Raw genomic sequence first — 115,343 nt, 5'->3', positions numbered from 1 at the left:
CGTGCGGCAACGGTTACTCTCGTGCAGATGCTCGATCGCGGCCCAGGCGATCGAGAGGCCGTCGAAGGTCGCAGTGCCGCGGCCGATTTCATCAAGGATCACGAGCGCGCGCTCGCCGGCCTGGTTCAGGATCGCGGCGGTCTCGACCATCTCGACCATGAAGGTGGAACGGCCGCGGGCGAGATCGTCGGCGGCGCCGACACGTGAGAACAGGCGGTCGATGATGCCGATCCGCGCGCGTGTCGCCGGCACGAAGCTGCCGATCTGGGCGAGCAACGCAATCAGCGCGTTCTGGCGCAGGAAGGTCGATTTACCGGCCATGTTCGGACCAGTCAGCAACCAGAGCTGGCCGGACTTTTGCGCAGGGCCCGGCGAGAGATCGCAGGCATTGGCGATGAACGGCTCGCCATTGCGCTTCAAGGCCTGCTCGACCACCGGATGGCGACCCGCCTCGATGGCAAAGCCGAGAGACGCGTCCACCTCGGGCCGCACATAGTTCTCGTCGATCGCCAGCTTGGCCAGCGACGTCGCGACGTCGAGCAGCGCAAAGGCGTGAGCGGCGGCGCGCAGCTCCTCGCTGATTGCCAGAGCCTTGGCGCAGAGCCGCTCGAAAATTTCGAGCTCGAGTCCGAGTGCGCGGTCGCCGGCATTGGCGATCTTGGCTTCGATCTCTCCCAGTTCCGAGGTGGTAAAGCGGACCTGGCCGGCCAGCGTCTGGCGGTGGATGAAGGTTGCGTTCAGCGGCGCCGACATCAGCTTGTCGCCGTGCTGCGCGGTGACCTCGACGAAATAGCCGAGCACGTTGTTGTGCCGGATTTTGAGACCCTTCACACCCGTGTTGTCGGCGTAGCGCGCCTGCATCGAGGCCACCACCAGGCGTGAGGCGTCGCGGAGGTTTCGCGTTTCGTCCAGCGCAGGCTCATAGCCTTGGCGAACGAACCCGCCGTCGCGCTTGATCAGCGGCAGTTGATCGTCGAGCGCCCTGGCGAATTCCGCCGCGAGCTCGCGCGATGGCCTTTGCAGCGCCGCCATCACCACGGCGATCTCCTGCGGCGGCTGGTCGAGTTCGTCAAGCCGCGTCAGCACCTGGTCGGCGGCGATGATGCCGTCGCGCAGGCCGGCGAGGTCGCGCGGCCCGCCGCGGCCGACGGATATACGGGCCAGCGCTCGCGACATGTCGGGGGCGCCGCGCAGGATGCTGCGAATGTCCTCGCGCGCGGCCGAGTCGGCAACGAAGCTGCCGACGGCATCGAGCCGCCGCGCAATCGCCGCCGCATCGGTCAGCGGCGCGGCAAGCCGCTGCGCCAGCAGGCGCGAGCCGGCCGAGGTCACCGTGCAGTCGATCGCATCGAGCAGCGAGCCGCGGCGTTCTCCGGCCAAGGTCCGCGTCAGTTCGAGATTGGCACGGGTGGCGGGATCGATCGCCATGGTCGCGCCCGAGGCTTCGCGCGCGGGCGGTGACAGCGGCGGATGTTTGCCGACCTGGGTGCGGTCGACATAGGTGACGGCGGCGGCGGCGGCAGTGGCTTCCAGCCGCGTCAGCTGGGACAGTCCGTCCATGGTCGCGACGGCAAAATAGTCGCATAGCCGCTTCTCGGCGGTGGCGCCGTCGAAGACGTCGCGGGTCAGCGGCGTCACCGCCGGCAGCTCGCGCAGAGTCTGTCCAAGCTCGCTGTCGTTATAGAGCGCGTCGGTGACGATCACCTCGTTCGGATTGATGCGCGCCAGAGTGGCGGCGAGTTCGCCGCCCGAACATTCCGTCACCGTGAATTCGGCGGTCGAGATGTCGATCCAGGCGAGGCCAAAGCGGTCACCGCCCGCAGACGAGCGCGCGCGCGCGAGCGCCAGCAGGTAATTGTTGGCGCGCGCGTCGAGCAGCGTGTCCTCGGTCAGCGTGCCCGGCGTGACCAGGCGCACCACGCCGCGGCGCACGACGCTCTTGTTGCCGCGCGCCTTGGCGGCGGCGGGATCCTCGGTCTGCTCGCACACCGCGACCCGGTGCCCGGCGACGATCAGCCGGTGCAGATAATCCTCGGAGCGCTCGACTGGCACGCCGCACATCGGGATATCGGCGCCTTGATGCTTGCCGCGCTTGGTCAGGACGATGCCGAGTGTCCTGGAGGCGATCTCTGCGTCCTCGAAGAACAGCTCGTAAAAGTCGCCCATCCGGTAGAACAGCAAGAGGCCCTGATGCGCGGCCTTGATTTCAAGGTACTGTTCCATCATCGGCGTCACGCGCGCGGCAGCTTCCGCCTGCGGCGCGGGCGTATCGTCGGGGGGCGGTACAGGGATCGGTTGTTGCATTGTCATGGGCGGCGCAACCTACAAAATTTCGCCCCGCGCTCCTATCGCTTTGGCCGGGAAGGGGAGGTTTTCCACGTTGTCCGCACCGCGGCATGCGCAACTCGCGTGCGCACCCCCAGGAACACGCGCGTATCGGTCAATTGACCTCCCGCGGGCACCCTCCTAAAACTCCGCCGACATTCAAGAATTTAGGCCGGATCGCGGCATTCAGGGAGAACAACGATGCGTGACGTCTTTATCTGCGATGCCGTGCGGACCCCGATCGGCCGTTTTGGCGGCTCGCTCGCCAAGGTGCGTGCCGACGACCTTGCGGCGGCCCCGATCAAGGCTCTGATGGCCAAGCACCCCAATCTCGATTGGGCACAGGTTGACGAGGTCTTCTTCGGCTGTGCCAACCAGGCCGGCGAGGACAACCGCAACGTTGCACGCATGGCGCTCCTGCTTGCGGGCCTGCCGGATTCGGTTCCAGGCCAGACCCTGAACCGGCTCTGTGCCTCCGGTCTCGATGCGGTCGGTGCCGCCGGCCGCGCCATCCGCTCCGGCGAGATCGAGCTTGCGATTGCCGGCGGCGTCGAATCCATGACGCGCGCGCCCTTCGTGATGGGCAAGGCGCAGGAAGCGTTCTCGCGCTCGGCTGAGATCTTCGACACCACGATCGGCTGGCGCTTCATCAATCCGCTGCTGAAGGCGCAGTATGGCGTCGACGCGATGCCCGAGACCGGCGAGAACGTCGCCGAGGAATTCCAGGTCTCGCGCGCCGATCAGGACGCCTTCGCGATCCGCTCGCAGCAGCGCGCGGGCGCCGCGATCGCGGCCGGCTATTTCGCCGAGGAGATCATCCCGATCACCATTCCCGGCGGCAAGGCCGGCCCTGTTACAGTCGACAAGGACGAGCATCCGCGTCCCGAGACCACGCTGGAAGCCCTGACCAAGCTCAGGCCGATCGTGCGCAATCCCGGCACGGTGACCGCCGGCAACGCCTCCGGCGTCAATGACGGCGCCGCCGCGATGATCCTGGCGTCCGAGGCTGCCGTGAAGAAGCACGGCCTGACACCCCGCGCGCGCATCCTCGGCCTCGCCTCGGCCGGCGTGCCGCCGCGCATCATGGGCATCGGCCCGGTGCCGGCCACCCGCAAGCTGATGGAGCGTCTCGGCAAGAAGATCAGCGATTTCGACCTGATCGAGCTCAACGAAGCGTTCGCCTCGCAGGGCATCGCCTGCATGCGCCAGCTCGGCGTTGCCGACGATGCCGATTTCGTCAATCCGCATGGCGGCGCGATCGCACTCGGTCATCCCCTCGGCATGAGCGGCGCGCGCCTCGCGCTCACCGCCGTGCACGGCATGGAGAAGCGCGGCGGCAAGCTGGCGCTCGCCACCATGTGCGTCGGCGTCGGCCAGGGCGTGGCTGTCGCGATCGAGAAGCTGAATTGACGAGACGCGCAGCGTGCCGTCATCCCGGGGCGGGGCATTTGCACCGAACCCGGGATCTCGATATTCCGGGTTCAGCCCTCGGGCTGCCCCGGAACGACAGGGAGAAAACCGTGCCATGATCATCGCGAGCGAGCAGGACGTCACGGCCGCGGCATTGGCGGTGATGGAGCGGACGTCAGATCCGCGGCTGCGCCAGATGATGGTCTCTCTGGTCAAGCACCTGCATGCCTTCGTCCGCGACGTTCGCCTGACGGAGAAAGAGTTTCGCGACGCCACGGCTGTCATCGCCGAGCTCGGCAAGCTCTCGACCGACACGCATAACGAGGTCGTGCTGATGGCAGGCTCGCTCGGCGTCTCGCCGCTGGTGTGCCTGCTGAACAACGGCGACCAGGGCAACACGGAAACCGACCAGTCGCTGCTCGGACCGTTCTGGCGATTGAACTCGCCGCGGGTGGAAAATGGGGGATCGATCGTCCGCTCCGAGACGCCGGGCGCGCCGCTGTTCGTCAACGGCCGCGTCGTGGACAAGGACGGCCGTCCCGTCGCCGGCGCCGAGGTCGATGTCTGGCACGCATCGCCCGTGGGTCTCTATGAAAACCAGGACCCCGAGCAGGCCGACATGAACCTGCGCGGCAAGTTTACGACCGACCACGACGGAGCCTTCTCTTTCCGCTCCGTGATGATGGTCGGCTATCCCATTCCGACCGACGGCGTGGTCGGCCGCCTTCTGGAGGCGCAAGGCCGGCATCCCTATCGTCCCGCGCACCTGCATGCGTTGATCTTCAAGCCCGGATTCAAGGTGCTGATCTCGCAGGTCTACGACCCCGCCGATCCGCATATCGACAGCGACGTGCAGTTCGGCGTGACCAAGGCGCTGATCGGCAAGTTCCTGCGCCATGACACGCCACATCCGAGCGAGCGCGACGTCGCGACGCCATGGTATTCGCTCGACCATGTCTACCGGCTCGAAGCCGGCGAGGCCGTCCTGCCGCGTCCGCCGATCAAATAGGGCTCAAAGCCGCTTCCCCCAATTAGTTATATCCTATAATGATTGGCGGAAGCGTTGACCGGTCGGAAAAAGGCCGGGGAGGAGTTCGCCAATGACATTGATCTATCCCGTCGACAGCAACACGGCGCATCCGCTGCCGCTGTCGCCCGAGTACAAGAGCTCGATCAAGCGCGCGCCGAACAAGCCCTTGATCCCGATGCGCCATACGCTGTCGGAGCTGACCGGCCCGGTCTACGGCCATGAGACCGTGCGCGAGGGCGACAGCGACCTCACCACCCAACACACCGGCGAGCCGCTCGGCGAACGCATCATCGTGCACGGCCATGTGCGCGACGAGGACGGCCGCGGCGTGCCGAACTCGCTGGTCGAGATCTGGCAGGCCAATTCCTGCGGCCGTTACGTTCACGTCCGCGACCAGCATCCGGCGCCGCTCGATCCGAACTTTACGGGCGCGGGCCGCACTGTCAGCGATGCTGCGGGCTATTACCGCTTCGTCACCATCAAGCCCGGCGCCTATCCGTGGGGCAACCATCATAACGCCTGGCGTCCCGCACACATCCATCTCTCGGTGTTCGGCCATTCCTTTGTCACGCGCCTCGTGACGCAGATGTACTTCCCGGCCGATCCGCTATTCCCGTTCGATCCGATCTTCAATTCGGTGCCGGACGAGAAGGCGCGGGCGCGGATGGTGTCGTCGTTCGATCTCGAGAACACCCAGCCCGAATGGGCGCTGTGCTACCGCTTTGACGTCGTGCTGCGCGGCAAGAACGCCACCCCTATGGAGAACCATTAAGTGCAGGACAATGGGATTACGCCGTCGCAGACCGTCGGCCCGTTCTTCAAATACGGCCTGACGCCGACCGGCGAGTACGCCTGGAACGACGCGTTTACCAACTCGACGCTAACGCCCGACGTCACCGGCGAGCGTGTCCGGATCGAGGGCCGCGTGTTCGACGGCGATGGGGTCGCCGTGCCCGATGCCATGCTGGAGATCTGGCAGGCCGATGCGCAGGGGCGCTTCGCCGATCCGCAGGACAAACGCGCCCTGCCGAATGCGAGCTTCCGTGGCTTTGCCCGCTGCGGCACCGACAAGGACGGCAATTATTCCTTTGAAACTATCAAGCCGGGCGCGGTGCCCGATCCCGACGGCAAGCCGCAGGCACCGCATATCCTGCTTGCAGTGTTCGGCCGCGGCATGCTGCGGCATCTCTATACCCGCATCTATTTCAGCGACGAGGCCGGCAATGCCGCCGATCCCGTGCTGGCGGTGGTGCCGGCCGACCGCCGCGCTACGCTGACGGCCGTACGCGAGGCCGGCAAGCCGGTGTACCGGCTCGACCTGCGGCTTCAGGGCGACAACGAAACGGTGTTTTTCGACGTGTGACCCCAGCGTCGTCCCGGTCAGGCGGAGCGCCGATCCGGGACGACAGCGGAGGACGGGCCTGATTTCGCTGCCCGAAACCGTTCACCTGACGCCGTTTCCCGTATTTTTTCGGAGCTCGCGCGATGCAATTTCTGCGCGAAGCAATCCCGTGTTTACCGTAATCCTCTAGGGTCCGTGGGATTCGGCGCGGCCCCATTGGATTATTCCATGAAAATTCGCCTTTCGCTTTCTTCCGCAATCATTGCTTTCGGCGTCGTTCTGGCGATCGGTTTCACCGCCGTGGTCTCCACCAGCCTTTACGCCTTGAAAGAGCTAAAGGTCGGCGGTCCGCTCTATTCCGACATCAAGCTGGGCAATGACCTCATCGCCGACATTCTGCCGCCGCCGGAATATGTGATCGAGGCCTATCTCGAGGCCACGCTCGCCATGCGCGAGCCCGACCAGCTCGCGGCCCATGGCGAACGCCTGGTCCAGCTCCGCAAGGACTACGACGAGCGCAAGGCATTCTGGGTCACCTCCAGCCTCTCGGCCGACCTGAAGACGGCCCTGGTGTCGAAATCCGACGCCGAGGTGCAGAAGTTCTGGAAGCTGTTGTCCGACCAGCTCCTCCCCGCCCTCAAGTCCAGGGACACGGCCGGCTCCGAGCGCGCCTACGCGCAGCTCAAGGATGCCTACACCGCGCACCGCGCCGTCATCGACAGCATCGTCGAGAGCGCCAACAAGCAGAATGCCGACATGGAGAAGCTGGCCGCGGACCGCGACAGCTCCATGCTTTATATCCTCCTCGGCGTCTCCGCCGCCGTCCTCGCCTTCATTGCGGTGGGCCTGCTCGGCGTCGCCCTCGGCGTGGTGCGCCCGATCGTGCGCATGACCAGCGCGATGCAAAAGCTCGCGACCGGCGATCTCGCCGCTGACATTCCTTTCGCGCACCGGCAGGACGAGGTCGGCTCGATGGCGGGCGCGCTCCTGGTGTTCAAGCAGTCCGCGGTCGAGAATTCCCGCCTGCGCGAGGAGCAGTTGCAGAAGGAGCATGAGGCGGCGCTCGCCAAGCGCGGGGCCCTGCACCAGATGGCCGAAACCGTCGAGCGCGAGACCGGCCGCTCGGTCGACACCGCGAGCGCGGCGACGCAAGGCGTGGAGCGTGCCGCCTCCAGTCTATCCGAGATCGCAAGGTCGCTCTCGACACGGTCGCAGGCGGTCGCAGCCGCCTCCACCCAGGCCCTCGGCAGCTCGCAGACCGTCTCGGCCGCAGCGGAAGAACTCAGTGCTTCGATCCGCGAGATCGCAACCCAGGTCGCGCGGACCAGCACGGTTACAAAATCGGCGGTCGCCGGTCGGGAACAGGCGCGCTCGACCATCCAGACGCTGGCCGGATCGGTGAAGAAGATCGCCGAGGTCTCCGACCTCATCGGCGGCATCGCCGGCCAGACCAATCTGCTGGCACTCAACGCCACGATCGAGGCGGCGCGCGCCGGCGAGGCCGGCCGTGGCTTCGCGGTGGTCGCCGCCGAAGTGAAATCCCTCTCCGACCAGACCGCCAAATCCACCGAGGAGATCGCGCGGCTGATTGCCGAGATCCAGGCCTCGACGCAGGCTGCGGTCGACGCCGTCGAAACCATGGGAGGCCACATCGTCGAGATCGACGGCGTCGCCACCTCGGTTGCCGCCGCGATGGAAGAGCAGGACGCGGCGACGCGAGAGATCACGCGGTCGATCTCCGAATCGGCGTCCGCGGCCAAGGAGGTCTCGGCCAAGATCGGTGATGTCAGCCGCGACGCCGCCTCCGTGAACGAGCGCGCCGCGGAGGTCAGGCAGGCGATCGCCGGCATGGCGGCCAATCTCGAACAGCTCCGTTCGGTTGTCGTCAGGACCGTGCGCGACTCGACAGCGGCGGCCTGAGCCGGGCGCGCGACGTCGTTCGCTGGCGCCTGCGGTCGTGATCGTGCAGTATGACGCGGGACAGGGGCATCGTGGTTCATGACACCTCCACAATTGCCGGCGGTCGTTGAGCCCGCCCAACTGACAGCTGCGCTGCGTAGGAGTGGCGTACTGGACGCCGGCGCAGTGCGCGAAGTGAAGGTGCTGCATCAGCACCCGGCCATGGTGTCACAGGTCATCCGCCTTGGGCTGCGTTATGTCGGGGAATCCGCCGGGGCACCGCCCTCCGTGATCCTCAAGATGCCGCATCCGACCTACGCCAAGACGTTGGCCAATTCCGGTCGGCAGGAAGTGGCCTTCTACACTCATCTTGCGCCGAATATGCCGTCGCAGATCGTACCGCGCTGCTACGATGGCCATTTCGACGAGGAGAGCCAGGACTGGCATCTGCTGCTCGAAGATCTCACCGGCAGCCATGAGATCGCGGCGGCTTGGCCGCTGCCGCCTTCGCGCGATCGGGCAACGGCGATCGTCACCGCACTCGCGCGCTGGCACGCTGCGTGGTGGGATCATGCCAGCCTTGGTGAGGCTGTCGGCTCCTGGTCAAGCGTCGACGAAAGCGTGAGGCAGATGGAGACCTTCGCCGGCCATTACGACCGCTTTGCCGATCTGCTCGGCGACCGCCTCAGCGAAGAGCGCCGAATCCTCTATCGGCGCTTCATCGACCAGTCGGGCCACCTGCTCCACCGCTACCATTCACACCGCAACGTGACCGTCGTCCACGGTGACGCGCATTGCTGGAATTTCCTGGTGCCGCGCGCCGGCGTCGCCGATAGCGTACGCATTTTTGATTTCGACCGGTGGCGCATCGGCGTGCCTACGAGCGATCTCGCCTACATGATGGCGACCCAATGGTATCCGGAACGCCGGCAGGCACTCGAACGGGCGCTGCTCAACCGCTACTATGAGACGCTGATCGCGTACGGTGTCGCCGGCTACACACGCGGCGCGCTGGACCAAGACTATCGCTGGTCGGTGATCTGGCACATCACGAAGCCGGTTTGGCAATGGAGCGTCAACACCCCAGAGGTCGTCTGGTGGAATAATCTGGAGCGCGTGATGATGGCGGTCGAGGATTTGGGTTGCGAGGAATTGTTGTAACTGCTCACGCGATAAACCGGTGTCGTCCTGGCGAAAGCCAGGACCCATTACCCCAGGGAAAGGTTGTGGCGCGAGGCTGGTAACCACGAGTTACCACCAAACTCCTCCCTGGGGTAATGGGTCCTGGATCTGCGCTGCGCTTGTCCAGGACGACGGCGGAAGTTGTGACCCACGTTACTCCATCACCGCGTGTTCCGGCCCGGCCGCCTGCTTGCGCAGGGTAGCCTTGGTCGAGCCGATCAGCAGGGCGAGCGGAATGGTGCAGAGGATGAAGAACATCACCAGCTGGTAGTCGTGCGCAAAGGCGATGATCTGCGCCTGCACGCTGACCATGCGATCGGCCATGGCGCGGCCGGCGTCGGTGGAGAGATTGATCATGCCGCTGACGCTGGGCATCTGGAGCGCGTGGTTGAATGGATTGATATGCTCGGACAGGATCGCGTAGGTCCGCCGCGTGCCCTGCGTCAGCTGGGCGATGACGACGGAAATGCCCACCGAGCTCGCGACGTTGCGCATCAGGGTCAGCATCGCGGTGCCGTCGGTGCGTAGCTCATTCGACAAGGTCAGGAACGCCACCGTCGATAACGGCACGAAGACAAGGCCGAAGCCGAAGCCCTGGATGACGCTGACGGTCACGATCTCCGGCACCTGGGTCAAATCGGTCCAGCCGGTCATCTGGAACAGCGAGCCGGCGGTCAGCGTCAGGCCCGTGATGATCAGCGTACGGGCCTCGACATAACGCATCATGCGGCCGACCAGCATCATGGCGAAGAAGGTGCCGAAACCGCGGCTCGCCAGCAGCAGGCCCGCGGTGATGATGGGATAGCCGATCACGTTCTGCATGTAGGGCGAGGCCAGCGCCATGGTCGAGAACAGCACGAGGCCCATCACGACCATGAACATGCAGCCGGTGACGAAGTTGCGATCCTTGAACAGCGCGAAGCGGATGAACGGCGTCGAGGTCGTGAAGGAGTGCGCGATGAAGAAGTAGAAGGCGACGGCCGAGACGATGAACTCCGCAAGGATCTCACCCGATTCGAGCCAGCCCAATTGCTCGCCGCGGTCGAGCGCGAGCTGAAGCGAGCCGATCGCGACCGCCAGCGCCGCGAAGCCGAACCAGTCGAACTTGAGACTGAGATCCTTCCGGGTCTCGTCCATGAAGATGATGAGCCCGATCACGGTGATGGCGCCGAACGGCAAATTGACGAAGAACACCCAGTGCCACGAATAAGTCTCGGTCAGCCAGGCGCCGAGCGAGGGACCCATGATCGGCCCCATCATCACGCCCATGCCCCAGATCGACATCGCCTTGGCGCGTTCTTGCAGCGTGTAATAGTCGAGCATCACCGATTGTGACAACGGCACCAGGGCCGCGCCGAACACGCCCTGCAGCAGGCGGAACAGCACCATCTGGTTGATGTCCTGCGCAAGCCCGCACAGTACCGATGCCATGGTGAAGCCGGCCGAGCAGATGATGAAGATGCGCTTGCGGCCGAAGCGGTTGGCGATCCAGCCCACCGGTGCCGTCATGATCGCGGCGGCGACGATGTAGGAGGTCAGCACCCAGTTGATCTGGTCCTGCGAAGCCGACAGCGTACCCTGCATATAGGGCAGGGCGACGTTGGCGATGGTGGTGTCCAGCGCCTGCATGATGGTTGCCGTCATGGCGCAGATCGTCACCATGTTCCGGCGCAGGCCGGGAACCATCAAATGGGCATTGGGGCCGGACATCGGATCAGTCCTTGTCTCAGTCTTTGTCCGAATCTTTGTCTTGGCTCGCGGTCGCCGACAGGCCGAGCAGGCCGGCGAGCGAGCGCCGGTGGCCGGTGTCGATGGTGGCGTAGACGCTCATGCCGGCCTTCAGCTTGCGCACGTATTTGTCGCTCTCATCGAAATAGATGCGGATCGGCACGCGCTGCACCACCTTGACGAAATTGCCGCTGGCGTTCTGCGGCGGCAGGATCGCGAATTGCGCGCCGGTGCCGGGCGAGAGCGAGCCGATCTTGCCCTTGAAGAGATGGTTCGGGAACGCGTCGACCTCGAGCGTGACCGGCTGTCCTTCCGTGACGTAGGTGAGGTCGCTCTCCTTCGGATTGGCGTCGACCCAGGGATGGGCGACGTCGATGATGGAGAACACCGGCGTGCCGGCGGCGACGTAGCGGCCGAGCTGGATCTGTTCGACCTGGGTTGCCACGCCATCCATCGGCGCGCGCAGCACGGTGTGGTCGAGGTTGCGTTGGGCATCGTCCAGCTTGGCTTTGGCTTGCGCGTAGGCCGGGAATTGCTCCAGCGGCAACTCGGGATTGCCGAGCAATTGGGTCCTGGCGTTGGAGAGTTGCTGCTTGATGTATTGCGCCTGCGCGCCGGCGGTCACCAGTGCGTTCGACGCGTTGTCGAGATCGAGCTGCGAGCCGTAATTGTTCTTCACCAGCGCCTGCTTGCGCTCGACGTCGCGCTGCTTCAGGTCGACGCCCTGCTGGGCGAGATTGAGCATGTCGCCGTAGATCTTGATGTTGGCAACGAGATTGTCATAGGTGATGCGGGCCTGGGCGAGTTGCGCCTTGGCTTCTTCCAACGCGTGACGGAACGGGGCGGGGTCGATCTCGAACAGCTCGTCGCCGTGCTTGACGATCTGGCCCTCCTTGACGACGATCTTCTGGATTTTGCCGGAGATGTCGGGCGTTACCAGCACCTTCTGCGCGCCGACATAGGCATCGTCGGTGCCGACATAGCGGCCGCCATTGAGATAGAAAGTGAAGCCGGCAACTGCGACGACGACTGGCAGCACGACCAGAAGCAGCACGCGGCGATAGCGGCGCAGGCCCGCCACCAGGCGGCGGCGCGGATTGGTGCCGGCTTTCTTGGTGGGCTTGCCGCCGTCGATTTTCTGCTCGGGCTGGAATTTGAGAACCTGATCAGCCATAGCGCTGCTCCTTACGCGCTTGTTCCGCTCCGCTGGTCTGGATCGCGGACCGCACGTTTTCCTTGATTGTTTCGAGTTGGGTGAGGAGGCGGTGGGCGTCCGCCGGAGTGATGCCGTCGAGCGCGCTGGCCGTGAGCTCGGATTTCAGCCCGCTCATCCGCCCGAGCAATTGCCGCCCGGCCTTCTTCAGGTACAGCCGCTTGACGCGGCGGTCCGAAGGATCGTTGCGTCGCTCGATCCAGTCGCTGTCACAGAGCTTGTCGATCAGGCGTGTCAGCGTGATCGGCTGCACCTCGAGAAGCTCGGCGAGTTCCGACTGCTTCATGCCTTCGCTACGCTCGACCTTGGCCAGCACCGCCCATTGCGCGCGGGTGATGCCGAAGCGCGAAGCTTCCTTGTCGGCATAGACCCGGAGCAGGCGATAGAGCTCGGCGAGCGTAAACAGGAAGTTCTGGTCCACGGGCCCTGGGCTCATGAGCTTGGTCTCCAATAAGCTTGGAATATAATAAGCAAGCTTATGATTATTTCATGGCGGGTTTGCGGGACACTGTCCCGCAGGGCGAGCATGGCTGATGGCCGCATCGCCGGTCCTGCTTTGGGTTCCCCTTTCGAAATGCTAGAACGCCGGTCGCATGACCCTCGCAAAACCGGCATTTCCCGCGCCCGACCACGATCACGGCCGCTGCACCGCGGATGCGCTGGCGCATGCCGAGGCCGTCTGCGGGGAGCGCGCGCAGAAATTCACGCCGATACGCCGCCATGTGTTGGGAGCGCTGCTCTCGAGCCACCGGCCACTCGGCGCCTATGAGGTGATCGACGAGCTGGCGAAGTCGATGCCGCGGCCGGCGCCGATCACGGTGTATCGTGCTCTCGATTTCCTGATGGCCAACGGGCTCGTGCACCGCATCGAAAGTCGCAACGCCTATCTCGCCTGCGCCGCTCACGACCACGACGCGACCTCGGCGGTGACGTTCCTGATCTGCGAGCGCTGTGGCCTGGTCGGTGAGATTCCGTCGGCTTCCTTCGCCAAGGATCTCAACGCCGCCGCGCGCAGCTCAGGCTTCGCTCCCAAATTGTCCGTGGTGGAAATCACGGGTGTCTGCGCGCATTGTCAGAAAGCTGCTTAGAGCAACAACGGCGCAAAGCCGGTTTTTCAGGAAGAAATGTCCTCACCTCAAGCCATACCGTCCGCCGGTCGTCCCCTCAGTGCCGGCGCCATCGCCCTGATGCTCATGCTGTGCCTGACCTGGGGATTCAACCAGATCGCGGTGAAACTGGTGCTGCCGGACATCCCGCCGATGCTTCAGGCCACGTTCCGTTCGATGGGCGCGCTGCCGGTGCTGTTCATCATCGGCAGCTTGCGCGGCGTTAAATTCTTCGAACGCGACGGCACCTGGAAGCCCGGCGTGATCGCGGGACTGATGTTCGGCATCGAGTTCGTGCTGATCTTCCAGGGCCTGCGCTTCACACCGGCATCGCGGGCAGTCGTGTTCCTCTACACCGCGCCGTTCTTCGTCGCGCTCGGCTCCTACCAGGTGCTCGGCGAGCGGCTTGGGGGGACGCAATGGCTGGGGCTCGCCATCAGCTTTGCCGGTGTCGCACTCGCGATCGGCGTGCCGCAGCCCAACGTCGATTCGCATGTCCTGCTCGGCGACCTCATGATCGTCGGCGGCGCCGCGCTGTGGGCGGCGACGACGCTGGTTGCCAAGGGCACCCGGCTGCGCTTCGCGGCGCCCGAGAAGGCGCTGGGCTACCAGGTCGCGACGTCGATCCCGATCCTGGGGCTGGCCGCCTGGCTGTTCGGGGAGACCATCCCGCACACCCCGTCGCCGCTGTCGCTGGGCCTGATGGCCTTCCAGGCGATCTGGGTCGTGGGAACCACGTTCACGCTTTGGTTCGCGCTGGTGAAGACCTATTCGGCCAGCAAATTGTCGGCTTTTACCTTCATCACCCCTTTGTTTGGCGTGGTGGGTAGTTATTTCATCATGCACGACACGCTGAACCTGACATTCGGGGCTGCCGCCGTCCTTGTCATTGCTGGGCTTTTTCTGGTTAACCGTCCCAGTCAATCCGCTGCGGCGCCGCGCGATGCATTGCTGAACGTCACCAAAACCTGATATTTGGACGCCATGAACAAGCTCGAAAACACCATCGATTCCGACGTTGCGGGCCCTGCGCCCCGGCATAAGACCACCCAGGTCAAGGTCGGCGACGTCGCCGTCGGCGGCGGTGCGCCGATCGTCGTGCAGTCGATGACCAACACCGACACCGCCGATATCGACGGCACCATTGCCCAGGTGGCAGCGCTCGCCCGCGCCGGTTCCGAAATGGTCCGCATCACCGTGGACCGCGAGGAGGCCGCCGCCGCCGTCCCGCACATCCGCGACGGCCTGCTCAAGCGCGGCATCACCACGCCGCTGATCGGCGACTTCCACTATATCGGCCACAAGCTGCTCGCGGCCTATCCGGCCTGCGCCGAGGCGCTCGCCAAATATCGCATCAATCCCGGCAATGTCGGCTTCAAGGACAAGCGCGACACCCAGTTCGCCGACATCATCGAGATCGCCAACAAGAACAACAAGCCGGTACGCATCGGCGCCAATTGGGGCTCGCTCGACCAGGAGCTGCTGACCAAGCTGATGGACGAGAACGCCGCGTCCGCCGATCCGCGCGATGTGCGCGCGGTGACGCGCGAAGCCATGGTGCAGTCCGCGCTGCTCTCGGCCGCGCGCGCCGAAGAGCTCGGCATGCCGAAGAATCGCATCATCCTCTCGGCCAAAGTCTCGGCCGTGCAGGATCTGATCGCGGTCTACCAGGATCTCGCCAGCCGTTCCGACTACGCGATCCACCTCGGCCTGACCGAGGCCGGCATGGGCACCAAGGGCATCGTGGCGTCCTCGGCCGCGCTCGGCATCCTGTTGCAGCAGGGCATCGGCGACACCATCCGTATCTCGCTGACGCCGGAGCCCGGCGGCGACCGCACCCGTGAGGTGCAGGTCGGTCAGGAGCTCTTGCAGACCATGGGCTTCCGCACCTTCGTGCCGCTGGTTGCGGCATGCCCCGGCTGCGGCCGCACCACTTCAACTACGTTCCAGGAACTGGCCAGCTCGATCCAGGGTTTCATCCGCGACGAGATGCCGACCTGGAAGACGAAATATCCCGGCGTGGAAGAGCTCAACGTCGCGGTGATGGGCTGCATCGTCAACGGCCCTGGCGAATCCAAGCACGCCAATATCGGCATCTCGCTGCCGGGCACGGGCGAGGCGCCGGCTGCCCCGGTGTTCGTCGACGGCAAGAAATTCCGCACCCTGCGCGGCCCGACCATCTCCGCCGACTTCAAGGCGCTCGTGATCGACTATATCGAGCAGCGCTACGGCCAGGGCGCCAAGGTGCCGGTGACCGCGGCGGAGTAGTATTGCTCCAGATCAGGAATCGTAGGGCGGGTTAGCGAAAGCGTAACCCGCCTTATTTTTGCGGGCGCGAAGTGGCGGGTTACGCTTCGCTAACCCGCCCTACATTGCTACGATGCTCCCAAGCAAGAATGCATCGGGAGACACGCCATGAGCTCACTCGCCGGCAAGCAGGGCCCGCGCTATCGCCACGCTACGGACGACGGCGCGCCTTACGAGACGCTTCGGGTCGAAAAGCTCACGCCCATCATCGGCGCGGAAATCTCCGGCGTCGACATCGGCAAGCTCGTTTCCGACGATGCGCGCTCCAACCGGCAGATCGACGAGGTCCATCGCGCGCTCGCTGAAAAACCTCGTGATCTTCTTCCGCGACCAGCACATCACGCCGCAACAGCATCTCGCCTTCGGCCGCAAGTTCGGCGAGCTGCATTTCCATCCCGCCGCGCCGCACGAAGATGAAGACCCCGCGCTGATGAAGATCTATGCGGATGCGAACTCGCCGCGTGCCAACGGCGAGGGCTGGCATTCCGACGTGTCCTGCGATCTCGAGCCGCCGATGGGCTCGATCCTCTACATCAAGCAGTGCCCGCCGCGCGGCGGCGACACGCTGTTCGCCAACATGTACGCCGCCTACGAGGCGCTGTCGGATCGCATGAAGGCCTATCTCGACGGGCTGACCGCGCTGCACGACGGCGAGCCGATCTATCGCGGGCTCTACGCCAATTACGGCGTCGCCGACCGACCGTCCTATCCGAGTGCCGAGCATCCCGTGGTGCGCACGCATCCGGTCACGGGCAAGAAGGCGCTCTACGTCAACCGCGGCTTCACCCGGCACATCAACGGCATCCCGCGCGACGAGAGCGACGCGATGCTGGCCTATCTCTATCAACACGCCGAGAACCCGCTGTTTCAGTGCCGTTTCCGCTGGACCGAGAACGCGATCGCGTTCTGGGACAACCGCTGCACCCAGCACCGCGCGATGTGGGATTACTGGCCGCATACGCGCTCCGGCACGCGCGTGACGGTGAAGGGGGAGCGGCCGGTTTAACCCGCCTGCGCATCGCGTTCCGCGTTGACGTCTTCCCGCGTCCGCGCCAATCTTGCCGAAAACAAAGACCGTCGGGAGGATTTTCCATGCTCCGCGCCGAGGACAACAAATTCCTGACCGAGTCGGGCCCCGGAACCGGCATGGGCGAATTGTTGCGCCGGTTCTGGATTCCTGTCCTGCTGTCCGAAGAACTCCCCGAACCCGACGGCGAGCCGAAGAAGATCATCGTTCTCGGCGAGGAGCTGCTCGCCTTCCGCGACTCGCGCGGCGTCGTCGGATTAATCGATCAGTACTGCCCGCATCGCGGCGCCAATCTCTGGCTCGGGCGCAACGAGGAATGCGGCATCCGCTGCGTCTATCACGGCTGGAAGTTCGACACCGACGGGAGGTGCGTCGACATGCCGACCTCCTATCCCGATCTCAACGCCAAGGATCTCATCCGCATCAAATCCTATCCGGCGCGCGAATGGGGCGAGATGATCTGGGCCTATATGGGTCCCGCGGATGCGATGCCCGAGCTGCCCGATCTCGAAATGGCGCTGCTGCCGGCCTCGCACCGCTACGTCAGCAAGAAATGGCAGGACTGCAACTGGGTGCAGGCGCTGGAAGGCTCGATCGACACCGCACATTTCACCTTCGCCCATCTCTCCTTCGACAAGGAGGAGAACGAGATTCTGGATATCAAGAAGCATTTCGTGAATCCGATCGCGCGGATGTCGAGCGATCACATGCGCTGGATCGCGGAGGATCCGCGCCCTGTGATCAAGATCGCTCCGCACGCGGCGGGCCTCACCATCGCCGGCGGGCGGCTCACGGGCCGCGATGACATCTACTGGCGCATCGCGCAGTTCCTGATGCCGTTCCACGCCTATGCCCCGAGCGCGATGCCCGGCGAGAACATCTTTGGCCAGACCTTCGTGCCCGTTACCGACACCAATTGCTGGATCTACACCTATGCCTGGAATCCGGAGCGGCCGCTGACGCAAGCCGAGCGCGACGCCTTCGACCGCGGCAACGGCGTGATCGCGGAGGTTGGCGACAACTACGTGCCGCTGCGCCACAAGGGCAACGACTATCTGATCGATCGCAAGCTCCAGAAGACCAGGAGCTACACCGGCATCAAGGGCGTCTCCGAACAGGATGCGGCCGTGCAGGACAGCCAGCGCCCGATCGCCGACCGCACCCGCGAGCATCTCGGTCCGACCGATCTCGGTATCATGCATTTCCGGAAAGTCGTGATGGAGCTGGCGCGGGCGCTTCAGCAGGGCGAGCCGCCGCCGCAGGCCGCGCATCAGGATCGTTACGCTGTGCGCTCGGGCGCCTGCGTCACCAGCAAGACCAAGGACCTTTCCGCGGTGATGCTGGAGCGTTTCGGCGACGTCACAGGCTTTGTCGGCCGGCCGCGAACAGCAGCAGCGGAGTAGCGCTTGGGGCAGCCGCGCATCCTTGCAAGTCTCGTCTCGACGCTCGTCGCGTCGATCTTGCTATGGTCGCTGGCGCCTGCAGACACCGGTCATGCTGCTATCGCGCGGACAATCGCGAAACCCAAGCCGCCGCACGCGCCGGTCAAGTGTGAGATGTCGAAATTCCGGATCGTCGTGGATGTCGGGCACACCCCGGACTCCTACGGCGCGTTGAGCGCACGCAACGACACCGAGTTCGGCTTCAACTTCCGGCTTGCAAGTCTGATCACGGCGAAGCTCAAGGCCGAAGGCTTTGCCGCGACCCGGCTGCTCGTCACGGACGGCAAGGCCCGGCCGAGCCTGCTCAAACGCGTCAGCACCGCGAATGGTGCCCGGGCCGATCTCTTCCTGTCGATCCATCACGATTCGGTGCCGGACAAGCTGATCGAGACCTGGGAGTTCGACGGCGCGAACAGCTATTTCAGTGACCGCTTTTCGGGCCACTCTCTGTTTGTGTCGGAGCGGAATCCGCACTTCGCCGCAAGCTTGATGCTGGCCCGGATGATCGGCAGGCAGTTGAAAGAGCAGGACCTGCATTATGCCAGCCAATACAGCCTGCCGGTGATGGGCCGCTACCGGCGCCAATTGCTCGACAAGGATGTCGGCGTCTACCGCTATGACGGGCTCGTCGTGCTCTCGCAAACCCGTAGCGCCGCAGTGCTGCTCGAAGCGGGCTCCATCATCAACCGCGACGAGGAAATGGCGATGAACTCGCCGGAGCGTCAGGAGATCATTGCGGGCGCCGTGGCGGTGGCGATGAGGGAATTTTGCGAGAGGCGGTAGTTTGCGCCGCCAGCAATGACGGGAATCTATAGCGGCCCTCCCCGGTATTCCCGGTTCGCCAAACTCGCCTCCTCCAGATCCAGATCGCGCTCGATCCGCCGGCGCGTCTCGTCGGTGATCTGGCCGTCGCGCAGCAGGTTGTGGATGAATTTGCGCTCGGCGGCGATCAGATCGCGAGTCAAGGCGGTGCCGGCGGCGGAGACGTCGTGGCGGGTGGGATCGAGCGAATCGGGAAGCTGGTTGACCCGGATCTCGTGGCGGGCGCGCAGGAGCCGCATCACCTCGTCCGAGACGTCCTTCTCCTCGGTTAGCGCATCGAGCGACGTCAGGGCGGCATCGAGGGCCTGGCGCCGTGCCGCGATCTCGGACTCGTGCTCGGCGGCATGCTCGCTGCGGCCGGCGTCCGCGACACCGAGCCAACGCACCACCGGGGGCAGTGTGAGGCCGACGCCGATCAGCGTGATGAAGATGACACCGAAGGCAACGAACAGGATCAGGTCGCGAAACGGAAAGGCCTCGCCGCCCGGCAGCGTGAACGGCAGCGCCAGTGCCGCCGCCAGCGACACCGCGCCGCGCACGCCGGTGAACGCAAGCACGAACGGCCATTGCCATGGCGGTGACGGATCGCGCGCACGCAGCGACTTGCTGAGCATTCGTGGCAGATAGGTCGCGGGATAGAGCCAGGCGAAGCGTGCGATCACGACGACCGCCAGCACCACGGCGGTCGCAATCATGATGTCGTCGAGCGGGAACGCTTTCGACTTCTCGTAGAGCGCGCGCATCTGGAATCCGGTGAGCAGGAACAGCAAGCCCTCAATCAGATAGATCACGAGGTCCCAGAAGAAGATTCCTTGCAGGCGCGTCGATGCCGAGATCAGCAGCGGGCCGTTCCAGCTCACATAGAGGCCACAGGCAACGGTGGCGATCACGCCGGAGCCTCCGAGATGTTCGGGCAGCCAATAGGACACGTAGGGCGTGATCAGCGACAGCGTCAGCTCGACCTGCGGATCCCCCGACCATTTGCGGAAACGCAGGGAGAGCCAGCCGACACCGATGCCGAAGGCGATCTCCCCGGCGACGATGAGCAGGAACTCGCCGCCTGCCAGAGGCAGCGAGAAATGCCCGACCATGATTGCGGCGAGCGCGAACCGATAGAGGATCAGCGCGGTGGCGTCATTCGCGAGCCCTTCGCCTTCGAGGATGACCGTGAGCCTGCGCGGCAAATGCAACCGGCGCGCGATCGCGAGCGGCGCCACCACGTCGGGCGGCGCGACGATGGCGCCGAGCAGGAAGCCGATCGTCCAGGGCAGGCCGATCAAATAGTGGGTGGCGGTTGCGACCAGTGCTGTGGTGAAGATCACCGCGCCGACCGCGAGCATCACAATGGGGCGAAGATTCTTTTTGAACTCGCGCCAGCTCATCGCGACGCTCGCCGAGTAGATCAGCGGCGGCAGCACCATCAGCAGCACCAGTTCCGGCGGCAGTTCGACCGGTGGCATGCCCGGCACGAAGGCGAGGCCGACGCCGGAGAGCATCAGCAGAATGGCAGGCGCGATGTTGAAGCGGCGGGCGACAAGCGCGGTGCCCGCCAGCACGGCGAGCAGGATGAGAAAGGTCTGAAATTTCGCTTCCATGATGATCTGTCTTCACCCGGAAGCGGTCGCAACGTCAATGCGTGCGGCTTACGCCAGCCGCTCGGCCACCATGCGGCCGATGCGTGCGAACACGGTTTCGATCTGCGCCGCACTCGGCATACCGCCCTGGGTGTAGGCCGCGATCAGGATCGGGGCATCGGGTTTCGTATCGGGCTTGGGCCAGGCCACCGCGATATCGCCGGAGGCGTCCTTGCCGTTGTTGCCTGTCTTGTCGCCGATCTTCCAGCTTGCGGGGAGCCCGCCACGCAGCCGGTTCGCGCCGGTCTTGCAACCCACCAGCCAGTCCGTGAGCTGCGCACGCGAGGTCGCCGACAGCGCCTCGCCCGTCACAAGCCGGCGCAGATTGCCTGCCATCGCCGCCGGCGTCGTGGTGTCGCGGGGATCGCCGGGCGGTGAGCGGTTGAGCTCGGGCTCGTTGTGGTCGAGCCGTGAGGTGGTGTCGCCGAGCGACCGCCAGAACGCGGTGAGTGCGGCGGGACCGCCGATCCGCGCCAGCAGCAAATTGGCGCAGGTGTTGTCGCTGAGCTCGACGATCGCCTTGCACATCTCGGTGACCGACATTGCGCCGGCGGCAATGTTTTGCTTGGCGACCGGTGCGTACTCCAGCAGGTCGGCCTTGCCGTACGGGATCATGGCCGCAAGCTGATCCTCGCCACGATCGACCCGCGCCAGTACGCAGGCCGCGAGCGAAGCCTTGAATGTCGAGCACATGACGAACCGTTCGTCGGCGCGCCATGCGAGCTTCGCGCCGGTCGCGAGGTTCTCGGCATAGACCCCGATCCGGCCGCCGCTCTCGCGCTCATAGGCTTCGAGTTCAGGTAGCGCGTCCGCGGCGAGCGCGGGAGAGGCGGCAATCCAGCACAGCGAGGCAAGCAGCGAACGGCGGTCGAGAAGCATGGGGAACCTTTTGAGCGAGGCGGGCGGGGTGGAGATGCGGCATGCACTCCATCCGCATCATCATTGCGAGCGCAGCGAAGCAATCCAGTCTGCCTCCGCGGAAAGACTCTGGATTGCTTCGCTGCGCTCGCAACGACGGAGGATGTGGGACGAGTGCGCCCGATTTCGGGCAGCGGAAGATTAGGCCCCCCTCACTCCCGCAGATCATACCGATAAGACTTCGATACGATCTGCCAGCCGTCGGCGAGCTTCATCGCCACCAGATAGTCCGTGAAAAAACGCGGCGGCAGTTGGCATCGGACCTTGATGAAGGCGGTCTTGTCGTCGGAACGGTCGATCGTGACGATGAAATCCTCGCGCGGCTTGCCTTCGGCCTTGCCGGAGGGACGCTTGCGCACGCGGTCGAGCCAGTCCGGCACGGTCAGCACCTGCAGCTCACCCTTCTCGACCCAGCGCAAATCGGCGGAGGGATGGAAGATGGCGCCGAGCTTTTCGGCATCGCCCTCGTAAAGTCCGTCGAAATAGGATTGCACGACGGCTTCGACACTCGAACGGTTCTGGCTCATGGGTCATCCCTTTGAATGATGGCTCGGGGCGAACTTAGTCGTACACGTCAAAATGCGCTATGGGAGTGCGTACCATTTGCGCGAGGACACTGTGATGACCGGATCAGAGAATTCGAACGCTCGTATCCTGGTCGGTGAATGCTATTGCCGCGCCGTGCGCTACGAGGTGGCGGACGCGTTCTCTTATGCGATGAACTGCCACTGCTCGGATTGCCGCCGCACCACCGGCGCCGCCTTCAAGCCGTTCGCCGGTATCGAGCAGGGCAAGCTCCGCATCGTCAGCGGCGAGAACCAGCGCACCATCTACGGCGACGACACCACCCATGACGCCCACTGCGCCCGCTGCGGCTCGCTGCTTTATTCCCGGGTGCGCGAGGGAAAATGGGTCCATGTCGCCATGGGAACCCTGGTCGATGCCCCCTCGATCCGACCGAGCGCCCACATTTTCGTGGGCTCGAAGGCGCCTTGGCACGAGATTACGGATAATCTGCCGCAATATCGGGGCCACGTGGGAGATGCCTGAGGGAACCTGCTGTGCACTCGTGTCTCGGCGAACCGCGGCCGGACTGGCGCGACAAACAAAAGCGGCCTTTCGGCCTGCCGCTGGCATCACCTTCGTGACCTCCGTCACAAGCGTCCGCGACGGACCCTGCTAAAGCCGTCCCAAAGGGGCTCGAACGGCCCTGAACTCGGAAGTCGTGTCATGCGCAAATTGCTCAGACTTTGCCCCCTTCTCCTCGCCGTCGCGCTGCTATTCGGCACCGGGCCCGCTTTCGCCGGAAAGCGCGTCGCGCTGGTGATCGCCAACTCCGCCTACCAGCATGCGCCGTCGCTGACGAACCCCGTCAATGACGGTTCGGTGATGGCCCGGACGCTGAAGGAGGCCGGGTTCGACATCGTCGATTCCCGGCACGACCTGACGGCGCAGGAAACCCGACGCGTGCTGCGCGAATTTGCCGACGGGACCCGCGATGCCGATATCGCCGTGGTCTATTATGCCGGCCACGGCATCGAGGTTGAAGGCTCGAACTATCTGATCCCTGTCGACGCCAAGCTGGAGCGTGACACCGACGTCTTTGACGAGGCGCTCTCCCTCGACCGCGTCCTGGTTGCGGTCGAACCGGCCAAGCAGCTTCGCCTGGTGATCCTGGATGCCTGCCGTGACAATCCGTTCGGCAAGACCATGAAGCGCACGGTCGCGTCGCGCGGCATCGGCCGCGGCCTCGCCCAGGTCGAGCCGACCAGCCCCAACACGCTGATCGCCTATTCGGCCAAGGCCGGCTTCACGGCGCAGGATGGCGACGGTGCGAACAGCCCCTTCACCGTGGCGCTGTCCAAGCATCTGACGACGCCGGGCCTCGACGTCCGCCGCGCCTTCGGCTTCGTGCGCGACGACGTGCTCAAGTCGACAGGTAACAAGCAGGAGCCGTTCGTCTATGGCTCGCTCGGCGGCGAGGACGTGCCGCTGGTGCCGGTCAAGGTGACGGCTGCGGCTCCCGCCGCGCCCGCGCCGAACCCGCAAGCCGACATCCGCCGCGATTACGAACTCGCGCTCCAGGTCGGCAACAGGCCGGCATGGGAGGCGTTCCTCGCCCAGCATTCCGACGGCTTCTATGCGAGCCTTGCCAAGCTTCAGCTCGAAAAAATCGGCGCCGAGCAGGCTCATGCGGCGGCCACCGAGAAGGCGAAGCAGGCCGAGGCCGAGCGCGATCGTCTTGCCGCACTTGGCGCGCAGAAGGATACGCAGGCCAAGGCAGTCGCCGATGCGAAGGCCGCCGAGCAGGTACAGCTTGCGGCGCAAAAGGCCAAGGAGCAGGCGCAGCAGCAGGCGGCCGCCGCCGAGCAGCAGCGCGTCAATCTCGCCGCCGCGGCGCCGAGTGCGGCGCCAGCCACCACGGCGAGCCCCACCGGCACAAACGTCGCGTCGCTGACGCCGCCCTCCGCGCCGGCCGATCTCAGCCGCTCGGTGCAGACCGAGCTCGGCCGGGTCGGTTGCTTCTCCGGCGCCGCCGACGGCAACTGGACGACGTCCGCGCAGCGCTCGTTGTCGCAGTTCAACCGTTATGCCGGCACCAAGCTCGACGTGAAGGTGGCGAGCACCGACGCGCTCGACACGCTCAAGTCGAAACAGTCGCGCGTCTGTCCGCTGGTTTGCGAGCACGGCTTCAAGGCCGACGGCGACAAGTGCACCAAGATCGTCTGCCGTGATGGCTATGCGCTCAACGACGACAACGAGTGCGAGAAGCAGCGTGCCGCCAAGCCTGCGACCGCCAAGCCTGCGACCGCAAAGCGTGACGATGGCGACGAGCGTCCCGCGCGGCAGCGTCGTCAAGCCGGCGGTGAGGCTGCCGGAGCGGCCGGCGGCTTTGGTGGCGCTGCGGGCATCGCTGCTGCCGCTGGCGCCAGCCGCCGCTCGAGCGGCGGACAGCTATTCTGCAATAGCGCCGGCTGCCGTCCGGTCAACCGCGGCTGCCATCTCGAATATCGCGGCGGCGGCGGCCCCGGCAACGATGCCAATGCCGAGGTGTGTAATTAACTCCCAATGTCGTCCTGGCGAAAGCCAGGACCCATTACCCCAGGGAGAAGTTGCGGCGCCGAGGAGCCAACCACCAGTCTTCGCAAAACCACGGCCGGTGGCAATGGGTCCTGGCTTTCGCCAGGACGACGACTACGTCGAGATCGCGCTCGCCGCGATGTTGACCGTCAGCGCCAGCAAGGCCGTATTGTAGATGAATGAGACGATGCCGTGCGCGGTCGCGGTGCGGCGGATGGTCTTGTCGGAGATGCCGACGTCGGAGACCTGCGCGGTCATGCCGATCACGAACGAGAAATAGACGAAGTCCCAATAATCCGCGTGGTCTTCCTTGTCGCCGCTGGGAAACTGAAGGCCGCCCGGCGTGGCGTGCCGGTAATAATCATGCGCGTAATGCAGGGCGAAGATCGTGTGCACGGCGGCCCACGACAACACGATGGTGGTGATTGCGATGCTCAGCTCCAGGACGCCGCGATGCGGCGTTCCAAGCTCGGAGACGATCGCGGCGATGCTGGCGAAGGCGCCGATCGCCGTCACCAGCAGGATCACGAAGCGGCCATCGTCCTGCATCGCTGCGGCGCGGCGGATGTGCTGGTGGTCGTTGCATAGCATCATCGCGTAGACCAGCACCAGATAAACGGCGATCAACGCATCCCAGCCGAACAGAAGCCGCGTGACCAGCCGGTGCGAACCCGGGATGAGCAGGCAGACGAGAATACCAACGGCAAGCGACATGAACGTCCGCGGACGCGCATAAATCAGCCGCATCGGCCGCGACATCTTGCGAAAGCGGGCGAGGGCGGGGTCTTCCTTGCTGCCGCCCGCCATCGCGCTATCAGCTCTTCCGTTCGGCCACGAACCGCGCAGCCGCTTGCAGCACGGCGGCCCGTTCGCCGAAGATCGACACGGCGCTGTCGGCGCGCGCGAGCAGGTCGCGCACGCGCTGCTTGGCGCCTTCGATGCCGAGCTGGGTGACGAAGGTGGTCTTGCCGAGCGCTGCATCGGCGCCGGCAGGCTTGCCGAGCGCGGCGGCATCGCCTTCGACGTCGAGCAGGTCGTCGGCGATCTGGAAGGCTTCGCCGAGCGCGCGGCCGTAATCGTCGAGCGCCTGATATTCCTTTTGTGAGGCCTGGCCGAGGATCGCGCCGGCGATGCAGCCGTAGCGCAGCAGCGCGCCGGTCTTCATCTGCTGAATGCGGGCGACGTCGATCGGCTCGTTGCCGCCAAAGCGGCCTTCGCCGGCGAGGTCGAGAATCTGGCCGCCGACCATGCCGCCGATGCCGGCGCAGCGCGCCAGTGCGCGCGTCAGCAGGAGCCGCACATTGGCGTCGCGATGGATCTCGTCGCGGGTGATGATGTCGAAGGCGAGCGTCAACAGGCCGTCGCCCGCGAGGATCGCGGTCGCGTCGTCGGTCTTCTTGTGCAGGGTCGGGCGGCCGCGGCGCAGGTCCGAATTGTCCATCGCCGGCAGATCGTCGTGGATCAGCGAATAGCAGTGGATGCATTCGAGCGCCGCACCGGCGAGCAGTGCGGCTTCGCGCGACACGCCGAACACGGCCGCGCTTTCGACCACCAGGAACGGCCGCAAGCGCTTGCCGCCATTGAGGCTCGAATAGCGCATTGCGTCCATCAGTCGCTTGGGACGGGCGATCTCATCGTGCAGGATGTCGTCCGACAGCAGGCGCCCGAGCAGGGCCTCGGTGTCATCAGCGGTCTTGTCCAGACGTTTGGCGAAATCGGACGGGGACGTGCCGGTCATCAAGAAGGGCTCCAGAACTAAAATTCGGCGGGACAATCCTTTATGCGCCCGCCTCAGTCAATCGTTTGGAAGGCCTAAAAAGTGCTGGAAAAGGCCCGAATTATCACAGACTTAATGCCGGGCCCGTGGCCGCGTTTCGTTCTGCGCCGGAAAGGTTGATTTGCGCGTCGTCAAAACCCTTCTCCTGGTGCTCGCGGTCGCGGCTCTCGCGCCCTATGTCATCGCGCCGTTCTACCGTGCCGGCCATCCCGTTTCGGCGCTGATGGTCTGGCGCTCGCTTCGGGGTGCGCCGATGCAGCGGGAATGGATCGATCTGGCGGCGATGTCGCCCTCGCTGCCACGCTCGGTGGTGGCAGCCGAAGACGCCCATTTCTGCAAGCATCACGGCATCGACTGGGGTGCGCTGCGTGAGGCGATCGACGATGCGAAGGAGGACGGCACCCCGTTCCGGGGCGCTTCCACCATCACCCAGCAGGTGGCGAAAAACTTGTTCCTCTGGCAGGGGCGGGACTTCGTCCGCAAGGCGCTGGAATTCCCGTTGGCGCTGTGGATCGATCTCGTCCTGCCGAAGGCACGTATCCTGGAGATTTACCTCAACATCGCCGAACTGGGACCACAGGGCCAGTTTGGGGCCGAGGCGGCCAGCGCCTATGCTTTCGGCAAGTCGGCGGCGAACCTCTCCCCCCGGGATGCGGCGCTTCTGGCCTCGATCCTGCCGAATCCGGTCAAACGCAGCGCCAGGACGCCGGGACCGGGTGTCCGGCGGCTGGCCGGGACCTATGTGGCGAGGGCGCAGGCCAGCTCGCTTTCGACCTGCTGGCGGGAGAATCGCTGATTTCGGGTCCTTTTCGGGCGCATTTTCCGGCCCCAGAGCCCTAGATTTAAGGCAGGCCTTCCTCTATAAGCCCGGCCTTGACCGGCATTCAGCTCGCCTCGGTTTGCGGGTGCTGAGCCGTCCCTCCGCGGACGATGCCCTGATGACACCAATCCCTAGAGGATACTGAAATGGCCGTTCCGAGAAGAAAAACCTCGCCGTCGCGCCGTGGCATGCGCCGCTCGGCTGACGCCATCAAGAAGCCGACCTATGTGGAAGACAAGGATTCCGGCGAGCTCCGTCGTCCGCACCATCTCGACCTCAAGACCGGCATGTACAAGGGCCGTCAGGTCCTGAAGAAGAAAGAGTCCTGAGTTCGGGACCTTTCTTTGGGCAGGACGATCGGGCCTGCCTGATTTCGGCCAACCCATGAGATATGACAGTGACGGCGGCGGAGCTAATGCTTCGCCGCCGCATTGTCCTGTCTGGATATCTTGATCGAGAAGGCATTTCGCCGATGGTCGGTTTCCCGCTGCTCCTGATCCCGCTCGCGGTCTACAACATCATCGCTTTCCTGATGCCGAGCGTGTCCTTTACGGACGTGCTGTTCAAGGTGCCGATGATCACGGGCGAGGCCTGGCCGGTCACGCTCGCCGACGTGATGCTCGCGCTAGGTGTCGTGCTGCTGCTGCTCGAAGTGGTCAAGGGCGCGCGGCCCGGTTCGAAATTCCTGATGGATCATTTGCTGTCACTGATCGTGTTCGGCGCGGCTGCGGCCGAATTCGTGATGTGGCCGAAATTCGGCAACTCCACCTATTTCCTTCTGGTGCTGCTCGCGATGGCCGATTTCCTCGGCGGCATCGCCCAGCGTACCCGCCGCCGCGTGGCTTATGTCGCCGAGACCGCACCAGCGCCGCGCAAGGCCAGGCGCCAGGCCGAGACGCCGGCAGATGAAGGGACGTTCGAGCCCAAGTTCGAGCCAGTGCCCGCTCCGCAACCAGCTCCGGCGGAGCCGCCCGCGCCTACGGCACAATCGGTCGCCGAATCCGTGCTGATGGATCACCCGGCGCCGAAGCCTGTGAGTACGCCTTCGCCGGAAATTCCCTCGCCGCATTTGCAGCCGGGCAACGGCACCCAGCCGTCTCCCGACGCGCCGCGCTGATTCAAGCCACCTGCCGCGTGCGCGCGGTGACGCTCGGAAGCGGGCGCTTGCTGCCATAGGCGACCTGCGCATCCCCGGAAGACGCGCGGCGGAGCCGGGTCGCCTGGGGTAGGTGCTCGGCATTGGCGATGAGCTGGGTGACGAAGCTGGGATCGGGGCGCGGCAGCGGTGCCTTGTGGACCCACTGCAGAATCGGCATCAGCGGCACCAGAGCCGAGCCCGTGCTGTTGTCCGAGGCGTTCGATCGATCGGTACTCAACATCGCAATCACCGTTGACCCGGCGAAGATCGTCTCGTTTCGAGACGCTGGCGCCGGTGCGTGTCATGTACTCGCAAGGCCTATGCCGGGCGGGCCGGTTTGGTTCCTGCGCGTGAGGAAACGTGGTTTCCAAATTGTTTATCAACTTTGCCTAGGGTCAATGGCGAATCTGGCTTTATCCTGTGCCGACCTCAGGACTCCCCGCTGTCCCGAAACGAGGCGATTTTGACCCCCGCATTGCCGCAAGCCTCCGACATCCTGGCCGCCCTCGGCCAGGCCGTGTTCGCCTGGGACATCGCTAGCGATGCCATCGTTTGGGGTGAGCAGGTCGGCGCCATCTTTCCTGGCATTCCCCCTGAACGGCTGGCCACCGGCGCCGAATTCGCCAAGCTGATCGAGCCCGCGCAATCGCTGCGGACCGCCGCGCTGGCGCAGACCTCGGCCGTGCACGGCGCCGACGGCACCCCCTACCGGATCGAGTACGGCGTGCGCATGAGCGCCGCCGATCCCGTGGTCTGGATCGAGGAGACCGGCCGCTGGTTCGCCGGCCCCGACGGCCGCCCGGTGCGTGCGATCGGCTCCGTCCGCATCAACAATGAACGCCACGCCCGCGACGAGGAACTGACGAAGCTGGCCCGGCTCGATCCGCTGACCGGCGAGCTCAATCGCTCGCATCTGATCGCCGCGCTGGCCGAGGCCATCGAGGAGACGACCCGTTTCCGCTCGACCGCGGCCTTCATGCTGGTCGGCATCGATCATCTCGCGCGTGTCAACGAGGCCTTCGGCTTCGACGTTGCCGACGCCGTGATTCTCGACGTCGCCACGCGCATTCGCACGCGCTTGCGCGGCGGCGACGTGCTCGGCCGCTTCTCCGGCAACAAGTTCGGCCTGATCCTGAAGAATTGCACCGTCGACGACATGAACATCGCCGCCGAGCGCTTCCTCGCCGGCATCCGCGACGAGGTGGTGCCGACCAAATCGGGGCCGGTGTCGGTCACCGCCTCGATCGGTGCGGTCAGCGTGCCGCGCTATGCCCGCAACACCGATGAAGCCGTCAATCGCGCCCACGAGACCCTGGACACGGCGAAACAACGCCGCGTTGGCTCGTTCGCCGTCTGGCGCCCCGATGCCGCGCGCGACGCCCAGCGCCGCGTCAACATCCGCGTCACCGACGAGATTGTCACCGCACTGAATGAGCGCCGCATCAAGCTCGCTTATGAGCCGGTGGTCGCTGCCCTCTCGCGCGAGTGCGCCTTTCACGAATGCCTGGTGCGAATGGACCAGGGCGACGGCCAGGTGCTGCTTGCGCCCGACATCGTGCCGGTCGCGGAACGGCTCGGCCTGATCCGCTTGGTCGATCACCGCGTGCTCGAGCTGGTGGTCGCCGAGCTCGCCGCCGCGCCCGACATCTGCCTCAGCCTCAACATCTCCCCGGACACCACCATGGACCCGGATTGGTGGGCCGGAATCGAATCGCTCATGCGTGCCCATCCCGGCGTCGCCGAGCGGCTGATCGTCGAGATCACCGAAACCGTCGCGATCCAGGACATCGACGACGTGCGCGGCTTCGTCACCCGGCTGAAGAATTTCGGCAGTCGCATCGCCATCGATGATTTCGGCGCCGGCTACACCTCGTTCCGCAATCTGCGCAAGCTCGGCGTCGACATCGTGAAGATCGACGGCGCGTTCGTGCAGAACATCACTCGTTCGGCCGACGACCGCGCCTTCGTGCAGACCCTGATCGACCTCGCCCGCCGCCTCGACATCAAGACGGTGGCCGAATGGGTGCAGGACGAAGAAGCTGCGAACATGCTGCGCGACTGGGGCTGCGACTACATCCAGGGCCGCCTGATCGGGCTCGCCTCAGCCGACCGCCCCTGGGGCGCGCCGCCGGACAGCGTGCTGCCCGCGGCAGGATAGGAGTCTGAGCCGGATCCCTACGCCACGCGCCGAACGGTGTTCAGGCGCTCGATGACTCGCACGACCTCCGCGGCCGGTGAGGGCTTGCCGAAATAATATCCCTGAACGGCGGTGCAGCCGCATTCGCGGACGAAGTCGAGTTGCTCAATCGTCTCGACACCCTCCGCCGTGGTCTCGACGCCGAGCACCGAGCCGAGGCTGGCGATGGTGCGGACGATCGCCATACTCTCAGGGCTTTCACTGAGCGTGCCGACGAAGGAGCGGTCGATCTTGATGCGATCGAACGGAAACTTGCGCAAATAGCTCAGCGAAGAATAGCCGATGCCGAAATCGTCCAGGCTGACGCGCACGCCCAACGCGCGCAGCTGGTGCAGGATCTCGATCGTCGCCTCGCTGTCGTCGAGCAGCGCCGTCTCGGTGACCTCGAGCTCGAGCCGATGCGGCGGCAGGCCGGCCTCCGCAAGCGCGCTCGTGACCATTGCCACCAGCCCGCGCGAGCGGAACTGAACCGGCGACAAATTCACCGCGACGGTGAGATCGGGCCAGGTCGCTGCGGTCGCGCAGGCCGTGCGCAGCACCCATTCGCCGATCGGAACGATCAGCCCGTTCTCTTCCGCGATCGGAATGAATTCGGCCGGCGAGACGAGGCCGCGCGAGGGATGTTTCCAGCGCAGCAGCGCCTCGAAGCCGGTAAGTTCGGTGGTCTCGAGCCGCACCTGCGGCTGGAATGCGAGGTGGAATTCACGGGCCTCCAGCGCGCCGCGCAGATCGTGCTCGAGCGCGTGCCGGCTGCGAGCCTCTTTCTCCATTTCGGGCTCGAACAGCTGATAGGCGCCGCGCCCCTTGGCCTTGGCCTGGTACAGCGCGAGGTCGGCGCATTTCATCAGCTCGTCGGCGTCGAGCCCATGATCGGGCGCGATTGCGATGCCGACCGAGACGCCGACATGCATCGACTGGTGCTCCAGCGGCGGCGGGTGACCGATGATCTCCACCAGGCGGCGTGCGAGCCTTTCCGCTGATTGCGGCTGCGGTCCGCGCTGGAGAACCGCGAACTCGTCGCCACCGAGCCGCGCGACGGTGTCGTGCTCGCCGACATTCTCCTGCAGCTGCGCCGCGACCCACCGCAACAGCCGGTCGCCGGCCGCGTGGCCGAGGCGGTCGTTGACGGTCTTGAAATTGTCGAGGTCGAAGCACAGCACGGCCATCGCGCCGCCGGCGATCGCGACCTGGTTCAGCCCCTCGCCCATCTTCTCGCGGAACAGCGTGCGATTGGGCAGGTCGGTGAGCGAATCGTGCCGCGCCATGTGCGCCACGCGGGCCTGGGCCTTGTGGCGTTCGGTGACGTCCTCATAGGTGACGACCCAGCCGCCATGCTCCATTCGCTTGTGATTGAGCTTGATGATGCGGCCGTCGCCCAAATAGCGGTGCAGCGTGTGCTCGCCCTCGCGCAGCCTCTCGACATAGTCGGCATAGAGCCGCGCGGCGGTGGTCTTTGGATGGATGCCGAGCTCGCAGCTGTGCTCCATGATCTCGCGCATGGACACACCCGGCTTCACCAATTCGGGGGACAGTCCATACATCTCGATGTAGCGCCGGTTGCAGACGATGACGCGCAAGCTCGAATCGAGCATGCACAGGCCCTGGCTCATGTTGTTCAGGGCCGCGTCGAAGCGTCGATACTGTTCGCTCAACTCCTCGACTGCGTGCTCGCGCTCGGTGATGTCCTCGTAGGTGGCCACAAAACCACCCTCAGCCAGGGCGCAATAGCGCACCGAGATCGTGGTGTCGTTCGACATCCGCCGGCGTATCGGCGAGGAGTTGCGGTCGGCGATCCTTGCGCTGGCGGCTTCCAGGAGTTGTTGCGGACTATACTCGGACGAGAACGCGCCGTTTGCCATCGAGCGTTCGATCAGTTCGCCGAGATGCGTGCCTGGCTTGGCTTCCTCCGGCGACAGCCGATAGATCTTCCGGTAGGTGGTGTTGCAGATGCGCAGGCGCATGTCGCTGTCGTAGAAGGCGAGCCCGTGCGCCATGTTCTCCAGCGCCGCATCGAGCATGAAATTCTGCTGCCTCAGCATCTCCTCGTATTGCAGCCGCTCGGTGACGTCTTCGTGCACCGTCACCCAGCCGCCGTCGGGCAGAAAACGGGAAACCACCTGCACCATCCGTCCGTCATAGCGCATCACCAGCAGGGTTTTCGTCTTCCTGGTGCGCACGTCCTCCAGCCTGCTGTCCTGGAATTCATCGCCCGGCATGCCCGGCAGGTTGCCGCGCGACATCCAATGTTCGATGACCGTACAATGCGAGACGCCTGGCTTCACGATGTCCGGGTCGAGATTGTAGAGGTTCAGGAAGCGATCGTTGCGGACGACGACACGGCTGTCGGCGTCGTACATGATCAGCCCGTGCGACATGTTGGCGAGCGCGTGCTGGCTGCGCTCAGTCTGCACGCGCAGCTCCGCCTCGACCCGGGCGAGGCGGCTGACGTCGTCGCATATCGTCATCCAGCCGCCGCCGGGAAACGGCTTCAGCTCGAGCGCCATGACGAGGCCGCTTGCAAGCGTCTGTTCAGTCCGGAACGGCTGGCCGGTCGCGATCCGCGCCATGCGCGCGGCATAAAGTGTGTCGACTTCGTCTGCGGGGATATTGCCAAGGGCCACGCTGTGGGCGAGCACGTCGCGGTAGGTCGTGCCGACCCGCACGATGTCGGCCGACATGTTGAACAGCGCAAGGTAGCGCTGATTGACCAGCACGATCCGGTTGCCGGCATCGTAGACGCAGACGCCTTGCTCCATGTGGTCGAGCGCAAGCTGGCTCAGCCCGACCAGGGCCTTCGGGCCTTGCTCGCGGCGTGCATCAAGCTCGTTGTCGCGCATCGACGTCATGGGGCGGCGGGGTCTCGGCGGGCAATAGACCTAACGCAAGGTAATTCGGTCGCCGAGGCTAGCGAAGAGGCGGGAAAATTCCCTTAAGCGCCGTAGTTTACGGAGGGTGACCAGCATCGCAGTGATGCGTGCGAATGTGGAGGGGCGTGCAGGCACGCGTCGCGCCGGTCGACCTGCGCAATTGCGCGTTAGGCCCTAATGACATCGAATGTCTGGCCCAAACGGCGCCTACGGCCCGTACAGCACGAGTTCCGTATCCGTGAGGTCGGCGAGCTGCGGCCGGTGTGGGCCTTTGAAATATTTGCGGCCGCGACGCTCGGTATAGATGCCGACGAGGCCGGGAACCGGGCCGTTGGAATCGACGGCGACCGCGATCTTGCCGAGCCGCAGCAGCAGCCGGCCGATGCGGCCCGCGCATTCGGTGTATTCGGCCGCGTTGCGGCAGTAGATCAGCTTCATCGCGGGTGGCGCAATGATGCCACGGCGGATGCGCACCGGTTGCAGGATGAAGGGGAACGCTCCTTTCGGCGTGCGGCAGACGAGGCTGAGGCAATTGTAGCGCGCATGCCGCGTCAAGAGATCGGTCTCGGCATCGGAAAGCCCGTCGATCGTCTTGGCGTGCTGCGAGATGACCTCGATCTTGCTCCAGCGTGGGACGCGCGCCAGCGCAGGGACGGAAAAGAATATGCCGCGGCAATAGGCGCGAAAGCCCTGCGTCTCGATGATCGGCCAGGTCCAGGGCGCCGGGCTGATGTTGAGATAGGTGACGTCCTTGTGACGTTGCGCGATCTTGGTCAGGAGCGGGGCGTAATTGCGGTAGGCCGGGTCGACGTACCAGCTCGACAAATTGCACTGGATGGCGGTCTCGTCGCCGTCCCTTCGCGCCGTATAGATCAGCAACAGCACGCCGACCGGCGTACCATCATTGTCGAGCATGTAGCCGAAGCGCGGGTAGCCGTCCGGTACGGGTCGGAAGGCTTGCCGGCGCAGGCCCTGGATCCAGTAGCTGCGCGAGCGGCCGACGAAGCCGCGCGTCAGCAAGTCCGCGACCGCATCGACGTCGGCCTCGGTGATCTCGCGGCATCGGACCTTGGTATGGATCACGCTCGTCTTTCCCGTGGAAATGACCGGCCTCGTTCCGCTAGCGCCAGCCTTCGCCGTGGGCATCGGCCGCGATCTGCGGCTGCAGGCCCATGATCTCCCGCACCTTGGCGGGCCATGCGGAAGGGTCGGTGCCGTGGGTGTGGAACATGGCGACGGCCAGACGGTCCATGCCGAAGGCGACGCAGCCGGTGTGGGCCGGCTCGCCATGGGCGTCCTTGATGTCCCAGGTCGTGCCGAAATGCTCGCGGTGATAATTGAAGCTCATGCAGGCGGTCGGCTGCTCTTCCGAGCGCAGCGGGATCAGCAGTTCGAACTTGAGCTGCTGCTGCTTCTGGCTCACCGCCTTCATCTGACCGACGCGGCCGAAGAACGGATCGCTCGCATAATCGACGCGGAAGGTGAGACCGAGATCGGTCGCAATCGCCTGCGCCCGCACCATCCAGCGCTCGCGGAAATCGGCGACGTCATCGGGGCTGCCGATGCAGACATATTCCCGCATCCGGAACGATTGCAGCCGGTCGAGATGTTTTGACGGTTCACGGCGGAAGCAGTCGGCGGCGACGTCGAAGCGCAGCCCACCCTTCGGCAACTGGCCGCGGCTCGCCGCGATCGGATAGACGGGATAGCAGGCCGCCGGCGACAGCACGAGGTCTGCCGGCGAGAGCGAGCTGGTCCAGTCGCCGCCGGCATCGAAGCGGCTGACCGCGGCGTTGATCTCGCGCTCGGTGCCGTGCAGGCCGCAGACGCAACCGAGCAGGTTCGGAAAGCTCTTGAGGTAGCCGGATCTTTCCAGCTGAGACCGGCTCATCACCGGCGGGAAGCGCATCACCTCAGTGCCGGCCTCGCGATGGCTCGTGATCAGCGCGGCGAGCTTTTCGACGATGCCTTCATAAAGCGCGGTCCGGGCATAGACGCCGTCAGAGCCCATGGGGTGGAACAGCTTCTCGGCGAGATGGTCCAGCGGATCCGCGATCTGCGGCGCGGTCTCAGGCGAGTTGGGGAGAACAGCAATGTTCATGTTCGGCTTTCTGCTATCTGAAATTATTCTTATTGAACGAAGGCACGTCGGTCTCGAAAGCTCGTCAGTCCCGAAGGCTTGTCGGCACGTCGCTCATCAGGGTCGACGTCGCGGCATTGGCCAGAATGCGGTCGTTGTTGATCATGATCGGCGACGACAGCACGTCGCGCAGGTGGCGGCCCATGGTGAACTCACCGTCGTTGCGGTAGCCGGAAAGGCCTGCGGTGCGCATCGCATGCATCACGGTCTCGACCGCGAGCTCCGAGGCCTGCACCTTCAGAAGCGTAATCGAAGACTGGAAGTCGAGCGAGCCGAGCGCGCGTTCGTCGTGCTCGGCGCGAGCAAAGGCGTCGATATTGGCTGATATCAGCGCCCGCAGCTTGGCCAGCGACATCTTGGCGGCGGTGAAATGCGCGGCTGCCGGAGGCATCTGTCCGCCTGAGCTGCGGGCGGCCTTGCGAACGAAGGTCTGCGCACGGGTGACGGCGGCTGCACCGATACCAGCCCAGGCCGAGGACCAGCACAGATGTGCGAACGGCGTCATGGTCTGGGCGTGGATCTTGTCGTAGGATTCCGGGAAGACGCGGTCGGTCGGGCAGTCGACCTTCAGCTCGAAGCCGGTCGAGCAGGTGCCGCGCATGCCGAGCGTTTCCCAGCCCAGCGTCCGCTTCAGCGAATAATCGTCCCTGGCGAGCGCCAGCAGTACCTGGTCAGACGCAGAAGCGTCTGTGGCGCGGCGGGCGATGGTCACGAGGCCGTCGGCCTCGGCGCCGTAGGAGATCACGGTGGCGTCGCGCAGCAGCGAGACAGTGTCGCCGGCGACGTCGACGGCGGCGGCGCTAGCGCGGATGTTGCCGCCGTTCTGGCCTTCGGTGGTGGAGGAGGCGAGCAGCCACTGGTCGCGCGCGACCCGGCGCATCATGGTTTCCATCCAGGGAATGCCGTGACCGTGCCTGACGACGCAGGCGACCTTTGTCGTGTGCATCGCGTAGATCATCGCCGTGGAGGCGCAGGCGCGTCCGAGCGTGTAGCAGACGTCGGTGAGGTCGTGGATCGAGGCACCGAAGCCGCCGAACTCGACCGGGATCATGACGCCGAGCAGCTTCTGCTCACGCGCAACCTCGAAAGCCTTGTGGGGGAAGCGGGCATCGCGATCGACCCCGTCTGCGTCGGCAGCCGCCACGGTGGCGGTCCGGGCGGCGCGCTCAATGAGGGAGGGACCCTGCTCGAGAAAGCTCGTCTGCGTCTCGTCGACAGTGAGGACTGCTTCACGCACGTTCATACTCGTCCGCCTCCGGTTTGCCGTTCAGGATCGCCGGCATCATTCGCGATGCCGCAAGCGATCCTCCGACCATCTTTGCTTATGAGATGAGGCTACGGATTTAATTCAAATTCGTCGATGAAATAGAGGGTAAACAAAGGCCAATTCCGAACGAACAGTTAAGTTCGGGTTGTTTGCATCGCCCGGATTTCCGCGGTCGCGTTAGGGATCTGTAAGAAGCCGGAATTCCAGACAATCTGAGTCATCGTTTACTAAGAAACGCGAAGTAATGGTGGCGTCCATTGCGGGATCGGCCCGCCGTGCCCATCGTAGCCGGCAACCGGTCCGACCTTTGTCGACAGATGGGAATTTACCGATGCAGGCTTTCGATACCGAGTTGCGCAATCGCATCATCAAGCTGGTGAAGGGCATCCTCGCCCAGAACTCGCTCTCCGCTGAGGTCGCGCCGCAGGCCAAGCTCGTCGACGTCGGCCTGACCTCGATGGACATGGTCAATCTGATGCTCGGCGTCGAAGCCGAGTTCGACTTCACGATTCCGCAGTCCGAGATCACACCGGAGAACTTCCAGTCCGTCGAGACGCTGGAGCGCATGGTCGCGACCCAGCTGCAGTCGGCGGCCGCGGCATAATCAGGAGTGCTGGCGCGCATCCTCCTGACGGCACTTCCTGATCCCATCCCCCGTTCCAAAACCGATGTAAAACTGGCATAGCTTCCTCTCGGGATTGCGATGGCGCAAACGGGGTGGAGCAGGCATGGCGCAGGCGGTATTGGGCATCATCGGCGGCTCCGGCATCTACGATCTGCCGGGACTGGAGGACGCTCGCGAAGAGGTGATCAGGAGCCCCTGGGGCGAGCCGTCGGCGCCCCTGCGGCGCGGCTCCATTGCCGGCCTGCCGATCGTGTTCCTGCCGCGCCACGACAAGGGCCACCGGCTGTCGCCCTCCGATATCAATTATCGCGCCAATATCGACATCCTCAAGCGCGCCGGCGTCACCGACCTGATCTCGCTGTCGGCCTGCGGCTCGTTCAGGGAGGAGCTGCCGCCGGGAACCTTCGTTCTCGTCGACCAGTTCGTCGATCGTACCCACAAGCGCGAGAGCTCGTTCTTCGGGAGGGGATGCGTCGCGCATGTGTCGATGGCGCACCCGGTCTCGCCGCGGCTGCGCATCCATCTTGCCACGGCGGCCGAAGCCGAGGGCATCGCGTTTGCGCGAGGCGGCACCTATGTCTGCATGGAGGGGCCGCAATTCTCGACCTATGCGGAAAGCATGACCTACAAGACGCTGGGCTATTCCGTGATCGGCATGACCAACATGCCCGAGGCGAAACTCGCGCGTGAGGCCGAGCTTTGCTACGCCACCGTTGCGATGGTGACGGATTTCGATTGCTGGCATCCCGATCACGACGCCGTCACCGTGCAGGACATCATCCGCGTTCTGAGCTCGAACGCCGACAAGGCAAAAGCGCTGGTGGCGCGGCTGGCGAAAGACTTCCCGCGCGAGCATGAGCCGTGCCCGATCGGCTCGGACCGCGCGCTCGATACCGCGCTGATCACCGCGCCCGAGGCGCGCGATCCCGAGCTCCTGAAGAAGCTCGATGCGGTGGCCGGGCGCATCCTGCGAACGTGATACGAAAGGCAGAATGCCATGAAGGTCGACGGCAAGCATTTCCGCAGCATCTGGCGTGAGCGCGACGGCTGGTCGGTCGGCGCGATCGACCAGCGCCGGCTGCCGCATGAGTTCATCGTTGCGAAGCTGACCTCATGCGAGGACGCGGCCGTCGCCATCCGCGACATGCTGGTGCGCGGTGCGCCACTGATCGGCGCGACCGCAGCTTACGGCATGGCGCTGGCGATGCGCGAGGATGCTTCCGACGCCGGGCTGAAGCGCGCCTACGACACGCTCGTGGTGGCGCGGCCGACGGCGATCAATCTTAAATGGGCCCTGGACGAGATGCGCGCGAGCCTCGCGCCGATCGATCCGCTGGAGCGCGCCGAAGCTGCCTATGCGCGCGCCGACGAGATCGCCGAGCAGGACGTCGAGATCAACCGCGGCATCGCCGGCAATGGCCTGAAACTCATCGAGGCGATCGTCGCAAAAAAGAAGTCGGGCGAGACCGTCAATGTGCTGACCCATTGCAACGCCGGCTGGCTTGCGACCGTCGACTGGGGCACGGCGACAGCGCCGATCTATCTGGCGCATGAGCGCGGCATCAAGGTCCATGTCTGGGTCGACGAGACGCGTCCGCGCAACCAGGGCGCCTCGCTCACGGCCTGGGAGCTCGGCCATCACGGCGTGGCGCATACGGTGATTCCGGACAACACCGGCGGGCATCTGATGCAGCACGGCATGGTCGATCTCGCCATCGTCGGCACCGATCGCGTTGCTGCCAATGGCGACGTCTGCAACAAGATCGGCACATATTTGAAGGCGCTCGCCGCGCACGACAATAACGTGCCGTTCTATGTCGCGCTGCCGTCGCCGACGATCGACTTCGCCGTCGATGACGGCATCCGCGACATCCCGATCGAGCAGCGCAGCGGCACGGAAGTCACCGACATGACCGGCCGCACTGCAGACGGAAGACTTGAGACGGTGCGCATCGTGCCGGAGGGCTCGCCGGTCGCGAATTATGCCTTCGACGTCACCCCGGCGAGGCTCGTCACCGGCCTCATCACCGAGCGAGGCGTGTTGAAAGCCGATCGTGCGTCACTTGCCGCGGCGTTTCCGGAGCGGATCGCAGCCACGGCGGAGTAGCTTTCGTAGGGTGGGCAAAGGCGCATCGCGCCGTGCCCACCATATTCATTCCGGGCCACGCGAGCTTTGGTGGGCACGCTTCGCTTTGCCCACCCTACGGTTCACCGCCTAGCTCAGCTTCAATCCCGTCGCGGCCTCGAGCTCGGCGATCGCCTGGGCGCCGCTGGTCACCTTGATCGTCGTCATGCCCATCTCGCGTGCCGGCTTCAGATTGACGCCGAGATCGTCGAGATAGACGCAATTCTTCGGATCGACCTTCAGCATTTCGACCATCAGCTGATAGATGCGCGGGTCAGGCTTGCGCAGGCCGATCTTGGCGGACTCGATCACATGATCAAACAGCACCATCACCTCGGCGACATAGAGTGAGCGCCCGGTCATGCTGCCGATCGCATTGGCCGGCAGATTGTTGGTAATGCAGCCGGTCTTGAATTGCGCCTTGATGCGCTTCAGCGCTTCGACCATCTCGGGGCGCAGATCCCCCTGAAGCAGCGGGAGCACATCGCGGCCGCGCACCTCTGCGCCGAGCGCCAGTGATTCCGTCGCGAACAAATGATCGAACGTGTCGATGTCGACCTCGGCGCGCTCGAACTTGGCCCATGCGTTTTCCAGATGATTGGCGGCGTTGGTGCGCCGGATGATGTCGATGGGCAGGCCACGCTCTGTCTCGAACCGCGTGAACGCCTCAAACGGCGAACTCGTCAGCACGCCGCCAAAATCAAAGATCACAGCCTCGATCGTCAAGATCCCGCCCTCGTCAATTCCTTTCCAAGAGCGCTAGCATGCGCTATCGGCAAGGGCCAGTCCGAAGCCATCCCACCGCCGTCAGCGATGCCGATACCAAAGCGTGTTCCCATGAAAAAGCTTGTAACCATCATCGCAACCGCGCTGCTGCTCGCCACGCCCGCTTATGCCATCGTTGGCGGCGGCACGCCGCAGGCCGATGGCGTCGCGCGCGCCGTCGTCACGATCGTCGGCTCGCGCGGTAATTTCTGTACCGGCACCCTGGTTGCGCCAAAGCTGGTGCTCACCGTTGCCCACTGCGTGCAGCCCGGCGCGGACTACAAGATCGTCGATCGCGGCACCGACGGGCAGCCGCAGCTGCTGAATGTCCGCACCGTCGCGATCCATCCGAATTTCAACATGCAGGCGATGCAAGCGCATCGCGCTACCGCCGACCTGGCGCTTCTGCAATTGGAAATTCCACTCAAGGGAAAATCGACGGTGCCGGTCGGTGCGCCGAATATTCCGATCCAGGTCGGCAGCCGCTTCGTCATCGCCGGTATTGGCGTCACCGTGCGTGGCGACGGCAAGAGTGGCGGCGCGACGCGTGTTGCCGGCCTCGTCGCGACGGGGCAGCCCGGCACGCTCCAGATCAGGCTGGTCGACCCCGTAACCAACGGTGTTCGCGACGGAATTGGCGCTTGCACCGGTGATTCCGGCGGTCCCGTGTTCGAGGACAGGCCGACCGGAGCCGTGCTCGTCGGCGTCATCAGTTGGTCCACGGGGCCGAACGGAGCCGCCGGCTGCGGCGGGCTGACCGGCGTCACGCCGCTCACGCTCTATCGCGACTGGATCTTGCAGACCGCGCGGATCTGGGGTGCGGCGCTGTGATTTGACCGCGCCCTGATCTATGTCATCTTGAAGCGGAAGCGCGATGGGCAACCACGTCCGTCGCGGAGGAAACGCGCCGCCCAATCAAGGGCGGGCACAAAAACAAGCAAGGCATAGAAGCAACAATGAATGTCGCTGTTCGCAGTCACGCCACGGCCAAACAAGCTTCTGAACATTTCGACGTGCTGATCGTCGGTGCCGGTATCTCGGGTATCGGTAGCGCCTATCACATGACCAAGCAGCTTCCGGGTGCGAGCTTCGTCATCCTGGAAACGCAGGCGACGTTCGGCGGCACATGGACCACGCACCGCTATCCCGGAATTCGTTCGGACAGCGACCTCCACACCTTCGGTTATAGCTTCAAGCCCTGGGTCGGGCCGCCGATCGCGACCGCCGACGAAATCCTCGCCTACATGAACGAGGTGATCGACGAAAACGATATCGCGCGGCATATCCGCTACAAGCACAAGATCAATTCGGCGAGCTGGTCGAGCGAACAGAACCTCTGGACCATCGAGGCGGTGACGACCGACACCGGCGAGCCAAAAACTTTCACGGCAAACTTCCTCTGGATGTGCCAAGGCTATTACCGCCATTCGGAAGGCTATACGCCGGAATGGAAGGGCACGGATCGCTTCAAGGGCCGCATCGTTCATCCGCAGACCTGGCCCGATGATATCGACCTCGCGAACAAGAAGGTCGTCGTGATCGGCTCCGGCGCGACGGCGGCGACGCTGGTGCCGAACATTGCCGACAAATGCGCGCATGTCACGATGCTGCAGCGGTCGCCGACCTATTTCCGTTTGGGGCGCAACGCCATCGAGATCGCAGAGGAGCTGCGCAGGCTTCAGGTCGACGAGGCCTGGATCCACGAGATCGTCCGCCGCAAGATCCTGTTCGAGCAGGACGCGTTCACCAAGCTTTGCTTGTCAAAGCCCGAGCAGGTGAAGCAAGAGCTGATCGGCCAGATCAGCGCGGTGCTCGGTCCGGAGTACGATGTCGACACACATTTCACGCCGAGCTACCGGCCCTGGCGGCAGCGCATCGCCTTCGTGCCCGATGCCGATCTGTTCAAGGGCATCGCCAGTGGCAAGGCGTCCGTCGTCACCGACGAGATCGAATGTTTCGTCGAGAACGGCATCCAGCTCAAATCCGGCAAGCTGCTGGAAGCTGACATCATCGTCACTGCAACCGGCTTCAATCTCGCGGCGCTCGGCGACATCGCCTTCGAGGTCGACGGCAAGCCGCTCGCCTTCGGCGACACCGTCACCTATCGCGGCATGATGTTCACGGGCGTGCCGAACATGGTCTGGGTGTTCGGCTATTTCCGCGCCAGCTGGACGCTGCGCGTCGACCTCGTCGCCGACTTCGTCTGCCGCCTGCTCGGTCACATGAAGGCCAAAGGCAAGAAGAAGGTCGAGGTCAAGTTGCGCGCCGAAGACCACAACATGCCGATCCTGCCCTGGATCGATCCGGAAAACTTCAACCCCGGCTACATGATGCGCAACATGGACCTGCTGCCCAAGCGCGGCGACAAACCGGAATGGCAGCACAGCCAGGATTACTGGACCGAAAAGGACGAGATCCCGAAGACGGATCTGGATGGCGGGGAGTTCGTGTATCGGTGAGCGCGGCAGGCGGCGCTACAAACCTCTCCGTCGTCCTGGCGAAAGCCAGGACCCATTACCCCAGGGAGAAGTTGCGGCGCGAGCTTGTCATCAAGAGTCTTCGCCATACGACGTACCGTGGTAATGGGTCCTGGATCGGCGCTCCGCTTCGCTGCGCTTGTCCAGGACGACGGCGTTGGGGGGTCAGGAATTCCTTCTTGTTGCATTCGTTGCAATCGCCGCAGCCGCAGTCCGGTTCTCGACCCCAAGCTTGGAGTAGATCTGCTCGAGATGCTTGTCGACCGTGCGCGGGCTCAAGCCCAAGATCTGCGCGATGTCGCGGTTGGTCTTGCCCTTGCTGAGCCAGGCCAGCACCTCGCCTTCGCGGGTGGTGAGGCCAAGCTCGCTGGTGAATTCGGGTGGCGGCGCGGTGCCGGACTCCCTGGAGAGCCGCAACAGGAACTCGTTCGGCGCGGTCTCGCCCATGTAGTACAGCCGGAGCTGAGGATTGTCGGGCAGGGAAGCCGCCTGAGATTTCGAGCTGCCCTTGCCCTTGGTCTGCTCCAGCCATTGCAGCAATGATACTGGCAGGACGAAGTCGTCGTCGGTCTGCGCCCCGTGGTGGTCCGCCAGCAGCTTCTGCGCCTGCGGGGTCGCCCACAACAATTTGCCCTGGCGGTTGACCGCGAACAGGAATCGGCCGGAGACGTCGAGCGCGGCGCGTGCACTTTGCGTCAGCCGCGCATTGCCGAGATGAACACGGATGCGCGCCAGCATCTCCTCGATCACGATCGGCTTCGTCACGTAGTCGACGCCGCCGGCCTCCAGTCCGCGCACGATGTGCTCGGTCTCGGCGAGCCCCGTCATGAAGATCACCGGCACATTGGCAAGACCCGCATCACGCTTGAGGCGGCGGCAGGTCTCGAACCCGTCCATGCCCGGCATCACCGCGTCGAGCAGCACGATGTCAGGCGTGATCTGGTCGACGATGCGCATCGCGGCCGCGCCGTCGAGCGCCACCATTACCGTCATCCCGGCGCTGTCGAGCGCGTCGGTGAGCAGCCGCAGCGTCTCCGGGGAGTCGTCGACAACGAGCGCGACGTCGCGCTTTTTCGACTCAGTGCTCATACGCATGCAACGTCTTCAATGTGGCCATGTACTGGTCGAGATCGAAGCGGTCGATCAGCGACCGCATTTCCGCGACGAAGTCGGCATGTTCAGGGTGCTCGCTGCCGATCTCGTCCAGCTTCAACTGGATAGCCTTGACGTAGCCGATCTGACCAAGCCCGATCAGCGCCTCGATGTGTTGGACAGGCGGCCGCGAGCCGCTTTCGGGCCGCCACAGCGGCACGGCGATCTCCTCCGAGCCGTATTGCCATTCGATCTTCAGAAGCTGGCGGATGCTTTCCAAAAGCCTGGGAATGTCGATCGGCTTCATCAGATAACCATCGTGGAAAGGCTGTGCCAGCGGTGTGCCGTGGGCCTCGAGCGCGCTGGCAGACACCATCAGGATCCGCGCCTGATGGTGGCCGCTGGCGCGTAGCGTCTCCGCGACCGTCCAGCCATCCATGCCAGGCATGGAGATGTCGAGCAGGAACAGATCGGGCCGGCAGTGCTGGGCCAGTGCCAGGCAACCAGGTCCGTCGGGCGCGCTGAGCAGGATGAAGCCGAGTGGTGTCAATACCTCACGCAGGAGGTCGCGATGCACGGGATCGTCGTCGGTAATGAGGATGGTCTTGCGCGTGCCGTGATAGCCGGAGATCGGGGCCTCCACCGGCGCAATGCGCTGCGGATTGGTGACTTCCGAGAGCAGCATCTTGACCTTGAACGTGCTGCCGCTGCCGACCGTGCTCAAGACCTTGATGTCGCCGCCCATGACGCCGGCGAGCAGCCGGCTGATGGTCAAGCCCAGTCCGGTGCCGGTCTGTGGCTGCGAGACACCGAGCGCGCCGCGCTCGAACGGTGCGAAAATGCGTTCGAGATCGTCGCCCTGGATGCCGGGGCCGGTGTCGATCACCTCGAACTCCGCGACCGGGCTGCGATAGTGCACCACGAACTGCACACTGCCGGTCTGGGTGAATTTGATCGCGTTGGACAGCAGATTGATCAGCACTTGGCGCAGCCGCTTTTCGTCGGCATAGACCACGATCGGTAAATGCGCCGGACGCCTGAACACGAAGTCGATGCTCTTGGCGGCGGCCTGAAGGCGGAACATGCCGACGAGCTGGTCGAGGAATTCGGTCAAGCGCACCTCGTCGCGCGACAGGTACAGCCGCCCCGCCTCGATCTTGGAGATGTCCAGAATGCCGTCGATCAGGCCGGAGAGGTGATCGGCGCTGCGGCGGACGACGCGGACCTGGTCGCGCGGCTTGGTGTTGAGCGTGGTGTCCTGCTCCAGGAGTTGGGCATAGCCGCTGATCGCGTTGAGCGGCGAGCGCAGCTCGTGGCTCAGGCCGACCACGTAGCGGCTCTTGGCGAGGTTGGCGGATTCGGCGATTTCCTTGGCGCGCTGGAGCTCTGCGTCGGTGCGCTTGTGGGCATCGATCTCCTGGATCAGCAGCGTGGTCTGGCGCCGGGTCTCGGCCTCGGCGGCCCGTCGGCTCTGCTGCGCCAGCACGAACAGCCAAGCCACGACCCCGATGATGATGCTGAGCGAGAAGAACACCTTCCAGAGCACGTGGGAGACGAGCATGTTCTCGCCTGGCACGCTGACCGAGGTCTGGAGGTAGATCAGCCCCAGCACCAGCGCGACGAGGCCCGCGGAGACCACGAACACACCGATGTAGTGGCCGAACTGCGAATTGATCCGCTGATAGATCGACTGCGGCAGGATCCTGGCGAGCGCGTCGGCGAACTGCACCTGCGCCCGCGCATGCGGTTTGCACAAATCATGGCAGCGCGCGTCGAGCGAGCAGCATAGCGAGCAGATCGGGCCGGCATAGGCAGGACAGGAGGTCATGTCCTCCGGCTCGAAATGGTGCTCGCAGATGCAGCACTGGATCGATTCGATATTGGCCCAGCTCCGCTTCGGCTTGCGCGCGATGTAGTATTTACCGTCGGTGAGCCAGGCGATGACGGGCGCAGTGACGAAGGCGACCGTCAGCGCGACGAAGGCCGCGAGCGCTTTCATGGTCGAGCCGAACAGGCCGTAGAATGCCGCGATCGAGACGATGGTCGCGATCGTCATCGCGCCGACGCCGACCGGGTTGATGTCGTAGAGATGGGCGCGCTTGAACTCCATCTGCGGTGGGCGCAGGCCGAGCGGCTTGTTGACCACGAGATCGGACACCAGCGCGCCGACCCAGGCGATCGCGACATTGGAATAGAGCGCGAGCGTCTGCTCCAAGGCCTTGTAGACGCCGATCTCCATCAGCAGCAGCGCCACCATCACGTTGAACACCAGCCAGACGACCCGGCCGGGATGGCTATGTGTCAGACGCGAGAAGAAGTTCGACCAGGCGATCGAGCCTGCATAGGCGTTGGTGACGTTGATCTTGAGCTGCGACAGGATCACGAACGCGCCGGTGAGTGCCAGGGCCATGTCCGGCTGCGACAGCACGTAGCGAAACGCTTCGAGATACATGTGCGCCGGCTCGGCCGCCAGCTCGCTGGAGAGACCGTGGCTCAGCGCGAAGAAGGCGAGAAACGAGCCCAGCAGCAGTTTCAGCGCGCCGAAGATGATCCAGCCGGGGCCCGCGATCAGCAGGGCGGCCCACCACGACGTTCGCGAGGTGCGGCGGTCGCGCGGCAGGAACCTGAGGAAGTCGACCTGCTCGCCGATCTGGGCCACCAGCGAAAACACCACGGAAGATGCGACACCGAACAGCAGCAGATCGAAATGTCCGCTGGGGTCGCCGTGCTCGCCGGCGAATTTGCGCCACTCCGTGAACGAGTAAGGATTGGCCCAGGCGATCGCCGCGAAGGGCAGGATGTGCAGGATGATCCAGATCGGTTGCGTCCAGAGCTGGAAGCGGCTGATCAGCGTGATGCCGTAGGTGACAAGCGGGATGATCGCGACGGCGCTGATGAGATAGCCGATCGGGCGCGGAATGCCGAAGCACATCTCGAGCGCCGTGGCCAGGATCACCGCTTCGATCGCGAAGAAGATGAAGGTGAAGGAGGCGTAGATGAGCGAGGTGACGGTCGAGCCGATATAACCAAAGCCGGCGCCGCGGGTGAGCAGGTCAATGTCGATGCCGCATTTGGCGGCATAATAGGCAATCGGAACGCCGCAGCAGAAGATGATGGCGGAGACGACGAGGATCGCGGCGGTGGCGTTGGTCACGCCGTAGTTCAGGGTGATGGTGCCGCCGATCGCCTCCAGAGCGAGAAAGGAGATGGCGCCCAGTGCGGTGTTGGCGACGCGGGCGGCGGACCACCGGCGCGCGCTCTTGGCGGTGAAGCGCAGCGCGTAGTCTTCCAGCGTCTGGTTGGCGACCCATTGGTTGTACTGGCGCCTGACGCGATCTATCCGCTGCCGCCCTGCCACTTAACCCCCACTCCCGAACTCCCGCATCCCTCGCAAAACCTGTACCAAAAGCCTACGTCGTCATTTTGCGGTGCAGTATACGCGATCTTGCGTATGCTTGCAGTGCACAAATTCGAGCCATCCTCACGGCACCAATCGCGTGTCCTCGAACAACAGTGGGGTGCTCATGTCAGACGAAGCGAACAAGGGCCTGTTATCGCCGCTCCGGCGCAAATTATTGATGGGAATGGCGGCCGTGCCGGCCATCACCATGCTACCGCGAGCATCTTTTGCGCAGGCCCCGGCGACCTCGGCGGTCAATACCACGGGTCTCGCGGTCACCGACACCGAGGTGACGGTCGGCATCCTGCATTCGGCGACCGGCACCATGGCGATCTCCGAGACCGGCTCGATCGAAGCCGAAAAGCTCGCCATCGAGCAGATCAACGCCATGGGCGGCGTGCTCGGGCGCAAGATCAAGTTCATCCAGGAAGACGGCGCCAGCGATTGGCCGACCTTTGCCGAAAAGGCCAAGAAATTGCTGGTCAACGACAAGGTCGCGGCGATCATGGGCTGCTGGACCTCGGCGTCCCGCAAGGCCGTGCTGCCGGTCATGGAGCAGTACAACGGCATGCTCTATTACCCGACCTTCTATGAAGGTCTCGAGCAGTCCAAGAACGTGATCTACACCGGCCAGGAAGCCACTCAGCAGATCCTCGCCGGCCTGAATTGGATCGCCAAGGAGAAGGGTGCGAAGTCGTTCTTCTTCATCGGCTCCGACTACATCTGGCCGCGCACCTCGAACAAGATCGCGCGCAAGCATGTCGAGAACGTGCTGAAGGGCAAGGTCGTCGGCGAAGAGTATTATCCGCTCGGTAATACGCAGTTCAATTCGGTCATCAACAAGATCAAGCTGACCAAGCCCGACGTGATCTTCACCGACGTCGTCGGCGGTTCGAACGTTGCGTTCTACAAGCAGCTCAAGGCCGCAGGCATCGATCTCTCCAAGCAGGCGCTGCTGACGATCTCGGTGACTGAAGACGAGATCGACGGCATCGGCGGCGAGAACATTGCGGGCGCCTATGCCTGCATGAAGTACTTCCAGTCGCTCGACAATCCCAACAACAAGACCTTCGTGCCCGCGTTCAAGAAGATGTGGGGCGAGAAGACCGTGATCGGAGACGTCACCCAGGCTGCCTATCTCGGCCCGTGGCTGTGGAAGTTGACAGTGGAGAAGGCGGGCTCCTTCGACATCGACAAGATCGCGGCGGCGTCGCCAGGCATCGAGTTCAAGGGCGCTCCGGAAGGCTATGTGCGCATCCACGAAAATCATCACCTCTGGTCGAAGACCCGGGTGGGGCGCGCCAAGCTCGATGGCCAGTTCGAGCTGATCTACGAGACCGCCGATCTGGTCGAGCCGGATCCGTTCCCCAAGGGTTACCAGTAAGACCAGAGCTACCAGTCAGTCACGGCGTTCGCCGCCGTTTCCCTCTCAGGCAAACCCTCTCCCTGGCGTGGACCGCAAATCCACGCCCAAGACCCCCGCGTCGCGAACCTGCTCGCGACGCGGGACCCTTTCCCGACGGAGGACATCGATGTTCGGCGACTACTCGCTTGGTGACCTTGGCTCCATCTTCGTCATGCAGGGCTTTGCAGGACTGATCCTGTTCTCCGTCTACGTCCTGATGGCGCTCGGTCTTGCGATCATCTTCGGCCAGATGGGCGTCATCAACATGGCCCATGGCGAGTTCATGATCCTTGGGGCCTACGTCACCTGGATGACCTCGAGTTTCTTCCAATCCTATTTGCCGAGCCTGTTCAGCGGCTACTTCTTCCTCGCGATGATCCTGGCCTTTATCGCATCCGGTGCGTTGGGGATGCTGGTGGAATGGGTGCTGATACGGCATCTCTACAAGCGCCCGCTCGACACGCTGCTTGCGACCTGGGGCCTCAGCCTGATCCTGCAACAGGCCTATCGCTCCGTGTTCGGCGCGCGCGAGGTCGGCGTCGAGCTGCCGCAATGGATGCTTGGCTCGCTGCACGTAACCGACAGCATCGAAGTGCCGATCAACGGCGTCTTCGTGATGTGCCTCACTGTCCTGATCACCGTGGGCGTCGCCTACGTGATGTATAAATCGCGCTGGGGTCGGCAGGTGCGCGCCGTCGTGCAGAACCGCATCATGGCCGGTGCCGTCGGCATCAACACCGAAAAGGTGGATCGCTACACTTTCGGCCTCGGTTGCGGCATTGCCGGTGTCGCCGGGAGCGCCTTCACCATGATCGGCTCGACCGGGCCGACCTCCGGACAGCTTTACATCGTCGATACGTTCCTGGTGGTCGTGTTCGGCGGCGCGGCAAGCCTGCTCGGCACCATCGCATCGGCCTTCTCGATCTCGCAGACCCAATCCACCCTCGAGTTCTTCCTGTCGGGCTCGATGGCCAAGGTGCTGACGCTGCTTGCCGTTGTCGGAATCCTGATGCTGCGGCCGCAGGGTCTCTTCGCCCTCAAGGTCCGCAAATAACAAGAAGCAGGCAAGTCATGGTCATCAACTCACGCTTCTTCAATCGATCCGAGCTCATGGGCTTCCTCGTGCTGGCCGCTGTGCTGTTCGTGATCCTGCCGCTCTCGCTGGATGTGTTCCGTCTCAACCTTGTCGCGAAATATCTGACCTACGCCTTCGTCGCGCTCGGTCTGGTGCTTTGCTGGGGCTACGGCGGCATTCTCAGTCTGGGGCAAGGCGTGTTCTTCGGCCTCGGCGGCTATTGCATGGCGATGTTCCTCAAGCTGGAGGCCTCCAGCGTCGAGAATACCAAGATCCAGTCGACGCCAGGCATCCCGGACTTCATGGACTGGAATCAGATCACGTCACTGCCACTGTTCTGGCAGCCGTTTCACAGTCTCACCTTCACCATCCTCGCCATCATCCTGGTCCCCGGCATCTTCGCGCTGATCATCGGCACTGCGATGTTCAAGCGCCGCGTCGGCGGCACCTACTTTGCCATCATCACCCAGGCGGTGGCGGCCATCCTCACCATCCTGATTGTGGGCCAGCAGGGTTACACCGGCGGCATCAACGGCATGACCGACCTGCGCACCCTCAAGGGTTGGGACATAAGGCCCGACCACGCCAAGGTCATCCTGTACTTCGTCGAAGTGGTGCTGCTGTTCGCCTGCATCGGCATCGCGCAGTTCATACGCCTGACCAAGCTCGGCCGCATCCTGGTGGCGATGCGCGAACAGGAGGACCGCGTCCGCTTCTCCGGCTACAGCGTCGCCAACTTCAAGATCTTTGCGTTCTGCATGGCCGCGGTCTTCGCCGCGATCGGCGGGGCCATGTTCGCACTCAATGTCGGTTTCATGTCGCCGTCCTTTGTCGGCATCGTGCCGTCGATCGAGATGGTGATCTACACCGCGGTCGGCGGACGGATGTCGATCTTCGGCGCGATATGGGGAGCCATTCTGGTGAATTTCGCCAAGACCAGCCTGTCGGAGTCCTTCCCGCAACTCTGGCTGTTCGGTCTCGGCGCGCTGTTCATCGCCGTCGTGCTCGCTTTCCCGAACGGCCTGTCGGGGCTCTGGGCCGACTATGTGCAGCCGCGCATCGACCGCCTGTTCACTTCGCGCAAGAAGCCGGGCTGGAGCGACAATTCGGTTGCCGATGGCGCACCGGCAGAGTGAGGAGACCATCATGCTTGTTGGACATCAGCCGAAGGAATTCCTGCTCGCGGTCTCCGGACTGACCGTTTCCTTCGACGGCTTCAAGGCCGTCAACGATCTCTCGTTTTACGTCGAGGAGAACGAGATCCGCGTCATCATCGGCCCCAACGGGGCCGGCAAAACGACGGTGCTCGACCTGATCTGCGGCAAGACCAAAGCGACCGAAGGCTCGATCCAGTTTCGCGGCACCGAGCTGACCAAGCTCAAGGAGAACGAGATCGTCAAGGCCGGCGTCGGCCGCAAGTTCCAGACGCCGTCGGTGTTCGAAGACCTCACCGTGTTCGAGAATCTCGAGATTTCGTTTCCGCGCGGCCGCACCGTGTTCGGCTCGCTCACCTTCCAGCGCGACCAGCCGGTGAAGTCACGCGTCGCGGAGGTCGCCGAGATGATCTTCCTCAAGGACAAGCTCAACACCTATGCCTCTGAGCTCAGCCATGGCCAGAAGCAATGGCTCGAGATCGGCATGCTGCTGATCCAGGACCCGGACCTGCTGATGCTGGACGAACCCGTCGCCGGCATGAGCGTGTCCGAGCGCGCCAAGACCGCCGAGCTGCTCAACCGCATCATCAAGAACCGCTCGGTGCTGGTGATCGAGCACGACATGAAGTTCGTCGAGGACATCGCGCACAAGGTCACCGTGCTTCACCAGGGCCAGATCCTCTCGGAAGGGACCATGGATAAGGTGAAGAACGACCCCAAGGTCATTGAAGTCTATCTGGGGCACTGAGATATGACGAATTCGGGCCAGTCTGTTGCGGCAATGACAGTGCACCTCTCCCCCTGTGGGAGAGGTCGGATCGCCCAAGCGATCCGGGTGAGGGGTATCTCTCCGCAGCTCAAACTGCCTCTCGCCTTCGCGGACGCAGACCCCTCATCCATCGCGGACTTCGCCCGCGCCACCTTCTCCCACAAGGGAGAAGGGAGAAAGTTCACGGCAGAGCGGCCTCACCAGAATTCATGCTGATTTAGGGAGCGATCATGCTGGCAATTTCCGATCTTCACGTCGCCTATGGCCAGAGCGAGGTGCTGCACGGGCTCAACGTCAAGGTCGCGCCCAACGAGATCGTGGCGATCATGGGCCGCAACGGCATGGGCAAGACCACGCTCATGAAATCGCTGATGGGCATCCTGCCGGCGAAGAGCGGCTCGGTGACCATGAACGGCGCCGAGCTCGGTGCCTTGCCGAGCTACGCGCGCGTCGCCAAGGGCCTCGCCTATGTGCCGCAGGGCCGCATGATCTTCTCAACCATGACGGTGAAGGAGAACATCGAGACCGGTCTCGTGGTCTCCGGCGGAACCGAGGTGCCCGGCGACATCTACGAACTGTTTCCGGTGCTGCTGGAGATGAAGGACCGCCGTGGCGGCAATCTCTCCGGTGGCCAGCAGCAACAACTCGCGATCGCACGCGCGCTGGCGACCAAGCCAAAAGTTCTGCTGCTGGACGAGCCGACCGAAGGCATCCAACCGTCGATCATCAAGGAGATGGCGCGCACGCTCAAGCGCATCCGCGACGAGAAGGGGCTTTCGATCGTCGTGTCCGAGCAGGTCCTGAGCTTCGCGCTCGATATCGCCGACCGTGTGCTGGTGATCGAGAACGGCGAAATCGTCCGCGACGATCCGCGCGACGCCGTCGATGCCGCGCAGGTCTCGAAATATCTGTCCGTCTAACCAACCGTGTAAAAGGGGAGCCTCTCGATGCCAGAGACACTGATCAAGGTCGATCTCACCAAGTCGGCCTATGAAAATGACATGGTGCATAACCGCTGGCACCCCGACATTCCGATCGTAGCCTGGGTCAATCCCGGCGACGACTTCATCATCGAGACTTATGACTGGACCGGCGGTTTCATCAAGAACAACGATTCCGCGGACGACGTCCGCGACATCGATCTGTCGATCGTGCACTTCCTCTCCGGCCCGATCGGCGTCAAGGGCGCCGAGCCCGGCGACCTCCTCGTCGTGGACCTGCTCGACGTCGGTCCGATGAAGGAGAGCATGTGGGGCTTCAACGGCTTCTTCTCCAAGCAGAACGGCGGCGGCTTCCTCACCGATCATTTCCCGCTGGCGCAGAAGTCGATCTGGGACATCAAGGGCCTCTACACCTCGTCGCGGCATATTCCGGGCGTCAACTTCGCCGGCCTGATCCATCCCGGCCTGATCGGCTGTCTGCCCGATCCGAAGATGCTGGACACCTGGAACAAGCGCGAGGCCGAGCTGATAGCGACCAATCCGACTCGTGTGCCCGGCCTTGCCAATCCACCGTTCGCGCCGACCGCTCATGGCGGCCGCGCCAAGGGCGAGGTCAAGGACAAGATCGGCGCGGAAGGCGCGCGCACCGTGCCGCCGCGCGAGCATGGCGGCAATTGCGACATCAAGGATCTCTCGCGCGGCTCGAAGATCTACTTCCCGGTCTATGTGCCCGGCGCCGGTCTCTCGATGGGCGATCTGCACTTCAGCCAGGGCGACGGCGAGATCACCTTCTGCGGTGCGATCGAGATGGCCGGCTGGCTGCATCTGAAGGTCGAGGTGATCAAGGACGGCATGGCGAAGTACGGTGTCAAGAATCCGATCTTCAAGCCGTCGCCGATCACGCCGAACTACAAGGACTATCTGATCTTCGAAGGCATCTCGGTCGACGAAGCCGGCAAGCAGCACTATCTCGACGTCACCATCGCCTATCGCCAGGCCTGCCTGAATGCGATCGAGTACCTGAAGAAGTTCGGCTACTCCGGCGCCCAGGCCTATTCGATCCTTGGCACCGCACCGGTTCAGGGCCACATCTCCGGCGTGGTCGACGTGCCCAACGCCTGCGCCACATTATGGCTGCCGACGGAAATTTTCGACTTCGACGTGATGCCGTCCTCGGCCGGACCTATCAAGCACATCAAGGGTGATATCCAGATGCCGATCTCACCCGACAAATGACGCCGCGCTCCCTCTCCCCCGTTCTTACGGGGAGAGGGTTGGGGTGAGGGGCTGCCTCCGCGCGAACAGCAGCAGTGAGCGCGCGGAGACTCCCCCTCACCCGGAACGCATCTTGCGATGCGTTCCGACCTCTCCCCGCAAGCGGGGCGAGGTGAAGCTGACGCTCCGTCGTCACTAAACGCAAAGGGACACAAGATGCCGGTCTATGAATATCTCTGTGACGATTGCGGTCCGTTCAAGGATCTGCGCCCGATGTCTGAATGCGACGATCCGCAGGTCTGTCCGCAATGTGAAATCATAGCGCCGCGCGTCATTCTGACCGCCCCGAACTTCTTCTGCATGCCGTCGGAGACGCGCAAGGCTCACGCCGTCAATGAGCGCAGCACGCACGCGCCGCAGACGCTGGCGCAATACAAGGCCTCGCATGGCCCCGGCTGCGGCTGCCGCTCGACGGGAAAAAACTTGTCGGACAAGAAAAAGCCGGCGCGCCTGGTGACCAAGACCAGGAGCGGCGCCAAGGGCTTCCCTACCGCGCGGCCCTGGATGATCAGCCACTGATTCGCGCGGCAATCTCAAACAGAGTAGAGGAGCAATTCAAATGCTTCACGGTGACATCTCCAGCAGCAACGACACCGTCGGCGTCGCGGTGGTCAACTACAAGATGCCCCGCCTGCACACCAAGGCCGAGGTGCTCGACAACGCCCGCAAGATCGCCGACATGGTGGTGGGCATGAAGACCGGCCTTCCCGGCATGGACCTGGTGATTTTCCCGGAATACTCCACCCAGGGCATCATGTACGACTCCAAGGAGATGTATGAGACCGCTTGCGCGGTCCCCGGTGAAGAGACCGCGATTTTTGCGGAGGCTTGCCGCAAGGCCAAGGTCTGGGGCGTGTTCTCGCTCACGGGCGAACGCCACGAGGAGCATCCGAACAAGGCGCCCTACAACACCCTGATCCTGATGAACGACAAGGGCGAGATCGTGCAGAAGTACCGCAAGATCATGCCGTGGGTGCCAATCGAGGGCTGGTATCCCGGCAACTGCACCTATGTCTCCGACGGCCCGAAGGGGATGAAGGTCAGCCTGATCATCTGCGACGACGGCAACTTCCCGGAGATCTGGCGAGACTGCGCCATGAAGGGGGCCGAATTGATTGTACGCTGCCAGGGCTACATGTATCCGGCCAAGGAGCAGCAGATCCTGATTTCGAAGGCCATGGCGTGGGCCAACAACGTCTATGTCGCGGTCGCCAACGCCGCCGGCTTCGACGGGGTCTATTCCTACTTCGGTCACTCCGCGATCATCGGCTTCGACGGCCGCACCCTCGGCGAGTGCGGCGAGGAAGACTACGGCATTCAATATGCCCAGTTGTCGAAGCATCTGATCCGCGATGCGCGCCGCAACGGCCAATCGCAGAACCATCTCTACAAGCTCGTCCATCGCGGCTACACCGGCATGATCAATTCCGGCGAAAGCCCGCGCGGCGTAGCGGCCTGTCCCTATGATTTCTACAAGAACTGGATCGCGGATCCCGAAGGCACAAGGGACATCGTCGAAGCGATGACGCGCGCGACGCCCGGGACCGCCGAATGCCCGATCGACGGCATCCCGAATGAAGCGGGACCGAGCAACTACTGAGCCATGGCTGCATCAACTACACGGTCCTACGCCGACAAGGGCGGCGTCATGCACTCCGCGTGATGAGGGTCTACCGTTTCTGCTGCGCCGGCTTGCGTGGCGGTCGCGGAGCGGCGGCCGGCGTGGGTGTCCCGCTCATCTTGTTGGTGGCCTCGCTGACGTCGAGCAGCGATCGGCGGATGTCTTCGAGGAAGTTCGCCGATTTCTTTCTCATGGTGTCGGCGAGCTCGTGCAATCCCTGGATCTTTTCGAACAGCTCGTCGGCCTTGCCGTCGGCAAAGCCGGGCACTACGCCTTCGATCTTTGTGACCGCCTTGTCGAAGCCCGCGAAGGCGCTGTCGACCTTGGCCATGACGGAATCGATTTCGCCGCCCTTGCTCCTGAGATCGGCGGTGTAGTTCTCGAACGTGCGCAGGCCCTCCTTGATCGCCGGGGCGTTGCTGACGATCGTGCGGTCGACACTGTGCAGGGTGTCGACGATTGATTCGGCGTCGCTGAGATCGGCGGTCAGCACGGGGACGCCGTCCGAATCCAGCGGCACTGGCGGTGCGGAGGGCGCGCCGCCGATCAGCGAGACCGCGGCGACGCCGGTAAGACCGAGGAACTCGATGCCCGCGACGGTGTCCTTGCGGATCGGCGCGGAGTTGTCGAGCATCACCAGGGCCACGACCTTGCGCGGATTGTCCAGCTTGATCGACAGGATCTGGCCTGCGGGGACGCCGTCGAAATTGACCGGCCCGCCGCGGCGCAATCCGCTCGCCGAGCCGCCCTCGAACACGACGCGCAACGGGCTGCGGCTCTGGAGGGTGCGCCATTTCTGCACGCCGAGCACGCCGCCGAACGCCACGGCGATCACCGCCAGCGTCGCCGTTCCAATCACCAGATTGCTCGCGCGTGCCATGCGGGGTGATTTTACGGCCAAACGAGGGAAGTTGGAAGGAGCTGCAATGGTACGTAGGGCGGGTTAGCGAAGCGTAACCCGCCAACGCCTCGTGCGGCCATGGACCGATTTGGCGGATTACGCTGCGCCAATCCGCCCTACGCGACATCAATGCCCGGCGGCGCGTTTTGCCGCAGCATCGTTCAGCACGATGAGGGCATCGACGGCGACGCCGGTCCCGGCATTGATCAGGAACGGATTGACGTCGATCGAGGCGATCCGGTCGCCGGCATCCGCGATCAGGTTGGAGAGGCCGACCAGCGCCTTCACCGCGGAGGCCTCGTGCAAGGCCGGCTTGCCCCGATAGCCGCGCATCTTGATTCCGGCCTTGGTGCGTCCAATCAGGAGCCGGGCCTCAGCCTCGTCCAGCGGCGCACCGGCGAGCGCGACGTCCTTCATCAGCTCGATGTCGATGCCGCCGGTGCCGAACAGCACGACCGGACCCATCTCGGCATCGAGGGAGGCGCCGACCACGAGTTCCAGATCGGCCTTGACCTGTTGCGCGATCAGGATGCCGGCGAGCTTCGGCTTGCCCTTCAGCCTGCTCACCCGCGCGGTGATGTCGGCGAACGCCTTCTTCACTTCGGCCGGGTTGGTAAGATTCAGCACCACGCCGCCGATATCTGATTTGTGCAGGATCTCGGCGCTGACGACTTTTGCCACGACCGGGAAACCGATCTGCTTGGCGATCTTCACGGCCTCGGCTGCCGTCTGCGCGATTGCCTCCTTCGAGATCGGGATGCCATAGGCCTTCAGCAGCTTCTTGGAGGCGACCTCGTCGAGCGCGGCGCCCGTTGCCGATTTCAGCGCCTTCTCAAGCACGGCACGCGCGGCCGGCTTCGAGCTCGAGACGATATCGGGCACTTCCTTGCGCAGCTTGGCGTAGTCGAGCAGCGACTTGATCGCAGTCACCGCGCGGTCCATGCCCTGCATCACCGCAAGATGCGGCAGCGACTTGCGCAAGGTCTTGGTGAACTCGGTGAAGCCGATCGACATCGCGCTGATATAGATCACCGGCTTGCCGGCCCGGCTCGCCATCTCGTCGACGATGCGCAGATTGCGCTCGCGCAGCTCGTGCGGCGCTTTCGGCAGCTCGGCATCGATGATGACGATGTCGATTTCGGGGTCGTCGATCATCAGCCCGATCGATTTCAGGTAGACGGAGGGATCGACCACCGCGGCGAAGCCAGCGTCGAGCGGGTTGCCGACGATCGAGCCCGGCCCGAGCATCTTTGCCAGCTCCGAGCGGACATGCGAGCTGAGTGGTGCAAAATTCAGGCCTTCTGCATCGAAGGCGTCGATCAGCATGCCGCGCTTGCCGCCGGATAGCGTCACTGCGGCGAGCCGGTCCCCCCTGGGCACAGCGGCATGGACGAAGCATTCGGTGGTCTCGATCAACTCGTCGAGCCCGCCGACCCTGATGACCCCTTCGCGCGTTGCAATGGCGTCGAATGTCTCGATCGAGCCCGCGAGCGCGCCGGTGTGTGCCATCGCCGCCGCGCGGCCACCCTCGGAGGCCCCGAGCTTGAGCGCGATCACCGGTTTGCTCGCGGCGCGCGCCGCCTTGCAGGCGTCCCGGAATGCCTTGGTGTTGCGTACGCCTTCGAGGTAGACCACGATCACCTTGATGCTCGGATCCTCGGCGAAATAGCGCATCAGGTCCGGCGTCTCGAGCCCGGCCTCGTTGCCGGTCGTCACCATGTAGCCGACCCCGACACCGCGATCTTCCAAAGCTTGGCGGATCGCCATGACGATGGCGCCGGATTGCCCGGCAATCGCCACCGCGCCCTGTTCCATGGTGACGATACGGTCGTCGATATTGGTGAAGAGCTTTTCGCCCGCGCTCAAATTGCCGAGGCAGTTCGGGCCGGTGACCGCCAATCCCGTCTCGCGCACGGCCGCTTGCAGTTCGGCGGCGAGCTTCTGGCTTTCCTCATCCTGCAACTCGCTGAAGCCCGAAGTGACGATGGTGGCCGAGCGCGCGCCGGCCGCGGCGGCGTCGCGGATCACTTGCACGGCAAAGCGCGCCGGCACCAGCACCAGCACGTGGTCGGGTTTTTCCGGGAGGCTTGCAAAGTCCTTGTAGCAGGGGACACCCCAGATGGCGTCGCGTTTGGCATTGACCGGATAGAGCCCGCCCTCGTAGCTGTATTTGACCAAATTGTTCCAGATGCGCTCGGCGTAGTTGCCGGGCTTGTCGGTCGCGCCCACCAGCACGATGTTGCGCGGATGCAGCATGGCGTGGATGCCCTTGACGATGTCGCTGGCATCGGGCGCCGGAGACCATGGGCGCGACGAAGCTGAGGCGGCAGATACGCGAGCTTCCATGGTGTGACCTCACCTGTTGTTCTTGTTGGTGGTGCGTCACTCTGTTCTATGGCGAGTTCTTCGGACTGGCAACCACGTGGGCAGGTATGCCGTGCGGTGGAATGAGCGCGCGTCAAGCCCTGGTGGTGATCGACATCTTCGGATCTCTGCTCGCGCCGTGGTTCAGTATCTCAGCATGCCGAGTTTGTAGGCGTAGTGATAGGCCAACTGCTTCGCCAGATAAGGAGCGATGGCGCGCCGGATCTGCATCTGTGTCGGTTCGAAGCCGAGAACGCGTCGCCGCAGGACGCCCATCTCCCTGACGCCGACCGCATAGGTGGATGCCGTCTTTTGTGCGTCATGGATTCGGAAGCAGGCGAGAAATCGCGGCAAGCGTGCGAATTTGAATCCTGCGGCTTGCGCTCGAAGGATGAAGTCCCAGTCCATCGCGTAGTGTAAACTCTCGTCGATCGGCCCGATCCTGTCCCACACGCGCTTGCGCCAGAACATCGTCTCTTGCGGAATGTAGTCGGCATATCGCAACGCCTTGCCGTCGTGGGGCGGCAGCACGGCGCGGCCGACCTCGAGTCCCTCGCGATCGATGAAGACGCGATGGCCGTAGACGACGTCGACATGCGGATGTGCGATGAAGTAATTTGCGACATAGGCAAGCGTCCCGGGCAGCAGCATGTCGTCGCTGTTGAGATAGGCCATGATCTCGCTCTCGATGCCGGCGAAGCCGAGATTGATGGCGCTGGATTGCCCTTGTCCGGCTCGCTCCTCCAGCGCAGGCTATCGCCGCGCCCCTTCAGGAGATCGAGCGTGCCGTCGATCGAGGCGCCGTCCTGCACGTGATAATACAGGTCCGGATAGTTCTGGCTGACGATGCTGTCGATCGTGGCGTCGAGATATGGCGCATGGTTGTAGCTCGGCGTGACCATCGCGATTCGGGGCGCGCCCGGATGGATCGCAGGTGCTGGCGGGAAAGCCGTCAGGTTGAGCAGACGCGGCGGATATTGCTCGAAGGTCCACATCGGCGGGCGGCGCCAGAGGCTCCGAAGCGAGGAGCGTCTTTGCCCGGCGGCGATAAGATCCTGGTTCCTCTCCAGGAGCGCGACGCGGTTTTCGAGCTGTTCGAGACGCTGCCTGAACTCCTCATCCATCCCCGTTCTTCTCGCAAATTGCAGCGAAAATGCTCAATGGGCCATTCTGATAGGTCTCCCGTCGACGGCGCCGGTTCACGGGTTCCATCATGCGGGATTGTCCCTACAGGCCGGGCGGATTCAAGAGGGGGGTGCGGATCGATTGCGAACCGCTATTCATCGGTTCCGATCAGGGTGGCATGCAGGATGTAGCGCTCGGGGCCGGACACGACGGCGTCGAACGGCCAGCAGGTCGCGAGCACGAGTTCGGCTGCCCGTGCCGCAGGATCGATGCCCGAGGCATCGAAGCGAACCACAGCGGAGGAATCCGCGCGAAAACGAAAGTGCTTGCCATCACTGCGTGTGACATCGATCAAGTCACCAATGGCGACATTCCGCAGGAAGCGGAAATGAGTGTCGCGGTGCGCTGCATATACGGCAACACCCCGCTCGCCCGCGTCAGCCGTTTGGCGGATATGGCCGGGACCGAAAGCGAGCGCCTGGCCGCTCGCGCCTTCCAGCACGATCGCGCTGGCGCCGATCCGCCTCACCTCGATCCGCGCGACCGGCCATGTGTCGGCCCATGACCATGGCCTGACCACTTCGCCGGTCGCAACGCTCTTGTCGAACGCGCGCTCCAGCAGCACCTGCGCGAGCCACGCCTTCGCATGGATGTAGGCGCCGTCGCCGAACAGGATGATGCCGATCAGGGCGAGAGCCAGGGGAGAGATGAAGCGGGGCATTGTTTCCACACTCGTCATTGCGAGCGAAGCGAAGCAATCCAGAATCTTTTCGCGGAGGCAGCCTGGATTGCTTCGCTGCGCTCGCAATGACAACAAAAAGGCGCGCGCGGCCGTTGGTGTGGGACGGGCAGCCGCGCGCGCTAACAGAGGAGTTCGGGGAGCTCCTCTCTCAAGCGGCGTCAGTGAGCAAGGACTGACGCCGGTTGAACACGAACAGGATCATGGCGAGCAGGATCAGGATCACGCCTGCGGTCATCTTCAACTCGGCCGAGGTCGCGGTCTTGGGCAGGCGGATCGTATCGGTTGCCGCCGGCGTCGGCCGCCTCGTGGCCGACTGGCTGCGCGCATCGGCGTGACGCTCGCGGAGTTGCGCCGGGACCTGCTGGCGTTCGCCAAAGACCTTCGCGAAATCCCAGCCGGCCGGCAGGTTGATCGGCAATTCGCTGAGCTTGAGCGGCTCACCCTCGGGACGGCTCGGCGTCTTGTCGACCGCGACGAGGCTGGTGAGTCGGGTGACGATCTGATGGTCGAGCGCCAGTGCCAGGATCGCCTTGTCGGAATCTTCGGGCGTCATCTCGCGCACGGTGCGCGCCACTTCGGCATCGTCGATCTTGCGCTTGGCCCAAAGCTTCGACAAGCCTTTGCCTTCGGCCGCATTTTGCAGCGGCAGCGTCACCGACCATGGGCGGTCGCCGACGCGGCCCTTGATCTCGACCGAGCCCGCGAGCGTGTCGAGCTTTGCGGCCAGCACCAGCGGCTCGTCGCGATAGACGTCGGGAATGATCGTCGGTGTGACGTCGGCCTTGGCTTCGGAGAACTTTGCGCTCAGGCCGGTCACGGCCGGGTTCTCGAGCTTGGCAAACAGGCCGCGCATGCGCTCCTCGATCTGCTCGACCGAGCCGATATGGGTGAAGGCACCGCGGCCGAGCTCGGCGGCGCGCGTCATCAGATAGGTGTTGGGCGCCGACCCGATACCGACCATGAACACGCGCGAGCGGCCGCGCATCGCCGTGATCGTTTCGAACAATTGCTGCTCGTTGCCGATCGCACCATCTGTCAGGAATACGACCTGGCGAACCATGCCGGCGTCGCCGAGCTTGTCGGTCAGCGCGGCCCGCATCGCCGGCACCATCTCGGTGCCGCCACGCGCCTGCAGCGCGCTGACGAACGAGGTGGCTTCACCGACACGCTCGGCATCCGCCGCCACGGAGGCCGGAAACAGCACGTCCATGGTGTCGTCGAAACGGATGACATTGAAACGGTCGGTCGGCTGGAGACGGGAGAGCGCGTAGGTGAGGCTCGCCTTGGCCTGAACGATCGACGTGCCGCCCATCGAGCCGGAATTGTCGATCACGAATATCACCTCGCGCGGCCGTGGCTTCTGCGTCGCCTGCTCGGCGGCGGGCGGGGTGACGAAGGCGAGCAGATAATCGGTGTCGCCGACGCGCTCGCGGAATAAACCAACCGACGGCGCCTTCGCGGCGGCCGGCTTCCAGGTCAGTTCGAAATCGCGGTCGGCAGGCACGGCACCGTCGGCAAGCGTGACGATTCGCGTCGTATTGTCCGGGCTCTCGACCTTGACGTTGTGGTGGGGGCTCTTGACCTCGCCGAGCGCAAAGCCGGCGTTCAGGCGTATCGTGATGCTGGTCGGGTTGACCGGTGCATTCCTGGCGGGATCCAGCACGGGCGGCGAGATGCGGTCGCGGTCCGGCACCGGGTCCGAATTCGTCGCGCCCCAGCCGGAGCCATCGTTGCGGAAATCGACGCTCTGGACGATCGGCGCCGGATTGTAGCGCGGTCCGACCACCAGCGGCAGGCGCAGCGAATATTCGTTGCCGGATTGATGCACCGGTTCCTGATACTCGATCTGCACCAGCACGGTTTCTCCGGGACCGATATTGGCGACCGAGTTGGTGAAGATATTCGGCCGCTCCTGTTCGGTGAGCGCGGCCTTCTGGCCGGCCCGGCGCGCCTCTTCGTAGATCACGCGCGCCTGCTGCCGCTCCTTGATGTCGCCGACGATGACGCGATTGCCGACCACCATCTTCAGCGAATCGACGGCACCGCCGGCGGGGAGCGGATAGACATAGGTCGCCTCGGCCCAGTCCTTGGTCGGATTGCGGAAGATCTGGGTGACGCGGGCGCGCAATGTCGGGCCCGACACCGTGATGTCGACGTCGATGCCGAGGCGGATCGCTTCCGTGTAGGCGCCATCCTCCTTCAGAAGCAGGGTGCCGGACTTGGCGTCGCCGGGCTGAAGCAGGCTGGCCTGCTCCGTCGTCGCCGACCAGCCCGGCTCCAAGCTCACCAGCAGCGCCACGAAGGCGACCAGCATCACCGCGATGCCCTGCGCCAGAAGGAACAGTCCGACCACGATGAGTCTGCCCAGCCAAGGGTGTTCGTTGCTGTCCGTCGTGTCGTAGGTATCCATTTGGCCTGCTCCCGAGGATGTTTGCTGGCTCTGAGCATCGGCCAGGACGGCGCGGTTTCGCGAGCAGAATGATCGGCAATGTTCCGCCACGGCCGGCCCGGCCGGCCGCCTCCGAGATGGCCAAGTGCGGTTTTGTGCTGGTTTGTCCGCCCTGCTAGGATGCTGTCCTGGAGCAGAGCCACGATGCAGACGCAGGACAAATTCACCGACAAGCAGCTTTCGGACGAGCAGAGCCGCGAGATTGCGGAGACCATCCGTGAGGAGCTCGCCAGGCGCCGGATCTCCCGGCAGGCGCTGGCCGAGCAGGCCAAGCTCAGCCTGTCGACGCTGGAGAAGGTGCTCGGTGGCCGACGGCCGTTCACACTGGCGACCACAGTGCGGCTGGAGCAGGCGCTGGGCGTCTCCCTGCGCAGAAGCGCCGCCGTGGTGACGCCTCCGGCCGCAAACGATGTCGCGCCCGACAGCCTCGGCTCCTATGCGCATCGCGCGGTGACCTGGCTCGAGGACGTCTACATCACGTTGCGACCGTCGTTCGGCGACAAGGACGCGATCTTCGCCTACCGCACCGAGATCGTCTGGGAGCCGAAGGTCTCCTCATTGGTGTTCCGCGAGGGGGAGCGGACCGATGCCGCCTATGAACACACCGGCGAGGTCGCCGTGCCGCATCAGTCCGGCTTCATCTATCTCGTCATCATCAAGCATGGCCAGCATCGCGTAATCACCGTGTCGCGGCCGACGGTCGCCGGCGAAATGTACGGGATCATCTCGACGCTCCGCGCCGGCCCCGGCTCGCAGCTGACGCCGATCGCAGCGCCGATCGCCTATGTGCCGCTTCGAAACTTCGCGAAGCCCTCGCTGGGTCGGGTCGCGCCCGGCGATGCCAACCATGAACTGTACCAAAAGCACCTGCGCCGAACGGTGGAAGAATCGTTCGCGCTGTTTCTGTCGGTATAGTCCGCAGGAAATTATCCGGAATGACGCGGCATGCGTCTATAAGGGGACATGCAGGACGCGCCCGCACTCGATGACGGCGAATCTCCGCTGTTCTCAATCATTATCCCGCTCGAATCTCACCGAGGGCAGTGGGAGATGTCCTGGCTCGGCTGGACGTCGCAGACTGCCGACAAATCGCTCTACGAGATCATTTTGGTCGTGCCACCGGATTTCACGGCACGCGAGCAGTTGAAGACGCTGGCCGGCAACAGGGCTCGACTCGAATTCACCGATTCCGAACACGACATCGGGCTCTGCGCATTTGGCGCGACGAAGGCGCGCGGCAGCTATCTGTTCTTCACGGAATCGCACTGCCGGCCCGAACCCGACGTGATCGAACTCTGCATTCGCGCGATCGATGCTCATCCCGACTGGGCCGGCTTTTCCTGCCGTTCGATCCCGATCTGCCATAACCGGTTATCCGTGGCAGAGGCCGCCATGTACAAGGCCGACATCGAGTTCGGTATGAAGCAGCATCCCTGGCGCAAGGTGCTGGATCAGTGTTTCGTGACGCGGCGAGACGTCTACTGGGAATGCGGCGGCCTGCGCGAAGAGCTCGGTCATTTCGCCGAATGGGTGCTTGCCGCCGCCTATCACGCGAGAGGCCATTCCATAGGCTATCTCGAGGAGGCGCGCTTCCATCACTACTATGTCGGCGAGATCGACGAGCTGAAGCAATTCACGCTCGACTTCGTGCAAGGCGAGATTCGCTATCTGAGCGAGGCCCGCAACGATCCCGGCAGCGAGCTGCTCGACGTTCCGATCGAGTGGAGCTCGCGGAGTGAGGCCGGCACGTCGCTCGCCCGCAATGCACTGAACGCGCTCCTGCGCTACAGCCTCGCTGGCGGCGGCCGAGGACGGTCTGGCGAGAAATTGCTGGCGTTATGGCGTTGGGCCGTGCCGGCGCTGCTCGGCGATCTCGGCGCGCGCGCTTTCACGCGGCTGGGGGCATGGCACGCGCGGGCCGTGCTGGTCGTTCTGACGGCCGCCGGATCGAGCGAGGCGATCGCGCGATGGATGCGGCGATACATCGCTGCGCTGATCCGGCATCAGAGACTCGATTGCATTCATCGTCTCGGGCGAGATGCGCGGTCTGTCGACGGCTTTCTTGGTGGCCACGTTATCGCGCAGATCGGATTCCATGCCGAGGAGTTCTCCGCCGGTTACACTTTCCGCTGGAGCGAACCGGAGGCTGCCGTGCGCATCAAGGGGATGCCTGGCCGCACCATCCTTCGCGTTCGAAGCCCCGCGCTTCGCGCGCCGCTGGATACGATCGACACGCGATTCTATATCGACGGCACGCCCGTCGCCCCCGAGGCGGTCGCGACCGGTTATGACGGCTACACGCTGAGACTCGATCTGCCGCCGTCAGGCATCGCCACCCTGGCCTGGGCATGCCCTGTGTTCAGGGGCGTCGGCGATTCTCGTCGTCTCGGTCTGGCCGTCGCGGGCATCGAGGTCGGCCACGACATGATCGAGGTCGAAAGCGCGGGACCCCCCGCGCTCACCGAAGAGAATAGCGGCCCTTCATGAAAATTCGTTAAAATTCCCTGGGGTTTCTTCTGGGGTGGAGCAGGCATGTCACAAAAGAAAAGCGCCCGCGAGAGGAGCGCTTTCATCAGGCGTTGGCGGCTTTCTTGTCGACTTCGGAAGTGACCGAGAATTCCTTGCGCAAGGTCGGCTTGTGGATCTTGCCGGTGGCGTTGCGAGGTAACGCGTCGACGAAGCGGACCTGGCGTGGACATTTGAACCGCGCGAGATTCGCCGCGCAGTGTGCGAAGACATCGGCCTCGGTCAACCGCTGGCCGGGCTTGGCCGCGACGATGGCGAGGCCGACCTCGCCCCATTGCACATCGGGAATGCCGATCACGGCGGCTTCCGCGATGGCGTTGAGTTGGTGCAGGACGTTCTCCACTTCGGCCGGATAGACGTTCTCGCCCCCGGAGATGTACATGTCCTTCCAGCGGTCGACGATGTAGTAAAAGCCTTCCTCGTCGACGCGTGTCGCGTCTCCCGTGTGCAGCCAACCGTCGGTGAACGACGTTTTGTTCGCCTCCGGCCTGTTCCAGTAGCCGGGCGTGATGTTCGGTCCCTTGACCCAGAGTTCGCCGTGTTCGCCGACATCGGCGTCGCTGCCATCGGGCCGCACGATCCGCACTTCGGTGTGCAGCACCGGCTTGCCGGCCGACCCGGCCTTGCGCGCCGCATCCTCGCGGTCGAGCACCAGCACCGCCGGCGAGGTCTCGGTCATGCCGTAGCCCTGCTGGAGCGCGACGCCGCGCGCCTCCCACACCTTGAGCAGCGGCACCGGCATTGGTGCACCGCCGACACCGCCGACGATGAGCCTGCCGAGGTCGGTGGTCGCGAAGGCCGGATGCTGGGCCATAAACTGGTAGATCGCGGGCACGCCGAAGAACACGTTGATGCCCTGCGCGGGATCGTTGATCAGACCGAGCGCCGCGCCGGGATCGAAGGCGCGCATGATCATCACGGTGCCACCGGCATGCAGCACCGGGTTGGTGTAGCAGTTCAGTCCGCCGGTGTGGAACAGCGGCAGCACGGTGAGCAGCACCGAGGACGGCCCGATGCAGGCGGGGCCGCCGAGATTGACGCAATTCCAGAAGGTCATGCCATGGGTGATGGTGGCGCCCTTGGGATGACCCGTCGTGCCGGAGGTGTACATGATGGTCGAGACGTCATCGAGGGTCACCTCCTCGATTTTCTCGAGTGGCTTTGCGGCGGCGATGCCGGCCTCGTAAGTCCCGCCGGGGCCAAGCAGCAGGCTCGTCTCAATGCCGCAGAGCCTTGCCACGGCAAGCGCCGTTTCGGCGAGATCGGTGTCGTGGATCATCACCTTCGGGGCGCAATCTGCGGTGATGAACTGGAGTTCGGGAACGGTGAGCCGGGTGTTCAGCGGCACGAAGATCGCGCCCAGCCGGCCGCAGGCGAATTGCACCTCCAGCGTATCGGTCGCGTTCAGCGCCAGCACGGCGACCCGCTCGCCGCGCGAGACATTCAGCGTATGGCGCAGAAATGAAGCGAGACGAGAGATACGCGCATCGAGCTGCGCATAGCTGAAGCGGCGCCCGCTCGCGAGGTCGATCACCGCGATCTTGTTCGGCGTGCGGCGGCCATAATGGGCGATCCAGTCATAGTAACGAACGGCCAAGAATTCCTCCCTCGGCGGTTTGGTGCCGCCCGCGTCCCTATTGCCATGCACCATGCCCGGCATGGCCCTGGGGCCAGCCGGAGTTTGTGCACCACGCCTTTTTTTGATCCGGAGTTGGCGCGCGAGCGGTGAAAATCGTCTTGCGTTGAGTTGCTAGAGCGGGCGCTGCTCGGAAGCGGCCGCCGGCCAGCCACTCCGCGCAAGTGAGCCGCCAAGGTTCCGGCCATGGTGGACGAGACGAATCCGCCAGCGAGGCGAGAGTGCGATGATGAGCCCGTTCTATACCGTCGAGCATGACGCCTTTCGCGAGGTGATGCGTCGCTTTGTCGACAAGGAGATTGCGCCCTTCGCCCACGAGTGGGACGAGGCCGGCGAATTCCCGCGCGCGCTCTATCGCAAGGCGGCCGAGATCGGGCTCTTGGGACTCGGTTTCCCCGAGGAATATGGTGGGATCGCCGCCGACCAGTTCATGAAGATCCTCGCCAGCCAGGAGCTGGCGCGGGCTGGCGCCGGCGGCATCAGCGCCAGCTTGATGAGCCATACCATCGGTTCGCCGCCGATCGCGCGGGCCGCGCGCCCCGAGGTCAAGGCGCGCGTGCTGCCTCAGGTGCTCGCGGGGGAGAAAATCTCTGCCCTCGCGATCACCGAGCCGGGCGGCGGCTCTGATGTTGCGGGCCTCCGGACCAAGGCGCGGCGCGACGGCGATCACTACGTCGTGAGCGGCGAGAAAACCTTCATCACCTCGGGTATGCGTGCCGACTATCTGACCGTTGCGGTGCGCACCGGCGGCGAGGGCGCCGGCGGCGTCAGCCTGCTCCTGATCGAGGGGGATACGCCCGGCCTGTCGCGGACAAAGCTGAAGAAGATGGGTTGGTGGGCCTCTGACACCGCGACGCTGCATTTCGACGAGTGCCGCGTACCGGCGGAAAACCTGATCGGCGAGGAAGGCCATGGCTTCAAGATCATCATGCGGAATTTCAACAGCGAGCGCATGGGCATGGCGGCGGGCTGCACCGCGTTCGCGCGCGTCTGCCTCGACGAGGCGATCGCCTACGCCAAGGAGCGCAAGACCTTTGGCAAGCCGCTCGCGCAGCACCAGGTGATCCGCCACAAGATCGTCGACATGGCGCAGAAGGTCGCCGCTTCGCAAGCGATGCTTGAGATGCTGGCCTGGCGGCTGGAGCAGGGCGACAGCCCGGTCGCCGAAATCTGCATGATGAAGAACCAGGCGACCCAGACCATGGCATTCTGCGCCTCGGAGGCCGTGCAGATTTTTGGCGGCGCAGGCTTCATGCGCGGCATCAAGGCGGAGCGCATCTATCGTGAGGTCAAGGTCAACGCGATCGGCGGCGGCACCGAAGAGATCATGAAGGATCTGGCGTCGCGGCAGATGGGGTTGTGAAGGACGCCGTCTTTCCGGGGCGGCGCGTAGCGTCGAACCCGGAATCCATCGAGCCGCAGATGTCGCAGAAGAATGGATTCCGGGTTCGCGCTTCGCGCGTCCCGGAATGACAAAGGGAAAGAAATGCTGTTCACCGCCGACCACGACGAGATCCGCCGTTCCTTGCAAAAATTCATCGCCAACGAGATCAATCCTCATGTCGATGAATGGGAAAAAGCCGACATCTTCCCGGCGCACGCGCTGTTCAGGGAGATGGGCAGCCTCGGCTTTCTCGGGCTGAACAAGCCGGTCGAATTCGGCGGCTCCGGCCTCGACTATTCCTATGCGCTGATGATGGCGGAAGAACTCGGCGCCATCAATTGCGGCGGCGTGCCGATGGCCATCGGAGTGCAGACCGACATGGCGACGCCGGCGCTGGCGCGGTTCGGCTCCGATGAAGTGCGGCGCGAGTTTCTCAGCCCCTCGATCTCAGGCGATTACGTCGCCTGTATCGGCGTCTCCGAGCCCGGCGCAGGCTCCGATGTCGCATCGATCAAGACCAATGCGCGCGGGGACGGCGACGATTATGTCATCGATGGCGGCAAGATGTGGATTACCAACGGCACCCAGGCCGACTGGATCTGCCTGCTCGCCAATACCGGCGACGGACCCGTTCACCGCAACAAGTCGCTGATCTGCGTGCCCATGAAGACCAAGGGCGTCACCGTCGCGCGCAAGCTCGACAAGTTGGGCATGCGCTCCTCCGACACTGCGCAGATCTTCTTCGACAACGTCCGCGTGCCCAAGCGCAACCGGATCGGCGAGGAGGGCAAGGGCTTTACCTACCAGATGATCCAATTCCAGGAGGAGCGGCTCTGGGGTGCGGCGGCCTGCCTGAAGGCGCACGAATACATCATCAACGAGACCATCGAATACACCCGCAATCGCAAGGCCTTCGGGAAGTCGATCCTCGACAACCAGGTGGTCCACTTCAGGCTCGCGGAGATGCAGACCGAGGTCGAGCTGCTGCGCGCGCTGATTTACCGTGCCGCCGAGCAGCTGGTCGCCGGCGAGGATGTCACGAAACTGGCGACCATGGCCAAGCTGAAGGCCGGCCGGCTCGGGCGCGAACTCACCGACGCCTGCTTGCAATATTGGGGCGGAATGGGCTTTACCAACGAGACGCCGGTCAGTCGCGCCTATCGCGATAGTCGCCTGACATCGATTGGCGGTGGCGCCGACGAGGTCATGCTGATGGTCCTGTGCAAGATGATGGGCACGCTGCCCGGCAGCAAAGGAAGTTCCTGATGATCACGCTCTATCATTGCGACGCCGCGCGCTCGTTCCGTCCGCTCTGGATGCTGGAGGAGATGGGGCTGCCCTATGAATTGAAGATGCTGCCATTCCCGCCGCGGGTCTTCGCTAAGGAATACCTCGCGCTCAATCCGCTGGGCACGATTCCCTTCATGGTCGATGGCGAGACGAAAATGACCGAGTCCTCCGGCATCTGCCACTATCTCGGCACCAGGCATGGACCGACGCCACTGATGGTCGGACCCGAAGATCCCGCCTATGGCGCGTTCCTGAACTGGATGTATTTCAGCGACGCCACGTTAACCTTCCCGCAGACGCTGGTGCTCCGATACACCCAGCTCGAGCCGGAAGAGCGCCGCAATCCGCAGGTCGCCGGCGACTATGCCAAGTGGTTCTTGGGCCGCCTGCGCGCGGTCGAGGCAGCCACCGCAAATACCGAGGCCTTGTGCGCGGGCCGCTTCACTGCCGCCGACATCGTGATCGGCTACGCGCTCCGCCTCGCGGACAATATCGGGCTCGCCAAGGATTTTGGGCCAAATGTCGCAGCCTATTGGGCGCGCTTGCAGCAACGCGATGGCTTCAAGCGCGCGGTTGCTGCGGAGCAACAAGCCGGCGTCGAGCAGAACGTGGCAGCAAGAGTGAGGGCGTAATTATCGTCCTGGCGAAAGCCAGGACCCATTACCCCAAGGATTTGTTTGGCGACGACTCGCGGTTGTCGCCCTCGCGCTGCAATTTTCCCCTGGGGTAATGGGTCCTGGATCGGCGCTCCGCTCCGCTGCGCTTGTCCAGGACGACGATGTTGGCACGAGTTCCGGGTCGTCCACCACGCTCCCGGACTGCCGCTGTTTTGCGCTTCATGATAGCGCTATCCCGCCGTGACAGCGCCCAGATTTCCGCTAAGGTGACCTCCGTCCGCAGCGGCCAGAGAGCCGCGCGAGGAGGATCCCAATGGAAGATACCGGTCGCGAATCCGACCATTTGATGCTGATCACGCCGGAGCGGGTGTTCTATGCCGGCCTGCTCGGCCGCCCCCGCAAGCGAACGCCCGGCTGCTGCCATGTCTATGTCGCGGTGAAGGGCAGTCTGCATCTGACAATCGACGATGCCCTCGCCACCGGCGAGCTGTTCGTCACCCTGCCGAACCAGCGGCATTCCATTGCCAGTGACTACCGCACCGCGATCAGCGTGACGCTGGAGCCGGAGAGCATGCCCGATGGCGTGATCGAGATCCTGGCCGAGCGGCTCACCGGACCCGACAGGGCCGTCTTTGCCCGCAAGATCCTCGCCGCCTACGCGCTGCTGCGCCAGCGTCGCTACGGCGACATCACCACCGCCGAATTCGACGAGATGTGTTTTGGCGAAGCGCTGCCGCGCCGCGTGCTCGATCCCCGTGTGACGCGCGCGGTCGCCCGGATCGGCCGCTTCACGGGTGAGCCCTTGACGGCGGACACTTGTGCGGCGGACGCCGGACTCTCCGCTTCGCGTTTCCTGCATCTGTTCAAGGAAGAGACGGGTATCTCGTTCCGCTCCTTCCGCGCCTGGAAGCGTGCGCGTCACCTGCTGCACTTCGCCAACCAGGACCTCAACCTCGCCCATCTCGCGCAGGACATCGGCTATCCCGATTCCACCCATTTCAGCCACTCGATCCGCCGCTTCTACGGCCTGAAGCCGCGCGCGATCTTCGTCGGCTCGCGGGATCTTGCGATTTATCGCAGCACCGAGACGGTGAGGCTGGCGGAGGCGAGTTGATCGCTTCGTATGGTGGATTAGCCGAAGGCGTAATCCACCAATTCTGCCTCCGAGGAAGCTTAAGAGGTGGGTTACGCCTTCGGCTAACCCACCCTACGGCATCTCGTTTTCCAGCTTCTCCGCGCAAGAAGCCGCATGCCGCCCATCACATGATCGCAAACGTTGAACTATCAACGTGCGAGACATTCAAGGCATGAGCGACAAGGCTGTCATCACCTGCGCGCTGAACGGCGTGCTCACCGACCCGAAGCAGCACAACGTGCCTGTCACGCCCGAGCAGATGGCGCGCGAGGCCAAGGCTGCGTTCGATGCCGGCGCGTCCATCATGCACATCCATCTGCGCCAGCAGGCACCGGACAAGGGGCAACTGCCGTCCTGGGAGGTCAGCGTCAGCAAGGAGATCCAGCAGGCGATCCGCGAAGCCTGCCCCGGCGTGATCATCAACCACACCTCGGGCGTCTCCGGGCCGAACTACAGCGGTGCCCTGGATTGCATCCGCGAGACCAGGCCGGAGATCGCCGCCTGCAATGCCGGGTCGCTGAACTATCTGAAGGTGAAGGCCGACAATAGCTGGGCCTGGCCGCCGATGATGTTCGACAATGCGGTCGAGAAGGTGAAGGATTACCTCGACGTCATGAACGCGGTCGGCACCATCCCCGAATTCGAATGTTTTGACGTCGGTATCGTCCGCTGTGTCGGCATGTACCGCCAGGTCGGCATGTACAAGGGCCCGCTCGAATATAATTTCGTGATGGGCGTCGCCTCCGGCATGCCGTCGGATCCCGATCTGTTGCCGATCCTGATCAAGCTGAAGCGTCCCGAAGGGCATTTTCAGGTCACCGCGATCGGCCGCGAAGAGATCTGGCCGCTGCACCAGCGCTGCGCCGAACTCGGCGGTCATCTGCGCACCGGTCTCGAAGATGCCTTCTATCTCGCCGACGGCAAGAAGGTGACGTCGAACGGCCAGCTGATCGAAGCCATCGCCGCCTGCGCCCGCCGTGCGGGCCGCGAGATCGCGAGCCCGGCGGAAGCGCGGAAGATTTTTGGGACGAATAGGTAAATTATCGCCTCAACCGTCATTGTGAGCGAAGCGAAGCAATCCAGAATCTCTCCGTGGATGCAGTCTGGATTGCTTCGTCGCTTCGCTCCTCGCAATGACGAGCAGGATTGAGTTATGTCCATTCTCGAAAACACCATTTCCCCCGGCAGCACCGCCTATCGCGCCAACCGCGACGGCATGCTCGGCCTGATCGACCGCATGCGCGCGCTGGAGGAGCGCACGCGTGCGGCGTCGGCCGCGGCGAAAGATCGCTTCCACAAGCGCGGCCAGCTGTTGCCGCGCGAGCGCGTCGCGCTGGTGCTCGATCCCGGCGCGCCCTTCATCGAGCTGTCCACGCTCGCCGGCTACATGTTCGACGTCTCGGATCCGGACAAAAGCGTGCCCGGCGGCGGCGTCATCGCCGGCATCGGCTTCGTCTCGGGCATCCGCTGCATGGTCAGCGCCAACGATTCCGGCATCGATGCCGGCGCGCTTCAACCTTACGGCCTGGACAAGACGCTGCGGGTGCAGGAGCTCGCGCTGGAGAACAAGCTGCCCTACGTCCAGCTGGTTGAGAGCGCAGGCGCCAATCTCCTGCGCTACCGCGTCGAAGACTTTGTCCGTGGCGGCAACATCTTTCGCAACCTCGCGCGGCTTTCGGCGGCCGGGCTGCCCGTCGTCACCGTGACGCATGGCTCTTCGACCGCCGGCGGCGCCTATCAGACCGGCCTGTCGGATTACATCGTCATGGTCCGTGGCCGCACCCGCGCCTTCCTCGCCGGGCCGCCGCTGCTAAAGGCCGCCACCGGCGAGATTGCGACCGAGGAGGAGCTTGGCGGCGCCGAGATGCACACGCAGGTTTCCGGTCTCGGCGATTATCTTGCCGAGGACGACCGCGACGCCCTGCGCATCGCGCGCGAGATCATGGCGGCGCTGGAATGGGAGCGGCCGGACAAGGGAGCCGCGCAATACAAGCCGCCGCGCTACGACCCGGACGAGCTGCTCGGCATCATGCCGATGGACCACAAGCGCTCCGTGGACATGAAGCAGGTCATCGCGCGCATCGTGGATGATTCCGACTTTACCGAGATGGCGCCGAACTACGGCCCGGCCACCGTCTGCGGCCATGCCCGCATCGAGGGCCAGGCGATCGGCATCGTCACCAACAACGGCCCGCTCGATCCGGCGGGTGCCAACAAGGCGACGCATTTCATCCAGGCCTGCTGCCAGACCCGCACGCCACTCCTCTATCTGAACAACACCACCGGCTACATGGTCGGCAAATCCTACGAAGAAGCCGGCATGATCAAGCACGGCTCCAAGATGATCCAGGCGGTGACGTCGGCGACGGTGCCGCAGATCACCATCTATTGCGGGGCTTCGTTCGGCGCCGGCAATTACGGCATGTGCGGGCGCGGCTTCCATCCGCGCTTCTGCTTCTCCTGGCCCAACGCCAAGACCGCCGTGATGGGCGGTGAGCAGGCCGCCGAGACCATGGCGATCGTCACCGAAGCCGCCGCAGCCCGCCGCGGCAAGCCGGTCGAAAAAGAAAAGCTCGATGCGATGAAGGCGCAGATCATCGGCGTGTTCGACGGCCAGATGGACGTGTTCTCGACCAGCGCGCGCGTGCTCGACGACGGCGTGATCGATCCGCGCGACACCCGCGCGGTGCTGTCGGAAGTGCTCGCCATCTGCCGCGAGGGCGACGCGCGCACACCCCAACGCATGCAGTTTTCGGTGGCTCGCCCATGAGGAACGGTTCAACGCAGCACCGGCCGTTCTTCAAGGTCCTGATCGCCAATCGCGGCGAGATCGCGCTGCGGGTGATGCGCAGCGCGCGGCGGCTCGGCCTCGGCGTCGTCGCGGCCTATTCGGATGCGGATAGCAATGCGCTTCATGTGCAACAGGCCGATCAGGCCGTACGCATTGGCGAGCCGCTGCCGGCGCAGTCCTATCTCAACATTCCCGCGATCGTTGCGGCCGCAAAGGCCAGCGGCGCGGATGCCGTTCATCCCGGCTATGGCTTCCTCGCCGAGAACGAGGAGTTTGCGCAGGCCTGCAAGGATGCCGGGCTCGTCTTCATCGGCCCCTCGCCGCAGGCGATCGAGGCGATGGGTAACAAGGCCGGTGCCAAGGAGATCATGAAAAAGGCCGGCGTCCCCGTCGTGCCCGGCTATCAGGGCGCAGACCAGGGCGACGAGGTGATGCTCGTGGAGGCCAAGAAGATCGGCTTCCCCGTGATGATCAAGGCGGTCGCCGGCGGCGGCGGGCGCGGGATGCGGCTCGTGGCGGATGCCAATTCGTTCCCCGACGCACTGCGGAGCGCGCGGTCCGAGGCGAAGGCGGCGTTTGGCGATCCGACGGTGATCCTCGAACGCGCCATCCAGAATCCCCGTCACATCGAAATTCAGGTGTTCGGCGACAGCCATGGCAATGCCATCCATCTTGGCGAGCGCGACTGCTCGGTGCAGCGGCGGCACCAGAAGTTGATCGAGGAGGCGCCATCGCCCGCAGTGACGCCGGAACTGCGCGGAAAGATGGGCGAGGTCGCGGTCGCCGCGGTGAAGGCGCTGCGCTACGAGGGCGCCGGCACGCTGGAGTTTCTGCTCGACGCGAGCGGCGAATTCTATTTCATGGAAATGAATACGCGCCTCCAGGTCGAGCATCCCGTGACCGAGGCCATCACCGGGCTCGACCTCGTCGAGCTGCAGCTGCGGGTCGCGCGCGGCGAGCCGTTGTCGGTCAAGCAGCAAGACATTCACTTCACAGGCCACGCCATCGAGGTGCGGCTGTGCTCCGAGGATGCCGCGCATGATTTCATGCCGCAGTCCGGGCGCATGGCGCGCTGGCAGGTGCCTGACGGCATTCGCGTCGAGCACGCGCTGCAATCGGGCTCCGAGATTCCGCCGTTCTACGATTCCATGATCGCCAAGGTCATCGGCCATGGCGCGACACGCGAGGAGGCGAGGGCGCGCCTGATCGTCGGCCTGGAGCAGCTCACCGCTTTCGGCGTCACCACCAATCAGGCCTTCCTGATGGCATGCCTGCGTCATTCCGGCTTCGCCAAAGGCGAGGCGACCACGGCGTTCATTGGCGCGCACCGCGACGAGTTGCTGGCGCCGCGCGCGGACGCCGTATTCGATATCGCTTTGGCCGGCCTGCTGCTCTACGTCACGAACCCGCAGGCACCGGCGTGGCGCCGCGGACGGAGCCTCGCGGCAACGTTCCCGCTACCGGCGAAGATCGAGATCGCAGGCCATGGGTATGAGCTCGAACTCTGGCGCGAACGCGATGGCAGCTACATTGTTGGCAGCGACGGCCGGCAGGACAAGTTCGAGATCGACCAGCTCGATTTCGACGTGATCCGCTTCCGCCATGACGGCGTGACGGACAGCGCGAAATTCCTGCGCGACGGCGACCGGCTGTACGTCCAGCGCCGCGGGATCCCGGTCGCTGCCGCCGATCTCACGCTCGCCGCGCCAAAGGCGGCCGCGAGCAACGGCGACGGCAAGGTCCGTGCCGCCATGAACGGCCGCGTCGTTGCCGTCCTGGTCAAGCCGGGCGACCGCGTCACCGCCGGTCAGCCGGTGCTGACGCTGGAAGCCATGAAGATGGAGCACGTCCACAAGGCCGGCATCGATGGCGTCGTCGCCGCGATCGACGTCGCCGAAGGCGAGCAGGTCACGACGGGGAAGATTGTCGCCGAAATCGGGGCTGGGTAGAGCGGCAAATGTAGCTATCGTAGGGTGGGCAAAGGCGCGCAGCGCCGTGCCCACCATCGTGCGGCGATTGCGATTGAATGGTGGGCACGCTTCGCTTTGCCCACCCTACGGCATCGCATTTGGTCGCCCCGTCCCTTCGTTGAGCAAGCACGCCACCCGGTGCCCGTCACCGGCATCCACCAACACCGGCCGCTCTATCCTGCATCGCTCCATCGCAAACCGGCAGCGGGTGTGAAACGCGCATCCCGGCGGCGGATTGACCGGGCTTGGCACGTCGCCGTCGACCAGCGGCACGAGCTTTTTGGCGAGGGGGTTGGCGACCGGCACCGAGGCGAGCAGGGCCTGTGTGTAGGGATGCCGCGGATTGCGGAACAGCTCGTCTTTGTCTGCAATCTCGACGATGCGACCGAGATACATCACGGCGACGCGGTGGCTGATATGGGCGACCACGGCGAGGTCGTGCGCGATGAAAAGATAGGAGAAACCGTGCTGCCGTTGCAGATCGATCAGGAGGTTGATCACCTGCGCCTGGATCGAGACGTCGAGCGCGGAGACCGGCTCGTCGCAGACGATCAGGCGAGGCCCGAGCGCCAGCGCGCGGGCGATGCAGATGCGCTGGCGCTGGCCGCCGGAGAATTGGTGCGGAAAATTGCGCATCTGGTCGGGCCGCAAGCCGACCTGCTCGAACAGCTTTGCGGTACGCGCCTCCAGTGCCTTGCCGGTCGCAAGGCCATGCACAGCCAATGGCTCGCCGACGATGTCGCCTGCGGTCATGCGCGGGTTGAGCGAGGCGAACGGATCCTGGAATACGATCTGCATCGAACGGCGGTGCGGCCGCAGCGCGGACTTGGAGAGATGGGTGATGTCTTCGCCCTCGAGCCGGATCTGGCCTGAGGTCGGCTCCACTAGCCGCAGCACGCTGCGAGCCACCGTCGATTTGCCGCAGCCGGATTCGCCGACGAGGCCCAGCGTCTCGCCGACCCCAACCGAGAACGAGACGCCGTCGACCGCATGCACTGTGCCGATTTGTCGGCGCAACACGCCGGCGCGCACCGGATAGTGCTTCTTGAGATCGGTGACTTCGAGCAGCACCTCGGTCATGCGACCTCCGCAATCTCGGCCGCGCGCCAGCAGGCGGCGAGATGGCCGCCGCCCCAATCGATGAGCGGCGGATATTCGGCTTCACAGCGCTTGATCGCGAGCTTGCAGCGCGGCGCGAAGGCGCAACCCTTTGGCAGCCGCACCAGCGACGGGACCGTGCCGGGAATTTCGTTCAGCCGCGCCGGCGCGACGACGCCCGGCGCCGGCACCGTCGGGATCGACGCCATCAATCCGCGCGTGTAGGGATGTTTCGGCGCGGCGAACAGCGCCTCGACGCTCGCTTCCTCGACCTTCCGGCCCGCATACATGACGATGACCCGTTGCGCGGTCTGCGCGACGACACCGAGATCATGCGTGATCAGCACGAGCCCGGTTCCGAGTTCTTTCTGAAGGTCCAGGATCAGCGCCAGGATCTGCGCCTGGATGGTGACATCGAGCGCAGTCGTGGGCTCGTCCGCGATCAGCAGCGCCGGCCGGCACGCCAGCGCCATGGCAATCATGGCGCGCTGGCGCATACCGCCGGACAGCTGATGCGGATATTCCCGCGCGCGCCGCGCCGGCTCGGGGATCCGCACCAGGCGCAGCATCTCGACTGCGACATCCTGAGCCTCTCGCTTCGACATCTTCCGGTGCAGCCGCACGGCCTCGACGATCTGGTCGCCGATCCGCATCACCGGATTGAGCGAGGTCATCGGCTCCTGGAAGATCATGGAGATGCGGTTGCCCCTGACGGCGCGCATCTCTGCTTCGTCCAGCGTCAGAAGATCGGTGCCTTCGAGCGTGACGGAGCCGCCGACGATGCGGCCGGGCGGATCCGGCACCAGCCGCATCAGCGACAGCGCAGTGACGCTCTTGCCGCAGCCGGATTCGCCGACGATCGCCAGCGTCTCGCCGCGCTTCACCGTGAAGGAAACATCGTCGACGGCCTGGAAGAGACCGGAGTTGGTGAAGAACACCGTCTTCAGGTTCTTCACCTCGAGCACGAGATCGGATTTATCAGCCATCAGCCGCGCTGCCGGGGATCGAGGATGTCGCGCAAGGCGTCGCCGAACAGATTGGCGCCGAACACCGCGAGGCTGATGGCGATGCCCGGGAAGATCACCAGCCAGGGCGCCGTGCGGACATATTCGGCGGCCGATTCAGAGAGCATGCGGCCCCAGGACGGGTACGGCTCGGGAATGCCGAGGCCGAGGAAGGAGAGGGAGGCTTCGGTGAGGATGGTCGAGCCGAGCTGGGCGGTCGCAAGCACGATCAGCGGCGCCAGCGTGTTCGGCAGCACGTGGCGGAGCGCAATGCGTACCTCGCTCATGCCGATCGACTTGGCGGCCTCGATGAATGGCAGCTCGCGCAGCGCCAGCGTGTTGGCGCGGATGACGCGCGAGACGGTCGGGATCAGCGGAATGGCGATCGCAATGATGACGTTCGGCAAGGATGGCCCAAGCGCTGCGGTCATGATCAGGGCGAGCACCAGAAGCGGCAGCGCCTGGAGAACGTCGGACACACGCTGGAATACGAGATCGACCCAGCCGGAGAGATAGCCGGAGGTCAATCCGACGATCACTCCGATGCTGCCGCCGAGCGCCGTCGAGCCGATGCCGACGGCGAGCGAGATCCGCGCGCCATGAATGATGCGGCTGAAGACATCGCGGCCGAATGCGTCCGTGCCCATCCAGTAGGCCGGGCTTGGACGCGCCAATGCCCTGGCGGCGTCGATCGTCAGCGGATCGTAACGCGCGATGAAGTCGGCGAATATCGCGGTGAACACGAACAGGGTCATGATGACGAGCCCGGCTGCACCCAGCACATGCCGCTGCGCCAAAAACAGCACGCGGCGCCAGCCGACGGTCGCGTGCGCCCCGGCGCGCCTCAGTTCAACGTCATAGTCGATCGCAGCCAACAATCTCTCCTAATCCGTGTACCGGATACGCGGGTCGAACACGGCGTAGAGCATGTCGACGATGAAATTCGCGCTCACCACGACGATGGCAATCAGCATCACCAGGTTCTGCACGATCGGATAATCGCGCCAGCGTATAGCCTCGACCAGGAAGCGGGCGACGCCGGGGATGTTAAACACGGTCTCCGTCACGATAAGGCCACCGATCAGGAACGCTGCCTCGATGCCGATCACGGTGATGACGGGCAAAATCGCGTTCTTGAGCGCATGCTGATAGTTCACGGCGGCATCCGATGCGCCCTTGGCACGCGCGGTGCGGATATAGTCCTGCCGCAGCACCTCCAGCATCGAGGATCGCGTGATCCGCATGGTCAGTGCCGCGCTACGGAAGCCGACGGCGGCGGCGGGCACGGCATAGGTTGCGAAGGCTTCCAGCCATGTCGCCGGATTCGGGTTGAAGATCGGCATCTGGTTGAACATCGCCACCGAGGCGGTGAGGATGAGCAGGCCGAGCCAGAACGAAGGCAGCGACAATCCGCTCAGGCTCACCACACGCAACGCGTAATCGAGCCTCGTTCCCTGTTTCACCGCGCTGATCACGCCCAGGGGAATGCCGATCGACGCCGAGAACAACAGCGCCAGGCCGGCGAGCCGTGCGGTGATCGGAATCCGTGGCAGGATTTCCTGAAGCGCCGGCTTCTCCGAGACATAGGAGTAGCCGAAATCGCCGCGCAGAAAACCGCTGATCCAGTGCCAATATTGCACCACCAGTGGCTGGTCGATGCCGAGCTCTTTCTCCAGATTGGCCTTGTCGGCGGGATCGACATAGCCGGCCGCGGCAAACAGGATGTCGACGATATTCCCGGGAACGATACGCAGCAGGAAGAAGATGACGACCGAGATCCCGAACAGGGTCACGAGCATCAGAAACAGGCGCCGCACCAGATAGGCAAACATCCCGCGCCCTCCTGTCGAGCCGCTAGTCGTCAGTCTTGCGCGCTACTTGTCGAGCCAGACGTCCTCGTAGCGAAAGCCGTTATAGGAGCTGTTCGACATGATCGTCACGCCCTGGACATAAGGCTGCCAGCAGGTGCCGGCCCGCGCATGGAAGATGATCGGGCGGGCGACATCCTCCTGCAGCTTCTTGTCGATGTCCCAGACCAGTTGCTTGCGCTTGCCGACGTCGATCTCCTGCGATTGCAGGTCGAACAGCATCTCGATCTCCTTGTTGCAATAATTGGTGTAGTTCCGCTCCGAGCCGCAGGAATAGTTTTCGTAGAAAGACTGGTCGGGATCGTCGACGGAATTGCCGGTCAAGTTGAGGCCGAGCATGTAATCCTTGCGTGCAACCTTCGGGAACCAGTTCGCGGTTTCCACGACGTCGAGCTCGCCGTCGATATAGATGCTCTTGAGCTGGTCGATCAGGATCACCGCGGGATCGCGATATTCCGCGAGATTGCGCGTCGAGACCTTCACCGCCAAGTGCTTGTCGGGACCGTAGCCCGCCTTCTGCATCAGCTTCCTGGCCTCATCCCGGCTCGCATTCACGTTCGGGCCATAGCCTGGAATGGTCTCCAGCTTGTCCTTGGGCATGCCCCAGATGCCCTGCGGCGGCGGCAGCATAGTGCCACCGATATCGGCCTGGCCTTCGAACAGGATGTCGACGAAGGCCTTGCGGTCGAGCGCCATCGCCATGGCCCGGCGGATGTCGATGTTGTCGAACGGCGGGGACGCCGAATTGACGATGATGTTGGTCGAAACGTTGGTCGGCTCGACGACGCAGAGGGCGTTCGGCGCCTGCGACTTGATGTCCTTGAGGAGCGGGATCGTGATGTGCGTCGGGAAGGTCATGTCGAACTTGCCGGCGACGAAGGCGAGGATCGCGGTGGAGCGGTTCGTGATGATCGTGTACTCGATGCCGTCGAGATAGGGCAGGCCCTTCTTCCAATAGTCCGTGTTTCGCGTCAGCTTGATCGATTCATTGGCCTTGAACTCGACGAATCTGAACGGGCCGGTTCCGACCGGATGGGTGCGCATCTCCGCCGGCGAGACGTGACAGGGATAGATCGGCGTATAGCCGGATGCGAGCATCGCCAGCAGCGAAGGCTGCGGCCGCTTCAGATCGAAGGAGACCTCGAAATCACCGTTCGGCGTGACATCGTTAACCTCGCTGTACCAGGCTTTGCGCGGATTCTGCCGCAGCTTTTGTTGCGATTTGCCCATCAGGAGATCGAAGGTGCATTTGACGTCGGCCGACGTGAACGGCTTGCCGTCATGCCACTTGACGCCCTGGCGCAGTTTGAAGGTCAGCTTCTTGTTGTCGCCGCTCCAGGACCAGCTCTCGGCCAGCTCTGGCCTCAGGGTATCAGGGCTATTCTGCGCAATGTGCTGGTCGTAGATGACGAGATTGTTGAACACTCCCATGAAGGGCACGTTGATCGAATATGTCGCGCCCTCCAGGATGGACGCATTGGCCGGGCTGTCGCGGTGATACATCCGCAGGATCCCGCCCTGCTTTGGTTCGCCGGCCGATGCGATCGTCGAAAACGCCAGCAAAGACAGCGCCGCCGTCGCGGCGAGCGCCCGTACGCTCCGCATCCTCGTCCTCCCTGGACTTAGTCTTTTCGGCCTTTTGGCCTGTTTGTCAGGACGATAGCGACGCAGGCGCGGTGAGGCAACCGGCAAGGACGGAGGGCCTCTCGGCAATTCGGATGACGGCGGGCGCACGAGCGGTTCTCTCACAAATTGTGAGAAGTGCCTCCGGCGTCGTCCTGGCGAACGCCAGGACCCATTACCCCAGGGAGGTGTTTGGCGAAGATTGGTCGCTCCGGATTGCTACCTTCTTCAGTTGTGAGATCACGCGGTATGGGTCCTGGCTTTCGCCAGGACGACAGCTGCGACTTCACACAATCCGCGACGCCTTGTTCCCCCAATACCGGTCCCGCAGCAGCCGCTTGTACAGCTTCCCCGTCGGCAGCCGCGGCAACTCCTTCTCGAAATCGACCGAGCGCGGCACCTTCTGCCGTGACAGCGACGCCCCGCAGAACGCGATCAGCTCTTCGACGAGCGCCTCGTCCGGCACGACGCCGGGCATCGGCTGCACCACCGCCTTCACCTCTTCACCGAGATCGGGATTGGGCACGCCGAACACCGCGGCGTCCGCGACCTTCGGATGGGTGATCAGCAGATTTTCGCATTCCTGCGGATAGATGTTCACGCCGCCGGAGATGATCATGAAAGTCGCGCGGTCGGTGAGGTACAGGAACCGATCGGCATCGACATAGCCGACGTCGCCAACCGTGCTCATGCTGCCGTCGGCCGAGCGCGCTTCCTTGGTCTTCTCCGGGTCGTTGAAATATTCGAACGGTGAGGCCGTCTTGAACCAGACCTGACCCGGCGTGCCTGTCGGGCATGGCTTCATGTTTTCGTCGAGAATATGGAGGTCGCCGAGCAGCACCTTGCCGACGGTGCCGCGATGGGCCAGCCATTCCGCGCTGTCGCAGGCGGTGAAGCCAAGGCCTTCGGTCGCACCGTAATATTCGTGGATGATCGGTCCCCACCATGTGATCATGTCGTCCTTCACCAGCGCCGGGCAGGGCGCGGCGGCATGGATCGCGATCTCGAGCGAGGAGAGGTCGTAGCGCGTGCGCACCTCCTCCGGCAGCTTCAGCATGCGCGAGAACATCGTCGGCACCAGCTGCGTGTGAGTGATACCCCATTGCTCGACGAGCTGGAGGTAACGCTCGGGATCGTAATTCTCCATGATGATCGCGGTGCCGCCCATCCGGATTGTCAGGTTGACCGCGGCCTGCGGCGCGGAGTGATAGAGCGGCGCCGGCGACAGATAGACCATGCCCTCGCGATAGTGCCAAAGCTTGGTCAGGAAATCGAACAGCGGCAGATTGTGCTTCGGTGGCTCCTCCGGCAGCGGCCGCAAAATGCCTTTCGGCCGTCCCGTTGTGCCCGATGAATAGAGCATCGCGGTACCCAGACATTCATCTGCAATCGGCGTCGTCGGCAGATCGGCCGTGACCTCGGCGAGGCCGACGATACGGTCACTCTCGCCGGGGCCGTCGGCGACGACGCAGAGCTTGATATCGGGGCAGGCCTTGATCGCCTCCCGTGCGATGTCGAGCTTCGCCATCGACGTGATCAGGATCTTCGACTGGCTGTTGACGAGGAGATAGGCGAGCTCGCCCGGCGTCAGGAAGGAGTTGATGCAGGTGTAGTACAGCCCGGAGCGCTCGCCGGCGCCGCAGGCTTCGAGATAGCGCGAATTGTTCTCCATGAAGATCGAGTAGTGGTCGAGCCGCTTCAAGCCGTGCCTGCGGAACAGATGCGCCAGACGATTGCTGCGCGCCTCCAACTCGCGATAGGTGACGGCCTCGCCGCTCGCCGCCATGATGAAGGCGGGCTGGAGCGGACGCAGGCGGGCATGCTGACCTGGATACATCGGTCCTCCGGCTTTAGATCATGCGGCAAGAAGCAGGATTTCGCGCACCTGCGCGGGACCGTCGATCTTGCGCGGGTTGCGCGGCACCCAGGGTGTGCGCATCGCCTGTTCGGCGATGGCGTCGAAATGCTCCGGCGTGACGCGTACATCGGCGAGGCTGCGCGGCATGCCGAGCGAGCGGATGAAGGCATCGAGCACGTCGGCCGCCTTGTGACCCGGAAAGCCCATTGCGGCCGCCACGATCATCTGGCGCTCGGCATTGTCGGGCGCATTCCAGCGCATCACGGCCGGCAGCATGATGCAGGAGGTGTAGCCATGCGGCACGTCGAAGGCCGCGCCCAGCACGTAGCCGATGCCGTGGCTTGCGCCCATCGGCACGCCGGCGGCGAGGGCGCCCATCGACAGCCAGGTGCCGATCTGCGCATCCATGCGCGCATCGAGGTCAGCAGGGTCAGCCTTCACCCGTGGCAGCGCGTCGGCGAGCATCGCGAGGCCCTTGACCGACTGCGCGTCGGCATAGGGATGCGTCTCCGGCGAGCAGATCGCCTCGACGCAATGGTCGATGGCGCGGATGCCGGTCGAGAGGAACAGCCATTCCGGCGTGTGCACGGTGATGGCGGGGTCGAGAATGGTCGCGCGCGGCACCGTCAGCGGATGGCGCAGCATCTGCTTCACGTGCGTGCTGCGGTCGGTGACGCCAGCGATCGCGCTGAACTCGCCGCCGGCGATCGTGGTCGGCACGCTGATCTGGCGCACGACAGGCGCCGTCATTTCCGGCGCGACGCCCTTGTGCACGCGGATGCGCTCGATGCCGTCGACATCGTCGATGCCGTTGGCGAGGCAGAGCTGCACCGCCTTGGCGCCGTCGGTGATCGAGCCGCCGCCCACGGTGACGATCAGGTCGGCGCCGGCCTCGCGCGCCGCATTGGTGGCGGCGATTACCGCCTCCCGCGGGGTGTGCGCCGGCATGGCATCGAAGACGCCCGCGCAACGTGCGCCCAGGGCTTGTGTGATCTTCGCGATTTCGTCGGTCTGCCGGTTCAGCGTGCCCGACACCATCAGGAAGGCACGGCGCGTCCCCAGCCGGTCCATCTGGGCGACCACGGCCTCGGCCGCGGGGTGGCCGAACACGACTTCCTCGATCGCGCCGTAAACGACACGTCCCTGATGCACGTCTGTCCTCCCCGGACAATTCGTCTTGTTTTTGTGGGGGTAGTCTAACCGCGCTGGCGGCATTCGTCATGCGCGAAGACGCTGTCGCTCTCTCCTCTCCCTCTCCCGCTTGCGGGGGAGGGCTGGGGTGGGGGTGTCTCCGCGTCGGGATTGTCGAGAATTGCGGAGGATGTCCCTGCGTGGTGAGAGCCCTCACCCGCCGCGCGCGGGACGATGCTGCGCATCGCCCGGGGCGCGTCGGCCCCTCCCGCAAGCGGGAGAGGGGAGCAAGCCCGCGCTCCTCGTGAAATCCATATGCGATTGCCTTGCGGTTTACCGGGAGAGGCAAACAAGCCCTGTCAACCCGTCATCCGGCCAGGGCATTCCTCCGAGCATTGCCCGCGCTTTGGTCTTGAAGAGTTCATGATTGAAACCCATCTTGTGGCGCCCGCGGGTACGGGCGTACCCTGCTATTACCGCGGTTTTTATGCGAGGACCTGGGATGACTGGACCGGACGGAAGCGAGCAATTTGTCAAAACGCACGATTTCGTTTCGCCTCGGCCTTACGCCATGGTCGGCCTTCTCGCCGCGGCCTTTGCGCTCACCGGCTGCGGCCAGCCGGCCTCGCAAGCGAGTGCTCCCCCGCCAGCGCCGGTGACCGTCGCCCAGCCGGTCAAGCGCACCGTCACCGATTGGGACGAATTCACCGGCCGCTTCGAGGCGGTCGAGGAGGTGCAGGTCCGCCCGCGCGTCGGCGGCTTCGTCAACTCCGTCGAATTCCAGGACGGCGCCATCGTGCATCAGGGCGATCTGCTCTACGTCATCGACCCGCGTCCATTCGAGGCGGTGGCCGAGCAGGCAGACGGCCAGCTCTCCGATGCGCGCGCCAAGGTGGAGCTTGCCAAGCGCGAGCTCGACCGCGGCCTCAATTTGGTGCAGACCAGCGCGGTCTCCGAGCAGGCCGTCGACCAGCGACGCCAGGCCTTACAGGCCGCGCACGCCGCGGAGACGCAGGCCGCTGGCGCGCTGAAGGCCGCGCGGCTCAACATCGAATTCACCCATGTGACCGCGCCGCTCACCGGCCGCGTCAGCCGCCATCTCGTCAGCCCCGGCAATCTGGTGCAAGGCAGCGATACCGGCTCCTCGACGCTGCTCACCTCGATCGTCGCGCTCGATCCGATCTACGTCTATTTCGACATGGATGAGGCAACCTTCATCAAATACAGCAAGCTGTGGTTCGAAGGTAAGCGCCCGAGCTCGCGCGACACGGCGAACCCGGTGCAGGTGACGCTGGCCGGCGAGAGCAAGCCGTCGCATGAGGGTACCATCAACTTCCTCGACAACCGCCTCGACGTCTCCACCGGCACGCTACGCAGCCGCGCCGTGGTCAAGAACACCGATCTTTCGATCCTGCCCGGTCAGTTCGGGCGCATCAGACTGATCGGCAGCGCGCCCTATGAGGCGCTGCTGATCCCCGACGTCGCGGTCGCAACCGACCAGTCCCGCAAGATCGTGTTCGTGGTCAAGCCGGACGACACCGTCGAGGCGCGTCCCGTGACGCTCGGGCCGCTCGACGAGGGCCTGCGCGTGATCCGCGAGGGATTGAAGGCGGACGACCGCGTCATCGTCAACGGCATCCAGCGCGCCCGCGTCGGTGCCAAGGTCGCTCCGCAGACGGCACCAGCGCCCGCCGGTGGCAAATCATGAATCTTGGCCGTCTCTCCATCAACCAGCCCATCCTGGCCATGGTGCTGTCGATCGTGCTGCTGATCGTCGGCGCGCTCGCCTACACCACGCTGCCGGTCTCCGAATATCCGCAAGTGGTGCCGCCGACCGTCGTGGTCACTACGCAATATCCCGGCGCCTCCGCGCAGACCGTGTCCGACACCGTTGCCGCTCCGATCGAGCAGCAGATCAACGGCGTCGAGGACATGCTGTATCTCTACAGCCAGGCGACCTCGAACGGCCAGCTCACCATCACCGTCACTTTCAAGCTCGGCACCGACCTCGACAAGGCCCAGGTGCTGGTGCAGAACCGCGTCGCGATCGCGCAGCCGCAACTGCCGGACGAAGTGCAGCGCAACGGCGTCGTCACCCGCAAGAACTCGCCCGACATCCTGATGGTCGTGTTCATGCTGTCGCCCGACGACACGTTCGACCAGCTCTACATTTCCAACTATGCGCTGCTCCAGGTTCGCGACCAGCTGCTGCGGATCGACGGTGTCGGCGACATCCAGATTTTCGGCGCGCGCGATTATTCGATGCGGCTTTGGCTCGACCCTGACCGGATCGCCAATCTCGGCCTGACTTCGGCCGAAGTGCTCGCCGCGATCCGCGCGCAGAACGTGCAGATCGCGGGCGGCCAAATCGCCGAACCGCCGATCGCCGACCGCGCCTTCCAGCCGAACCTCACCTTCACAGGGCGTTTGAAAGACCAGAAGCAGTTCGAGGACATCCTGATCAAGGCCGGCTCCGACGGCCGCACGGTACGCCTGCGCGACGTCGCCCGTATCGAGCTCGGTGCTCTCGCGTACTCCACCAACAGCTTCCTGCTGCGCAAATCGGCGGTCGCGATGCTGGTGACGCAGCGGCCGGGATCGAATGCGCTCGCGACCGCGAAGAACATTTCGGACACGATGGCGAAGCTGAAGGAGACCTTCCCGAAAGGCCTCGACTTCAATATCGGCTACAACCCGACCGAGTTCATCGCGCAGTCCGTCCATGAGCTGATCAAGACCATCTACGAGGCCATGTTGCTCGTGGTCATCGTGGTTCTGGTGTTCCTGCAAGGATGGCGGCCCGCGATCATCCCGATCATCGCGATCCCGGTGTCGCTGGTCGGCACCTTCGCGGTGATGGCGGCGCTCGGCTTCTCCATCAACAATCTCACGCTGTTCGGTCTCGTTCTCGCTGTCGGTATCGTGGTCGACGACGCGATCGTGGTGGTCGAGAATGTGGAGCGGCATCTCGAGCACGGCATGAGCCGGCGCGACGCCGCGCTGAAGACCATGGAGGAGGTCGGCGGCGCATTGGTGTCGATCGCGCTGGTGCTCTGCGCGGTGTTCGTCCCGACGGCGTTTCTGGGCGGAATTTCCGGTCAGTTCTTCCAGCAATTCGCCGTCACCATTGCGGTCGCAACCGCAATCTCCTGCTTCTGCTCATTGACGCTGTCGCCGGCGCTGGCCTCGCTTCTTCTCGTTCCGCACGAGGAGAAGCGGCCGCCAGCGCGCTGGAATTTTCTCGCACGCGGCTGGAACGCTTTCACGGGCGTGTTTAACCGCGTGTTCGACCGTCTCGCGCATGGCTACGCCGGCCTCGCCAATTTCGTGATCCGGCACTCGGCGGTGATGATCCTGATCTACGTCGTGCTGATCGGCAGCGCCGGCTGGCTGATCGGGACCACGTCGCAAGGCTTTATTCCGGCGCAGGACCGCGGCTACGTCATCATCTCCGTGCAATTGCCGGGCGCGGCGTCGCTGGCACGCACCACCGAGGTCGTGCGCGAGATCGAGCGGATCTCGCTGGATACGCCGGGTATCATCCGCGTTGCCGCTTTCGCCGGCTTCTCCGGCGCGACGCGCACGCAGGCAGGCAATGCAGCGGCGCTGTTCCCTGTTTTCGACGAGCCAGAGGCGCGGATCAAGAAGGGGCTGACTGCGAACGCCATCACGGCCGAGCTGCGCAAGCGGCTCGCTGCAATCCAGGGCGCGTTCATCATTGTCATTCCGCCTCCGGCCGTGCCCGGCATCGGCACCGGCGGCGGCTTCACCATCCGCATCCAGGACCGCCAGGGACGCGGGCCGGAGCTGCTCGCCGCGGCCACCGACGAGCTGGTCGCCGCGGCGCGCAAATCGCCGTCGCTGCTCGCTCCCACGGTGTTCTCGCCGTTCTCGGCCAACACGCCGCAGCTCTTCGTCGACATCGACCGCACCAAAGCGCAGAAGCTCGGCGTTCCCATCGCCAACATCAACGACACGATCCAGACCTATTTCGGATCGACCTATGTCAACGACTTCAACCTGTTCGGCCGCACCTACCACGTCACCGCACAGGCCGACTTCCCGTTCCGGAAAGAGCCGAGCGATCTTGCGCGGCTGCGGACGCGCAACGCCTCCGGGGACATGGTCATGCTCGGCAGCGTGGTCGACTTCAAGGATGTTTCCGGCCCTGACCGCGTCGCGCGCTACAATCTCTATGCAGCATCCGAGCTCCAGGGCGAGCCAGCCCCGGGTACCAGCTCGACCACTGCGCTCAACGCGATAAAGAAGCTCGCCGACGACACCTTGCCGAGCGGCTTTACCTTCGAATGGACCGATCTGTCCTATCAGCAGATCACCGGCGGCAATGCGGGACTGCTGGTGTTCCCGATCTGCGTGCTGTTCGTCTATCTCGTGCTCGCCGCGCAATATGGCAGCTGGACCTTGCCGTTCGCGGTGATCCTGATCGTGCCGATGTGCCTGCTGGCCGCCACCATCGGCGTGCGCATCATGGGGCAGGACGTCAACATCCTCACCCAGATCGGCTTTGTCGTGCTGGTGGGCTTGGCGGCGAAGAACGCGATCCTGATCGTGGAGTTCGCCCGCGACATCGAGAATGAAGGCAAGCCGCGGCTGGAGGCCGTGATCGACGCCTGCCGCCTGCGCTTGCGGCCGATCCTGATGACGTCCTTCGCTTTCATCCTCGGCGTGCTGCCGCTGGTGATCTCGTCCGGCTCCGGCTCGGAGATGCGGCAGGCCGTCGGCGTCGCCGTGTTCTTCGGCATGATCGGCGTCACCTTGTTCGGGCTGTTGTTCACGCCGATCTTCTACGTCGTGGTGCGGAACCTGGCCGAGGGGAAGAACGAGGGCAAGCCGAAGGCGGTGGGCTGATTCCTCTCCATGTCGTCCTGGCGAAAGCCAGGACCCATTACCCCCAGGGAGTGGTTGCTGTGCGAGCTGCTCACTCCGAGACTTCGCCAAACTGCTCCCTGGGGTAATGGGTCCTGGATCAGCGCTCGCTCCGCTCGCTTGTCCAGGACGACGGCAATTCATCAAAAATGGCCGCGCCCATACTAACGGCCTAGGCCGAAATGGATGGGCAGGCGCGGGGTTCTTCACTAGTATCCGCGCGATTTCAAAACAGAAAACTGCTGGGAGCTAACACATGAAATCAGCCCTTTTGGCCGTTGTCGCAATTTCGGCTTTGCTGCTGACCGCGCCGGCCTCTGCGCAAGGCGTCAAGATCGGTATCCTCAACGACCAGTCCGGCGTCTACGCCGATTACGGCGGCAAATGGTCGGTCGAAGCCGCCAGGATGGCGATCGAGGATTTCGGCGGCGAGGTGCTCGGCCAGAAGATCGAACTCGTCACCGCCGACCACCAGAACAAGCCGGATCTCGCGACCTCGATCGCGCGGCGCTGGTACGATGTCGAGAACGTCGACATGATCACGGAGCTGACGACCTCATCGGTCGCGCTCGCGATCCACGAGCTCTCCAAGGAAAAGAAGAAGATCGACATCGTCGTCGGCGCTGCGACCTCGCGTCTCACCGGCGATGCCTGCCAGCCCTACGGTTTCCACTGGGCCTATGATACCCGCGCGCTCGGTGTCGGCACCGGCGGCTCGCTGACCAAGGCCGGCGGCGACACCTGGTTCTTCCTCACCGCGGATTACGCCTTCGGCTACGCGCTGGAAAAGGACACCAGCGAGATCGTCGCCGCCAATGGCGGCAAGGTGCTCGGTTCGGTGCGCGTGCCGCTCAACTCCTCGGACTTCTCCTCCTTCCTGCTCCAGGCGCAGAGCTCGAAGGCGAAGATCGTCGGCCTCGCCAATGCCGGCCTCGACACCACCAACTCGATCAAGCAGGCGTCCGAGTTCGGCATCGTCTCCGGTGGCCAGAAGCTCGCGGGCCTCTTGATGACGCTCGCCGAAGTGAACGGTCTCGGCTTGCAGGCCGCGCAAGGCCTGGTGCTGACCGAGGGCTATTACTGGGATATCAATGACCGTACCCGCCATCTCGGCGAACGCTTTCTCAAGCGCACCGGCCGGATGCCGAACATGATCCAGGCCGGGACCTATTCGGCGACGCTGAGCTATCTCAAGGCGGTCAAGGCCGCCGGCACCAAGGATCCGGATGCAGTCGCCAAGAAGCTGAAGGAGCTGCCGGTCGACGACGATTTCGCGCAAGGTGGCAAGGTGCTCGAGAACGGCCGCATGGTCCACGACATGTATCTGTTCGAGGTCAAGAAGCCCTCCGAATCGAAGAAGCCCTGGGACTATTACAAGCAGCTCGCGGTCGTTCCCGGCGAGAAGGCGTTCTTCACTGCCAAGGAGAGCGGCTGTCCGCTGACGAAGTAGGATGACGGCGGCTTAAAAAGCGCGATGTCGTCCTGGCGAAAGCCAGGACCCATTACCCCGATAGCGACTTGTTGAAACAAGCTGTCGCCACCATCATGCCCATAGCCGCGCCCGTGGCTATGGGTCCTGGCCTTCGCCAGGACGACGGCGGGGCAAGTGGCCGCATGTCGGCTACCTCACACCAGCCGCAGCACCGCCGCTCCCAGCGCCCCGGCCCACAGCGCAATGGCCGCGATGCCCTGAATAAAAAATCCCGGGCCGCGTTTTGCTGCGGCCTTCGAATAGCCGATGAAGTAGACGATGCGGCCGGCGATCCAGACCGCGCCGATCGCCGCTGCACCGGCATCATTGATGTAAATCGCGAACAGCCAGAGCGACGGCAGGAAGATCGGCATCCATTCCAGCGTGTTCATCTGGATCCGGAACGCGCGCTCGAAATCCGCATGGCCCGACATCGCCGGCGCCTTGACGCCGGTTTTGGTGCGCGAGCGCGACACGTTGATGGTGATGAAGAAGTAGAACAGGATCGTCAGCAGCGTGACGAGGGCAGTGAGGTGATACATGACGGATTCCTTGGAGGACGCTGCGCTTCAATACCCGGTCAGCTCGAGATAGCCAACGCCGTCATGCGTGCCGGTAAAGCTGATCGGCCCTTCCCAATAGGAAAAACCGGTCCCCATCCACGCCTTTGGATTGAGCGGCTTGCACTGGATCGAGAACGACCGCGAGGGGATCGCGATCTGCCACTCCACCGGCAGCTTGCGCCCGGCCACCTCAGCCGTCGCTTTCGGAATCATCCGGATATCGGCACCCACGATCATCTGCGTGTCGCCTGTGGCGCTGATCCAGTTGCCGAATGGATAGTCCATGCCGTCCTTCTGCCGCAGCCGGTATAGCATCAGCTTGTCGCCGGACGCGAGATGCAGCGACAGCCAGTCCCAGCCGGTCTGGTCGGTGTCGAGCGGCTGGCTGCTCCATTCGCGGTCCATCCAGGCCTGGCCGGAAACATCGACCGGCCTATCATCGATGGTGAGCGTGCCGCGGGCGCGATAGAACGGCTGGCTGTAATAGTAGGAGGCCTGTCCGCGCTCCGACTTGCGGCTGTAGCCGCGATCGCCCTGCAGCACCACGGGACGATCGGCCTCGAGTGTCAGCGCGTAACTGAAGTCGGCGCCCGAGGCCTTCAGCGTCAGCGGCGCCAAAGCGCGATCTTCGGTGCGCTCGGATCCGTTCATCGCCCAATCGTCGATCCAGGCTGAGAACGGTTTCGCCGTGACGCCGGCCTGTCCCACGCCGCCGCGTGAAAACAGCTCGCTGAAGCGGTGGGTGTCGGCCCGCGTCACCGCCGCATGCGCCATCCACACCTGCTGGTTGGCCCAGCCCTCGCCCTGCGGTCCCGGCTGCGTCGCCTGGCGAAACAGCGTCCATTGCAGGCCGCAAGCCGCGCCGCTGCTGTCGACGAGATTCGCCGTGAGATACCACCACTCGATGCGAAACTCCGGATGCGGGCCGTGATCGGCGGGGAAGGAGAACGTCTTTCCCGGCTCGACCTTCGCAAAGCCGTCGGCGGTTTCACCGAGGCCGGCATAGCCTTGCGCATGTGTCCGTCGCGCGAGAGCGAGGGCGGCAATGCCGCCGGCGAAGGTGCGCCGCGAGATCCTGTCAGCGTTCATTGGCAAACACCTTGACGAGGCTCGCCGGCTGCATCCGCCCCAGCCGTATCATTGGCAGCAGCGCGGCAAGCAACGAGGCGAACAGCGCGACCGCGACCAGCTCGACCAATTGCAACGGAAACACATGGAACGGCAGCCGCCAGCCGAACGCTTTTACATTGACGATCGCGATCAGGCACCACGCCACCAGCAGCCCGAGCGGCACGGCCAGGAGTGACGTGAACAGCGCGACCGACAGCGTCTTGGTCAGTTCGATCGCGGCAAGGCGGGGCCGCGTGATGCCGATTGCCCAGAGCGGCGCAAGCTGCGGCAGGCGCGAATTCGCCAGCGTGAGAAGGCTGGTCAGCAGCGCGATCCCAGCGACGCCGAGCGTGAACGCATTCAGCGCCGACGTCACCGCAAAGGTGCGGTTGAAGATCCGGATCGACTCCGCTTTCACCGTCGCCTGATCGGCGACGCTGCGATCGTCGAGCGCAAACTGCTTCTGCAGCGCGGCGATCAGGCCGGGGATATTCTCCTTCGCGACGATGAGACCGATGCGGGTCTGCGGCGTCTGCGGAAACTGCCGGATCAGCGCCGCGACATTCACCGCAAGCTGGCCCTTGGGGTTGCCGTAGTCGGCATAGATGCCGACGATGTCGAGCTCCCAGGTCCCGCCCGGCGCCGGGACGTCAACGACGTCACCGACGCGGACGTTGAGGCGGCGGCTCAGCTGCTCGCTGATGAAGGCGGCATTGCCAGGTATGAGCTGGGTCCAGGCGCGCGGCGCGGCTTCGAGCAGCGGCCAGCGCTCGCGATAGAGTGCATGATCGGGCAGGCCAAGCAGTTCCACCGGCTGCCCCTGCACCTGCGCCTCGGCGCGTCCGCCCGAGAGAATGGCCTGGACATCGCTGCGCTCCTTCAGCCAATTGCGGATCGCGACGCCTTTCGCATTGTCGGAGGCGCTGATGTAGACGTCGGCTGCGAGCCGCCCGTCGAGCCAGCCGACAAAAGTGCGGCTGAACGTTTCCACCATGGTGGATACCCCGACATTGACGGCGAGCGCGAGCAGCAGCGCCATCAGCGCCAGCGACAATCCCGAGAGCTGCCGCCGGCTGTCCGCCCAGAACCACAGCGCGAGCGGTTTTCGCGCGAAACGCTGCCCGGTCCGCAGGATGATGTCGAGGAAGGCCGGCAGGATCAACGCGGCGCCCAGCATCAGGGCTGCCAGCACGCCAAAGCCCGCGATCAGCGATTGTCCGTACTGGAGCAGCAACAGCGCGACCGCGAACACGGCGCAGGCAGCTCCGCTTTGCAGGATCAGCCAACGGCGCTGCCTCTGTTGCCAGGCGCGCGGCTGCGCGGTCGCCAGCACCGGCATCCTGACAGCCTTGATCAGACTAGTCGCCGCGGCCACCAGCGCGCCGGCAATGCTGATGCCGATCCCGGCGAGCCACCATTCGGGTCGCAAGCTGAGCTGCCCCGGGATTTGCGCGCCATAGAGTCCCCGCAGGGACGCCGCGACGTCGGGCAAGAGCGCGGCCGCAATGAAATAGCCGCAGGCAAGCCCGATCAGGCCTGCGACCAGCGACAGCGCCACGAGCTCGACCACCAGCACGGTGTTGACCAGTCGCGCCGAGGCACCGCAGGCCCGCAGCGTGCGCAGCATCGGCAGCCGCTGCTCGAAGGCGAGACCGACGGCAGAATTGACGATGAAAAGACCGACGAAGAACGACAGCAGGCCAAACGCAGTGAGATTGAGGTGAAAGCTGTCGGTGAGGCGCTCCAGCTCGGTCTCCGCATTGGTCTCGACCCGCTGCAAGCGGTCGCCGACGACGCTCGCCAATGGCGCGGGCTTGCCCCTGGGCTTGCCGATCAGAAGTCGCGAGATTTGCTCCGGCTTGTTCAGCAGCCGCTGCGCCACGCCGATATCGACCACCAGCACGTCGGGCACAAGCTGCGGCAGCACGCGCAGTGGCGGCAGTTTTGCGCCGCTGCTGATCGCTGGTGCCGCGCCCTCCTGCTCCTGCAAATCGTTCAGCGTCTCCCGTGCCACCAGCGTCTGGCCCGGCGGCGCGATGAAGTTGCTCAGATCGGCGGCGCCTAGGCGCGGTGCATTGCCGACATCGACCGGCAGCGTCACCGGCTCGATGCCGAGCAGCCGGACCGAGCGCCCGTTGACCTGGATGCGTCCCTCCAGCATCGGTGAGACCGGCCAGCCGGCGCGGCGGAGCTTGACGAACAGCTCCTGCGGAAAAGTCGCGGCATCGGGCGCGACCAGCATCGGCGTGCGCGCGCCGCCGAAGGTTGCCGCGGCGCGGTCATAGGCGTTGCGGGCCTGCTGGTTGATCGCCTGCACGCCGCTCCACAGCGCGGTCGCCGCGATCAGCCCGATCAGGAGCGTCGCGAACTGCATCTTGTGGCGCCGCCAATGGCTGAGCAGCACGGCGAGGACCCAGAGCGCGCGCCTCATGCGATCCGCCCGGCATGCAGATTGACGTGGCGATCGAGCGTCGCGGCCAGATGCAGGCTGTGCGTCACCATCAGAAAGCCGCAGCCGGTGCGCGTGACGAGGTCGCGCGTCAGGGCCAGCACGTCCTCGGCGGTGGCCTCGTCGAGATTGCCGGTCGGCTCGTCCGCCAGCAGCAACGACGGCTTTATCACCAGGGCCCGGCCGATCGCGACCCGTTGCTGCTGGCCGCCCGATAATTGTTCTGGATAACGCTTGAGCAGGCCGCCAAGCCCGAGACGCTCGATCAGCTCCTTATACCAAGCTGCATCGTACCGGCCGGCGATCCGCGCCTGAAACACCAGATTATCCCCGACCGACAGGCTCGGGATCAGATTGTACTGCTGAAACACCAGGCCGATCCGGTCGCGGCGCAGGCCCGCGCGTCCCGCATCGGACAATTTGGTGACCTCGGTGTCTTCCAGTTGGATCGTGCCGCCATCGGCGGCATCGAGCCCTGCGATCAGGTGCAACAGCGTGCTCTTGCCGCTGCCGGATTCGCCGGTCAGTGCGACGCGTTCGCCGGCCTTGAGGTCGAGATCGACGCCGCGCAGCACATGGACCGGCTCACCGGCCGAAGAGAACGTCTTGGAGAGGTTTCGGATGCTCAGCACGATGAATGGCGCCGGACGGAATTACTGGAATTGCTGCGTAGCACACCTGCTGCGGAAATGCCGGGTTGCGTTGGTCTTGAAGCCGTTGTTAGCTCCTAAGAGGACTACATCAAAAAAGTGCCAAAAACGGACGACGGGGAGAATGATGAGCGCTCAGGGAACGCCCGAGGTGGCGGGCAAGACGACTGGAACGCCTAAGGGCGCCTGGACCGTTACATTTCTGCTGTTTCTTTTCATGCTGGTGAACTTCGCCGACAAGATCGTCGTCGGTCTCGCCGGCGTGCCGATCATGACTGAGCTGAAGCTCGAGCCCGAGCAGTTCGGTCTGCTCGGCTCGTCGTTCTTCTTCCTGTTCTCGATCTCTGCGATCGTGGTCGGCTTCATCGTCAACAAGGTGCCGACGCGCTGGGTGCTGCTCGCGCTCGCGGTGGTCTGGGCGCTCGCGCAGTTTCCGATGGTCGGCACCGTCTCCTTCACCACGCTCCTGATCTGCCGCATCGTGCTCGGCGCCGGCGAAGGCCCGGCCTTCTCGGTCGCTGCGCATGCGATCTACAAATGGTTTCCCGACGAGAAGCGGACGCTGCCGACCGCGATCCTGTCGCAGGGCTCGGCCTTCGGCGTCATCCTCGCTGTGCCGGCGCTGAACTGGATCATCGTCAATCATTCCTGGCATTATGCGTTCGGCGCGCTCGGCGTCGTCGGCCTGATCTGGGTTTGCGCCTGGCTCGCATTCGGCAAGGAAGGCCCGCTGGAGGACACACAGGCTCAGGCTGCGGCCGAGACGAAGATTCCCTACCTTCAGCTACTCACCTCGCGCACCTTCCTCGGCTGCGTCGCGGCGACCTTCGGTGCTTACTGGGCGCTGTCGCTCGGGCTGACCTGGTTCACGCCGTTCATCATCAAGGGCCTCGGCTTCTCGCAGAGCCAGGCCGGCTGGATCTCGACCCTGCCCTGGGTGTTCGGCGCCACCATTGTGATCCTGACCGGCTGGATCTCGCAACTGATGATGGCCCGCGGCTCGACCACCCGCGTCGCACGCGGCGTGCTCGGCTCCGTGCCGCTGGTCATCGGTGGCCTGATCCTGGCCGCGATGCCGCATGTTCAGGGCGCGGGCTTTCAGCTCACCTTGCTTGTGGTTGGAACGGGCTTGTGCGGAGCGATCTACGTGGTCTGCCCGCCGATGCTCGGCGAGTTCACGCCGACGTCGCAGCGCGGCGCGATCCTCGCGATCTACGGCGCGCTCTATACGCTCTCGGGCATCATCGCGCCCGCCGTGATGGGCACCGTGATCCAGCGCGCCGGCAGCATGCTGGACGGCTACATGACCGGCTTCACCATCAACGCCGCGATCATGGTCGGCTCCGGTGTGCTCGGGCTGCTCCTGCTCTGGCCGAACACGGAAAAGGCCAGGCTGACCGGCACCGCCGCGCCGCAGGCCAGCGCGCTGAAGGGCGCGGTATCGCCGACGTAAGGGGCCACTTCAGTCAACCCAATCACAACGTCATCCCCGCCCCTGTGCGCAATTGCGCGCAAGGCCGGGGCGACAATTGAGCTTGTTGCTCAAGCAGCGATTGGCCGCTTCCGCTCCGTGAACGGCGACAGCACCACGGTCGCGACCATGAAGATCACCGACGCCCCGAACACCCAATGCGGCGCGCTCTGGTCCATGATCCAGCCGAACAGCAGCGGGCTGACGATACCGCCCAGATTGAAGCCGGTGGAGACGATGCCGAAGGCGCGCCCCGCAGCACCGGGAGGGGCGGCATTGCGCACCAGCATGTCGCGCGAGGGCGCGATCACGCCGGAGAGGAAACCCGCTGCCGCCATCGTGGCAGTCAGCGCCCAGCCCGGCAGCGTGACCAGCGCGATCAGCAGCACGATCGCCGCGTTTGCGGCAAAGCAGGCGGCAGCGACATAGCCGTGGCGCTCGGTATGGTCGGCAAGGAAGCCGCCCGCGAGCACGCCGGCGGCGCTTGCACCGAGGAACGCGGTGAGCGCGACATTGGCCGCGGAATAGGTCACGCCGTAGCCACTCATCAGCGCCACCACGCCGAAATTGTTGATGCCGGCGACTGACAGGCTGAGCAGCATGAACAGCGCCGTCAGCGTGATCAGCGCCGGCGTGATCACGGCTTGTTTTGGTGCGTTCTCGGTGCCCGGCTTGGTCTTGTGCGCGCCGGCATCGGGAATGTTCATCGTCACCAGCAGCAGCGCGACCAGAACACCGATCGCCCCCGATGCGATCAGCGCGCCGGCACCGCTAGATACGGTGACCATCGCGGCGACGATCGCCGGCGCCACCGCGCCGCCAAAATAGCCGGCAAAGGTATGGATCGAGAAAGCGCGGCCCATCCGCGCTTCGTCCATGTGCTCGGCGAGGATGGCGTAATCGGCGGGATGGTAGACGCTGTTGGCGAGCCCGAGCAGCACGGCGCAGGCGATCAGCGAGGCGTAGCTGAGGTGCAGGCCGAGCAGGATCAGCGCGAGGCCGCCAAGCGTGAGGCCGCCCAGCAGGATTCTTCGCGCACCAAAATGGTCGACGAGATAGCCGGTCGGCGCCTGCGTCAGCCCCGAGACCACGGCCGACACGGTCAGTGCAAAGCCGAGCTCGACATAGCCGACGCCGAGTTGATTCCTGAGGAACGGAAACAGCATCGGCAGGACCAGCAGATGGAAATGGCTGACCCAATGCGCGATCGAGATTCCCGTCAGCGTGCGTAGCGCGCTGTCCGCCTTGCCTTGTTGCGGTGCGGCGAGAACGTCGACCATTGCAGTTCCGTTTTCACGTCCTTTGGAGACGCGCAAACTATCGGGCAGAGCGGTTATTTGTCCATGAACGCAGGCGCATGGCAGGTAGTGTGGGCGGGAGATTCCCCGCCGTCGTCCTGGCGAAAGCCAGGACCCATTACCCCAGGAAGCAGTTTGGCGAAAACTCGTGGTCCGGTACTGCGACCATCCACGATCGAGAGATCACGCGGTATGGGTCTTGGCTTTCGCCAGGACGACAGTTGAGAGCGAGGCAAGAGCCGAGCCCTCAAAACGGCTCGTCATCCGGCCCGTAGCGGTCTCGCTTTGGTGTCGCGATGTCGCCGTCTTCGTAATCATCGTCTTCGGTGTCGCGCGGAGGCGGAGGCTTCTTCGCCTTGTCTTTTGCTGGCGTGTCGTCCGCAATATTGGGCGGCGCGCTCGGCTTGCCGATCTTGGCCATGGCTGGTCCCGGATGGTGATGCTGCGGCCGATCCTATCCGGAAGATATGTGCGGTTCCTGACTTATCTCAAGTCGTCAGTGCACCACCGGCCCGCCGGCCTTCTTCCAGGCGTCGATGCCGCCGGCGATGTGGGCGGTGTTGGTGAGCCCGGCCTCCTTGGCGGCGGCGACGGCCATCGCCGAGCGTTCGCCGAAGGCGCAGAAGAACACGACGCGGCGGCCGGTGGCGGCCGCGACCTCGCGCAGCATGCCGCCGGGCTTGAGGCTGTCCTCGACGGACGGATAGGGCGTATGCAACGCGCCTTCGAGCATGCCGTGCTTCATCCGCTCATTGGTCTCGCGCAAATCGACCAGCAGGATATCGGGACGGCCGAGGCTGCGGATCGCCTCGACGGCGCGGAGCGCGCGGCCCTCTTTCTCCAGCTCCTCCTGGTGCAGGCCGACATGCATGTTGGCGGGCACCGCAACGTCCATCATCTTCGGATTGGGCAGCTTCAGATTGGCCATCAGCTCGATATAGTCGTCGACCGAGCGAACCTGGAGCCGCGGATTGTAGCGCTTCTCCTCGCCGATGGTGGAGACGGTGTCGCCCTTGTAGTCATGCGCTGGGAACACCATGGTCTCGTCGGGCAGCTTCAGCAGCCGATTGAAAATAGACTCATACTGCGCGCGCGAAGAACCGTTCTGGAAATCGGTGCGGCCGGTGCCGCGGATCAGCAGCGTGTCGCCGGTGAAGACGCGGTCGCCCATCAAATAGGAATAGGAATCGTCGGTGTGGCCGGGCGTGTACATCACGTCGAGCGCCAGGCCCTCGATCGTCACCTTGTCGCCGTCGGCAACCCGCATCGCCACCACGTCGGCCTTGGTCTGGTCCCCCATCACCGTCATGCAATGGGTGCGGTCGCGCAGCTCGCCGAGGCCGGTGACGTGGTCGGCATGGAGATGGGTGTCCACGGCCTTGACCAGCTTGAGATCGAGCTCGCGCAGCAGCTGGCAGTAGCGGTCGACCTTCTCCAGGACGGGATCGAGGATCAGCGCCTCGCCGCCGGGGCGGCTCGCCAGGAGATAGCTGTAGGTACCCGAAACACTGTCGAAGAGCTGACGGAAGATCATGGCAAGACCCGGCGTGAATTACCCGGAGATTCTACTACATTTCGGGCTCACAAGAGAAGCAATTCACTACGCAAGCAAGAAAATTTGGAAGATTTTTATTCCTGTGACCGGCGAGCGGGCGTCACTTGGCCACCGCTGTCATTCCCCGCGAAGGCGGGGAATCCAGTACGCCGCGCCCTTTCCGTATCCCTCGCGGTCTCGGAGTACTGGATCGCCCGCCTTCGCGGGCGATGACACCGACTGTGCCGCGACGCTTTGCCCCGACAAAAGGCTCAGGGCCGCACCAATGTGTACCCGTTCTCGCTGAGAAACAGGATCTGCCCGACTCCGACCTGCACCGGCGTGGCGGCGGGGATGAAGTCCGGCCGCTTGCCCGTTTCTCGCTCGATCGTGTCGACGGTGTTGAGACAGATGTCGAAGCGTACGCCTTGCGCGATCAGGCTCTCGACCTGCTTGCGGCGCTCGCTGCCTGATAACAGGAGATCGATGCCGGGACCGAACGCCACCACCTCGATTGCGACCTTGTCGGGGTCGTAGGCCTTCAGCAAATTGTTGGCGACGCTGAGCACCAGAGCTTGCTTCCTGGCATCGCCATCGGAGAGCTGCAGCACGATCTTGTGCTCGGCGAACGGCTTGTCCTGGAGCGGCACCTGTTGCGCAAACGCCGGCGGCATCGCCGCCCAGGCGAACAGCGCCAGTAGCATCGCGGATAGGGCTTGCGACCGCATCATCCCTGTCCTGCAATGCCCGGATTACCCTCGACGCCCTTTAGCGTGACGCCGGAGCCGAGCCGCTCCTGAAACATCCGGCCGGACCGCAGATATTTCGCCACCACATCCCACACCGGCGCGCCTTGCTGGCCGTTGACCGAGGCCCAGCCCGCGACCTTGTAGCGGTGGCTGGCACTGAGCGCCTTGCCGCCATTGAGCTTCAGCTCCGAGATGCGGCTGCCGATCGCCGCCGTCGGCGTACAGGTGTAGCTGAGCCCGCCGGCGCGGACCATGTCGCCGCCCTGCTGGTAGTAGGGATCGGTATTGAAGAGATTGTCGCAGACGTCTTCCAGCACGTCCTTGATCTGGGCTCCCGTCATCTCCTGCACATAGGTCTCGGGATAGCTGATCGCGGTTTCCGCGAGCAAATCCTCCATCGTCAGCGCCTGGCCGGACAGCCCGGTGACGCCCCAGCGGAAGCCCGGCGACAGCGCGATCTCGGCGTCGAGCTCGGTGCGCAGCGCGCTGCAGATCAGCTCGTCGACCGGGCCGGCGAAATTGTCGCGGCGATACAGCAGGCGATCGGGCGTCGCGATCTTTTCCGACCAGTCGTTAGCGAAGGGCGCCCGCAACCGGCCGATCAGTTCGGCCATCCCAGGATCGGGTTTCAACAGCTCGGAATAAACCGGCAGCAGATGATATTTGACGTCGCCGACCTTGCCTTTTTCGAGCGCGAGATCGAGCACGGCAAGAAATTTTCCGTTGGAGCCGGCATTGGTGACGAGCGTCGTGCCGCTGGCATTCTTCACGGCGATGGGCTGCGGGATCGCATCATGGGTATGTCCGCCGAGGATGACGTCGATGCCGGTGACGCGGCTTGCAAGCTTGAGATCGACGTCCATGCCGTTGTGCGACAGCAGAATGACTGCATCGACCTTGTCGGTGCCGCGCAAGCGGTCGACATGCTTCTGGAGTTCCTCCTCGCGGATGCCGAAGGACCAGTCCGGCGTGAACCGTTTGGGATGCGCGATCGGCACGTAAGGGAAGGCTTGGCCGACGATCGCGACGCGATGGCCGCCGAGCTCCTTGATCAGGGAGGGCTTGAACACGCGCCCCGTCGCCTTGTCGAAGGCGGGGGCGTCGTTGAATGCGGCTTCCTCCGTGAGAAAGACGTTCTGCGCCAGAAACTCGCCCTTGAAGCGCGCGAGATTGTCGCGCAGCGCCTGCTCGCCGTAGGTGAATTCCCAATGCCCGGTCATCGCCTCGATGCCGAGCAGGTTTGCGGCCTCGACCATGTCGCGGCCCTGCATGATGTTGGCGAGTCCCGTGCCTTGCCAGAGATCGCCGCCGTCAACGAGCATGGAGTGTTTTTCGCCGGCATCGCCGCGCAAGCGGTCGATCAGCGTCTTCAGATGGGCGAAGCCGCCGAGCTTGCCGAAACGGCCTGCGGACTTCTCGAACTCGAAGCAGCTGAAGGCATAGGCGTCCGCGCTGTCGGGCCTGATGCCGAAACGGTCGAGGAAGGCGCGGCCGACCAGATGCGGCGGCCGTCCCGCCATCTCGCCGATCCCGATATTGACGCTGGGCTCGCGAAAATAGACCGGATTGAGTTGCGCATGCGTATCGGTGAGGTGAAGGATGCGCGCATTGCCGAACCGTTCGATGTCGTAAATGCTCGCGGCCTCAGCACCGCGCGCAAGCCGTGGCAGGCTAAGCGATGCGGCAGCAAGGCCTGCATTCTTCAGGAAATCGCGGCGGCGGATCGCCATCCAGAAATTCTCCGCGCCCTCTCATGGCCGCAAGGCTGTTGCACAAGCGAACAGTCTAGCGGATTTCCATCGCCTTCCAGGCTTCTTTTTCGGAAATCGCCTGGAAGATCGACGCTTTCGCCAGCGCCTCGGCCTCCCTGGCTGCGGCCACGGCGCGGTCGTAATCGCCGCCATCGGCCGCCTTCTTCGCGGCGGCCAGCGTCGAGACGGTCACGGTCCACTGGTTGCGCATGCCGGCGGCCTCCTTGGAGGAGGCCTCGGCGGCGGCATAGGCCGCCTTGTAATCCGCCTCGTTTGCCGCACGCGCCGCCGGCGCGAGGCTCAGAGCGAGCGGCAAGGCAAGCACCACGGCGAGAGCAAGCGACCGCTTCATGGCCGCGCTCCCGGTCCCGATATCGGCAGGCCGTTGGCGACGTAGGACAGGAAATATTCGACGTCGCGATATTCATCCGCCTGCGGCTCCAGCGGAACCGCGCGGGTCTGGCTGTTACAGGTGACGAAGCGGCGACTGGTCGTGCCCATGCCGCTCCATTCGGAGCGGTAGATCGGCATCGCGTTCAGAATGCCGAGCGCCGGCGCCAGGATCTCGGCGCGGATGCGCTCGCCCGGGCTCTGCACATGGCAGCTCGCGCAGGAGAAATTCAATTGGCCGCGGCGGGTGTAGAAATAGCGCTTGCCGTTCTCGAATGCCGCGAGCGCGCGAGGATCGTCGGGGATCTTGATGTCCATCGGCTTGCCGCGCGAGGTGAAGGCCATGTAGGCGGTGAGCGAGGCCATCTCGTCCTTGACGTAGGAATAGGGCGCCTCGCCATTGGCCTCGCGGCAGCGGTTGAGCGCCAGCTCCAGCGTGACGACCTTGCCTTCCTTCTCGTCGAAATAAGGATAGTTCTGGCGGATGCCGATGCCGCCGTTCGGGAAGCAGTCGGCATAGGTCTTGCCGTTCTTGAACGGGGTGGCGAACATTTCCTTGCCGGCGTCGAGCGCGAACTCGTAGGGCGGGAATTCCTCCTTCTCCTGCCACTGCCGCTTCATATCCTCGTTCATGGAATAAGGACCGTTGACGAAATCTTCGTGCTTCACGGTCGGAAACTTCTGGAAGAAGAAGTTCTGGAACGCCTTGGCATCGGCGACGGGATCGACCTTGTCGGCCGCCACCACGCGCGGAGAGGTGAGGGCCAACGCGACGAGCGCGGCGCTCAACGAACCAAGCAGGATGGAGGTGCGGGCCTTCATCACGAAATCTTCGCGGTGGTCGTGTCCGACGCACCCTTGTTATCCGTCCAGGAGACCTTGAGATCGTCGCCCTTCTTGGCCCACTTGAAGCTGAACTTGACATAGGGGTCCTTCGAGACCGCGGTGCCCCAATCGGCAACGAAGACGTCCTTGCCGTTACATTCGAATTTCAGCTGCTGGATGTAATGCGCCGGGATCAGCTCGCCCTTGGCGTCCTTGACGAAGCCGGTATCCATGGGGTGCTGAATCAGCGCCTGCACCTCGGTGATGTCGCCGTTGGCGGTGGCGCGGACGCGAATGCTGGATGCCATCTCGATCTTCCTCGCTTAGCCGCCGCAGCCGCCGACGGTGACCTTGACCTCTTTGGTCGCGCTGTAGAGCTTGCCGTCGGCCTCCACGATCGCAACGACGTTGGTGGTCTTGGCCATCTTCAGCCGGTTGGCGACAGCAGGGATCGTGCCTTCGGGAATCCTGTAGGACGCGGCCAGCGCGCTGGGATTCTCGGCCACGAAGAACGAGATCGAGGTGACCTTGTCGAGCGTCGTCGCCACCGAGATCGGCACCACGCCGCCGTTCTCGGCGATCTCGGGGGCGTCCAGCTTGACCTTGTCGGACGGCTCGGCGGTTTTGCCGTACAGCGCCTTGATGGCGTCCGCCTCGCTCTTCTGCTTGAAGGCCTCTTCGGGATATTTGTCGTTGGCCGCAGCGCGCGCGGGCGCGGCGCCGAACGGCAGATTGCCGAGGCCGAGCAGCGCGACCGAGGCTGCGCCCTGAAGGATCAGGCGCCGCGTCGCGCTTGGGCCGGTGAGTGTGGTCATCTCGGGTCTCCCAACCAAATCTCGTGGCGTGCCTGAAGTCACAGGGTCTGCAGGAAATCAACGATCGCGCTGATCTCCTGTTCGGTCAAAATCCGGTTCCGGCCGAACGGCGGCATCATGGTCTGCGGATTGCGCTTGGTCTCGTCGAAGATGATCGCGGCCAGCTCGTTGCGATCGGGGTACTTGGCCTTGAGGTCCTTCAGTTCCGGCCCGATCGTTCCCGGCAGGTCGCCACCCTTGATCACGTGGCAGGTCAGGCAATTGCCCTTGCCGCGGTCGAAAGCGAGTTTCTGGCCGTCGGCCACAGCGGACTGCGCCCACGCCGGGCTGGCGAGGCCGGCGGCAATGGCCAGCAAGATGAACAGAACGGGCGTCCGGGAAAAGGCGGTCACGGCGTTATTCCGAGGCGTTATATCGATGGTCTCGATCGCGAAATAGAAGCGTTTCCAAAGCACAAAGGGCACCGCCTGACAATCAAGACTATGCACGCGACAAAATGAAGTTAATATCTTCCCCATTGCAACTAATGAGATTATTTGTTCAGCCGATTTGGCCCGAGAGTTAAGGGCCGTGGCGCGGGCCGGCTGTTTCCCGAGCGTTTGGGCGCTCAACCTGTTTTCATCGCGTTCTCGTTTTTTCAAGGGGACCTCACTTGGCTGAATATGTCGTCGAATTCGGCAGGGATGGCGGTCGGGTCGAGTCGGATGGTCGGCTCGATGCACCGGCATTTCATCGCAATCACGAGCCGCTCTGGGCGGCGCTGGAGAAGCATCTCGCCGGCTGCACCGGCAACGTGGTCGAGCTCGGCAGCGGAACCGGCCAGCACGTGGTCTACTTCGCCCGTCACACGCCCGGCCTGATCTGGTGGCCCAGCGATCTCAACCAGCGCCACCTCAAGAGCATCGAGGCCTGGCGTGTTCATTCAGGCCTGAAAAACATCCGCTCGCCGCTGCGGATCGATCTCACCGATCCGGACTGGTGTCCGGAGATGAAAAGCGGGCAGGCACCGTCGAGTCTTGCCGCATTGTTCTGCGCCAATGTCATCCACATCGCGCCATGGAGCGTCGCCGAGGGTCTGTTCGCCGGCGCCGGCCGCTATTTGCGGGCCGACGGCAAGCTGTTCCTCTACGGCCCGTTCAAGCGCGGCGGCAAGCACATCGCGCTCAGCAACGCCGTGTTCGACACCTCCTTGCGTGAAGGCAATCCCGACTGGGGCGTGCGTGACATCGCCGATGTCGAGGCGCTCGCGCGCGGCGCAGGTCTTCGCCTTGTCGATACCATTGACATGCCAGCGAACAATCTCACGCTGGTGTTTTCGCGCTAAGCCCAGACGGCGCTGCGCTCCCTCCCTCGCCTGCGGGGGAGGGTTGGGGAGAGGGTGTCTCCGCAATGGGGTATCCCCTAGAGGATAGAACCCTCACCCGGCGCTTCGCGCCGACCTCTCCCGCAAGCGGGCGAGGTGCACCGCCTGCTGCGCTCCCACTGATTCAATCAAGAGGTCGTCAGCCCTCGCCGTCCTTCCACCCGATCTTCTCCTTCAAGAACCGAAAGCCAATCACCTCGAACCCGGCGCGCTCCTTGTTGTCCTTGCCGTAGCCGTGGCCGCCCGCTTCAGGCTCGTAGAACCAGGCCTCGTAGCCCATGGCCTGGAGCTTTGCCGCCATCTTGCGCGCATGCCCGGGATGGACACGGTCGTCGCGCCGCGTGGTGGCGATCAGGATCGGCGGATAGGGCTGGCCGGCTTTGACGTTGTGATAGGCGGAGTAGGTCTTCAGCCAGTCCCATTCCTCGGGCTTGTCGGGATCGCCATATTCCGCGATCCAGCTCGCGCCGGCGAGCAGCTTCGTGTAGCGGCGCATGTCGATCAGCGGGATGGTGCAGAACAGCGCGCCGAAACGTTCGGGGTATCGCACCAGCATGTTGGTGATGAGGATGCCGCCGTTGGATCCGCCCTGCGCGGCGATGCGCTTTGCCGTCGTCACGCCGCGGCGGACGAGATCGGCGGCAACGGCGGCGAAATCATCGTGCGACAGCTTCTTGCCGGCGTATCGCCCCGCATCGTGCCAGCGCGTACCGAATTCGCCGCCGCCGCGCAAATTCGCCTGCACCGTGGTGCCGCCGCGCTCCAGCCACAGCTTGCCGAGCGACGAATTGTAGTACGGCTTCACGGCGAGGCCGAAGCCGCCATAGGCGCTCATATAGACCGGTGCATCGCCGGTCTCGCCGCTGGGGCCGGTCTGCACATAGGGAATGCGCTCGCCGTCGATCGAGATCGCCTCGTGCTGGGTGACCACGAGGCCGTCGGCGTTGAATGTTTTCGGCGCCTGCTTCAACACGATCGGGCTCGCGACGTCGCGCTCGATGAGCAGCAGCGACGGCGGCGTCAGCGGATCCTGCACATTGGCAAGCAGGTCGCCGTTGCTCTCGGAGGGATGGCGATCCAGCGGCCAGATGTCGACCACGCCGATCTGCGGCAGGCCGCCAAGTGATTCGCGGCTCCAGCTTGTGGCGGACGGCGTGCAGATCTCGAATTGCGGCTGGAGCTCGTCGAGGATCGACAGCACCAGCCTGCCCCCGGCCCAGAACAGGCCTTGCAGGGCACGGCGAGGTTCGGGCGCGAACAGCACCGCGAAATCGCGGCTGCCGGCGAGGAAGGCCGGGAGCGAGATGCCGAGCACGGTGTCGGCGGCATAGGTTCTGCCCTCGATCGACCAGGCCTCGCGCAGCTTCATCGCGAACCAGTCGCCATGCGCCTGCAACCAGATGCCGGTCGGCAGATCGAGCTTCGTCGTCGTGCCGTCGGCGTCGCGCAGCCAGAGCGCATGATTGAAGAAGTCGATCTGGTCGACGATCCAGCTGCGCGGGGCCGCAGCGGTGTCGTCGACGATGCCGGAGATCGCCATATGATCGGCCGTGGTCTCGATGATCATTTGCGCCTGATCGACAGGCTGGCCGCGCCGCCACAGGCGAACCGTTCGCGAATATCCGGAAGCAGTCGCCATGCCTTCGCCATGGGCGCTCGACAGCAGCAGCGTGTCGGCATCGAGCCAATCGGCGCCGCCCTTGGCTTCCGGCAGCGCAAATCCGTCCGCCACGAAACTCTTGGTGCCGAGGTCGAATTCCCGCAAGGTGACGGCGTCGCTGCCGCCGCGCGACAGACTCAAAATGGCGCGCGCGCTTCCCGGCTGAGTGGTGATGCCGCTCAGCAGCCAGTCCTCGCCTTCGCGTGCCGCGACCTGGTCGACGTCCAGCAGGATTTCCCACGCGGGATGCGATTTGCGAAACTCGGCGAGCGAAGTCTTCCGCCACAAGCCGCGCGGGTTGGTGGCGTCCTTCCAGAGATTGTGCAGTTCGTCGCCGCGCCGGCTGACATAGGGAATGTTGTCGGGACGATCGTAGATCGCCGCGAGCATGTCGCGGTCGCGCGCGAAGGCGGTCCCGCCGAACGCGTCGAGCGTCAGGCTGTTCTGCCGCGTGACGAAATCGAGCGCCTGCTTGCCTTCGATCTCCTCCAGCCAGAGCCAGGGATCGTCGTCGGGAGCGCTGAGCGTAGGCCTGTCGTCGACGGACATGAACGAAACTCCGGAAGGTCGCGGCGGATAGGATTTGATCGAGCGCAAGCCGTCAAGTGCGCGGCCCATTATCATCGGCCCGATTGCGTCAGAGGCATGGCCTGCGCCCGTTTGCGCCGGTTGCCCGCCCTCTCGCGTCCCGCCATAGTGACGGGAATCAAGCGAGCCTTTGAAAGCCTTTGAAGCCCCTCGAAAGCCCGTTGGGGCGGAAATGCCGATGCTGGATGTGACTGCAGCCAATGAGATCGCCGCCGACGCCCGCGTGCGTGCCAATGTGGTGCGCCTTGCCGCCGCGCAGGCGCTGACCGGCGCCAACTCGGCGGTGATCTTCGCAACCGGCGCGATCGTCGGCGCGACGCTCGCGCCCGACGTCTCGTTCGCAACCGTGCCGATCTCGATGTATGTGCTCGGCCTCGCCGCCGGCACGCTGCCGACCGGCGCGATCTCGCGCCGCTTCGGCCGCCGCGTCGCTTTCATCGTCGGCACCGGTGTGGGCGCGCTGACCGGTCTGCTCGGCTGCTTCGCGATCCTGCACGCTTCGTTTCCGTTGTTCTGTCTGGCGACTTTTCTCGGCGGCCTCTACGGCGCGGTGGCGCAGTCCTACCGCTTCGCTGCCGCCGACGGCGCCAGCGCGGCGTACCGGCCCAAGGCGGTGTCCTGGGTGATGGCGGGCGGCGTGTTCGCCGGCGTGCTCGGTCCACAGCTCGTGCAATGGACCATGGATGTCTGGCAGCCTTATCTGTTCGCCTTCAGCTTCCTGGTCCAGGCGGCTGTCGCGCTGGTCGCGATGGGTATCGTCGCCGGGGTCGACATGCCGAAGCCGGCACCGGCCGATCTTCACGGCGGGCGGCCGCTGCTCGAGATCGTGACCCAGCCGCGCTTCATCGCGGCGGCGCTGTGCGGCGTCATCTCCTACCCCATGATGAATCTGGTGATGACCTCGGCGCCGCTCGCCATGAAGCTGTGCGGCTTGAGCGTTTCCGATTCCAATTTCGGCATTCAATGGCACATCGTCGCCATGTACGGGCCGAGCTTCTTCACGGGTGCGCTGATCGCCCGCTTCGGCGCGCGGAAGGTTGTTGCCGCCGGCCTGCTGCTGGAGGCCGGCGCGGCCAGCATCGGCCTGTCCGGCATCACCGCGATGCATTTCTGGGCCACGCTGATCGTGCTCGGCATCGGTTGGAATTTCTCCTTCATCGGCGCCTCCGCGCTGGTGCTGGAGACGCACCGGCCGCAGGAGCGCAACAAGGTGCAGGCCTTCAACGATTTCCTGGTGTTCGGCATGATGGCGATCGGCTCGTTCTCGTCCGGCCAATTGCTCGCCAGTTACGGCTGGTCCGCGGTGAACATGGTGGTGTTCCCGCCGGTGCTGCTCGGGCTCGCCGTGCTCTCGCTGGCGTCCTTTGCCCGCCGCCGCAAGGCGCGGCTCGACGCGGCCATGGGCGAGTTCCCGGACGCGATCTGAGATGGCGGGAGGCTGTCAGCAGCGTTGATAGTTCGATCCAGGCCGAAGTGATTTCCGGGGCGAGTTGCTTAGATGTCATCATGGCCGGGCTTGTCCCGGCCATCCACGTCTTGGGCGCCCGGATCGAAGAACGAGGATGCTCGGAACAAGTCCGGGCATGACGGAGTAAGCGGCATGCTCGACAATCCTCAACATCCCACGATCGACGAGTCCTCTCTCCGCTACGAAGGCTGGCGCATCGTTGCGGTCTGCTTCCTGCTCGCGACCTTCGGCTGGGGGCTCGGCTTCTACGGCCAGAGCGTCTATGTCGCCGAGCTCCAGCGCGCGCACGGCTGGTCGGCCTCGCTGATCTCGTCCGGCACGACGTTCTTCTATCTGTTCGGCGCGCTGCTCGTCGTCTTCGTCGGCGAGGCCGTCAACACATACGGCCCGCGCCTCGGCCTGATCGCGGGGACGCTGGCGATGTCCGCCGCGGCGGTCGCGATCGGCGCGGTGCGTGAGCCGTGGCAGCTTTATCTCGCGAACGCCGTGCTCGCCTTCGGCTGGGCCGGCACGAGTCTGGCCATGATCACCAACACGATCAGCCTGTGGTTCGACCACAAGCGCGGCATGGCCATCAGTCTCGCGCTGAACGGCGCAAGCTTCGGCGGCATTGTCGGTGTGCCGTTGCTGGTGACCCTGATCGGTCACGTCGGCTTCGCCAGCGCGATGTTTATCGTGGCCGGCGCCATGCTGGCGTTGCTCGTGCCGGTGATCCTGATTGTCGTCGGCCGCCCGCCCGATCTCCATGGCCGGCGCGCCGCGACGAAAACGAAACCGCAATCGTCGGCGCAGATTCGCAGCCAGGCGTTGCGCGATGTCGGCTTCCTCACGGTGACAATTGCCTTTGCTTTGGTGCTGTTCGCGCAGGTCGGCTTTATCGTCCACCTGATCTCGTTCCTGGATCCCGTGATCGGGCGCGAGCGCGCGGCCGTCGCGGTTGCGGTGCTGACCGCGATGGCGGTGATCGGCCGGGTGCTGTTCTCGCTGGTGATCGACCGCCTCAATCAGCGGCTCGCCTCGGCGCTGTCGTTCCTGAGCCAGGCCGTGGCGCTGTGTGTCGTCATCAATCTGCACAATGACTATTTGCTGATCGCCGCCTGCGCGTTGTTCGGCTTCTCGGTCGGCAATCTCATCACGCTGCCGTCGCTGATCGTGCAGCAGGAATTCGATTCCGCCTCGTTCGGCGTGCTGATCAGCCTCAACACCGCGATCAACCAGGTGACTTATGCATTCGGCCCCGGCGTGGTCGGTTTTCTGCGCGATTTCTCCGGTGGCTATGAGCTGCCGTTCTATCTGTGTATTGCGCTGGAGCTATTAGCGGCGGCGCTGATCATGGTGCGGGGGAAGCCGCATGCGACGACTGCGTAGAGGCGCGGCGTCGCTTCAACATCCTCCGTCATTGCGAGCGCAGCGAAGCAATCCAGACTGCTACTGCGGAAAGATTCTGGATTGCTTCGTCCCTTCGTTCCTCGCAATGACGAGGAGAGAGTTGAGTTTAAGCCTCCCGCTGCTTCAGCAGCCCGTCCACATCCAGCCGCTTCGTAAACATCGCGAGCTTACCATCCGGCCCGAACGGCCATTGCTCCCGCGGCTTGTCCCAATACAGCTCCACGCCGTTCTGGTCCGGATCGCGCAAATACAGCGCTTCGGACACGCCATGGTCGCTCGCCCCGTCGAGCGCAATGCCGGCAGAGAGCACGCGGTGCAGCGCATCCGCCAGCGCGGGCCGGGTCGGATAGAGGATCGCGGTGTGATAGAGCCCGGTCGTGCCTGGCGGTGGCGGCGAGCCGCCCTTGCTCTCCCAGGTGTTGAGCCCGATGTGGTGGTGATAGCCGCCGGCCGAGATGAAGGCCGCGCCGGAGCCCATGCGCTGCATCAGCTCGAAACCGAGCACGCCGCAATAGAAGCCCAGCGCGCGATCGAGATCGGCGACCTTGAGATGGACGTGGCCGATCCTGGTGCCGGCGGCGACGGCTTGGTTCTGCGACATGCGGCTGCTCCGTTGATGGACTCCACATAAGCCCGGGCCCGGAACAGTGCTACTGACCTATCCCGAAACCCATCGTTTCCTTACGCGAAACTATGAGAGCTCCCGCACCTCGCCCTCCGGCAGCTCGAACTCGAACGTGTTCAGCGTCATCGACACCAGCGTGTAATAGCCGCAGAGACCAATCACCTCGACCACACCGCGCTCGCCGAGCAGCTTTACCGCCTCATCATAGAGACCCTTCTCGACGCCATGGCCCTCATGCAGCGACTTCGCGACGTCGTAGATCATCTTGCCCTTGGGATCGTCGAAGACAGGCGTGCGGCGGTCGCGGATCGCGTCGATGATGTCGGGGTCCATGCCGCCGGCAAGCGCGAGGCGCTTGTGCGCGTACCATTCGTAATGCGCGGTCCAGTGCCGCGCCGTCACCAGGATCGCGATCTCCGAAAGTTTTGCGGGGAATATCGTGTCGTAGCGCAGGACCTCGCCGAGCCGCGTGGCATGACGGGCCATGTCGGGACTGTTCAGCCACGCCATCATCGGTGCCGGCGGCTTGCCGCGCTTGCCGGCAATCGACTCGTCATAGGTCTGCCGCTGGCTCTCGTTCATTTCGCCAGGCGAAAGAAGCTTCAGGCGCATTGTTGTTTCCTCTTTGTTTTCAAGCTCGCCGTGGCCGCGACTATAGCGGATGCGTGACACGGAAGTGGTTGAATTCCGCGGGAGCTTGGCCCAGAGTCGTGCCCAACAAGCCGATTTTGAATGATGGAAACGACCCATGACTGACTCCAGGGCCAGCGAGACTGAGACCGCCGATCTCGAAACATTCCGCAGCGAAACGCGCGCCTGGTTGGAAGCCAATTGCCCGCCGGAGATGCGCAAGCCCGCAACGTCCGACGCCGACGTGTTCTGGGGCGGACGTAACGCAAAATTCTCGTCCGAGCCGCAGCGCATCTGGTTCGAGCGCATGCGGGACAAGGGCTGGACCGTACCCGATTGGCCGAAGGAGTACGGCGGCGGTGGCCTGAGCGCCGCCGAGCACAAGGTGCTGCGTGCGGAGATGGGACGAATCGGAGCGCGCCCGCCGCTGTCGAGTTTTGGCATCTGGATGCTCGGGCCGGCGCTGCTGAAATACGGCAACGACGCGCAGAAGAAAGAGCACCTGCCGAAAATCGCAGGGGGCCTGATCCGCTGGTGCCAGGGCTATTCCGAGCCGAACGCCGGCTCCGATCTTGCCTCGCTGCAGACCCGCGCCGAGAGCGACGGCGACGATTTCGTGATCACTGGGTCGAAGATCTGGACGTCCTATGCCAATTACGCCGACTGGATCTTCTGCCTCGTCCGCACCGATCCCGCCGCGAAGAAGCATGACGGCATCAGCTTCATCCTGTTCGACATGGCCTCGAAGGGCGTCTCGACCAAGCCGATTCTGCTGATCTCCGGCTACTCGCCGTTCTGCGAGACGTTCTTCGACAATGTCCGCGTGCCGAAATCGCATGTGGTCGGCACCGTCAATCGCGGCTGGGACGTCGCGAAATATCTGCTCCAGCATGAGCGCGCGATGATATCAGGCATGGGCGAGCGCGGCGTCGGCCGTCCGCTAGGCCAGATCGCGGCCGATTCCATCGGCACCGATGCGCTGGGACGGCTCGACGATTCCATGCTGCGCGGCCGGATCGCCAGCTTCGACGTCGATGAAGCCGCCCTTGCAGCCTGCGCCGAACGCGCGGTCGATCTCGCCAAGGCGGGGCAGGCGCATCCGGCGTTCTCGTCGGCAATGAAATATTACGGCACCGAGCTCAACAAGCGCCGTTACGAGATCCTGATGTCGGCCGGCGGTGTCGATGCGCTGGAATGGGAGAGCGAGCGCTCCAGGCAAGGCGCCCGTCCGCGCGCCTGGCTGCGCACCAAGGCCAACTCAATCGAGGGCGGCACGACCGAGGTCATGCTCGGCATCGTCGCCAAGCGCATTTTGGATTTGCCGGGGGCCTAGCAAAAGTCCTCATCCTGAGGAGCGGCCGTCAGGCCGCGTCTCGAAGGATGAGTGGGGCCTGCATGGTTCGAGACGGCGCTTTGCGCCTCCTCACCATGAGGTTCAACCACCGAATTCAGTCGAACCGCATTTTGTTGGAACACGCACATGGCCCTCGTCCTCACCGAAGAACAATCGATGCTCCGCGACAGCGCGCGCGGGCTGATCAGCGACAAGGCGCCGGTGTCGCATCTGCGCCATCTGCGCCATCTGCGCGATAGCAAAGACCCCATCGGCTTCTCCAAGGAGTTTTGGCATTCCTTCGCCGAGATGGGCTTTGCCGGCTTGCTGGTGCCGGAAGAGTTCGGCGGCAGCGGCCTCGGCTATGTCGAGGCCGGCGTGGTGATGGAGGAGATCGGCCGCACGCTGATGCCGTCGCCCTTCCTCGCCACCAGCGTGGTCGCGGCCTCGGCGCTGAACCGCGGCGGCAATGCCGCGCAGAAGTCGGAGTATCTGCCGAAGATTTCCAACGGCTCCCTGCTCGCGACGCTCGCGATCGACGAGGGCGCAAAACATCGCCCGCTTCAGACCAGCCTCCAGGCCGTACGCGCCGGCAACGGTTTCAGGCTCTCCGGCGCCAAGGCGCTCGTCGTCGACGGTCACGTTGCCGACCTTCTCATTGTCGCGGCACGCACCGCCGGCTCGGCCGGCGAACGCGAGGGGCTGACGCTGTTCCTGGTGAGCCCTGCGGCCAAGGGCGTTGCGATCGAGCGCACCATCATGGTCGACGCGCACAATGCGGCGCGGATCGAGCTTGCCAATGTCGAGGTCGATGCCGATAGCGTGCTCGGCGAAGTCGACCAGGGCGCCGGCTTGCTCGACGGCGTGCTCGATATCGGGCGCGGCGCGGTGGCCTCCGAAATGGTCGGCTTGAGCGAAGAAGTGTTCAACCGCACCGTCGAGTACCTCAAGAGCCGCAAGCAGTTCGGCAAGTTGATCGGCGAATTCCAGGCGCTGCAGCACCGCGCCGCCGAACTCTATGTCGACATCGAGATCACCCGCGCCGCCGTGATGAAGGCGCTGCAAGCGCTCGATACGGACGTCGCCAAGGCGGCGTCAAGCGTCGCAGTGGCAAAAGCCCGCGCCGGCACCACCGCCACGCGCGCGGTGCAGGAAGGCGTGCAGATGCATGGCGGCATGGGCATGACCGACCAGTTCGACATCGGCTTCTTCATGAAGCGCGCGCGCGTGTGCGAGGAATTGTTCGGCGATGCGAACTACCACACCGAGCAGCTGGCGAGGGCGCGGGGGTATTGAGGCGAGACGGGTGTGAGGTCCAGGGCGTCGCCTCACAGGCGGTGGGGGGGGGGGGGGGGGGGGGGGGGGGGGGGGGGGGGGGGGGGGGGGGGGGGGGGGGGGGCGGGGGGGGGGGGGGGG

95 protein-coding genes and 2 pseudogenes (1 of these 97 running past the window's edge) are annotated in these 115,343 nt (G+C 64.4%); 49 read left to right on the top strand and 48 right to left on the bottom strand.

Annotation, left to right across the window (positions count from 1 at the left end; genetic code table 11):
* On the bottom strand, positions 1 to 2,310 hold the 5' portion of the coding sequence (gene mutS, locus AC0L30_RS14075) for a DNA mismatch repair protein MutS (RefSeq protein ID WP_473404496.1). Its footprint begins 429 nt before the window's first position; only the first 2,310 of its 2,739 coding nucleotides appear in the window; the start codon lies at positions 2,308 to 2,310; its stop codon lies beyond the left edge, outside the window.
* A 216-nt stretch (positions 2,311 to 2,526) separates the two neighbouring features.
* Here mutS and pcaF point away from each other — a divergent pair, with 216 nt between their 5' ends.
* The 6 genes from pcaF (at position 2,527) to AC0L30_RS14045 (ending at position 9,167) form a co-directional block, all read left to right on the top strand.
* Complete coding sequence (gene pcaF / locus AC0L30_RS14070) at positions 2,527 to 3,735, top strand: 3-oxoadipyl-CoA thiolase (protein ID WP_007598148.1); 1,209 nt, start codon at positions 2,527 to 2,529, stop codon at positions 3,733 to 3,735.
* A gap of 115 nt (positions 3,736 to 3,850) precedes the next feature.
* On the top strand, positions 3,851 to 4,744 hold the full coding sequence (locus AC0L30_RS14065; protein WP_473404495.1) for a dioxygenase family protein: 894 nt from the start codon (positions 3,851 to 3,853) through the stop codon (positions 4,742 to 4,744).
* Between the two features lie 91 nt (positions 4,745 to 4,835).
* On the top strand, positions 4,836 to 5,537 hold the full coding sequence (gene pcaH, locus AC0L30_RS14060) for a protocatechuate 3,4-dioxygenase subunit beta (protein WP_007598144.1): 702 nt from the start codon (positions 4,836 to 4,838) through the stop codon (positions 5,535 to 5,537).
* Positions 5,538 to 6,128, top strand: a complete 591-nt coding sequence (gene pcaG / locus AC0L30_RS14055; protein ID WP_007598143.1) for a protocatechuate 3,4-dioxygenase subunit alpha — start codon at positions 5,538 to 5,540, stop codon at positions 6,126 to 6,128. It abuts the gene before it with no gap.
* A 207-nt stretch (positions 6,129 to 6,335) separates the two neighbouring features.
* On the top strand, positions 6,336 to 8,027 hold the full coding sequence (locus tag AC0L30_RS14050; RefSeq protein ID WP_473404494.1) for a methyl-accepting chemotaxis protein: 1,692 nt from the start codon (positions 6,336 to 6,338) through the stop codon (positions 8,025 to 8,027).
* Positions 8,028 to 8,192: 165 nt separating this feature from the next.
* A complete protein-coding gene (locus AC0L30_RS14045) occupies positions 8,193 to 9,167 on the top strand; it encodes a phosphotransferase (RefSeq protein ID WP_473404493.1) in 975 nt (324 codons plus the stop codon).
* A 174-nt stretch (positions 9,168 to 9,341) separates the two neighbouring features.
* On the opposite strand, the gene AC0L30_RS14040 is transcribed toward AC0L30_RS14045, so the two are convergent.
* The 3 genes from AC0L30_RS14040 to AC0L30_RS14030 are packed head-to-tail and all read right to left on the bottom strand — an operon-like array spanning position 9,342 to position 12,565.
* Entirely contained in the window at positions 9,342 to 10,898 is a 1,557-nt protein-coding gene (locus AC0L30_RS14040) for an MDR family MFS transporter (protein WP_473404492.1), read from the bottom strand.
* A 16-nt stretch (positions 10,899 to 10,914) separates the two neighbouring features.
* Complete coding sequence (locus AC0L30_RS14035; protein ID WP_473404491.1) at positions 10,915 to 12,090, bottom strand: HlyD family secretion protein; 1,176 nt, start codon at positions 12,088 to 12,090, stop codon at positions 10,915 to 10,917.
* Positions 12,083 to 12,565 carry a MarR family winged helix-turn-helix transcriptional regulator gene (locus AC0L30_RS14030; protein ID WP_473404490.1) on the bottom strand — a complete coding sequence of 161 codons (483 nt, stop codon included), beginning with the start codon at positions 12,563 to 12,565 and terminating at the stop codon, positions 12,083 to 12,085. Before AC0L30_RS14030 ends, AC0L30_RS14035 begins: the two co-directional genes overlap by 8 nt.
* Before the next feature lie 157 nt (positions 12,566 to 12,722).
* Between AC0L30_RS14030 and AC0L30_RS14025 the strand changes: the two genes are divergently transcribed.
* From AC0L30_RS14025 to ispG, 3 genes are read left to right on the top strand one after another with little or no spacing between them, the layout of a single operon-like run.
* On the top strand, positions 12,723 to 13,217 hold the full coding sequence (locus AC0L30_RS14025) for a Fur family transcriptional regulator (RefSeq protein ID WP_007598132.1): 495 nt from the start codon (positions 12,723 to 12,725) through the stop codon (positions 13,215 to 13,217).
* 36 nt (positions 13,218 to 13,253) lie between these two features.
* Complete coding sequence (locus AC0L30_RS14020; protein ID WP_007615962.1) at positions 13,254 to 14,207, top strand: DMT family transporter; 954 nt, start codon at positions 13,254 to 13,256, stop codon at positions 14,205 to 14,207.
* 12 nt (positions 14,208 to 14,219) lie between these two features.
* A complete protein-coding gene (ispG, locus tag AC0L30_RS14015; RefSeq protein ID WP_007598128.1) occupies positions 14,220 to 15,503 on the top strand; it encodes a flavodoxin-dependent (E)-4-hydroxy-3-methylbut-2-enyl-diphosphate synthase in 1,284 nt (427 codons plus the stop codon).
* Positions 15,504 to 15,656: 153 nt separating this feature from the next.
* On the opposite strand, the gene AC0L30_RS14010 is transcribed toward ispG, so the two are convergent.
* A complete protein-coding gene (locus AC0L30_RS14010; protein ID WP_473404519.1) occupies positions 15,657 to 15,833 on the bottom strand; it encodes a hypothetical protein in 177 nt (58 codons plus the stop codon).
* On the opposite strand from AC0L30_RS14010, the pseudogene AC0L30_RS14005 reads away from it, so the two are divergent.
* From AC0L30_RS14005 to AC0L30_RS13995, 3 genes and pseudogenes are all read left to right on the top strand, one after another.
* Positions 15,750 to 16,548 (top strand): annotated as a pseudogene (locus AC0L30_RS14005) (TauD/TfdA dioxygenase family protein). The gene AC0L30_RS14010 and the pseudogene AC0L30_RS14005 sit on opposite strands and share 84 nt — an antisense overlap.
* Positions 16,549 to 16,634: 86 nt before the next feature.
* Positions 16,635 to 17,972 (top strand): Rieske 2Fe-2S domain-containing protein, encoded by a 1,338-nt coding sequence (locus tag AC0L30_RS14000; protein ID WP_354200212.1) that lies wholly within the window; start codon positions 16,635 to 16,637, stop codon positions 17,970 to 17,972.
* A 3-nt stretch (positions 17,973 to 17,975) separates the two neighbouring features.
* The gene (locus AC0L30_RS13995) at positions 17,976 to 18,794 is read left to right on the top strand and encodes an N-acetylmuramoyl-L-alanine amidase (RefSeq protein ID WP_473404489.1); all 819 of its coding nucleotides are present in this window, start codon (positions 17,976 to 17,978) and stop codon (positions 18,792 to 18,794) included.
* A gap of 26 nt (positions 18,795 to 18,820) precedes the next feature.
* Here AC0L30_RS13995 and AC0L30_RS13990 read toward each other — a convergent pair whose 3' ends face one another.
* The 3 genes from AC0L30_RS13990 to AC0L30_RS13980 all read right to left on the bottom strand — a co-directional run bounded on the left by AC0L30_RS13990 (position 18,821) and on the right by AC0L30_RS13980 (position 21,912).
* A complete protein-coding gene (locus AC0L30_RS13990) occupies positions 18,821 to 20,428 on the bottom strand; it encodes a Na+/H+ antiporter (RefSeq protein ID WP_354200210.1) in 1,608 nt (535 codons plus the stop codon).
* Positions 20,429 to 20,476: 48 nt separating this feature from the next.
* Positions 20,477 to 21,346, bottom strand: coding sequence for a class A beta-lactamase (gene bla / locus AC0L30_RS13985; protein WP_473404488.1), 870 nt, complete (start codon positions 21,344 to 21,346; stop codon positions 20,477 to 20,479).
* 191 nt (positions 21,347 to 21,537) lie between these two features.
* Entirely contained in the window at positions 21,538 to 21,912 is a 375-nt protein-coding gene (locus AC0L30_RS13980; protein WP_007598116.1) for a nuclear transport factor 2 family protein, read from the bottom strand.
* Positions 21,913 to 22,006: 94 nt separating this feature from the next.
* Here AC0L30_RS13980 and AC0L30_RS13975 point away from each other — a divergent pair, with 94 nt between their 5' ends.
* Positions 22,007 to 22,435, top strand: coding sequence for a GFA family protein (locus AC0L30_RS13975; protein ID WP_007598114.1), 429 nt, complete (start codon positions 22,007 to 22,009; stop codon positions 22,433 to 22,435).
* Between the two features lie 180 nt (positions 22,436 to 22,615).
* Positions 22,616 to 24,448: a caspase family protein gene (locus AC0L30_RS13970; protein ID WP_354200208.1), complete on the top strand. Its 1,833-nt coding sequence runs from the start codon at positions 22,616 to 22,618 to the stop codon at positions 24,446 to 24,448.
* A gap of 132 nt (positions 24,449 to 24,580) precedes the next feature.
* Here AC0L30_RS13970 and AC0L30_RS13965 read toward each other — a convergent pair whose 3' ends face one another.
* Together AC0L30_RS13965 and AC0L30_RS13960 are read right to left on the bottom strand one after the other, a co-directional pair.
* On the bottom strand, positions 24,581 to 25,273 hold the full coding sequence (locus tag AC0L30_RS13965) for a DUF1345 domain-containing protein (RefSeq protein WP_007598111.1): 693 nt from the start codon (positions 25,271 to 25,273) through the stop codon (positions 24,581 to 24,583).
* A gap of 7 nt (positions 25,274 to 25,280) precedes the next feature.
* Positions 25,281 to 26,204 (bottom strand): polyprenyl synthetase family protein, encoded by a 924-nt coding sequence (locus AC0L30_RS13960; protein WP_219679747.1) that lies wholly within the window; start codon positions 26,202 to 26,204, stop codon positions 25,281 to 25,283.
* A gap of 160 nt (positions 26,205 to 26,364) precedes the next feature.
* On the opposite strand from AC0L30_RS13960, the gene mtgA reads away from it, so the two are divergent.
* From mtgA to AC0L30_RS13945, 3 genes are all read left to right on the top strand, one after another.
* Positions 26,365 to 27,039: a monofunctional biosynthetic peptidoglycan transglycosylase gene (gene mtgA, locus AC0L30_RS13955; protein ID WP_219679745.1), complete on the top strand. Its 675-nt coding sequence runs from the start codon at positions 26,365 to 26,367 to the stop codon at positions 27,037 to 27,039.
* A 170-nt stretch (positions 27,040 to 27,209) separates the two neighbouring features.
* Positions 27,210 to 27,392: a 50S ribosomal protein L32 gene (gene rpmF, locus AC0L30_RS13950; RefSeq protein WP_007598106.1), complete on the top strand. Its 183-nt coding sequence runs from the start codon at positions 27,210 to 27,212 to the stop codon at positions 27,390 to 27,392.
* Positions 27,393 to 27,535: 143 nt separating this feature from the next.
* Positions 27,536 to 28,180 (top strand): hypothetical protein, encoded by a 645-nt coding sequence (locus tag AC0L30_RS13945; protein WP_007598105.1) that lies wholly within the window; start codon positions 27,536 to 27,538, stop codon positions 28,178 to 28,180.
* 1 nt (position 28,181) lies between these two features.
* Here the strand turns inward: AC0L30_RS13945 and AC0L30_RS13940 are convergent, their stop codons facing one another.
* Positions 28,182 to 28,442: a hypothetical protein gene (locus AC0L30_RS13940; RefSeq protein ID WP_007598104.1), complete on the bottom strand. Its 261-nt coding sequence runs from the start codon at positions 28,440 to 28,442 to the stop codon at positions 28,182 to 28,184.
* 222 nt (positions 28,443 to 28,664) lie between these two features.
* On the opposite strand from AC0L30_RS13940, the gene AC0L30_RS13935 reads away from it, so the two are divergent.
* Complete coding sequence (locus tag AC0L30_RS13935; RefSeq protein ID WP_473404487.1) at positions 28,665 to 30,359, top strand: EAL domain-containing protein; 1,695 nt, start codon at positions 28,665 to 28,667, stop codon at positions 30,357 to 30,359.
* A 17-nt stretch (positions 30,360 to 30,376) separates the two neighbouring features.
* Here the strand turns inward: AC0L30_RS13935 and AC0L30_RS13930 are convergent, their stop codons facing one another.
* From AC0L30_RS13930 to AC0L30_RS13915, 4 genes are all read right to left on the bottom strand, one after another.
* Positions 30,377 to 33,244: a PAS-domain containing protein gene (locus AC0L30_RS13930; protein WP_473404486.1), complete on the bottom strand. Its 2,868-nt coding sequence runs from the start codon at positions 33,242 to 33,244 to the stop codon at positions 30,377 to 30,379.
* A gap of 228 nt (positions 33,245 to 33,472) precedes the next feature.
* Positions 33,473 to 34,348, bottom strand: coding sequence for an acyl-CoA acyltransferase (locus AC0L30_RS13925; protein WP_088941075.1), 876 nt, complete (start codon positions 34,346 to 34,348; stop codon positions 33,473 to 33,475).
* Between the two features lie 37 nt (positions 34,349 to 34,385).
* Entirely contained in the window at positions 34,386 to 35,366 is a 981-nt protein-coding gene (locus AC0L30_RS13920) for an amino acid--[acyl-carrier-protein] ligase (protein ID WP_473404485.1), read from the bottom strand.
* Between the two features lie 64 nt (positions 35,367 to 35,430).
* Complete coding sequence (locus AC0L30_RS13915; protein WP_219679728.1) at positions 35,431 to 36,648, bottom strand: acyl-CoA dehydrogenase family protein; 1,218 nt, start codon at positions 36,646 to 36,648, stop codon at positions 35,431 to 35,433.
* A gap of 355 nt (positions 36,649 to 37,003) precedes the next feature.
* On the opposite strand from AC0L30_RS13915, the gene AC0L30_RS13910 reads away from it, so the two are divergent.
* The 3 genes from AC0L30_RS13910 (at position 37,004) to mtnA (ending at position 39,404) form a co-directional block, all read left to right on the top strand.
* Positions 37,004 to 37,276: a phosphopantetheine-binding protein gene (locus AC0L30_RS13910; RefSeq protein ID WP_007598087.1), complete on the top strand. Its 273-nt coding sequence runs from the start codon at positions 37,004 to 37,006 to the stop codon at positions 37,274 to 37,276.
* Positions 37,277 to 37,400: 124 nt separating this feature from the next.
* Entirely contained in the window at positions 37,401 to 38,276 is an 876-nt protein-coding gene (locus AC0L30_RS13905) for an S-methyl-5'-thioadenosine phosphorylase (protein WP_007598086.1), read from the top strand.
* Between the two features lie 18 nt (positions 38,277 to 38,294).
* The gene (gene mtnA / locus AC0L30_RS13900; protein ID WP_354200203.1) at positions 38,295 to 39,404 is read left to right on the top strand and encodes an S-methyl-5-thioribose-1-phosphate isomerase; all 1,110 of its coding nucleotides are present in this window, start codon (positions 38,295 to 38,297) and stop codon (positions 39,402 to 39,404) included.
* A gap of 108 nt (positions 39,405 to 39,512) precedes the next feature.
* Here mtnA and AC0L30_RS13895 read toward each other — a convergent pair whose 3' ends face one another.
* Positions 39,513 to 40,148, bottom strand: a complete 636-nt coding sequence (locus tag AC0L30_RS13895; RefSeq protein WP_354200202.1) for an HAD-IA family hydrolase — start codon at positions 40,146 to 40,148, stop codon at positions 39,513 to 39,515.
* Between the two features lie 111 nt (positions 40,149 to 40,259).
* On the opposite strand from AC0L30_RS13895, the gene AC0L30_RS13890 reads away from it, so the two are divergent.
* A complete protein-coding gene (locus tag AC0L30_RS13890; RefSeq protein ID WP_473404484.1) occupies positions 40,260 to 41,018 on the top strand; it encodes a S1 family peptidase in 759 nt (252 codons plus the stop codon).
* A gap of 125 nt (positions 41,019 to 41,143) precedes the next feature.
* Positions 41,144 to 42,646 (top strand): flavin-containing monooxygenase, encoded by a 1,503-nt coding sequence (locus AC0L30_RS13885; protein ID WP_473404483.1) that lies wholly within the window; start codon positions 41,144 to 41,146, stop codon positions 42,644 to 42,646.
* Positions 42,647 to 42,829: 183 nt separating this feature from the next.
* On the opposite strand, the gene AC0L30_RS13880 is transcribed toward AC0L30_RS13885, so the two are convergent.
* On the bottom strand, positions 42,830 to 43,759 hold the full coding sequence (locus AC0L30_RS13880) for a response regulator (protein WP_473404482.1): 930 nt from the start codon (positions 43,757 to 43,759) through the stop codon (positions 42,830 to 42,832).
* Complete coding sequence (locus AC0L30_RS13875; RefSeq protein WP_473365364.1) at positions 43,743 to 47,114, bottom strand: hybrid sensor histidine kinase/response regulator; 3,372 nt, start codon at positions 47,112 to 47,114, stop codon at positions 43,743 to 43,745. Before AC0L30_RS13875 ends, AC0L30_RS13880 begins: the two co-directional genes overlap by 17 nt.
* A gap of 166 nt (positions 47,115 to 47,280) precedes the next feature.
* Between AC0L30_RS13875 and urtA the strand changes: the two genes are divergently transcribed.
* The 8 genes from urtA to AC0L30_RS13835 all read left to right on the top strand — a co-directional run bounded on the left by urtA (position 47,281) and on the right by AC0L30_RS13835 (position 55,375).
* Positions 47,281 to 48,540, top strand: coding sequence for an urea ABC transporter substrate-binding protein (gene urtA / locus AC0L30_RS13870; protein WP_018455941.1), 1,260 nt, complete (start codon positions 47,281 to 47,283; stop codon positions 48,538 to 48,540).
* A 148-nt stretch (positions 48,541 to 48,688) separates the two neighbouring features.
* Positions 48,689 to 49,615, top strand: a complete 927-nt coding sequence (urtB, locus tag AC0L30_RS13865) for an urea ABC transporter permease subunit UrtB (RefSeq protein WP_007598078.1) — start codon at positions 48,689 to 48,691, stop codon at positions 49,613 to 49,615.
* 17 nt (positions 49,616 to 49,632) lie between these two features.
* Positions 49,633 to 50,772, top strand: coding sequence for an urea ABC transporter permease subunit UrtC (gene urtC, locus AC0L30_RS13860; protein WP_354200198.1), 1,140 nt, complete (start codon positions 49,633 to 49,635; stop codon positions 50,770 to 50,772).
* A 10-nt stretch (positions 50,773 to 50,782) separates the two neighbouring features.
* Positions 50,783 to 51,538: an urea ABC transporter ATP-binding protein UrtD gene (gene urtD, locus AC0L30_RS13855; protein WP_007598075.1), complete on the top strand. Its 756-nt coding sequence runs from the start codon at positions 50,783 to 50,785 to the stop codon at positions 51,536 to 51,538.
* Between the two features lie 251 nt (positions 51,539 to 51,789).
* A complete protein-coding gene (gene urtE / locus AC0L30_RS13850) occupies positions 51,790 to 52,479 on the top strand; it encodes an urea ABC transporter ATP-binding subunit UrtE (protein ID WP_354200197.1) in 690 nt (229 codons plus the stop codon).
* A 27-nt stretch (positions 52,480 to 52,506) separates the two neighbouring features.
* Positions 52,507 to 53,736: a formamidase gene (fmdA, locus tag AC0L30_RS13845; protein ID WP_007598072.1), complete on the top strand. Its 1,230-nt coding sequence runs from the start codon at positions 52,507 to 52,509 to the stop codon at positions 53,734 to 53,736.
* Between the two features lie 195 nt (positions 53,737 to 53,931).
* Complete coding sequence (locus AC0L30_RS13840) at positions 53,932 to 54,294, top strand: FmdB family zinc ribbon protein (RefSeq protein WP_473404481.1); 363 nt, start codon at positions 53,932 to 53,934, stop codon at positions 54,292 to 54,294.
* Between the two features lie 40 nt (positions 54,295 to 54,334).
* On the top strand, positions 54,335 to 55,375 hold the full coding sequence (locus tag AC0L30_RS13835) for an aliphatic amidase (protein WP_473404480.1): 1,041 nt from the start codon (positions 54,335 to 54,337) through the stop codon (positions 55,373 to 55,375).
* Between the two features lie 70 nt (positions 55,376 to 55,445).
* Here the strand turns inward: AC0L30_RS13835 and AC0L30_RS13830 are convergent, their stop codons facing one another.
* From AC0L30_RS13830 to AC0L30_RS13810, 5 genes and pseudogenes are all read right to left on the bottom strand, one after another.
* Positions 55,446 to 56,276: an MlaD family protein gene (locus AC0L30_RS13830; protein ID WP_473404479.1), complete on the bottom strand. Its 831-nt coding sequence runs from the start codon at positions 56,274 to 56,276 to the stop codon at positions 55,446 to 55,448.
* Between the two features lie 147 nt (positions 56,277 to 56,423).
* On the bottom strand, positions 56,424 to 58,643 hold the full coding sequence (locus AC0L30_RS13825; RefSeq protein WP_473404478.1) for an acetate--CoA ligase family protein: 2,220 nt from the start codon (positions 58,641 to 58,643) through the stop codon (positions 56,424 to 56,426).
* A gap of 162 nt (positions 58,644 to 58,805) precedes the next feature.
* Positions 58,806 to 59,785 (bottom strand): annotated as a pseudogene (locus AC0L30_RS13820) (glycosyltransferase family 2 protein).
* Between the two features lie 152 nt (positions 59,786 to 59,937).
* Positions 59,938 to 60,507 carry a class GN sortase gene (locus AC0L30_RS13815; RefSeq protein WP_473367537.1) on the bottom strand — a complete coding sequence of 190 codons (570 nt, stop codon included), beginning with the start codon at positions 60,505 to 60,507 and terminating at the stop codon, positions 59,938 to 59,940.
* A gap of 169 nt (positions 60,508 to 60,676) precedes the next feature.
* Entirely contained in the window at positions 60,677 to 62,938 is a 2,262-nt protein-coding gene (locus AC0L30_RS13810; protein WP_007598059.1) for a marine proteobacterial sortase target protein, read from the bottom strand.
* Positions 62,939 to 63,121: 183 nt separating this feature from the next.
* Here AC0L30_RS13810 and AC0L30_RS13805 point away from each other — a divergent pair, with 183 nt between their 5' ends.
* Positions 63,122 to 63,892, top strand: coding sequence for a helix-turn-helix transcriptional regulator (locus AC0L30_RS13805; protein ID WP_007598058.1), 771 nt, complete (start codon positions 63,122 to 63,124; stop codon positions 63,890 to 63,892).
* 48 nt (positions 63,893 to 63,940) lie between these two features.
* The gene (locus AC0L30_RS13800; RefSeq protein ID WP_035993797.1) at positions 63,941 to 65,464 is read left to right on the top strand and encodes a glycosyltransferase family 2 protein; all 1,524 of its coding nucleotides are present in this window, start codon (positions 63,941 to 63,943) and stop codon (positions 65,462 to 65,464) included.
* A gap of 85 nt (positions 65,465 to 65,549) precedes the next feature.
* Here AC0L30_RS13800 and AC0L30_RS13795 read toward each other — a convergent pair whose 3' ends face one another.
* The gene (locus AC0L30_RS13795; RefSeq protein ID WP_035995350.1) at positions 65,550 to 67,100 is read right to left on the bottom strand and encodes an acyl-CoA synthetase; all 1,551 of its coding nucleotides are present in this window, start codon (positions 67,098 to 67,100) and stop codon (positions 65,550 to 65,552) included.
* A 265-nt stretch (positions 67,101 to 67,365) separates the two neighbouring features.
* On the opposite strand from AC0L30_RS13795, the gene AC0L30_RS13790 reads away from it, so the two are divergent.
* From AC0L30_RS13790 to AC0L30_RS13760, 7 genes are all read left to right on the top strand, one after another.
* Positions 67,366 to 68,502, top strand: coding sequence for an acyl-CoA dehydrogenase family protein (locus AC0L30_RS13790; RefSeq protein ID WP_007598053.1), 1,137 nt, complete (start codon positions 67,366 to 67,368; stop codon positions 68,500 to 68,502).
* Positions 68,503 to 68,625: 123 nt separating this feature from the next.
* A complete protein-coding gene (locus tag AC0L30_RS13785) occupies positions 68,626 to 69,789 on the top strand; it encodes an acyl-CoA dehydrogenase family protein (protein WP_473404477.1) in 1,164 nt (387 codons plus the stop codon).
* Positions 69,789 to 70,445 (top strand): glutathione S-transferase family protein, encoded by a 657-nt coding sequence (locus AC0L30_RS13780; protein WP_007598049.1) that lies wholly within the window; start codon positions 69,789 to 69,791, stop codon positions 70,443 to 70,445. Before AC0L30_RS13785 ends, AC0L30_RS13780 begins: the two co-directional genes overlap by 1 nt.
* A gap of 298 nt (positions 70,446 to 70,743) precedes the next feature.
* Positions 70,744 to 71,544, top strand: a complete 801-nt coding sequence (locus AC0L30_RS13775) for a helix-turn-helix domain-containing protein (RefSeq protein WP_473404476.1) — start codon at positions 70,744 to 70,746, stop codon at positions 71,542 to 71,544.
* A 193-nt stretch (positions 71,545 to 71,737) separates the two neighbouring features.
* Positions 71,738 to 72,604, top strand: coding sequence for a beta-keto acid cleavage family enzyme (locus AC0L30_RS13770; RefSeq protein ID WP_007598046.1), 867 nt, complete (start codon positions 71,738 to 71,740; stop codon positions 72,602 to 72,604).
* Between the two features lie 114 nt (positions 72,605 to 72,718).
* Positions 72,719 to 74,335 (top strand): acyl-CoA carboxylase subunit beta, encoded by a 1,617-nt coding sequence (locus tag AC0L30_RS13765; RefSeq protein ID WP_473404475.1) that lies wholly within the window; start codon positions 72,719 to 72,721, stop codon positions 74,333 to 74,335.
* Positions 74,332 to 76,305: an acetyl/propionyl/methylcrotonyl-CoA carboxylase subunit alpha gene (locus AC0L30_RS13760; RefSeq protein ID WP_473404474.1), complete on the top strand. Its 1,974-nt coding sequence runs from the start codon at positions 74,332 to 74,334 to the stop codon at positions 76,303 to 76,305. The genes AC0L30_RS13765 and AC0L30_RS13760 overlap by 4 nt, the downstream gene beginning before the upstream one ends.
* Before the next feature lie 105 nt (positions 76,306 to 76,410).
* On the opposite strand, the gene AC0L30_RS13755 is transcribed toward AC0L30_RS13760, so the two are convergent.
* The 7 genes from AC0L30_RS13755 to AC0L30_RS13725 all read right to left on the bottom strand — a co-directional run bounded on the left by AC0L30_RS13755 (position 76,411) and on the right by AC0L30_RS13725 (position 84,929).
* Positions 76,411 to 77,406, bottom strand: coding sequence for an ABC transporter ATP-binding protein (locus tag AC0L30_RS13755; protein ID WP_473404473.1), 996 nt, complete (start codon positions 77,404 to 77,406; stop codon positions 76,411 to 76,413).
* Positions 77,403 to 78,410: an ABC transporter ATP-binding protein gene (locus AC0L30_RS13750; RefSeq protein ID WP_007598042.1), complete on the bottom strand. Its 1,008-nt coding sequence runs from the start codon at positions 78,408 to 78,410 to the stop codon at positions 77,403 to 77,405. Before AC0L30_RS13750 ends, AC0L30_RS13755 begins: the two co-directional genes overlap by 4 nt.
* A complete protein-coding gene (locus tag AC0L30_RS13745; protein ID WP_473404472.1) occupies positions 78,410 to 79,303 on the bottom strand; it encodes an ABC transporter permease in 894 nt (297 codons plus the stop codon). Before AC0L30_RS13745 ends, AC0L30_RS13750 begins: the two co-directional genes overlap by 1 nt.
* 9 nt (positions 79,304 to 79,312) lie before the next feature.
* Positions 79,313 to 80,260, bottom strand: coding sequence for an ABC transporter permease (locus AC0L30_RS13740; RefSeq protein WP_354127061.1), 948 nt, complete (start codon positions 80,258 to 80,260; stop codon positions 79,313 to 79,315).
* Positions 80,261 to 80,302: 42 nt separating this feature from the next.
* The gene (locus tag AC0L30_RS13735) at positions 80,303 to 81,901 is read right to left on the bottom strand and encodes an ABC transporter substrate-binding protein (protein ID WP_473404471.1); all 1,599 of its coding nucleotides are present in this window, start codon (positions 81,899 to 81,901) and stop codon (positions 80,303 to 80,305) included.
* A gap of 304 nt (positions 81,902 to 82,205) precedes the next feature.
* Positions 82,206 to 83,756, bottom strand: a complete 1,551-nt coding sequence (locus AC0L30_RS13730; protein WP_473404470.1) for an AMP-binding protein — start codon at positions 83,754 to 83,756, stop codon at positions 82,206 to 82,208.
* Between the two features lie 18 nt (positions 83,757 to 83,774).
* A complete protein-coding gene (locus tag AC0L30_RS13725; RefSeq protein ID WP_219679626.1) occupies positions 83,775 to 84,929 on the bottom strand; it encodes an iron-containing alcohol dehydrogenase in 1,155 nt (384 codons plus the stop codon).
* 481 nt (positions 84,930 to 85,410) lie between these two features.
* Between AC0L30_RS13725 and AC0L30_RS13720 the strand changes: the two genes are divergently transcribed.
* The 3 genes from AC0L30_RS13720 (at position 85,411) to AC0L30_RS13710 (ending at position 91,245) form a co-directional block, all read left to right on the top strand.
* Positions 85,411 to 86,616 (top strand): efflux RND transporter periplasmic adaptor subunit, encoded by a 1,206-nt coding sequence (locus AC0L30_RS13720; RefSeq protein ID WP_354127058.1) that lies wholly within the window; start codon positions 85,411 to 85,413, stop codon positions 86,614 to 86,616.
* Positions 86,613 to 89,777 carry an efflux RND transporter permease subunit gene (locus AC0L30_RS13715; protein ID WP_007598035.1) on the top strand — a complete coding sequence of 1,055 codons (3,165 nt, stop codon included), beginning with the start codon at positions 86,613 to 86,615 and terminating at the stop codon, positions 89,775 to 89,777. The genes AC0L30_RS13720 and AC0L30_RS13715 overlap by 4 nt, the downstream gene beginning before the upstream one ends.
* A 274-nt stretch (positions 89,778 to 90,051) precedes the next feature.
* On the top strand, positions 90,052 to 91,245 hold the full coding sequence (locus AC0L30_RS13710; protein WP_219685503.1) for an ABC transporter substrate-binding protein: 1,194 nt from the start codon (positions 90,052 to 90,054) through the stop codon (positions 91,243 to 91,245).
* A 176-nt stretch (positions 91,246 to 91,421) separates the two neighbouring features.
* Here the strand turns inward: AC0L30_RS13710 and AC0L30_RS13705 are convergent, their stop codons facing one another.
* Genes AC0L30_RS13705 through AC0L30_RS13690 form a run of 4 tightly spaced genes read right to left on the bottom strand, consistent with a single transcriptional unit; the run spans position 91,422 to position 96,020 of the window.
* Positions 91,422 to 91,808, bottom strand: coding sequence for an MAPEG family protein (locus AC0L30_RS13705; RefSeq protein ID WP_354166908.1), 387 nt, complete (start codon positions 91,806 to 91,808; stop codon positions 91,422 to 91,424).
* 27 nt (positions 91,809 to 91,835) lie between these two features.
* On the bottom strand, positions 91,836 to 92,918 hold the full coding sequence (locus AC0L30_RS13700) for a lipocalin-like domain-containing protein (RefSeq protein ID WP_354200180.1): 1,083 nt from the start codon (positions 92,916 to 92,918) through the stop codon (positions 91,836 to 91,838).
* Positions 92,908 to 95,370, bottom strand: a complete 2,463-nt coding sequence (locus AC0L30_RS13695; protein WP_473404468.1) for an ABC transporter permease — start codon at positions 95,368 to 95,370, stop codon at positions 92,908 to 92,910. Before AC0L30_RS13695 ends, AC0L30_RS13700 begins: the two co-directional genes overlap by 11 nt.
* Positions 95,367 to 96,020 carry an ABC transporter ATP-binding protein gene (locus AC0L30_RS13690; RefSeq protein ID WP_473404467.1) on the bottom strand — a complete coding sequence of 218 codons (654 nt, stop codon included), beginning with the start codon at positions 96,018 to 96,020 and terminating at the stop codon, positions 95,367 to 95,369. Before AC0L30_RS13690 ends, AC0L30_RS13695 begins: the two co-directional genes overlap by 4 nt.
* Positions 96,021 to 96,165: 145 nt before the next feature.
* On the opposite strand from AC0L30_RS13690, the gene AC0L30_RS13685 reads away from it, so the two are divergent.
* Positions 96,166 to 97,491, top strand: a complete 1,326-nt coding sequence (locus AC0L30_RS13685) for an MFS transporter (RefSeq protein ID WP_007598027.1) — start codon at positions 96,166 to 96,168, stop codon at positions 97,489 to 97,491.
* Between the two features lie 89 nt (positions 97,492 to 97,580).
* Here the strand turns inward: AC0L30_RS13685 and AC0L30_RS13680 are convergent, their stop codons facing one another.
* From AC0L30_RS13680 to soxX, 10 genes are all read right to left on the bottom strand, one after another.
* On the bottom strand, positions 97,581 to 98,789 hold the full coding sequence (locus AC0L30_RS13680; RefSeq protein WP_473404466.1) for an MFS transporter: 1,209 nt from the start codon (positions 98,787 to 98,789) through the stop codon (positions 97,581 to 97,583).
* Positions 98,790 to 99,054: 265 nt separating this feature from the next.
* Positions 99,055 to 99,228, bottom strand: a complete 174-nt coding sequence (locus AC0L30_RS13675; RefSeq protein WP_473404465.1) for a hypothetical protein — start codon at positions 99,226 to 99,228, stop codon at positions 99,055 to 99,057.
* Between the two features lie 75 nt (positions 99,229 to 99,303).
* Complete coding sequence (locus tag AC0L30_RS13670) at positions 99,304 to 100,341, bottom strand: MBL fold metallo-hydrolase (protein ID WP_007598021.1); 1,038 nt, start codon at positions 100,339 to 100,341, stop codon at positions 99,304 to 99,306.
* A 272-nt stretch (positions 100,342 to 100,613) separates the two neighbouring features.
* The gene (locus AC0L30_RS13665) at positions 100,614 to 101,072 is read right to left on the bottom strand and encodes a DsrE family protein (protein ID WP_354127053.1); all 459 of its coding nucleotides are present in this window, start codon (positions 101,070 to 101,072) and stop codon (positions 100,614 to 100,616) included.
* Positions 101,069 to 102,820, bottom strand: a complete 1,752-nt coding sequence (soxB, locus tag AC0L30_RS13660; RefSeq protein ID WP_473367525.1) for a thiosulfohydrolase SoxB — start codon at positions 102,818 to 102,820, stop codon at positions 101,069 to 101,071. The genes AC0L30_RS13665 and soxB overlap by 4 nt, the downstream gene beginning before the upstream one ends.
* A gap of 55 nt (positions 102,821 to 102,875) precedes the next feature.
* Positions 102,876 to 103,193: a hypothetical protein gene (locus AC0L30_RS13655; protein WP_007598015.1), complete on the bottom strand. Its 318-nt coding sequence runs from the start codon at positions 103,191 to 103,193 to the stop codon at positions 102,876 to 102,878.
* A complete protein-coding gene (soxA, locus tag AC0L30_RS13650) occupies positions 103,190 to 104,053 on the bottom strand; it encodes a sulfur oxidation c-type cytochrome SoxA (protein WP_007598012.1) in 864 nt (287 codons plus the stop codon). The genes AC0L30_RS13655 and soxA overlap by 4 nt, the downstream gene beginning before the upstream one ends.
* Positions 104,053 to 104,364, bottom strand: coding sequence for a thiosulfate oxidation carrier complex protein SoxZ (soxZ, locus tag AC0L30_RS13645; protein ID WP_473404464.1), 312 nt, complete (start codon positions 104,362 to 104,364; stop codon positions 104,053 to 104,055). Before soxZ ends, soxA begins: the two co-directional genes overlap by 1 nt.
* 15 nt (positions 104,365 to 104,379) lie before the next feature.
* A complete protein-coding gene (gene soxY, locus AC0L30_RS13640) occupies positions 104,380 to 104,871 on the bottom strand; it encodes a thiosulfate oxidation carrier protein SoxY (protein WP_007598010.1) in 492 nt (163 codons plus the stop codon).
* Between the two features lie 38 nt (positions 104,872 to 104,909).
* Positions 104,910 to 105,263: a sulfur oxidation c-type cytochrome SoxX gene (gene soxX / locus AC0L30_RS13635; RefSeq protein WP_219682792.1), complete on the bottom strand. Its 354-nt coding sequence runs from the start codon at positions 105,261 to 105,263 to the stop codon at positions 104,910 to 104,912.
* A gap of 260 nt (positions 105,264 to 105,523) precedes the next feature.
* Here soxX and AC0L30_RS13630 point away from each other — a divergent pair, with 260 nt between their 5' ends.
* Positions 105,524 to 106,195 carry a DUF938 domain-containing protein gene (locus AC0L30_RS13630; protein ID WP_007598007.1) on the top strand — a complete coding sequence of 224 codons (672 nt, stop codon included), beginning with the start codon at positions 105,524 to 105,526 and terminating at the stop codon, positions 106,193 to 106,195.
* Between the two features lie 178 nt (positions 106,196 to 106,373).
* Here the strand turns inward: AC0L30_RS13630 and AC0L30_RS13625 are convergent, their stop codons facing one another.
* Positions 106,374 to 108,443 (bottom strand): prolyl oligopeptidase family serine peptidase, encoded by a 2,070-nt coding sequence (locus AC0L30_RS13625; protein ID WP_473404463.1) that lies wholly within the window; start codon positions 108,441 to 108,443, stop codon positions 106,374 to 106,376.
* Between the two features lie 217 nt (positions 108,444 to 108,660).
* Between AC0L30_RS13625 and AC0L30_RS13620 the strand changes: the two genes are divergently transcribed.
* Positions 108,661 to 109,908, top strand: a complete 1,248-nt coding sequence (locus AC0L30_RS13620) for an MFS transporter (protein ID WP_473404462.1) — start codon at positions 108,661 to 108,663, stop codon at positions 109,906 to 109,908.
* Positions 109,909 to 110,082: 174 nt separating this feature from the next.
* The gene (locus AC0L30_RS13615) at positions 110,083 to 111,318 is read left to right on the top strand and encodes an MFS transporter (RefSeq protein WP_473404461.1); all 1,236 of its coding nucleotides are present in this window, start codon (positions 110,083 to 110,085) and stop codon (positions 111,316 to 111,318) included.
* A 127-nt stretch (positions 111,319 to 111,445) separates the two neighbouring features.
* Here the strand turns inward: AC0L30_RS13615 and AC0L30_RS13610 are convergent, their stop codons facing one another.
* Positions 111,446 to 111,940: a VOC family protein gene (locus tag AC0L30_RS13610; protein ID WP_219678950.1), complete on the bottom strand. Its 495-nt coding sequence runs from the start codon at positions 111,938 to 111,940 to the stop codon at positions 111,446 to 111,448.
* A gap of 90 nt (positions 111,941 to 112,030) precedes the next feature.
* Positions 112,031 to 112,576: a carboxymuconolactone decarboxylase family protein gene (locus tag AC0L30_RS13605; RefSeq protein ID WP_473404460.1), complete on the bottom strand. Its 546-nt coding sequence runs from the start codon at positions 112,574 to 112,576 to the stop codon at positions 112,031 to 112,033.
* 136 nt (positions 112,577 to 112,712) lie between these two features.
* Between AC0L30_RS13605 and AC0L30_RS13600 the strand changes: the two genes are divergently transcribed.
* Both AC0L30_RS13600 and AC0L30_RS13595 read left to right on the top strand, forming a co-directional pair.
* Entirely contained in the window at positions 112,713 to 113,927 is a 1,215-nt protein-coding gene (locus tag AC0L30_RS13600; RefSeq protein WP_007597997.1) for an acyl-CoA dehydrogenase family protein, read from the top strand.
* 147 nt (positions 113,928 to 114,074) lie between these two features.
* Positions 114,075 to 115,223 (top strand): acyl-CoA dehydrogenase family protein, encoded by a 1,149-nt coding sequence (locus AC0L30_RS13595; protein ID WP_473404459.1) that lies wholly within the window; start codon positions 114,075 to 114,077, stop codon positions 115,221 to 115,223.
* The last annotated feature ends 120 nt before the right edge of the window (positions 115,224 to 115,343 follow it).

Source organism: Bradyrhizobium sp. MI1.11 (assembly GCF_055811255.1).
Note: the sequence above shows the minus strand (reverse complement) of the source record. Positions and strands in the feature narration are given on the sequence as shown.

Coding starts and splice junctions, on each gene's coding strand:
- pcaF (WP_007598148.1), top strand. CDS start 2,527: ATGCGTGACGTCTTTATCTGCGATGCCGTGCGGACCCCGATCGGCCGT.
- AC0L30_RS14065 (WP_473404495.1), top strand. CDS start 3,851: ATGATCATCGCGAGCGAGCAGGACGTCACGGCCGCGGCATTGGCGGTG.
- pcaH (WP_007598144.1), top strand. CDS start 4,836: ATGACATTGATCTATCCCGTCGACAGCAACACGGCGCATCCGCTGCCG.
- AC0L30_RS14050 (WP_473404494.1), top strand. CDS start 6,336: ATGAAAATTCGCCTTTCGCTTTCTTCCGCAATCATTGCTTTCGGCGTC.
- AC0L30_RS14040 (WP_473404492.1), bottom strand. CDS start 10,898: ATGTCCGGCCCCAATGCCCATTTGATGGTTCCCGGCCTGCGCCGGAAC.
- AC0L30_RS14035 (WP_473404491.1), bottom strand. CDS start 12,090: ATGGCTGATCAGGTTCTCAAATTCCAGCCCGAGCAGAAAATCGACGGC.
- AC0L30_RS14030 (WP_473404490.1), bottom strand. CDS start 12,565: ATGAGCCCAGGGCCCGTGGACCAGAACTTCCTGTTTACGCTCGCCGAG.
- AC0L30_RS14025 (WP_007598132.1), top strand. CDS start 12,723: ATGACCCTCGCAAAACCGGCATTTCCCGCGCCCGACCACGATCACGGC.
- AC0L30_RS14020 (WP_007615962.1), top strand. CDS start 13,254: ATGTCCTCACCTCAAGCCATACCGTCCGCCGGTCGTCCCCTCAGTGCC.
- ispG (WP_007598128.1), top strand. CDS start 14,220: ATGAACAAGCTCGAAAACACCATCGATTCCGACGTTGCGGGCCCTGCG.
- AC0L30_RS14010 (WP_473404519.1), bottom strand. CDS start 15,833: ATGGACCTCGTCGATCTGCCGGTTGGAGCGCGCATCGTCGGAAACGAG.
- AC0L30_RS14000 (WP_354200212.1), top strand. CDS start 16,635: ATGCTCCGCGCCGAGGACAACAAATTCCTGACCGAGTCGGGCCCCGGA.
- AC0L30_RS13990 (WP_354200210.1), bottom strand. CDS start 20,428: ATGGAAGCGAAATTTCAGACCTTTCTCATCCTGCTCGCCGTGCTGGCG.
- bla (WP_473404488.1), bottom strand. CDS start 21,346: ATGCTTCTCGACCGCCGTTCGCTGCTTGCCTCGCTGTGCTGGATTGCC.
- AC0L30_RS13980 (WP_007598116.1), bottom strand. CDS start 21,912: ATGAGCCAGAACCGTTCGAGTGTCGAAGCCGTCGTGCAATCCTATTTC.
- AC0L30_RS13975 (WP_007598114.1), top strand. CDS start 22,007: ATGACCGGATCAGAGAATTCGAACGCTCGTATCCTGGTCGGTGAATGC.
- AC0L30_RS13970 (WP_354200208.1), top strand. CDS start 22,616: ATGCGCAAATTGCTCAGACTTTGCCCCCTTCTCCTCGCCGTCGCGCTG.
- AC0L30_RS13965 (WP_007598111.1), bottom strand. CDS start 25,273: ATGGCGGGCGGCAGCAAGGAAGACCCCGCCCTCGCCCGCTTTCGCAAG.
- AC0L30_RS13960 (WP_219679747.1), bottom strand. CDS start 26,204: ATGACCGGCACGTCCCCGTCCGATTTCGCCAAACGTCTGGACAAGACC.
- rpmF (WP_007598106.1), top strand. CDS start 27,210: ATGGCCGTTCCGAGAAGAAAAACCTCGCCGTCGCGCCGTGGCATGCGC.
- AC0L30_RS13945 (WP_007598105.1), top strand. CDS start 27,536: ATGGTCGGTTTCCCGCTGCTCCTGATCCCGCTCGCGGTCTACAACATC.
- AC0L30_RS13940 (WP_007598104.1), bottom strand. CDS start 28,442: ATGTTGAGTACCGATCGATCGAACGCCTCGGACAACAGCACGGGCTCG.
- AC0L30_RS13930 (WP_473404486.1), bottom strand. CDS start 33,244: ATGACGTCGATGCGCGACAACGAGCTTGATGCACGCCGCGAGCAAGGC.
- AC0L30_RS13920 (WP_473404485.1), bottom strand. CDS start 35,366: ATGAACATTGCTGTTCTCCCCAACTCGCCTGAGACCGCGCCGCAGATC.
- AC0L30_RS13915 (WP_219679728.1), bottom strand. CDS start 36,648: ATGAACGTGCGTGAAGCAGTCCTCACTGTCGACGAGACGCAGACGAGC.
- AC0L30_RS13910 (WP_007598087.1), top strand. CDS start 37,004: ATGCAGGCTTTCGATACCGAGTTGCGCAATCGCATCATCAAGCTGGTG.
- AC0L30_RS13905 (WP_007598086.1), top strand. CDS start 37,401: ATGGCGCAGGCGGTATTGGGCATCATCGGCGGCTCCGGCATCTACGAT.
- mtnA (WP_354200203.1), top strand. CDS start 38,295: ATGAAGGTCGACGGCAAGCATTTCCGCAGCATCTGGCGTGAGCGCGAC.
- AC0L30_RS13890 (WP_473404484.1), top strand. CDS start 40,260: ATGAAAAAGCTTGTAACCATCATCGCAACCGCGCTGCTGCTCGCCACG.
- AC0L30_RS13885 (WP_473404483.1), top strand. CDS start 41,144: ATGAATGTCGCTGTTCGCAGTCACGCCACGGCCAAACAAGCTTCTGAA.
- AC0L30_RS13880 (WP_473404482.1), bottom strand. CDS start 43,759: ATGCGTATGAGCACTGAGTCGAAAAAGCGCGACGTCGCGCTCGTTGTC.
- urtA (WP_018455941.1), top strand. CDS start 47,281: ATGTCAGACGAAGCGAACAAGGGCCTGTTATCGCCGCTCCGGCGCAAA.
- urtB (WP_007598078.1), top strand. CDS start 48,689: ATGTTCGGCGACTACTCGCTTGGTGACCTTGGCTCCATCTTCGTCATG.
- urtC (WP_354200198.1), top strand. CDS start 49,633: ATGGTCATCAACTCACGCTTCTTCAATCGATCCGAGCTCATGGGCTTC.
- urtD (WP_007598075.1), top strand. CDS start 50,783: ATGCTTGTTGGACATCAGCCGAAGGAATTCCTGCTCGCGGTCTCCGGA.
- urtE (WP_354200197.1), top strand. CDS start 51,790: ATGCTGGCAATTTCCGATCTTCACGTCGCCTATGGCCAGAGCGAGGTG.
- fmdA (WP_007598072.1), top strand. CDS start 52,507: ATGCCAGAGACACTGATCAAGGTCGATCTCACCAAGTCGGCCTATGAA.
- AC0L30_RS13840 (WP_473404481.1), top strand. CDS start 53,932: ATGCCGGTCTATGAATATCTCTGTGACGATTGCGGTCCGTTCAAGGAT.
- AC0L30_RS13835 (WP_473404480.1), top strand. CDS start 54,335: ATGCTTCACGGTGACATCTCCAGCAGCAACGACACCGTCGGCGTCGCG.
- AC0L30_RS13830 (WP_473404479.1), bottom strand. CDS start 56,276: ATGGCACGCGCGAGCAATCTGGTGATTGGAACGGCGACGCTGGCGGTG.
- AC0L30_RS13825 (WP_473404478.1), bottom strand. CDS start 58,643: ATGGAAGCTCGCGTATCTGCCGCCTCAGCTTCGTCGCGCCCATGGTCT.
- AC0L30_RS13815 (WP_473367537.1), bottom strand. CDS start 60,507: ATGCCCCGCTTCATCTCTCCCCTGGCTCTCGCCCTGATCGGCATCATC.
- AC0L30_RS13810 (WP_007598059.1), bottom strand. CDS start 62,938: ATGGATACCTACGACACGACGGACAGCAACGAACACCCTTGGCTGGGC.
- AC0L30_RS13805 (WP_007598058.1), top strand. CDS start 63,122: ATGCAGACGCAGGACAAATTCACCGACAAGCAGCTTTCGGACGAGCAG.
- AC0L30_RS13800 (WP_035993797.1), top strand. CDS start 63,941: ATGCAGGACGCGCCCGCACTCGATGACGGCGAATCTCCGCTGTTCTCA.
- AC0L30_RS13790 (WP_007598053.1), top strand. CDS start 67,366: ATGATGAGCCCGTTCTATACCGTCGAGCATGACGCCTTTCGCGAGGTG.
- AC0L30_RS13785 (WP_473404477.1), top strand. CDS start 68,626: ATGCTGTTCACCGCCGACCACGACGAGATCCGCCGTTCCTTGCAAAAA.
- AC0L30_RS13780 (WP_007598049.1), top strand. CDS start 69,789: ATGATCACGCTCTATCATTGCGACGCCGCGCGCTCGTTCCGTCCGCTC.
- AC0L30_RS13775 (WP_473404476.1), top strand. CDS start 70,744: ATGGAAGATACCGGTCGCGAATCCGACCATTTGATGCTGATCACGCCG.
- AC0L30_RS13770 (WP_007598046.1), top strand. CDS start 71,738: ATGAGCGACAAGGCTGTCATCACCTGCGCGCTGAACGGCGTGCTCACC.
- AC0L30_RS13765 (WP_473404475.1), top strand. CDS start 72,719: ATGTCCATTCTCGAAAACACCATTTCCCCCGGCAGCACCGCCTATCGC.
- AC0L30_RS13760 (WP_473404474.1), top strand. CDS start 74,332: ATGAGGAACGGTTCAACGCAGCACCGGCCGTTCTTCAAGGTCCTGATC.
- AC0L30_RS13755 (WP_473404473.1), bottom strand. CDS start 77,406: ATGACCGAGGTGCTGCTCGAAGTCACCGATCTCAAGAAGCACTATCCG.
- AC0L30_RS13750 (WP_007598042.1), bottom strand. CDS start 78,410: ATGGCTGATAAATCCGATCTCGTGCTCGAGGTGAAGAACCTGAAGACG.
- AC0L30_RS13740 (WP_354127061.1), bottom strand. CDS start 80,260: ATGTTTGCCTATCTGGTGCGGCGCCTGTTTCTGATGCTCGTGACCCTG.
- AC0L30_RS13735 (WP_473404471.1), bottom strand. CDS start 81,901: ATGCGGAGCGTACGGGCGCTCGCCGCGACGGCGGCGCTGTCTTTGCTG.
- AC0L30_RS13730 (WP_473404470.1), bottom strand. CDS start 83,756: ATGTATCCAGGTCAGCATGCCCGCCTGCGTCCGCTCCAGCCCGCCTTC.
- AC0L30_RS13720 (WP_354127058.1), top strand. CDS start 85,411: ATGACTGGACCGGACGGAAGCGAGCAATTTGTCAAAACGCACGATTTC.
- AC0L30_RS13715 (WP_007598035.1), top strand. CDS start 86,613: ATGAATCTTGGCCGTCTCTCCATCAACCAGCCCATCCTGGCCATGGTG.
- AC0L30_RS13710 (WP_219685503.1), top strand. CDS start 90,052: ATGAAATCAGCCCTTTTGGCCGTTGTCGCAATTTCGGCTTTGCTGCTG.
- AC0L30_RS13705 (WP_354166908.1), bottom strand. CDS start 91,808: ATGTATCACCTCACTGCCCTCGTCACGCTGCTGACGATCCTGTTCTAC.
- AC0L30_RS13700 (WP_354200180.1), bottom strand. CDS start 92,918: ATGAACGCTGACAGGATCTCGCGGCGCACCTTCGCCGGCGGCATTGCC.
- AC0L30_RS13695 (WP_473404468.1), bottom strand. CDS start 95,370: ATGAGGCGCGCGCTCTGGGTCCTCGCCGTGCTGCTCAGCCATTGGCGG.
- AC0L30_RS13685 (WP_007598027.1), top strand. CDS start 96,166: ATGAGCGCTCAGGGAACGCCCGAGGTGGCGGGCAAGACGACTGGAACG.
- AC0L30_RS13680 (WP_473404466.1), bottom strand. CDS start 98,789: ATGGTCGACGTTCTCGCCGCACCGCAACAAGGCAAGGCGGACAGCGCG.
- AC0L30_RS13675 (WP_473404465.1), bottom strand. CDS start 99,228: ATGGCCAAGATCGGCAAGCCGAGCGCGCCGCCCAATATTGCGGACGAC.
- AC0L30_RS13670 (WP_007598021.1), bottom strand. CDS start 100,341: ATGATCTTCCGTCAGCTCTTCGACAGTGTTTCGGGTACCTACAGCTAT.
- AC0L30_RS13665 (WP_354127053.1), bottom strand. CDS start 101,072: ATGATGCGGTCGCAAGCCCTATCCGCGATGCTACTGGCGCTGTTCGCC.
- soxB (WP_473367525.1), bottom strand. CDS start 102,820: ATGGCGATCCGCCGCCGCGATTTCCTGAAGAATGCAGGCCTTGCTGCC.
- AC0L30_RS13655 (WP_007598015.1), bottom strand. CDS start 103,193: ATGAAGCGGTCGCTTGCTCTCGCCGTGGTGCTTGCCTTGCCGCTCGCT.
- soxA (WP_007598012.1), bottom strand. CDS start 104,053: ATGAAGGCCCGCACCTCCATCCTGCTTGGTTCGTTGAGCGCCGCGCTC.
- soxZ (WP_473404464.1), bottom strand. CDS start 104,364: ATGGCATCCAGCATTCGCGTCCGCGCCACCGCCAACGGCGACATCACC.
- soxY (WP_007598010.1), bottom strand. CDS start 104,871: ATGACCACACTCACCGGCCCAAGCGCGACGCGGCGCCTGATCCTTCAG.
- AC0L30_RS13625 (WP_473404463.1), bottom strand. CDS start 108,443: ATGTCCGTCGACGACAGGCCTACGCTCAGCGCTCCCGACGACGATCCC.
- AC0L30_RS13620 (WP_473404462.1), top strand. CDS start 108,661: ATGCTGGATGTGACTGCAGCCAATGAGATCGCCGCCGACGCCCGCGTG.
- AC0L30_RS13615 (WP_473404461.1), top strand. CDS start 110,083: ATGCTCGACAATCCTCAACATCCCACGATCGACGAGTCCTCTCTCCGC.
- AC0L30_RS13610 (WP_219678950.1), bottom strand. CDS start 111,940: ATGTCGCAGAACCAAGCCGTCGCCGCCGGCACCAGGATCGGCCACGTC.
- AC0L30_RS13605 (WP_473404460.1), bottom strand. CDS start 112,576: ATGCGCCTGAAGCTTCTTTCGCCTGGCGAAATGAACGAGAGCCAGCGG.
- AC0L30_RS13600 (WP_007597997.1), top strand. CDS start 112,713: ATGACTGACTCCAGGGCCAGCGAGACTGAGACCGCCGATCTCGAAACA.
- AC0L30_RS13595 (WP_473404459.1), top strand. CDS start 114,075: ATGGCCCTCGTCCTCACCGAAGAACAATCGATGCTCCGCGACAGCGCG.